The 112,811-nt window shown below is 64.1% G+C and carries 103 protein-coding genes, 11 pseudogenes, 2 CRISPR repeat arrays and 2 other annotated features (2 of these 118 only partly in view); of the genes and pseudogenes, 48 read left to right on the top strand and 66 right to left on the bottom strand.

Annotated elements, in window-relative coordinates; genetic code table 11:
- Together GDIA_RS08680 and GDIA_RS19160 are read right to left on the bottom strand one after the other, a co-directional pair.
- Positions 1-1,004, bottom strand: the 5' portion of a protein-coding gene (locus tag GDIA_RS08680; RefSeq protein ID WP_081434715.1) for a DUF2326 domain-containing protein. It extends 652 nt beyond the left edge of the window; only the first 1,004 of its 1,656 coding nucleotides appear in the window; it begins with the start codon at positions 1,002-1,004; its stop codon lies beyond the left edge, outside the window.
- 224 nt (positions 1,005-1,228) lie between these two features.
- On the bottom strand, positions 1,229-1,690 hold the full coding sequence (locus GDIA_RS19160; protein ID WP_162013726.1) for a hypothetical protein: 462 nt from the start codon (positions 1,688-1,690) through the stop codon (positions 1,229-1,231).
- 72 nt (positions 1,691-1,762) lie between these two features.
- On the opposite strand from GDIA_RS19160, the gene GDIA_RS08665 reads away from it, so the two are divergent.
- Complete coding sequence (locus tag GDIA_RS08665) at positions 1,763-3,013, top strand: IS701-like element ISGdi12 family transposase (protein WP_012553139.1); 1,251 nt, start codon at positions 1,763-1,765, stop codon at positions 3,011-3,013.
- Positions 3,014-3,151: 138 nt separating this feature from the next.
- On the opposite strand, the gene GDIA_RS08660 is transcribed toward GDIA_RS08665, so the two are convergent.
- Positions 3,152-3,988 (bottom strand): IS5-like element ISGdi1 family transposase, encoded by an 837-nt coding sequence (locus GDIA_RS08660; protein ID WP_012222260.1) that lies wholly within the window; start codon positions 3,986-3,988, stop codon positions 3,152-3,154.
- Between the two features lie 178 nt (positions 3,989-4,166).
- On the opposite strand from GDIA_RS08660, the gene GDIA_RS18540 reads away from it, so the two are divergent.
- Positions 4,167-5,224, top strand: a protein-coding gene (locus tag GDIA_RS18540; protein WP_157864088.1) for an IS630-like element ISGdi4 family transposase whose coding sequence is annotated in 2 segments (ribosomal slippage) — positions 4,167-4,659 and positions 4,659-5,224 — 1,059 coding nt in all. Because the reading frame shifts where the segments join, the coding sequence is not laid out codon by codon here.
- On the opposite strand, the gene GDIA_RS19150 is transcribed toward GDIA_RS18540, so the two are convergent.
- Entirely contained in the window at positions 5,221-5,604 is a 384-nt protein-coding gene (locus tag GDIA_RS19150) for an SMEK domain-containing protein (protein ID WP_157864170.1), read from the bottom strand. The two genes, GDIA_RS18540 and GDIA_RS19150, sit on opposite strands and share 4 nt — an antisense overlap.
- Before the next feature lie 65 nt (positions 5,605-5,669).
- Between GDIA_RS19150 and istA (GDIA_RS08645) the strand changes: the two are divergent.
- The 5 genes and pseudogenes from istA (GDIA_RS08645) to istB (GDIA_RS08620) all read left to right on the top strand — a co-directional run.
- Positions 5,670-6,518: pseudogene (istA, locus tag GDIA_RS08645) on the top strand (IS21-like element ISGdi17 family transposase); the annotation flags it as partial.
- Positions 6,519-6,635: 117 nt separating this feature from the next.
- Complete coding sequence (locus GDIA_RS08640; RefSeq protein ID WP_012222646.1) at positions 6,636-7,694, top strand: IS481-like element ISGdi10 family transposase; 1,059 nt, start codon at positions 6,636-6,638, stop codon at positions 7,692-7,694.
- 54 nt (positions 7,695-7,748) lie between these two features.
- Positions 7,749-8,396, top strand: a pseudogene (gene istA, locus GDIA_RS08635) (IS21-like element ISGdi17 family transposase); the annotation flags it as partial.
- An 80-nt stretch (positions 8,397-8,476) separates the two neighbouring features.
- A protein-coding gene (locus GDIA_RS18535; protein ID WP_157864088.1) for an IS630-like element ISGdi4 family transposase occupies positions 8,477-9,534 on the top strand; the annotation gives its coding sequence in 2 pieces (ribosomal slippage) (positions 8,477-8,969 and positions 8,969-9,534; 1,059 coding nt in all).
- A 63-nt stretch (positions 9,535-9,597) separates the two neighbouring features.
- A complete protein-coding gene (istB, locus tag GDIA_RS08620; RefSeq protein ID WP_012553061.1) occupies positions 9,598-10,368 on the top strand; it encodes an IS21-like element ISGdi17 family helper ATPase IstB in 771 nt (256 codons plus the stop codon).
- A gap of 89 nt (positions 10,369-10,457) precedes the next feature.
- Here the strand turns inward: istB (GDIA_RS08620) and GDIA_RS18530 are convergent.
- From GDIA_RS18530 to GDIA_RS08585, 6 genes and pseudogenes are all read right to left on the bottom strand, one after another.
- Positions 10,458-10,682 (bottom strand): annotated as a pseudogene (locus GDIA_RS18530) (IS630 transposase-related protein); the annotation flags it as partial.
- Positions 10,683-10,710: 28 nt separating this feature from the next.
- Positions 10,711-11,828, bottom strand: a protein-coding gene (locus tag GDIA_RS08610) for an IS3-like element ISGdi11 family transposase (RefSeq protein WP_157864127.1) whose coding sequence is annotated in 2 segments (ribosomal slippage) — positions 10,711-11,576 and positions 11,576-11,828 — 1,119 coding nt in all. Because the reading frame shifts where the segments join, the coding sequence is not laid out codon by codon here.
- Between the two features lie 309 nt (positions 11,829-12,137).
- Positions 12,138-13,370 carry an MFS transporter gene (locus GDIA_RS08600; RefSeq protein ID WP_012553946.1) on the bottom strand — a complete coding sequence of 411 codons (1,233 nt, stop codon included), beginning with the start codon at positions 13,368-13,370 and terminating at the stop codon, positions 12,138-12,140.
- Between the two features lie 119 nt (positions 13,371-13,489).
- The gene (locus GDIA_RS18525) at positions 13,490-14,461 is read right to left on the bottom strand and encodes a LysR family transcriptional regulator (protein WP_012553945.1); all 972 of its coding nucleotides are present in this window, start codon (positions 14,459-14,461) and stop codon (positions 13,490-13,492) included.
- A gap of 375 nt (positions 14,462-14,836) precedes the next feature.
- Positions 14,837-15,894 (bottom strand): IS630-like element ISGdi4 family transposase gene (locus GDIA_RS18520; RefSeq protein WP_157864088.1). Its coding sequence is split into 2 segments (ribosomal slippage): positions 14,837-15,402 and positions 15,402-15,894, totalling 1,059 coding nucleotides; the frame shifts between segments, so codons are not numbered across the junction.
- 61 nt (positions 15,895-15,955) lie between these two features.
- The gene (locus GDIA_RS08585) at positions 15,956-16,300 is read right to left on the bottom strand and encodes an ArsR/SmtB family transcription factor (RefSeq protein WP_012553944.1); all 345 of its coding nucleotides are present in this window, start codon (positions 16,298-16,300) and stop codon (positions 15,956-15,958) included.
- 43 nt (positions 16,301-16,343) lie between these two features.
- On the opposite strand from GDIA_RS08585, the gene GDIA_RS08580 reads away from it, so the two are divergent.
- The gene (locus tag GDIA_RS08580; RefSeq protein WP_012553943.1) at positions 16,344-17,513 is read left to right on the top strand and encodes an MFS transporter; all 1,170 of its coding nucleotides are present in this window, start codon (positions 16,344-16,346) and stop codon (positions 17,511-17,513) included.
- Positions 17,514-17,669: 156 nt separating this feature from the next.
- On the opposite strand, the gene GDIA_RS08575 is transcribed toward GDIA_RS08580, so the two are convergent.
- The 3 genes from GDIA_RS08575 to GDIA_RS08565 form a co-directional block, all read right to left on the bottom strand.
- On the bottom strand, positions 17,670-18,590 hold the full coding sequence (locus GDIA_RS08575) for a ketopantoate reductase family protein (protein ID WP_012553942.1): 921 nt from the start codon (positions 18,588-18,590) through the stop codon (positions 17,670-17,672).
- An 82-nt stretch (positions 18,591-18,672) separates the two neighbouring features.
- Positions 18,673-19,599, bottom strand: a complete 927-nt coding sequence (locus GDIA_RS08570) for a LysR family transcriptional regulator (protein WP_012553941.1) — start codon at positions 19,597-19,599, stop codon at positions 18,673-18,675.
- 57 nt (positions 19,600-19,656) lie between these two features.
- A complete protein-coding gene (locus GDIA_RS08565; RefSeq protein WP_012553940.1) occupies positions 19,657-20,448 on the bottom strand; it encodes an NAD(P)H-dependent oxidoreductase in 792 nt (263 codons plus the stop codon).
- A gap of 101 nt (positions 20,449-20,549) precedes the next feature.
- Here GDIA_RS08565 and GDIA_RS08560 point away from each other — a divergent pair, with 101 nt between their 5' ends.
- Complete coding sequence (locus GDIA_RS08560; RefSeq protein WP_012553939.1) at positions 20,550-21,467, top strand: LysR family transcriptional regulator; 918 nt, start codon at positions 20,550-20,552, stop codon at positions 21,465-21,467.
- On the opposite strand, the gene GDIA_RS08555 is transcribed toward GDIA_RS08560, so the two are convergent.
- Both GDIA_RS08555 and GDIA_RS08550 read right to left on the bottom strand, forming a co-directional pair.
- Positions 21,457-22,047: a hypothetical protein gene (locus tag GDIA_RS08555; RefSeq protein WP_012553938.1), complete on the bottom strand. Its 591-nt coding sequence runs from the start codon at positions 22,045-22,047 to the stop codon at positions 21,457-21,459. The two genes, GDIA_RS08560 and GDIA_RS08555, sit on opposite strands and share 11 nt — an antisense overlap.
- Positions 22,044-22,643 carry a glutathione S-transferase family protein gene (locus GDIA_RS08550; RefSeq protein WP_012553937.1) on the bottom strand — a complete coding sequence of 200 codons (600 nt, stop codon included), beginning with the start codon at positions 22,641-22,643 and terminating at the stop codon, positions 22,044-22,046. Before GDIA_RS08550 ends, GDIA_RS08555 begins: the two co-directional genes overlap by 4 nt.
- 204 nt (positions 22,644-22,847) lie before the next feature.
- Between GDIA_RS08550 and GDIA_RS08545 the strand changes: the two genes are divergently transcribed.
- Positions 22,848-23,606, top strand: coding sequence for a FadR/GntR family transcriptional regulator (locus tag GDIA_RS08545; protein ID WP_012553936.1), 759 nt, complete (start codon positions 22,848-22,850; stop codon positions 23,604-23,606).
- On the opposite strand, the gene GDIA_RS08540 is transcribed toward GDIA_RS08545, so the two are convergent.
- Complete coding sequence (locus GDIA_RS08540; protein ID WP_012553935.1) at positions 23,594-24,547, bottom strand: LysR family transcriptional regulator; 954 nt, start codon at positions 24,545-24,547, stop codon at positions 23,594-23,596. The genes GDIA_RS08545 and GDIA_RS08540 overlap by 13 nt on opposite strands.
- A 314-nt stretch (positions 24,548-24,861) precedes the next feature.
- On the opposite strand from GDIA_RS08540, the gene GDIA_RS08535 reads away from it, so the two are divergent.
- From GDIA_RS08535 to GDIA_RS08510, 7 genes are all read left to right on the top strand, one after another.
- Entirely contained in the window at positions 24,862-26,463 is a 1,602-nt protein-coding gene (locus GDIA_RS08535) for an MFS transporter (protein ID WP_373318226.1), read from the top strand.
- Between the two features lie 32 nt (positions 26,464-26,495).
- Complete coding sequence (locus GDIA_RS19445) at positions 26,496-26,657, top strand: hypothetical protein (protein ID WP_012553933.1); 162 nt, start codon at positions 26,496-26,498, stop codon at positions 26,655-26,657.
- A gap of 59 nt (positions 26,658-26,716) precedes the next feature.
- The gene (locus GDIA_RS08530) at positions 26,717-27,793 is read left to right on the top strand and encodes an HlyD family secretion protein (protein ID WP_012553932.1); all 1,077 of its coding nucleotides are present in this window, start codon (positions 26,717-26,719) and stop codon (positions 27,791-27,793) included.
- 10 nt (positions 27,794-27,803) lie between these two features.
- Positions 27,804-29,369, top strand: a complete 1,566-nt coding sequence (locus GDIA_RS08525) for an efflux transporter outer membrane subunit (RefSeq protein ID WP_012553931.1) — start codon at positions 27,804-27,806, stop codon at positions 29,367-29,369.
- Positions 29,366-30,091, top strand: a complete 726-nt coding sequence (locus GDIA_RS08520; protein ID WP_012553930.1) for a pirin family protein — start codon at positions 29,366-29,368, stop codon at positions 30,089-30,091. Before GDIA_RS08525 ends, GDIA_RS08520 begins: the two co-directional genes overlap by 4 nt.
- 129 nt (positions 30,092-30,220) lie before the next feature.
- Positions 30,221-30,439 carry a fumarylacetoacetate hydrolase family protein gene (locus tag GDIA_RS18080; protein ID WP_049762894.1) on the top strand — a complete coding sequence of 73 codons (219 nt, stop codon included), beginning with the start codon at positions 30,221-30,223 and terminating at the stop codon, positions 30,437-30,439.
- 49 nt (positions 30,440-30,488) lie between these two features.
- Complete coding sequence (locus GDIA_RS08510) at positions 30,489-31,094, top strand: nitroreductase family protein (RefSeq protein WP_012553929.1); 606 nt, start codon at positions 30,489-30,491, stop codon at positions 31,092-31,094.
- Positions 31,095-31,256: 162 nt separating this feature from the next.
- On the opposite strand, the gene GDIA_RS08505 is transcribed toward GDIA_RS08510, so the two are convergent.
- The 3 genes from GDIA_RS08505 to GDIA_RS08495 all read right to left on the bottom strand — a co-directional run bounded on the left by GDIA_RS08505 (position 31,257) and on the right by GDIA_RS08495 (position 33,062).
- Entirely contained in the window at positions 31,257-31,559 is a 303-nt protein-coding gene (locus tag GDIA_RS08505; protein WP_012553928.1) for a pentapeptide MXKDX repeat protein, read from the bottom strand.
- Between the two features lie 103 nt (positions 31,560-31,662).
- Positions 31,663-32,412 (bottom strand): molybdopterin-dependent oxidoreductase, encoded by a 750-nt coding sequence (locus tag GDIA_RS08500; protein WP_012553927.1) that lies wholly within the window; start codon positions 32,410-32,412, stop codon positions 31,663-31,665.
- Positions 32,409-33,062 (bottom strand): cytochrome b/b6 domain-containing protein, encoded by a 654-nt coding sequence (locus GDIA_RS08495; protein ID WP_012553926.1) that lies wholly within the window; start codon positions 33,060-33,062, stop codon positions 32,409-32,411. The genes GDIA_RS08500 and GDIA_RS08495 overlap by 4 nt, the downstream gene beginning before the upstream one ends.
- A 178-nt stretch (positions 33,063-33,240) precedes the next feature.
- Here GDIA_RS08495 and msrB point away from each other — a divergent pair, with 178 nt between their 5' ends.
- From msrB to GDIA_RS08475, 4 genes are read left to right on the top strand one after another with little or no spacing between them, the layout of a single operon-like run.
- Positions 33,241-33,702, top strand: coding sequence for a peptide-methionine (R)-S-oxide reductase MsrB (gene msrB / locus GDIA_RS08490; RefSeq protein WP_012553925.1), 462 nt, complete (start codon positions 33,241-33,243; stop codon positions 33,700-33,702).
- Positions 33,703-33,715: 13 nt separating this feature from the next.
- Positions 33,716-34,435, top strand: a complete 720-nt coding sequence (msrA, locus tag GDIA_RS08485) for a peptide-methionine (S)-S-oxide reductase MsrA (RefSeq protein ID WP_012553924.1) — start codon at positions 33,716-33,718, stop codon at positions 34,433-34,435.
- Positions 34,436-34,452: 17 nt separating this feature from the next.
- Positions 34,453-34,983: a sigma-70 family RNA polymerase sigma factor gene (locus tag GDIA_RS08480; protein ID WP_043458827.1), complete on the top strand. Its 531-nt coding sequence runs from the start codon at positions 34,453-34,455 to the stop codon at positions 34,981-34,983.
- Positions 34,973-35,614 (top strand): NrsF family protein, encoded by a 642-nt coding sequence (locus tag GDIA_RS08475; protein ID WP_012553922.1) that lies wholly within the window; start codon positions 34,973-34,975, stop codon positions 35,612-35,614. Before GDIA_RS08480 ends, GDIA_RS08475 begins: the two co-directional genes overlap by 11 nt.
- Positions 35,615-35,687: 73 nt before the next feature.
- Here the strand turns inward: GDIA_RS08475 and yghU are convergent, their stop codons facing one another.
- The 3 genes from yghU to GDIA_RS08460 form a co-directional block, all read right to left on the bottom strand.
- The gene (yghU, locus tag GDIA_RS08470) at positions 35,688-36,563 is read right to left on the bottom strand and encodes a glutathione-dependent disulfide-bond oxidoreductase (protein ID WP_012553921.1); all 876 of its coding nucleotides are present in this window, start codon (positions 36,561-36,563) and stop codon (positions 35,688-35,690) included.
- Between the two features lie 18 nt (positions 36,564-36,581).
- Positions 36,582-37,277, bottom strand: coding sequence for a glutathione S-transferase family protein (locus GDIA_RS08465; RefSeq protein ID WP_012553920.1), 696 nt, complete (start codon positions 37,275-37,277; stop codon positions 36,582-36,584).
- 65 nt (positions 37,278-37,342) lie between these two features.
- Positions 37,343-37,951, bottom strand: a complete 609-nt coding sequence (locus tag GDIA_RS08460) for an SDR family oxidoreductase (RefSeq protein WP_012553919.1) — start codon at positions 37,949-37,951, stop codon at positions 37,343-37,345.
- Positions 37,952-37,982: 31 nt separating this feature from the next.
- Here GDIA_RS08460 and GDIA_RS08450 point away from each other — a divergent pair.
- A protein-coding gene (locus GDIA_RS08450) for an IS3-like element ISGdi11 family transposase (protein ID WP_157864127.1) occupies positions 37,983-39,100 on the top strand; the annotation gives its coding sequence in 2 pieces (ribosomal slippage) (positions 37,983-38,235 and positions 38,235-39,100; 1,119 coding nt in all).
- A gap of 19 nt (positions 39,101-39,119) precedes the next feature.
- Here the strand turns inward: GDIA_RS08450 and GDIA_RS08445 are convergent.
- The 4 genes from GDIA_RS08445 to GDIA_RS18510 form a co-directional block, all read right to left on the bottom strand.
- Positions 39,120-39,452 (bottom strand): DUF4238 domain-containing protein, encoded by a 333-nt coding sequence (locus GDIA_RS08445; RefSeq protein ID WP_043458825.1) that lies wholly within the window; start codon positions 39,450-39,452, stop codon positions 39,120-39,122.
- Between the two features lie 260 nt (positions 39,453-39,712).
- Positions 39,713-40,231, bottom strand: coding sequence for an RES family NAD+ phosphorylase (locus GDIA_RS18515; RefSeq protein WP_012553917.1), 519 nt, complete (start codon positions 40,229-40,231; stop codon positions 39,713-39,715).
- Positions 40,228-40,593 (bottom strand): antitoxin Xre/MbcA/ParS toxin-binding domain-containing protein, encoded by a 366-nt coding sequence (locus tag GDIA_RS08440; RefSeq protein ID WP_012553916.1) that lies wholly within the window; start codon positions 40,591-40,593, stop codon positions 40,228-40,230. Before GDIA_RS08440 ends, GDIA_RS18515 begins: the two co-directional genes overlap by 4 nt.
- Before the next feature lie 376 nt (positions 40,594-40,969).
- Complete coding sequence (locus GDIA_RS18510; RefSeq protein WP_012553915.1) at positions 40,970-41,914, bottom strand: LysR family transcriptional regulator; 945 nt, start codon at positions 41,912-41,914, stop codon at positions 40,970-40,972.
- A gap of 136 nt (positions 41,915-42,050) precedes the next feature.
- Here GDIA_RS18510 and GDIA_RS08435 point away from each other — a divergent pair, with 136 nt between their 5' ends.
- The 3 genes from GDIA_RS08435 to GDIA_RS08425 are packed head-to-tail and all read left to right on the top strand — an operon-like array spanning position 42,051 to position 44,900.
- Entirely contained in the window at positions 42,051-43,043 is a 993-nt protein-coding gene (locus GDIA_RS08435) for an aldo/keto reductase (protein ID WP_280110225.1), read from the top strand.
- A gap of 42 nt (positions 43,044-43,085) precedes the next feature.
- On the top strand, positions 43,086-43,961 hold the full coding sequence (locus GDIA_RS18505; protein WP_012553913.1) for an MBL fold metallo-hydrolase: 876 nt from the start codon (positions 43,086-43,088) through the stop codon (positions 43,959-43,961).
- Between the two features lie 3 nt (positions 43,962-43,964).
- Positions 43,965-44,900 carry a LysR family transcriptional regulator gene (locus tag GDIA_RS08425; protein ID WP_012553912.1) on the top strand — a complete coding sequence of 312 codons (936 nt, stop codon included), beginning with the start codon at positions 43,965-43,967 and terminating at the stop codon, positions 44,898-44,900.
- On the opposite strand, the gene GDIA_RS08420 is transcribed toward GDIA_RS08425, so the two are convergent.
- Positions 44,858-45,307, bottom strand: a complete 450-nt coding sequence (locus GDIA_RS08420) for a hypothetical protein (RefSeq protein WP_012553911.1) — start codon at positions 45,305-45,307, stop codon at positions 44,858-44,860. The two genes, GDIA_RS08425 and GDIA_RS08420, sit on opposite strands and share 43 nt — an antisense overlap.
- 115 nt (positions 45,308-45,422) lie before the next feature.
- Positions 45,423-46,052: a DUF3363 domain-containing protein gene (locus tag GDIA_RS08415; protein ID WP_049762892.1), complete on the bottom strand. Its 630-nt coding sequence runs from the start codon at positions 46,050-46,052 to the stop codon at positions 45,423-45,425.
- A 14-nt stretch (positions 46,053-46,066) separates the two neighbouring features.
- Here GDIA_RS08415 and GDIA_RS08410 point away from each other — a divergent pair, with 14 nt between their 5' ends.
- From GDIA_RS08410 to GDIA_RS08400, 3 genes are all read left to right on the top strand, one after another.
- Positions 46,067-47,125 (top strand): IS481-like element ISGdi10 family transposase, encoded by a 1,059-nt coding sequence (locus GDIA_RS08410; RefSeq protein ID WP_012222646.1) that lies wholly within the window; start codon positions 46,067-46,069, stop codon positions 47,123-47,125.
- A 155-nt stretch (positions 47,126-47,280) separates the two neighbouring features.
- Complete coding sequence (gene istB / locus GDIA_RS08405) at positions 47,281-48,051, top strand: IS21-like element ISGdi17 family helper ATPase IstB (RefSeq protein WP_012553910.1); 771 nt, start codon at positions 47,281-47,283, stop codon at positions 48,049-48,051.
- Between the two features lie 234 nt (positions 48,052-48,285).
- Positions 48,286-48,921 (top strand): HD domain-containing protein, encoded by a 636-nt coding sequence (locus GDIA_RS08400; protein WP_012553909.1) that lies wholly within the window; start codon positions 48,286-48,288, stop codon positions 48,919-48,921.
- Between the two features lie 409 nt (positions 48,922-49,330).
- On the opposite strand, the gene acuI is transcribed toward GDIA_RS08400, so the two are convergent.
- The 4 genes from acuI to GDIA_RS08380 all read right to left on the bottom strand — a co-directional run bounded on the left by acuI (position 49,331) and on the right by GDIA_RS08380 (position 52,474).
- Positions 49,331-50,314, bottom strand: coding sequence for an acrylyl-CoA reductase (NADPH) (acuI, locus tag GDIA_RS08395; protein WP_012553908.1), 984 nt, complete (start codon positions 50,312-50,314; stop codon positions 49,331-49,333).
- A gap of 73 nt (positions 50,315-50,387) precedes the next feature.
- A complete protein-coding gene (gene acuR, locus GDIA_RS08390) occupies positions 50,388-50,957 on the bottom strand; it encodes an acrylate utilization transcriptional regulator AcuR (RefSeq protein WP_244455125.1) in 570 nt (189 codons plus the stop codon).
- A gap of 631 nt (positions 50,958-51,588) precedes the next feature.
- Complete coding sequence (locus tag GDIA_RS08385) at positions 51,589-51,975, bottom strand: MAPEG family protein (RefSeq protein WP_012553906.1); 387 nt, start codon at positions 51,973-51,975, stop codon at positions 51,589-51,591.
- Between the two features lie 70 nt (positions 51,976-52,045).
- Positions 52,046-52,474, bottom strand: a complete 429-nt coding sequence (locus GDIA_RS08380) for an organic hydroperoxide resistance protein (protein WP_012553905.1) — start codon at positions 52,472-52,474, stop codon at positions 52,046-52,048.
- Between the two features lie 196 nt (positions 52,475-52,670).
- Between GDIA_RS08380 and GDIA_RS08375 the strand changes: the two genes are divergently transcribed.
- A complete protein-coding gene (locus GDIA_RS08375; RefSeq protein WP_012553904.1) occupies positions 52,671-53,156 on the top strand; it encodes a MarR family winged helix-turn-helix transcriptional regulator in 486 nt (161 codons plus the stop codon).
- Positions 53,157-53,315: 159 nt separating this feature from the next.
- Here GDIA_RS08375 and GDIA_RS19145 read toward each other — a convergent pair whose 3' ends face one another.
- Together GDIA_RS19145 and GDIA_RS08370 are read right to left on the bottom strand one after the other, a co-directional pair.
- Positions 53,316-53,564, bottom strand: coding sequence for a hypothetical protein (locus GDIA_RS19145; protein WP_144880567.1), 249 nt, complete (start codon positions 53,562-53,564; stop codon positions 53,316-53,318).
- A 68-nt stretch (positions 53,565-53,632) separates the two neighbouring features.
- Positions 53,633-54,625: an IS481-like element ISGdi9 family transposase gene (locus tag GDIA_RS08370; protein ID WP_012553292.1), complete on the bottom strand. Its 993-nt coding sequence runs from the start codon at positions 54,623-54,625 to the stop codon at positions 53,633-53,635.
- A gap of 58 nt (positions 54,626-54,683) precedes the next feature.
- Here GDIA_RS08370 and GDIA_RS08365 point away from each other — a divergent pair.
- Positions 54,684-54,926, top strand: a pseudogene (locus tag GDIA_RS08365) (chromosome partitioning protein ParB); the annotation flags it as partial.
- A gap of 119 nt (positions 54,927-55,045) precedes the next feature.
- Here the strand turns inward: GDIA_RS08365 and GDIA_RS19820 are convergent.
- A pseudogene (locus GDIA_RS19820) lies at positions 55,046-55,372 on the bottom strand (hypothetical protein); the annotation flags it as partial.
- A gap of 74 nt (positions 55,373-55,446) precedes the next feature.
- Here GDIA_RS19820 and GDIA_RS08360 point away from each other — a divergent pair.
- Positions 55,447-56,283: an IS5-like element ISGdi1 family transposase gene (locus tag GDIA_RS08360; protein ID WP_012222260.1), complete on the top strand. Its 837-nt coding sequence runs from the start codon at positions 55,447-55,449 to the stop codon at positions 56,281-56,283.
- Between the two features lie 77 nt (positions 56,284-56,360).
- Here the strand turns inward: GDIA_RS08360 and GDIA_RS08355 are convergent, their stop codons facing one another.
- Together GDIA_RS08355 and GDIA_RS19655 are read right to left on the bottom strand one after the other, a co-directional pair.
- Positions 56,361-57,704 (bottom strand): IS1182-like element ISGdi13 family transposase, encoded by a 1,344-nt coding sequence (locus tag GDIA_RS08355; RefSeq protein WP_012553903.1) that lies wholly within the window; start codon positions 57,702-57,704, stop codon positions 56,361-56,363.
- Between the two features lie 56 nt (positions 57,705-57,760).
- Positions 57,761-58,162, bottom strand: a pseudogene (locus tag GDIA_RS19655) (hypothetical protein); the annotation flags it as partial.
- Here GDIA_RS19655 and GDIA_RS08340 point away from each other — a divergent pair.
- The 5 genes and pseudogenes from GDIA_RS08340 to GDIA_RS08320 all read left to right on the top strand — a co-directional run.
- Positions 58,112-59,196: pseudogene (locus tag GDIA_RS08340) on the top strand (IS3 family transposase). The pseudogenes GDIA_RS19655 and GDIA_RS08340 sit on opposite strands and share 51 nt — an antisense overlap.
- Positions 58,249-58,363: a sequence feature (AL1L pseudoknot), on the top strand. It overlaps the preceding pseudogene by 115 nt.
- Positions 59,197-59,281: 85 nt before the next feature.
- Positions 59,282-59,844: pseudogene (locus GDIA_RS18495) on the top strand (IS630-like element ISGdi5 family transposase); the annotation flags it as partial.
- Between the two features lie 79 nt (positions 59,845-59,923).
- Positions 59,924-61,063, top strand: coding sequence for an IS110-like element ISGdi7 family transposase (locus tag GDIA_RS08330; RefSeq protein WP_012553902.1), 1,140 nt, complete (start codon positions 59,924-59,926; stop codon positions 61,061-61,063).
- 296 nt (positions 61,064-61,359) lie between these two features.
- Positions 61,360-61,869 (top strand): annotated as a pseudogene (locus GDIA_RS08325) (IS630 family transposase); the annotation flags it as partial.
- 53 nt (positions 61,870-61,922) lie between these two features.
- Positions 61,923-62,159 (top strand): annotated as a pseudogene (locus tag GDIA_RS08320) (integrase core domain-containing protein); the annotation flags it as partial.
- Between the two features lie 201 nt (positions 62,160-62,360).
- Here GDIA_RS08320 and GDIA_RS08315 read toward each other — a convergent pair.
- Positions 62,361-62,864 (bottom strand): glycine zipper family protein, encoded by a 504-nt coding sequence (locus GDIA_RS08315; protein WP_012222279.1) that lies wholly within the window; start codon positions 62,862-62,864, stop codon positions 62,361-62,363.
- Positions 62,865-63,934: 1,070 nt separating this feature from the next.
- Between GDIA_RS08315 and cobO the strand changes: the two genes are divergently transcribed.
- The 5 genes from cobO (at position 63,935) to GDIA_RS08285 (ending at position 69,295) form a co-directional block, all read left to right on the top strand.
- Complete coding sequence (cobO, locus tag GDIA_RS08305) at positions 63,935-64,558, top strand: cob(I)yrinic acid a,c-diamide adenosyltransferase (RefSeq protein WP_012222281.1); 624 nt, start codon at positions 63,935-63,937, stop codon at positions 64,556-64,558.
- Positions 64,558-66,036 carry a cobyric acid synthase gene (locus tag GDIA_RS08300; protein WP_012222282.1) on the top strand — a complete coding sequence of 493 codons (1,479 nt, stop codon included), beginning with the start codon at positions 64,558-64,560 and terminating at the stop codon, positions 66,034-66,036. The genes cobO and GDIA_RS08300 overlap by 1 nt, the downstream gene beginning before the upstream one ends.
- A 120-nt stretch (positions 66,037-66,156) precedes the next feature.
- On the top strand, positions 66,157-67,188 hold the full coding sequence (gene cobD / locus GDIA_RS08295; RefSeq protein ID WP_173363359.1) for a threonine-phosphate decarboxylase CobD: 1,032 nt from the start codon (positions 66,157-66,159) through the stop codon (positions 67,186-67,188).
- Positions 67,173-67,724, top strand: a complete 552-nt coding sequence (locus GDIA_RS08290) for a histidine phosphatase family protein (protein WP_231854170.1) — start codon at positions 67,173-67,175, stop codon at positions 67,722-67,724. The genes cobD and GDIA_RS08290 overlap by 16 nt, the downstream gene beginning before the upstream one ends.
- A gap of 278 nt (positions 67,725-68,002) precedes the next feature.
- Complete coding sequence (locus tag GDIA_RS08285) at positions 68,003-69,295, top strand: MFS transporter (protein ID WP_012222285.1); 1,293 nt, start codon at positions 68,003-68,005, stop codon at positions 69,293-69,295.
- 20 nt (positions 69,296-69,315) lie between these two features.
- On the opposite strand, the gene GDIA_RS08280 is transcribed toward GDIA_RS08285, so the two are convergent.
- Positions 69,316-71,283 carry an FUSC family protein gene (locus GDIA_RS08280; protein WP_041249210.1) on the bottom strand — a complete coding sequence of 656 codons (1,968 nt, stop codon included), beginning with the start codon at positions 71,281-71,283 and terminating at the stop codon, positions 69,316-69,318.
- 160 nt (positions 71,284-71,443) lie between these two features.
- On the opposite strand from GDIA_RS08280, the gene GDIA_RS08275 reads away from it, so the two are divergent.
- Positions 71,444-72,418 carry an alpha/beta hydrolase gene (locus GDIA_RS08275; protein ID WP_144880369.1) on the top strand — a complete coding sequence of 325 codons (975 nt, stop codon included), beginning with the start codon at positions 71,444-71,446 and terminating at the stop codon, positions 72,416-72,418.
- A 48-nt stretch (positions 72,419-72,466) separates the two neighbouring features.
- Here GDIA_RS08275 and GDIA_RS08270 read toward each other — a convergent pair whose 3' ends face one another.
- The 11 genes from GDIA_RS08270 to gltX form a co-directional block, all read right to left on the bottom strand.
- The gene (locus GDIA_RS08270; protein WP_012222288.1) at positions 72,467-73,372 is read right to left on the bottom strand and encodes a LysR substrate-binding domain-containing protein; all 906 of its coding nucleotides are present in this window, start codon (positions 73,370-73,372) and stop codon (positions 72,467-72,469) included.
- A gap of 28 nt (positions 73,373-73,400) precedes the next feature.
- Positions 73,401-74,543 carry an OmpA family protein gene (locus tag GDIA_RS08265; protein WP_012222289.1) on the bottom strand — a complete coding sequence of 381 codons (1,143 nt, stop codon included), beginning with the start codon at positions 74,541-74,543 and terminating at the stop codon, positions 73,401-73,403.
- 212 nt (positions 74,544-74,755) lie between these two features.
- Positions 74,756-75,094 carry a DUF1491 family protein gene (locus GDIA_RS08260; protein ID WP_012553898.1) on the bottom strand — a complete coding sequence of 113 codons (339 nt, stop codon included), beginning with the start codon at positions 75,092-75,094 and terminating at the stop codon, positions 74,756-74,758.
- Between the two features lie 18 nt (positions 75,095-75,112).
- The gene (locus GDIA_RS08255) at positions 75,113-76,903 is read right to left on the bottom strand and encodes a S41 family peptidase (RefSeq protein ID WP_012553897.1); all 1,791 of its coding nucleotides are present in this window, start codon (positions 76,901-76,903) and stop codon (positions 75,113-75,115) included.
- On the bottom strand, positions 76,903-79,248 hold the full coding sequence (rnr, locus tag GDIA_RS08250) for a ribonuclease R (RefSeq protein ID WP_012222292.1): 2,346 nt from the start codon (positions 79,246-79,248) through the stop codon (positions 76,903-76,905). The genes GDIA_RS08255 and rnr overlap by 1 nt, the downstream gene beginning before the upstream one ends.
- A gap of 2 nt (positions 79,249-79,250) precedes the next feature.
- Positions 79,251-82,025, bottom strand: a complete 2,775-nt coding sequence (gene topA, locus GDIA_RS08245; RefSeq protein WP_012553896.1) for a type I DNA topoisomerase — start codon at positions 82,023-82,025, stop codon at positions 79,251-79,253.
- A gap of 21 nt (positions 82,026-82,046) precedes the next feature.
- Positions 82,047-83,234, bottom strand: a complete 1,188-nt coding sequence (dprA, locus tag GDIA_RS08240; protein WP_012553895.1) for a DNA-processing protein DprA — start codon at positions 83,232-83,234, stop codon at positions 82,047-82,049.
- On the bottom strand, positions 83,231-83,869 hold the full coding sequence (plsY, locus tag GDIA_RS08235) for a glycerol-3-phosphate 1-O-acyltransferase PlsY (protein WP_012553894.1): 639 nt from the start codon (positions 83,867-83,869) through the stop codon (positions 83,231-83,233). The genes dprA and plsY overlap by 4 nt, the downstream gene beginning before the upstream one ends.
- On the bottom strand, positions 83,866-85,158 hold the full coding sequence (locus GDIA_RS08230) for a dihydroorotase (protein ID WP_012553893.1): 1,293 nt from the start codon (positions 85,156-85,158) through the stop codon (positions 83,866-83,868). The genes plsY and GDIA_RS08230 overlap by 4 nt, the downstream gene beginning before the upstream one ends.
- Positions 85,155-86,120, bottom strand: coding sequence for an aspartate carbamoyltransferase catalytic subunit (locus GDIA_RS08225; RefSeq protein ID WP_012222297.1), 966 nt, complete (start codon positions 86,118-86,120; stop codon positions 85,155-85,157). The genes GDIA_RS08230 and GDIA_RS08225 overlap by 4 nt, the downstream gene beginning before the upstream one ends.
- The gene (gene gltX / locus GDIA_RS08220) at positions 86,117-87,517 is read right to left on the bottom strand and encodes a glutamate--tRNA ligase (RefSeq protein ID WP_012222298.1); all 1,401 of its coding nucleotides are present in this window, start codon (positions 87,515-87,517) and stop codon (positions 86,117-86,119) included. Before gltX ends, GDIA_RS08225 begins: the two co-directional genes overlap by 4 nt.
- Positions 87,518-87,735: 218 nt before the next feature.
- Here gltX and GDIA_RS08215 point away from each other — a divergent pair, with 218 nt between their 5' ends.
- On the top strand, positions 87,736-89,823 hold the full coding sequence (locus GDIA_RS08215) for a ComEC/Rec2 family competence protein (protein ID WP_012553892.1): 2,088 nt from the start codon (positions 87,736-87,738) through the stop codon (positions 89,821-89,823).
- A gap of 3 nt (positions 89,824-89,826) precedes the next feature.
- Here the strand turns inward: GDIA_RS08215 and nth are convergent, their stop codons facing one another.
- A complete protein-coding gene (gene nth, locus GDIA_RS08210) occupies positions 89,827-90,513 on the bottom strand; it encodes an endonuclease III (RefSeq protein WP_012553891.1) in 687 nt (228 codons plus the stop codon).
- Positions 90,514-90,736: 223 nt separating this feature from the next.
- Here nth and GDIA_RS08205 point away from each other — a divergent pair, with 223 nt between their 5' ends.
- Complete coding sequence (locus tag GDIA_RS08205) at positions 90,737-92,602, top strand: ABC transporter ATP-binding protein (protein WP_043459250.1); 1,866 nt, start codon at positions 90,737-90,739, stop codon at positions 92,600-92,602.
- A 97-nt stretch (positions 92,603-92,699) separates the two neighbouring features.
- Positions 92,700-93,457: direct repeats of the CRISPR family, unit length 32 nt; unit sequence GTTTCAATCCACGCTCCCGCACAGGGAGCGAC.
- 48 nt (positions 93,458-93,505) lie between these two features.
- Here the strand turns inward: GDIA_RS08205 and GDIA_RS08200 are convergent.
- From GDIA_RS08200 to cas5c, 7 genes and pseudogenes are all read right to left on the bottom strand, one after another.
- A pseudogene (locus GDIA_RS08200) lies at positions 93,506-94,734 on the bottom strand (IS3-like element ISGdi14 family transposase).
- Positions 94,339-94,453 (bottom strand) — a sequence feature (AL1L pseudoknot). Its footprint overlaps the pseudogene before it by 115 nt.
- 78 nt (positions 94,735-94,812) lie before the next feature.
- Positions 94,813-98,020: direct repeats of the CRISPR family, unit length 32 nt; unit sequence GTTTCAATCCACGCTCCCGCACAGGGAGCGAC.
- A 182-nt stretch (positions 98,021-98,202) separates the two neighbouring features.
- A complete protein-coding gene (gene cas2 / locus GDIA_RS08190; RefSeq protein WP_012222305.1) occupies positions 98,203-98,493 on the bottom strand; it encodes a CRISPR-associated endonuclease Cas2 in 291 nt (96 codons plus the stop codon).
- 3 nt (positions 98,494-98,496) lie between these two features.
- Positions 98,497-99,537, bottom strand: coding sequence for a type I-C CRISPR-associated endonuclease Cas1c (gene cas1c / locus GDIA_RS08185; protein ID WP_012553889.1), 1,041 nt, complete (start codon positions 99,535-99,537; stop codon positions 98,497-98,499).
- Positions 99,537-100,193: a CRISPR-associated protein Cas4 gene (gene cas4 / locus GDIA_RS08180; protein ID WP_012222307.1), complete on the bottom strand. Its 657-nt coding sequence runs from the start codon at positions 100,191-100,193 to the stop codon at positions 99,537-99,539. Before cas4 ends, cas1c begins: the two co-directional genes overlap by 1 nt.
- 8 nt (positions 100,194-100,201) lie before the next feature.
- Positions 100,202-101,140 (bottom strand): type I-C CRISPR-associated protein Cas7/Csd2, encoded by a 939-nt coding sequence (gene cas7c, locus GDIA_RS08175; RefSeq protein WP_012553888.1) that lies wholly within the window; start codon positions 101,138-101,140, stop codon positions 100,202-100,204.
- On the bottom strand, positions 101,133-102,956 hold the full coding sequence (gene cas8c / locus GDIA_RS08170; protein WP_012553887.1) for a type I-C CRISPR-associated protein Cas8c/Csd1: 1,824 nt from the start codon (positions 102,954-102,956) through the stop codon (positions 101,133-101,135). Before cas8c ends, cas7c begins: the two co-directional genes overlap by 8 nt.
- Complete coding sequence (gene cas5c, locus GDIA_RS08165) at positions 102,953-103,624, bottom strand: type I-C CRISPR-associated protein Cas5c (RefSeq protein ID WP_012553886.1); 672 nt, start codon at positions 103,622-103,624, stop codon at positions 102,953-102,955. Before cas5c ends, cas8c begins: the two co-directional genes overlap by 4 nt.
- A gap of 253 nt (positions 103,625-103,877) precedes the next feature.
- Here cas5c and vapB point away from each other — a divergent pair, with 253 nt between their 5' ends.
- Together vapB and vapC are read left to right on the top strand one after the other, a co-directional pair.
- A complete protein-coding gene (gene vapB / locus GDIA_RS08160) occupies positions 103,878-104,102 on the top strand; it encodes a type II toxin-antitoxin system VapB family antitoxin (RefSeq protein ID WP_012222311.1) in 225 nt (74 codons plus the stop codon).
- Complete coding sequence (gene vapC, locus GDIA_RS08155) at positions 104,102-104,512, top strand: tRNA(fMet)-specific endonuclease VapC (RefSeq protein WP_012222312.1); 411 nt, start codon at positions 104,102-104,104, stop codon at positions 104,510-104,512. Before vapB ends, vapC begins: the two co-directional genes overlap by 1 nt.
- Before the next feature lie 160 nt (positions 104,513-104,672).
- Here vapC and GDIA_RS08150 read toward each other — a convergent pair whose 3' ends face one another.
- From GDIA_RS08150 to hisB, 8 genes are read right to left on the bottom strand one after another with little or no spacing between them, the layout of a single operon-like run.
- Positions 104,673-107,021, bottom strand: coding sequence for a CRISPR-associated endonuclease Cas3'' (locus GDIA_RS08150; RefSeq protein WP_012222313.1), 2,349 nt, complete (start codon positions 107,019-107,021; stop codon positions 104,673-104,675).
- Between the two features lie 30 nt (positions 107,022-107,051).
- A complete protein-coding gene (locus GDIA_RS08145) occupies positions 107,052-107,432 on the bottom strand; it encodes a histidine triad nucleotide-binding protein (RefSeq protein WP_012553885.1) in 381 nt (126 codons plus the stop codon).
- 23 nt (positions 107,433-107,455) lie between these two features.
- Positions 107,456-107,983 carry a phosphoribosyl-ATP diphosphatase gene (locus GDIA_RS08140; protein ID WP_012222315.1) on the bottom strand — a complete coding sequence of 176 codons (528 nt, stop codon included), beginning with the start codon at positions 107,981-107,983 and terminating at the stop codon, positions 107,456-107,458.
- 41 nt (positions 107,984-108,024) lie between these two features.
- Positions 108,025-108,801, bottom strand: coding sequence for an imidazole glycerol phosphate synthase subunit HisF (gene hisF / locus GDIA_RS08135; protein WP_012553884.1), 777 nt, complete (start codon positions 108,799-108,801; stop codon positions 108,025-108,027).
- Positions 108,801-110,156: a 1-(5-phosphoribosyl)-5-[(5-phosphoribosylamino)methylideneamino]imidazole-4-carboxamide isomerase gene (gene hisA / locus GDIA_RS08130; protein ID WP_012553883.1), complete on the bottom strand. Its 1,356-nt coding sequence runs from the start codon at positions 110,154-110,156 to the stop codon at positions 108,801-108,803. Before hisA ends, hisF begins: the two co-directional genes overlap by 1 nt.
- Positions 110,153-110,824, bottom strand: coding sequence for an imidazole glycerol phosphate synthase subunit HisH (hisH, locus tag GDIA_RS08125; protein ID WP_012553882.1), 672 nt, complete (start codon positions 110,822-110,824; stop codon positions 110,153-110,155). Before hisH ends, hisA begins: the two co-directional genes overlap by 4 nt.
- Positions 110,825-110,826: 2 nt before the next feature.
- Complete coding sequence (locus tag GDIA_RS08120; RefSeq protein WP_012553881.1) at positions 110,827-111,210, bottom strand: hypothetical protein; 384 nt, start codon at positions 111,208-111,210, stop codon at positions 110,827-110,829.
- A complete protein-coding gene (gene hisB, locus GDIA_RS08115; RefSeq protein WP_012222320.1) occupies positions 111,207-111,803 on the bottom strand; it encodes an imidazoleglycerol-phosphate dehydratase HisB in 597 nt (198 codons plus the stop codon). Before hisB ends, GDIA_RS08120 begins: the two co-directional genes overlap by 4 nt.
- A 227-nt stretch (positions 111,804-112,030) precedes the next feature.
- Between hisB and GDIA_RS08110 the strand changes: the two genes are divergently transcribed.
- Both GDIA_RS08110 and ubiM read left to right on the top strand, forming a co-directional pair.
- Positions 112,031-112,618, top strand: a complete 588-nt coding sequence (locus GDIA_RS08110) for a nitroreductase family protein (RefSeq protein ID WP_012553880.1) — start codon at positions 112,031-112,033, stop codon at positions 112,616-112,618.
- 23 nt (positions 112,619-112,641) lie between these two features.
- Positions 112,642-112,811, top strand: partial view of a 5-demethoxyubiquinol-8 5-hydroxylase UbiM gene (gene ubiM / locus GDIA_RS08105; RefSeq protein WP_012553879.1) — the start only. It continues 1,009 nt past the right edge of the window; 170 of the gene's 1,179 nt are visible here — the first part of the coding sequence; the start codon lies at positions 112,642-112,644; the stop codon falls past the right edge of the window.

Raw genomic sequence — 112,811 nt, 5'->3', positions numbered from 1 at the left:
AGCTCCTCTTCAATGACCTGTGATTTCTCAGTGAGCAGATGCTTTTGGAAGAGTTCGATTTTCGATTTGAAGGCTAAAACCTCGTTCAGATCTTTAGAAATTTTATCGCCCAGACCTTCGCGTAGTTGATTATAGAAGCTGCGTATCTCGTCTGCGTCGATAGCCGTCTCAATGGCTATGGGGTTTAACCCGGCAAGCCGCTTGAGCAATGCTGTTTTCCTGAACCGGAGCTCGTCGGTTTGATCTTCGATCTCAATAAGCTCGTCTTTGATGACATCATAGGCTGGTGCATTTTCGAGCGCATCGATACCTTGCCGGATGCGCTCGACTTCCTCATTAAGCTCATTGAGGTCTGACCGAGCATCGTCAATGCCTTTCTCTCGGATAAGTTGCACATTCTCACGGACGCGCTTCTCCTCAACTCCAATCGCATCGAGCTCTTTCAGAATTTCCCTGATCTTACGATATATCATCAGGTCGATCCCAAGGAGCATGAGATGCGGCGCATAATTGTCTGGCACTCTAATTTTCGTATCGTAACATGCGACGATGGACTTGAATTCCGATCGTTCGTCTCGGATGAGCGGACCCAGCATTTCTCGAAATCCTACTCCTACCAAGTGAGTCGATGGAAACATCCGCTCGGTAAGAAAGCGTGTTGCATCATCTAGCTTGGAAAAATCAATAACGCTGCTATCACAGATCATACGCGGATGCTCGGCATCTACGATAGAACGTTTGATTGTGTAGTCCATTCCGTGGAGTTCAAAATCGACATAGATAAATGTATCTGGCTTGAAGCTTTGCTGCGGGATCTTCGATACGCGACTTTCAGATTTTTTCTTTAGCAGTGCAAAGTTAAGAAATTCGATGCACATGGACTTTCCTACACCATTATTCTTGACGCTGGTTTCGTCCCGTTCGCCTACAATAATGTTGACCCCTTTGTGGAATTCAATTGGATCAATGGTATCTGGTTCAGTATACAATCGTTTAATGCGCATCTAGCACCACCAAATAGGGCTCTTCAAAATCCAATAGGCCCAGAGCATACAAAAATGTTAAGCCGTAGAAGAAGGAATTTGCTGAAAACCAGCTCTCCTCCTTGAAATGATTGACGACGTCGAAGATACTAATCGTCTTTCTCTTTGTACTCCGCACATAGCGTAGAATCTCGAACCCGACGATAGGTGGGGCTTTAGAAATTGCTTCGTCTTTGAGAAACAGGTTAGGCATACTGTGCAATCTTGTTCGGAAACACGTTGCAAGCAATGAGCTGGTCGATGACGTAATAGCGGATTGCGCTTTCGTCATAACCTTGATCGCTTTTGCCCATTTTCTGAATCATCTCTGCGACCAGCGCGTCCATCGCTGCGCGAGGATCGCCGCGATGCTGAGTGAGAAGACGGTCGCTCCAATTTGAAAGATAGATCTGAAGCTTGCGGACTCGGACGTGGCTAAGTTCTGATTGTTTGGTTACCTCAGAGAGCGCCACGCCGTACAATTCGTGTAGGTCTATATATTGTCTGCGAAGAAAATCCGCGTGATCTGCAAACCGATCGTTAATTTTCCCATCAGGATCGGGATCCTCCCTCATGCCGGCGACCGGTATCTCTTCGTCGGTTTGGCTCAACACCTCGATCAGTCGTACAAGCGTGTTTACTTCATTGGCTTCGCGTGGTCTGACCAAGGCAAGATTCTCTTCGAGAAACGTTAGCACTACAGTTGCGTTTTTCTGAGAGTTCTGAATCTATGGGTAACCATGATTCTGAACGAGATGAATAGCGCAGCTTCGGTCGAGGATGTTCTGGCTCTGACGCTGGAGGCGCTGCGGGACGCCAAGGAGCGAATGCGCCCGGTATTCGGCCAGGAGCGGGTGGCGGCATCGGCAGGCCGGTTTCTGGAAACACTACTGGGCAACGAGCCGCGCAAGACCGGCTGGATGCGGGCTGAAGCTGCGGGCGATCCGGGGCCATGGCGACAGCAGGCCCTGCTTGGACGCGGGCATTGGGACGCCGATGCATTGCGGGACGTCGTGCGCGATCATGTTGTCGAGCATCTGGGGGATGCCGACGCGGTACTGGTGGTCGACGAGACTGGTTTCCTCAAGAAGGGCTCTGCATCATGCGGAGTGGGACGGCAATATACCGGGTCTGCCGGCAAGATCACGAATTGCCAGATTGGCGTGTTCGCAGCCTATGTCTCTGACAAGGGGCATGCTTTTCTCGACCGGGCTTTGTATCTGCCGAAAGCCTGGACTGAAAAGCCTGAGCGGTTGGCGGCGGCCCATGTGCCGGGCGATGTCACGTTTGCCAGCAAACCGTCCCTGGCCACCGCGATGATCGGCCGGGCGCTTGCGGCCGATGTGCCGTTCCGGTGGGTGGCTGGCGACAGCGTCTATGGCGTCGGTGAACTGGAAATGGCTTTGCGCCGCGCAGGCAAAGGCTTCGTCCTTGGCGTCAACGCCAATCACTGGTTCCATTCCTGGCGTCCGGACATCCACTGGTCCGGCGAGGCGCGCGAAATCATCAAGACCCTGCCGGACGAGACCTGGGTCCGCTGTTCCGCCGGACGCGGCACCAAGGGCGAACGACTGTATGACTGGCTGTATTGCCCGATGGCCGATCTCGAGGCCTCCGAATATTCAGGTATCTCAACCGGGATATGGACCCGTGGGCTGCTGGTCCGGCGTAATCCCTCCGATGGCGATCTGGCATATTTCACGACCTGGTGCCCTCAGGGAACACCGCTTGAGATCTTGGTGCGTGTCGAGGGCACGCGCTGGCGAATCGAGGAAGGGTTCGAGACCGCCAAGAACGAATTCGGACTCGACCATAATGAAACCCGTTCCTGGCATGGCTGGCACCGTCACGTCTCGTTGGTCATGCTGGCTTACGCCATGATGGCCGCTGTGCGGTCCCAGGCCAACGCCATGGCGCTCAAAAAAAGCCAGTTGCACAAACGCGGCCGCTCATCCGCTGGTCAATCCAGGAAATCCGCCGCCTCGCCGTGAAAATTACCCGAAGCCGCGCCTCCATCGAGCATATCCTCCGATGGTCGTTCTTTCGACGTGCTCATCAGGCCGCAGCATACCTCTCGCGCCTCAGGGCAAAAACGCAACTGTAGTATTAGAGCCCGATCCGAAAGTTCTTCAACCGTGACAATGCCTTGCTGTCCGTCGTGTGAGCATTCGGATCGAGGCGATCAATGTCCATGCGGTTGAGGAAGCAATGGATTGTTCCCAGTCTTTGGCGAGCCGCCTGCACCGTCCCAGCCATGCGAATGTCCGTTCAACCACCCAGCGGCGCGGCAGGATCTGAAAGCCCTTCGCCGTATCGGACCGCCTGATGATTTCAAGGGTCCATTTTCCCATGGAGGCGAGCGCGGATCGCAATTTGTCGCCAGCATAGCCGCCATCAGCGAAGATGTGGCGCAGCCAGGGAAAGCGCCTGCGTATCGCTGCCAGGACATCAACAGCCCCATCACGGTCCTGGATGTCGGCGGCATGAACGAGGAGAAAGATCAGGAAGCCGCAGGTATCCGTCACAATATGGCGCTTGCGGCCCTTGACCTTCTTCCCCGCGTCATAGCCCGAAAGCCCGCCACTTTCCGTGGTTTTCACCGACTGGCTGTCAATCACGCCCGCGCTCGGAGAGGCTTCACGCCCCTCGATCTCGCGCAGGCTCATGACCAGCACCGTATTCATGACTTCGAACACTCCGGCACCACGCCAGGCGTAAAAATAGCGCCTGACGGTCGAGACCGGCGGAAAGCATTTCGGCAGCAGGCGCCACGCACACCCGGCCGAGGCTATGTAGAGCATCGCGTTGACCACCTCGCGCATATCCGTAGTGCGGGGGCGACCGCCCCGTTTCGCCGGGGGTACAAATGGCATGATCAAAGCCCACTCCCCGTCCGTCATATCCGATGGATATCGCAACCCTTCCCGGCTATGTTCACGTCGGGCAATACCAGTCCATGTCACCATTCACTCCATCTCTTCGCAAAGACGGATGAATCACAACAGGCTGGTATTGTTCAAAAACTTTCGGATCGGGCTCTTATACCAACTCCGGTCCGCCCTGACTCATATGTGATTGCCTGACGGTATCGTTCTGGAACGAGCTGTGATTCACAGGATGCCGAACCGGGCGGGAGGCATCCGAATGGGCGGGGCGTTAGCGTTGCGTGAGGATTATGATGCGGCGGGACTGCGTGCTCTGGCGCGGACAACGAGGCATGCGGGCCAGGCGCGTCGGCTTCTGGCGCTGGCGGCGATCTACGATGGTGCGTCACGCGGAGACGCGGCACGACTGGCTGGGACGGATCGGCAGATTGTGCGGGACTGGGTGGTGCGTTTCAACGCCGAGGGCCCGGATGGCGTGCGGGATCATCATGGGGGCGGTGTCGTTCCCCGCCTGACACCAGCCATGTTGGAAGCGCTGATGCGCCGGATCGAGGACGGCCCGATCGCTGCCGTGCATGGGGTGGTGCGCTGGCGGCAGGCTGATCTGGGGCAATGGCTTTATGAGGAATTCGGCGTCTCTCTTTCGCGCAGCCGGCTGAGCGCCGTTATCCGGGGCCTCGACTTCCGCCTTCTGACGGGACGCCCCCGGCACCATGCCCAGGATCCCGAGGCCCAGGACGTTTTTAAAAAAGCTTCCCCGACGTCATGGCCGGGATCCGGGCCCGGCATCCCGGCAAGGCCATCGAACTCTGGTGGGGCGACGAGGCGAGGGTCGGCCAGAAAACGAAGCTGACGCGCCGCTGGGCCAGACGCGGCACCCGTCCACGCGCGCCTGCCGATCAGCGCACACGTTCGGCCTGGATCTTCGGAGCGATCTGTCCGGCGCTAGGCAAGGGAGCGGCCCTCGTCCTGCCCTGGTGCAACCTCCACGCCATGAACCGGCATCTCGACGAGATCTCGCAGGCCGTAGCGCCGGGCGCTCACGCTATCCTCATCGTCGATCAGGCAGCGTGGCATACCAGCCCGAAACTCGATATCCCCGCCAACATCACCATCCTGCCGCTCCCGCCACGCTCGCCCGAACTCAATCCGGTGGAAAACGTCTGGCAGTTCATGCGCAATACCTGGCTGTCGAACCGGATCTTCCGCACCTACGACGACATCGTCGATATCTGCTGCCACGCCTGGAACCAGCTCGTCGACCAGCCCTGGCGCATCATGTCCCTCGGGCTACGACAATGGGCACATGGGTTTTAACAAACAGGAGTTGGTATTAGGCATACTTCAAGCTTGGATATGCCAAGGTTGCCGATTTTGGTAAGCAGTTCGGCAAGACCCCAAACATCATCATCAACAGAAAGTTCAAAGATGGTCCCGTTACCGATGGAGCTCTCCCGATAATCCTTCTTTTCTCCGATGATTAAAATAATGAGCCGGTCGTACACCGTCTGAAGATTATCGGCGACGAAGCCCTTATGAGTGTGTTTGATCTTAGCTATGTCATTCGTAGAGGTAACTTGAATTGCGATCTTATTAATTGTGTCACCAAGGTCAATTGCTCTCGCATTTTTCTTGATTATGTTGATATTATGTTGATTTCCAGCGAGAACTGACCCTGTAGGGGCGGAAATTTTCATTGAGAATTGACCCGTGTCTGACACTTCCCCGGAGCAACTGTCCGGGGGTTAAAGGAGTGATCAGCATGGAATTGTTGAGTGTGATCCGGCGGTGGCATTACCGGGATCATGTACCGATCCGCGAGATTGAGCGTCGGACGCGATTGTCGCGCAACACGATCCGCAAGTATCTCCGGGCGGAGACGGTTGAGCCGCAGTTCAAGGTTGCCGAGCGTCCGAGCCGGCTGGACCCGTTTGCGGAGAAACTGGCGACCTGGCTTGCTCTGGAGACGTCAAAGTCGCGCAAGCAGCGCCGCACGGGGCGGCGCCTGCATGTGGATCTTGTAGCGCTGGGTTATGACGGATCGTATGGACGGGTTGCGGCCTTTATCCGGAACTGGAAGGCGGAACAGCAAAGGGCGCGGCAGACGACGGGACGCGGCGTGTTCGTTCCGTTGCGCTTTCAACCCGGAGAGGCCTTCCAGTTCGACTGGGGAGAGGACTGGGCGGTGATCGGGGGGCGGCGCGTCAAGCTGCAGGTCGCCCACACCAAGCTGTCCTACAGCCGGGCCTTCATTCTGCGGGCGTATCCGCTCCAGACTCACGAGATGCTGTTCGACGCGCTGACGGAAGCCTTTCGCGTTTTGGGCGGGGTGCCGCGTCGAGGTATTTTTGACAATATGAAAACCGCCGTGGACCGGGTTGGGCCCGGCAAGGTCCGCCAGGTCAATCTGCGTTTTTCGGCCCTGGTGAGCCATTATCTGTTCGAGGCGGAGTTCTGCAATCCGGCAGCGGGTTGGGAGAAAGGTCAAATCGAGAAGACCGTCCAGGACGCCCGGCGGCAGATCTGGCAGGAGATGCCGCATTTTCCTGATCTGGCCTCCCTGAACGTCTGGCTCGAGGCGCGTTGCCGGGAACGTTGGACTATCTTGAGGTGTAGAAGTCTCGACTAAATCTGACGGATGGTGTCTGCTGAAGCTCAACCAGGGCTGCGGCGGGGGCGGAGTGGCCGGGCGACGCAGCCCCCGCCGCAGCCATCGGAGGATATCCTCATGACCCGTGACCAGAAGATCATCCGCGCCAAAGTTGGCCTGCTGGAACTATCGAAGCAACTGGGCAACGTCTCCCAGGCCTGCAAGATGATGGGGTATTCGCGCGACAGCTTCTACCGCTTCAAGGAGCTCTACGACAAAGGCGGCGAAATCGCGCTCCAGGAACTCTCCCGCCGCAAACCCTTGCTGAAAAACCGCGTCGAGCCGGCGGTTGAGGAAGCAGTGGTCGCGATCGCCATCGAACAACCGGCCTGGGGCCAGGCCCGCGTGGCCAACGAACTGCTCAAGCGCGGCGTCACCGTCTCTCCTTTCGGGGTGCGCAGCATCTGGCTGCGCCACGACCTCGCTACCATGAAGCTCCGCCTCAAGGCGCTCGAAGCCAAGATGGCCCAGGAACGGCTGATCCTCACCGAAAGCCAGCTTGCGGCCCTGGAGAAGGCCAAGGCCGACAAGGAGGCCTGGGGCGAGTTCGAGACCGAATGTCCCGGCTATTGCGGCGCCCAGGATACCTTCTATGTCGGCACCCTGAAGGGCGTCGGTCGCGTCTACCAGCAGACCTTCGTCGATACCTACAGCAAGGTCGGCTTCGCCAAGCTCTATGACCGCAAGACCCCGGTTACCGCTGCCGACCTGCTCAACGACCGCGTCATCCCCTTCTTCGAGCTGCACGATCTCCCGCTCCAGCGCGTGCTGACCGACCGGGGCACCGAATTCTGCGGCTCTCATGACCGCCATGAATACGAACTCTATCTGGCGGTGGAGAACATCGACCATACCCGCACCAAGGCGCGCAGCCCGCAGACCAACGGCATCGTCGAGCGCTTCCACAAGACCATGCTCGACGAGTTCTATCGTGTCACTTTTCGCCGCAAGATCTACGACAGCATCCACGAACTCCAGGCAGACCTCGACGAATGGATGGATGACTTCAACCGCAATCGCACCCACCAGGGACGATACTGCTTCGGCAAAACCCCGATGCAAACCTTCCTTGACGCAGCCCACCACGCCCGCGAAAAAGATATCGGGCGCCACGTCGAACACCACATGAACGCGTAGCATCCACGCCGGCCACTTCAAGCCGTCCGTCAGATTAAGTGCAAACTTCTACACTTGAGGCATGTCGAATTGCCCGGCAGCCTCGCCGAGGCCCATGCGGCGGAAGTGCCTCACCTGATGGTTCCAGGGCGCCCGTTCGACGGGTTCGTCGAACATACCAAACGGGTTTCGCCGACTTGCCTCGTGCAGTTCGAAAGCAACCGCTACAGTGTGCCCGCCTCTTTTGCCAATCGGCCGGTCAGCCTGCGCGTCTATCCCGACCGGTTGGTGATCGCGGCCGAGGGGCGGATCCTATGCGAACATCCCCGGATCGTCGAGCGGTCCCACGGCGTGCCCGGTCGCACGATCTATGACTGGCGGCATTACTTGGCGGTGCTCCAGCGCAAACCCGGGGCCTTGCGCAATGGCGCGCCCTTCTCTGAATTGCCCGAGGCGTTCCGGACGCTGCAGACGCACCTCCTCCGGCGCACGGGCGGCGACCGGGAAATGGTCGAGATCCTCGCCCTGGTGCTGCAGCATGATGAGCAGGCCGTGCTTTGCGCGGTTGAACTCGCGCTCGAGGAGGGAGTAGCCACCAAGACACACGTCCTCAATACGTTGCATCGTCTGACGGACGCCAAGAAAACAGGAGCACCCAGGCTCGACGCGCCGCAGGCATTGGTGCTCGAACGCGAGCCTCATACCAACTCCGGTCCGCCCTGACTCATATGTGATTGCCTGACGGTATCGTTCTGGAACGAGCTGTGATTCACAGGATGCCGAACCGGGCGGGAGGCATCCGAATGGGCGGGGCGTTAGCGTTGCGTGAGGATTATGATGCGGCGGGACTGCGTGCTCTGGCGCGGACAACGAGGCATGCGGGCCAGGCGCGTCGGCTTCTGGCGCTGGCGGCGATCTACGATGGTGCGTCACGCGGAGACGCGGCACGACTGGCTGGGACGGATCGGCAGATTGTGCGGGACTGGGTGGTGCGTTTCAACGCCGAGGGCCCGGATGGCGTGCGGGATCATCATGGGGGCGGTGTCGTTCCCCGCCTGACACCAGCCATGTTGGAAGCGCTGATGCGCCGGATCGAGGACGGCCCGATCGCTGCCGTGCATGGGGTGGTGCGCTGGCGGCAGGCTGATCTGGGGCAATGGCTTTATGAGGAATTCGGCGTCTCTCTTTCGCGCAGCCGGCTGAGCGCCGTTATCCGGGGCCTCGACTTCCGCCTTCTGACGGGACGCCCCCGGCACCATGCCCAGGATCCCGAGGCCCAGGACGTTTTTAAAAAAGCTTCCCCGACGTCATGGCCGGGATCCGGGCCCGGCATCCCGGCAAGGCCATCGAACTCTGGTGGGGCGACGAGGCGAGGGTCGGCCAGAAAACGAAGCTGACGCGCCGCTGGGCCAGACGCGGCACCCGTCCACGCGCGCCTGCCGATCAGCGCACACGTTCGGCCTGGATCTTCGGAGCGATCTGTCCGGCGCTAGGCAAGGGAGCGGCCCTCGTCCTGCCCTGGTGCAACCTCCACGCCATGAACCGGCATCTCGACGAGATCTCGCAGGCCGTAGCGCCGGGCGCTCACGCTATCCTCATCGTCGATCAGGCAGCGTGGCATACCAGCCCGAAACTCGATATCCCCGCCAACATCACCATCCTGCCGCTCCCGCCACGCTCGCCCGAACTCAATCCGGTGGAAAACGTCTGGCAGTTCATGCGCAATACCTGGCTGTCGAACCGGATCTTCCGCACCTACGACGACATCGTCGATATCTGCTGCCACGCCTGGAACCAGCTCGTCGACCAGCCCTGGCGCATCATGTCCCTCGGGCTACGACAATGGGCACATGGGTTTTAACAAACAGGAGTTGGTATCAGGCCGATACCGGACGGTATGACGCCCTGCGCGGGGAGGCCCGTCATGCGTCATGATCCCGCGGCCGGTGCCCTCGTCGTCATGCTGCGCGGCCTGCGGATGTATGGCATGGCCCAGGCCACGGCCGAACTGACCGAACAGGGTGCGCCGGCATTCGAGGCCGCCATCCCCGTCCTCTCCCAGCTTTTGAAGGCGGAACTCGCCGAGCGAGAGGTGCGCTCCATCGCCTATCAAACCAAGACTGCCAGGTTCCCGGCCTACAAAGATTTGGCAGGGTTCGATTTCTCGGCCGCCGAGGTCAACGAGGCCATGGTCCGTCAACTCCATGCCGGGGATTTCATCGACCGTGCCGACAACGTCGTCCTCATTGGTGGACCAGGAACCGGCAAGACCCATCTGGCCACCGCACTTGCCGTGCAGGCGATCGAACATCACCGCAAGAAGATACGGTTCTGGTCCACGGTCGACCTCGTCAACGCCCTCGAACAGGAAAAAACCGCCAATCGCGCAGGACAGATCGCGGAACGTCTCCTGCGCCTCGATCTCGTGATCCTGGACGAACTTGGCTATTTGCCGTTCAGCGCATCAGGCGGTGCCCTGCTGTTCCATCTCCTCAGCCGTCTCTACGAGCGCACCAGCGTCATCAATCTGAGCTTCAGCGAATGGGGCGAAGTCTTCGGTGATCCCAAAATGACGACAGCCCTGCTCGATCGCCTTACCCACCACTGTCATATCCTCGAAACCGGAAATGACAGCTACCGGTTCCGCGCAAGCTCCGCCGCCCCCAGGAACCGGAAGGAAAAGGCAACCGCTTGACCAGCCCATAAAACATAGCAGAGATAACCAAAGGCCGGGTCAGTTCTCGATGAAAACCCAGGGTCAAATCTCAGCAGAAATTAACACGCTTCAATCATGCCAACAATAAAGGCTTCATGCCCGTCCAGCCGTGAACCGCGTGGCTTGCCCTGACGGCGCGCCGCCCGTTCGCCGCTTTCACGCTCGCGTCGAAGCCACCGGATCGCCGTCGAAATCCCGATCCCGAACCGCTTCGCTACTGAACGGGCTGACCCGCCCGCTGCGCCGGCTTCCAGAACGCGCACCCGAAGATCGTCACTCAATGCTCGCGCCATCACCATTGACCCTGCCCCGAACGTGCCCTCAGTTTTGAGTTAGGGTCTGTGTATTGTTGTATGCCTTGGTGGCGTGTTGAGCGAAAGCCTCTGGCGTCATGCCATTGAGGCTGGTGTGAGGCCTGACGGCGTTGTAGTCGGCCCGCCAGTCCTCGATGACCGTCCGAGCGTGGGCGATGTTACGGAACAGATGCTCATTGAGGCATTCGTCGCGGAACCGGCCGTTGAAGCTCTCGACGAACCCGTTCTGCTGCGGCTTGCCCGGTGCGATATAGTGCCACAGCACCGATCGCTTCTGCTGCCAGGCCAGGATCGCGTTCGATGTCATCTCGGTGCCATTGTCGCTAACGATCATCAGCGGCCAGCCGCGATGCTCGCCGATCCGGTCGAGTTCACGACCGAGGCGTTCGCCTGATAACGAGGTGTCCGCCACCAGCGCCAGACATTCGCGCGTGTAGTCGTCGACCACCGTCAGCACCCGGAAGCGCCGTCCGTTGTTCAATGCATCCGAGACGAAATCCAGGCTCCAGCGCTGGTTCGGCCCGTCGGGCAGCATCATCGGCGAGCGCGTGCCCAGCGCCCGTTTCCGGCCGCCACGCTTGCGGACCGACAGCCCCTCTTCGCGATACAGCCGGAACAGCTTCTTGTGGTTCATCGTCATTCCTTCCCGGCCGAGCAGGATATGCAGTCGCCGGTAGCCAAATCGCCGTCGCTCCCCAGCCAGTTCGCGCAGCCGCCCGCGCGCTGCGGCATCATCCGGGCGGCGTGACGCATAGCGCCAGGTCTTCGGGTCCATGCCGATCAGCCGGCAGGCCCGTCGCTGCGAATACTCTTTCTCCCGGATCGCCCAGGTCACGGCTTCCCGCCGCAAACCGGGCGTCACGAGTTTTTTGCCAGTAGTTCCTTCAGCGTCGAGACGTCCATCACGCTCTCCGCCAGAAGCCGCTTCAGCTTCGCGTTCTCTTCTTCAAGAGCCTTGAGGCGCCGCGCTTCCGACACCTCCATCCCGCCGTATTTCGACCGCCAGGTGTAGAAGGTCGCGTCACTGATCCCGTGCTTGCGGCACAGATCCGCAGCCGTAGCGCCCGCCTGATGCTCTTTCAGGACCCCGATAATCTGGTCCTGCGTAAATCGCGCTTTCTTCATCGTCTGTCTCCAGTGGACAGACCTTACTTCAATGCGAGGGCATTTCAGGGGGCAAGGTCACCATCTCCATCAATGAAAACGGTGAATCACAATCCACGCTCCGCGTCATCCCCACGATTCATAGTTCAGTGGACGCGCTCTAGCATCTGCAAGGATTGCGCGGCCTTCCCGAAACTTCCGGCTTCGAGCACGGAAAAAAATAGCGCAGTTCCGCGAGATGCATGAGGTGGCCTGCTTTATTGTATAATTTCTACAGCGTTTAATCTTTGTGCTTATGAATTATTGGATATTGTTCGATGGTTGTTGATGTTACGAAAAACTATCGGTCCCTATTACGCGCGTTCCATCCTTTCGGTGAGCTTGCACTGCGGCGAATATCGCGACGATGGTTGCGATCGCAGCAACAAAAAATGTGGCTGGATAGTTAAAATGACTTGCGACGGTGCCTGCGATCGGTCCCGTAATGCCCAGCCCAATATCGACGAACGCCACATAGGCGCCCATGGCCGCGCCACGGTTTTGTGGAGGAACATACCGTACCGCGTCGACACCCAACGCGGGGAAAGTAAGTGAATATCCGGCCCCGAGAAGTGCGGATCCCGCTAAGGCCGCGACCGGGTTCGGCGCCAGCCATAAGGCGATCAACCCCAGTCCCTGGATCGGGATCGTGACCATTGCGACTTTCTGGCCACCAAGCTGATCCGGCAGGCCGCCGAAAAACAAGCGTGCCGCGACATATGCGATACCGAAAGCGGTTAGCCCGTAAGGTGCGCCGGACCAGCCTTGAGCCGCGTAATCCAGACCGAGAAAAGCAAAAAGCGTGCCGAAGCCGACAGTACTCAGGGCAAGGGCCATACCATGCCGCCAGATCAGACCGACCACTTTATGGAAAGCTAGTCGTCGTCCTCCGTTCGGCGCAATCGATGCCTTTCGCAGCCCCACCGTTAGAGCGAAAAGCGGCAAAACGGAAGCCGTAGCGGCAACTGCCATAAAACCGTACTTGTTCATGATCGCGGCCCCAATGGGGGCACCAGCCCCGATGGCGCCGAACATGGCAATTCCAACCCAGACCATCGCGCGACCGGTATGGCGCGGACCGACGGTTCCGATGCACCAAGACAAAGCACCAGTAATCAGGAGGCTCTCCCCCAATCCCAGCATTGCACGCCCGGCCAGAAGAGCGACAAGGCTCCATATATGCATGGCGTTGATTATGCCCGATATGCCATACCCGAGCCCGGCCAAAGCGCATCCCACAGTGCCAACGATAACCGCATTCTTCGCGCCGCGCGTGTCCGTGATGAGACCCGCGAATTGGCGTGTAAGCAATGTTCCTATGGATTGGGTGGCGATAACCCAACCGACGACTGTCGGACCAAAATCCAATGTCTCGTGAATATAGCCGGGAAGGACCGCCAACGGCATGCCGACACTCAAGTAGCCTAGAAAAACAAGCAGCGCGAACGGCAACAGCCGCTGTGTAGCTTGGCTGCCCGATAGGGGCGTGATGTTACTCGTCGCCGTTGATGTGGTGGATGACACACGGTATCTCCGTCATGGTCTGCTAAGAGCAGGTTTCGTAACGACCCTGTTCCCGCAATAGAATCGAGGATGGCTGCCAGACAGACACTGCGTTATCTGCGATCACGCGATAATTGAAATTATCTGATTTTATTGTTTTGTATTTTGCAATACGCCTGCTTGCTGCTGGTGTCTTCGGCGCAGATCTCTCGAACACAGGCGCGCAGCCATTGATGTGTTGCATCGGCTTGGAACCTTGGGTGCCAGGCTTGCGAGATGATGAGCAATCCGGTTTCGACCGGGAGCGGGAAGGAGACCATGTCCTGTCGCGCTACTTCCGTCAGTCGATCAGGAACGACTGCCACAAGTTCAGATTGGCGTGCGAATAATAAGGCATCCGAAAAAGTGGGCACGATCGTTACGACATTTCGTGATAGATTGAGGCTACCCAGCGCCTGATCTACCGGACCATGCATTCGACCGCGGCGGGACGCAGAAATATGCCGCTGACGAGAGAAACGGGCAGACGTAATACGACCACTTGAAAGCGGATGCCCAGGCCGCACGACGCCGACAAATCGGTCTGACAGAATAGTTTGCGTCATGATTTCCGGGCCGGTATGGCTAATTGCTCCAATATCCAAGTCAACTTGCCCTTCCCGCAGATCGTCGACACTCTCGTCCCTTTGCGGTACGAAACGAAGTCGGACTTTTGGCGCAAGAGTTGTGAGATGGCCGGCGAGACGCGGCCCGAAGGAGCCGATAAAACTATCCGTTGCACGTAGGGTAAAGGTTCGATCGAGACGATCGAGATCCAGATCCCCGGCATTACCCAGAATGCTCCGCGCGCGGGCGACCAATTCCCGTACCGGCAGACGCATGGCTTCGGCTCTCGGCGTGGGGACGAGGCTCCGGCCAGCGCGCACGAAAATTGGATCGCCAGTCAGATCGCGGATATGGCCGAGGATACGGCTCATCGCGGGTGTGCTGAGATTCATGCGTGCGGCGGCACGCGCGACACTGCCTTCGGTCAGCAGGAGATCGAGTGCGGCAAGAAGGGAGAGGTCTTTGGGATGCATGGCGTGCAACGATCTCATGGAGAGTTGCATCATATTTCTCACCTGCTCTCATATGAAGTCACTTTCTTTCACGGCTTTGAGACACACCTGGTCAATCTTCCTTCTGTCGTCGTTCCAGGTACAAACGTCGAATTTAGTCACTTACTTTGTGTCCCTTCTGGCGAGGAAGATTTGAGCGGATGAGTTGGCAATACACGAGTTTTTGCAGTCATATGTTTTTCGAATTGTGTTTCCAAAACTAAAAAATATTAAACACATGATAAATATTGACTATTTCGGTGTGTAGATAACGAACGTAAGAGGAATCTATTTCCTAGAAAATAAACAGAACAAATAATACTACTTCGCAACGGGTGAATCTCTTTCGCGTTCAATTGATGCTTGGCGTCTTATACCAACTCCTGTTTGTTAAAACCCATGTGCCCATTGTCGTAGCCCGAGGGACATGATGCGCCAGGGCTGGTCGACGAGCTGGTTCCAGGCGTGGCAGCAGATATCGACGATGTCGTCGTAGGTGCGGAAGATCCGGTTCGACAGCCAGGTATTGCGCATGAACTGCCAGACGTTTTCCACCGGATTGAGTTCGGGCGAGCGTGGCGGGAGCGGCAGGATGGTGATGTTGGCGGGGATATCGAGTTTCGGGCTGGTATGCCACGCTGCCTGATCGACGATGAGGATAGCGTGAGCGCCCGGCGCTACGGCCTGCGAGATCTCGTCGAGATGCCGGTTCATGGCGTGGAGGTTGCACCAGGGCAGGACGAGGGCCGCTCCCTTGCCTAGCGCCGGACAGATCGCTCCGAAGATCCAGGCCGAACGTGTGCGCTGATCGGCAGGCGCGCGTGGACGGGTGCCGCGTCTGGCCCAGCGGCGCGTCAGCTTCGTTTTCTGGCCGACCCTCGCCTCGTCGCCCCACCAGAGTTCGATGGCCTTGCCGGGATGCCGGGCCCGGATCCCGGCCATGACGTCGGGGAAGCTTTTTTAAAAACGTCCTGGGCCTCGGGATCCTGGGCATGGTGCCGGGGGCGTCCCGTCAGAAGGCGGAAGTCGAGGCCCCGGATAACGGCGCTCAGCCGGCTGCGCGAAAGAGAGACGCCGAATTCCTCATAAAGCCATTGCCCCAGATCAGCCTGCCGCCAGCGCACCACCCCATGCACGGCAGCGATCGGGCCGTCCTCGATCCGGCGCATCAGCGCTTCCAACATGGCTGGTGTCAGGCGGGGAACGACACCGCCCCCATGATGATCCCGCACGCCATCCGGGCCCTCGGCGTTGAAACGCACCACCCAGTCCCGCACAATCTGCCGATCCGTCCCAGCCAGTCGTGCCGCGTCTCCGCGTGACGCACCATCGTAGATCGCCGCCAGCGCCAGAAGCCGACGCGCCTGGCCCGCATGCCTCGTTGTCCGCGCCAGAGCACGCAGTCCCGCCGCATCATAATCCTCACGCAACGCTAACGCCCCGCCCATTCGGATGCCTCCCGCCCGGTTCGGCATCCTGTGAATCACAGCTCGTTCCAGAACGATACCGTCAGGCAATCACATATGAGTCAGGGCCGACCGGAGTTGGTATCAGTTCACCCAACACCGCATCGAGAATGCCTGGGTAGGCTTTCTCCAGTTCCTCACGCCTGAGACACGCATAATGATCGCGTCCTGACGTACGGGACAGCAGGACGCCAGTCTCGCGCAGCACCCGAAAATGGTGGGAAGCGCCGGATTTGCTGATGCCTATCTCATGATAGATTGCAGCGCAGGGCGTCTCCCCATTCCGGTCGAGAATCCCGATGATGCGCAGGCGCAGTGGATCGGTGAAAGCCGTCATCAGGGTCGGGAGGTCGACATCGCTCGGGTCTATGTGGCGGCGTTCACGCATGACACGACGATACAACGATTCTTGAACGGAGGCACCGCTGACAATGGTACAAGGGTTGTTATACCATCATACTATGATCGACCCAAGAATCCTCCTTCTGGCATTCGGCACGTTCGCGATCGGGACGGAGGGATACGCGATCGCTGGGCTCCTGCCGATGATTTCAGCGGACCTCCACGTGTCCGTAGCGGCATGTGGGCAGTTAGTGACCATTTTTGCCCTTTCTTATGCCTTGGGTGGTCCGGTTCTTGTCGCCTGGCTGGATTCCTTCCCACGCAAGCGCCTCATTATCCTTGCGCTCGTTGGATTCTCTCTGGCGAATCTATTGGCAGCCTTCGCGCAATCCTGGTGGTTCCTGGCGTTGGCGCGCGTATTGGCCGCACTGACTGCCGCACTGTTCATGGCGCCGGCGAGTGCTGCGGCGGTGGCGCTGTCGCCACCCGAAAAGAGAGGCCATGCCCTTTCGATCACCGCGACCGGTAATGCGCTGGCACTGGCCATGGGCGCACCTTTAGGGACAATAGCCGGCACCGTATGGGGATGGCAGGGGGCGTTCATGCTCGTAGCTTCATTGGGAGGAGCGGCAGCCGTCGGCATCGGGCTGATGCTTCCATCCGTACCGCCGGCGCCAATCGTCCCATTTCAGACACGCTTTGCCCTTCTGCGGCAATCGTCTGTCCGGCGAGGACTGGCCGTATCGTTTGGGCTCTTCGTCTGTGCGTTGACCGCCTATACGTATCTGACCCCGCTGGCCCATCAGGCGGCCGGTATGGATTCCAGATGGGTCGCGGCGTTAATGGCCGTGTTCGGCGCAGTCGCAACTGTAGCGGGCGTTGCCGCTGGATCGATGATCAACCGCTATGGATCTCGGCGCATCCTTTTCATTTCGATCGGGATCATGGTTGGCCTGTTTAGTTTGATGGGAGGCCTCGCCACCCTGCACCATTCTGGACGCGCCGAAACGGCGGTCATGATCCTGTTGGCGGCTTTATGGGGCGGTGCTTGGTGGAGCGGCGGTATCGCACAACAGCATAGAATGACGGATATGGCTCCAGGCCAACACGCCGCCATTCTTGCGCTGCACTATTCGATGCAGTTCTTTGGCATCTCCGTTGGCGGGGCCTTGGGTGGGCTCATTTTGGCTTTCATGGGAATCCCTGACGTGGCTTTCGGTGCGGCCGTAACCGGAATGATCACATTGATTGGACTGTGAGCACCCGCTCTGAGCAACCGTCTATTTCTCATCATTCAGTGTACAGGATTGGATACAACTGCTCGATTATGATGATAAATTCCCTTACCGCGTAATTCGAGAAAATTGGCTTCCGCCAAATCTCCCGGCGACTCAAACCACTTGACCAGAGCTGGGTCACCTTCTCTGTTCGTAGACAGTGAGATTGAGATTGGTCAGATCGAGAATCGGCGTGGCAATCTGATGCGCGCGGGCACGCTTCACGAGGTCGCCAATGATCTGCGTCGCCTCGATGGGAGCGCCTTGGGACAGATCACGGAACATGGACGATGTCAGGGAGGATTCCTTTGCAGTCAGCAGCCGGACGATACCGCCCAGGGTCTCCTCGGTGAGCGGATATCCCGCCGCCGCGGCAATAGAAGCGCATTCACCGATCGTCGCCCGCGCGAATTCCTCACCCGCGGGCGCGCTGGCCACTTCCCCCACGGTGGCCCGCATCAGGCAACATACGGTGCCCAGCGATGCCAGCAGAGCCCATTTGTTCCACATCTCCTGAATGATGTTGTCCGACAATACAGTCTCGAAGCCAGGACCGGAGAGAGCGTCCTTGAGGTTCCGGATCGAGGAGTCGTCGCCAGCGGATCGCGGGCCAAAGGTCAGTTTGGGGAGTGATCCCACTTGAACGACCTGTCCTTCAGAATCCAACTTGCTGACGATGAAACACGTCCCACCCAGGACCTTCGGATCTCCGAAATGCTCTGCCAGCACATCGAGATGCCGCATGCCATTGAGAAGGGGTATGATGCGCGTGTCCGGGCCGACGGCGGCAGCGAAATCGTCCATCGCGGACGCGAGGGAGTATGCCTTTACGCTGAGAAGAATGACGTCATAAGGGCCATCGATGCCGTTGGATGTCACCATTTTCGGCGCGAGGCTGGCGTCCCCCAACGGACTGATTAGCCGCAGCCCATCCGTGCGCAGCTGCCGCAACCGGTTGGGCCGCACCAGGAACGTGACGTCATGTCCCGCCGTCGCCATTCGGGCCCCAAAATATCCCCCAACCGCACCTGCGCCGACGATCAGGACTTTTGGACTCATGGTGTCATTCCTTGTTCCGGGACTGCCGCGCCGCGAGGCCGGCGACGCAAGTTTCGCCGTTGATACCATCAATGCGCTCTGGTCATGAACAGGGACATTGGAATGGGGAAGTCGCGGCGAGAGGGGGCGTGTGGGAATGGGATGCAGCGCGCCCCCGGACGAAGGCGACGAACTTTCCGATCACCGGATCTTCGCTTTCTGGGCGCCACGCCAGACTGACAGGCAGACAGGCCGTGCCTTCATCGATGGGCACGAATACCAACTCGGGAAACTTCAAGGCGGAATAGGCCTGGGCGGTAATCGTGATACCATATCCCGCACGCACGAAGGCGAGTACGCTCAGGATGCTGGCCTCAAGGATACGTAGGCGAGCACCAGGCAGCCGAGCCATATAGAAATCCCGGCAGATGGCCCCCTTGCCCGAGGCACCGAGCAGAAGGATCTCGTTCTCCAGACTCGCCCAATGCAGCATATTGTGGCCAACCAGGTGGTGACCGGCTGGTAGCACGGCCATCAGAGGCTCGGCATAGACTGGTAGGGCCGTTTCGTGATTCTGCAGCAGGCAGTCCGGGATCAGAGCGACGTCGACCCGGCAACCCGCCAGGGCCGCGTGAAGGCTTTCTTCGCCAAATTTACAGGGTGCAACGGTGACGCCCGGATGGGCCGTGTGCCATTCGAGCAGCAGGGCCATCAGAACAGGACTGATCGGCGGAAGATGCAGGCCCAGGCGGATCTCGCCCGTCTCTCCGACACTGCCGCGAGCCAGTGTGTCCTCCATTGCATGCGTTTCATGCAGCACACGGCGGATATAGCGTGTCGCCAGTCGTCCCGACGCGGTGGTTCGGATTCCGGCCGGCGTCCGCTCCAGGAGCGTCACGCCCAATCTGTCCTCCAGCCGGCTGATCGCACGGCTGAGTGTCGATACCTGGAGGTGCAAGGACTGGGCGGCCCGACCGAAACTTCCGGCTTCGATAACCGTCAGCAGATAACGCAGTTCGGTCAGATGCATGCGTCCGGTCACCGTTGGCTATGAGTAATGCCTCGCCTCCCTCATTACGGCGCGACGTCAGTCGCGCTCAGGGGCCAGATGCACCTCGAAGCCGCGCGTACCCGGCGGCGCCAGTCCGGGCAGCAGTTCCATGGTCGGGATCTGATAGTCGCCGTAATTCTGCTTGCGATAAGGAATCGGCGCGATCGTTTCCAGGGTCTTCATCCGCTCGCGCAATTGTTCCGCGAGAAGCGTGAATTTCGGCTTGTCCATCCGATCGACACGATAGGCCACGAAGGGCGGCAGAACGGTGAAGCCGGGATAGAAAAGGATCCCATGATTGATCGGGAACAGCAGATCGTCGATCGGGCCGTTGATCCCGCGGTCCGAATAATGTTCGGGCCACCCGCCTGCGGTGACCATCAGCATTGCGCGCTTGCCTTCCATGACCCCTTCGCCATACCGGTCGCCCCAGCGCTGCTCGCTGTGTTCGCCCACCCCATAGGCGAAGCCGGAGGCATAGACCCGGTCAACCCAGCCCTTGAGGATGGCTGGCATGGCGAACCACCACAACGGGAACTGCAGAATGACTGTATCGGCCCAGAGCAGCTTCTCCTGCTCGGCCTTCACATCCTCCGTGAGCGCGTTCGCCGCGAACCCGTCATTGGACGCTTTCCAGACCTTCAGCGGTTCGTCGGACGACAGGGCAGGAAAGTCATCCTTATCGACTGCAGCCTTCCAGTGCATGGCATACAGGTCCGACACCTGAACGTCATGTCCCTGGGCCGTCAGTTCAGAGACGGCGACGTCAAGCAGGGCGCCGTTGAGCGAGTGTCTTTCCGGATGGGCGAAGACGATCAGAACATTCATGAGCGGACTCTCATTGCGTGGAAAATTTCGTTTCCCAACGAGATTACGCGATAGGATATTCTTATCCCATATGGCGATGGCGGAAGGGAGAATGCCGAAATATGGAACAATCGCCAGTCTCACTGGAGCGGATGCGGACCTTCGTGCGGGTCGCCGAACGTGGCAATCTGGCGGCCGTCGCCCGTGAAACCGGCGCCGGGCAATCGACGATCACGCGGCATCTGCGCGAGCTTGAAGACGCACTGGGTGTGTCGCTGCTGACGCGGACGACGCGCCGTACGGCGCTGACGGACGAAGGAACGCGTTATTACGCGCATTGTGTGCAGATCCTCTCACTCGTCGAGCAGGCAAGTCAGGAGATGCGCGACACGCGGCAGGCAACGGCCGGGACGGTGCGCATCTCTTGCACCGGCGCGTTGGGCGTCCTGCACGTCAGCCCGCTCATTTATGCCTTTCAAGACCAAAATCCGGGAATACGGGTGGAATTCGGCCTGACGGACGAGCGGATCGATCTGGTGCGGGATGGGGTCGATATCGCCATCCGTCTCGGTCCCCTGAGCGATTGCGCGATGAAACTACGCTCCCTGGGGGAAAGCGAGCGCCTTCTGGTTGCGTCGCCCGAATGGCTGCAGCGTACTGGGCCGGTGCGGCGACCGGAGGATCTGCGTGATCGCGAAGGGGTGCGAATGTCGCGCGTGCATGGATCGGACCGGCTGGTCCTGCGGAGCGTCATGGGTAGAAACCATGTCGTGCCGTTTCATGGCCGTTTGATCGTCGATCATGGTTTGGCGGCGCGGGAGGCGTTTCTGGCGGGCAGGGGTTTCGGCCCGGCCCATCGCTGGCTGGTGGAAGACTGCCTGCGGGACGGTCGACTGGTGCCGCTTCTTCCAGACTACACGTTGCCGTCGGCGCCGCTGAGCATGCTGATCGCGCCTGAACGGACGACTCTGGCCAGGATCCGTCTCTGCGTGGAGTTCCTGGCCGAACAGGTCGGCGGGATACCAGGCATCAGCCGGTGATCGTCGGCGAATTGGTGCGGCTTTCCGCCTGCTTGCGCACGGAGGCCAACATGCGTCTGCGGATCAGTCCACTAACCGGACGGATGAGATACCAGTAGGGTGCGAAATGCCGTCGCGTCGTGGGCGTTGGGCAGAAGACCTTTGTCTCGGTTGTCAGACGACTTGTCCTGCGCGTGAGAGGATGGAGCGTGTAGGACAACACAAGCTTGCAGGCGTCCTGAAGCGCGCAGGTCCGGAAATCCTCCGCCGAGTGGCACGGTATCAATCCGTAATCGGCTTTCCAGAACGCACCGACCAGTCCGAAAGCGAGGGCGGTGTCCCCCTTGCGTCCCAGAAAGGTGAAATCGTCCCGGTCGAAGGGCGGCCGGCTCGTTCGTCCTGACAGCCGTGAGGGCAACTCCCGTAATCCTATGGCGAGACGGACGAGTGGGTCATCTTTCAGCCGGTAGTCCATAGCGCAATCAAGGATAAGCCCGGCCGGCGCTGCGATATCGATTTTGTGTTGCTCGTGAAAGTCCGCCCGAGGCAGAAATGCCTCAATCCAGTTTACGGCTGACATCGGAGAGGCGTCGCGTGTCATCCCCGAATTCCTGGCATCGGCGTGAACTTCGGCAAGGCGCGAACGCGGTCGAGCCATCCTGTGAGCGAGGGAAAGGGGGCAAGGTCGATGCCGCCTTCATGCGCCAACGCAAGATAGGGAAACAGCGCACAGTCGGCGATGGTCGGATGGCCGATCGCGAACCACTCATGCGTGCTTAGGTGCTGGTCCAGCAGCGGCAGAAGCCGCTGCGTGACGAGAAGCGCCCGCTCGATCGCGAGATCGTAGCCGAATTTCCGGATCAGGCGGGCGGCATTGGGACCGTCACGAACCTCGCTCGCGGCGATGCACAGCCATTGCACGATCTCTGCCTGGGATGTCGGGTCTTCGGGCCACCACGTTCTATCCCGGAGTTGGCCCGCCAGATACACGAGGATTGCCTGGGAATCCCGCAACGCGGTCTTTCCATCGACCAGAACGGGCACCTCCTGAAACGGATTCAGCGCCGTGAAACTGGGAGTATGGTGCTCGCCAGCCGCGAGGTCGACAGGAATGAGTTCAAGGTCAATGCCCGTCAGGGCCGCGAACAGCCGGACCTTGTAGCAATTGCCGGAGAGGACAAGATCGTAGAGTTTCATAAGGACCTCTCGTGACCGTAGGAGGGAGATACGGCGGTTTTTGTGGGGAATCAGAATGTCCTGACTCTTTATCCTGTCGTCGTCTGGAGCCTCCGTGACGGTTATCAGTATATCGCCGATCCTATCGTGCAAAGGTCGTATGCCGGCCCACGATAATGACATTCAGACATGGGATGATCCGCTCAAACAGGCTATGCTGCGCACATGACGGCTCCGATCTCCCTTTCACGCCTGCCGCGTCCTTCCCTGGTCGATGCGGCGCTTGCCGCGATGCGTGAGCGAATCGCATCCGGTGACTGGCCCGTTGGCCAGCGCATTCCCAAGGAGACAGAACTGGCCGAAATGCTCCAGATCGGCCGCAACACCGTGCGCGAAGCGGTGCGCGTGTTGTCTCATGCCGGCATGATCGAGGTGCGTCAGGGCGACGGGACCTACGTGCGTGCCTTGCATGAACCCGCAACGATTATGGCGCAGGTCAGTCATACCAGCCTGCGCGATCATTTCGAGTTGCGTGTGATGCTGGAGACGGAATCCGCGCGTCTGGCAGCGCTCCGCCGGACAGCGCGGGACATCCGTAGAATGGGGGCAGCCCTGAAGGCGCGTGGCGAACGGAGTTCCTCCAGCGACCTCGCCCGCTTTCTGGACCTGGATGCTTCCTTCCATCTGGCCGTCGCGGAGGCCAGTCACAACGATGCGCTGATCCCTCTCTATCGCTATTTTCTGGATGCGGCGCGCGAAGCCGCTCTTTCTGCCCTCGTTGAGCATGGAGTCACCGAGCCGAAGCTGGAGCTTCACGAACGGCTGTTCCAGGCGATCGAAGCGGGGGATGCACCGCGGGCAGTGAGGGCGGCACGGGCTATCCTCCAGCCATTGATCGCGGCCTTTACTGACGGCAAATCTCTTGGCACGGCTGCGGCTCGCAGCGTTCGCAAGCGGGCGGCACAGGAGCGTCATAAAGCCTGAGCGGTCTCTGGCTTTATGATCGGGGCGCGAGGGCTCATGACACGCAGGACCGTGCGTCGCAGCCATTGATGGACCTGGTCAGTGTCGTGTCGGGGATGCCAGGCCTGGAAGATCGTCACCGGCTCCAGATCGAGCGGGAGAGGAAATCCATAAAGACCCAGTCGATCGAGCATCGCTGCATCGGTCAGGATATCCGGTGCCGGGAGAATCAGATCGGTCTGTGACAGCCCTTGCAGCGCGGCATAGAAGGAGGTCAGCAACAGCGCGACAGTGCGCTCAAGCCCATACTGATCGGCAAGGACCTCGTCGATCGGTCCCCGTCGCCTCCCTCGGCGCGAGACGGCGATGTGCTCGTAGGCTACCAGCGCCTGTGGTGTGATCTTTCCCAGCAGGATCGGATGACCGGCCCGCACGACCCCGCGAAAGCGGCTCTCGAATAGGGTCTGGCGCATGATTTCGGGCCGTAGGAGCGCCGTGGCGCCGATATAGAGATCGATCCCGCCCTGCCGCAGAAAATCGCTGTCGTCGCTGTTCGACTCCGCTGTGAAAATTAGCGTGGTGTCCGGGCAGTCGGCACGCAGGGCGCGCAGCAGCGCCTCGGCGTAGGAGCCGATCACCACGTCGGCTGCCCGGATACGGAAGGTCGGCGTCAGGCCGGTGAAATCCAGGGCATGCCGTGGACGATACAGATCGCTGATCGCCGAGAGGATCTGGCTGACGCGCGGCTGCATCTGCAGGGCACGCGGTGTTGGCACCATATGCCGACCCGATTGCACCAGAATGGCATCGTGGAAGGTCTCGCGCAGGCGGGACAGGGTGCGGCTCATGGTCGCGGCACTGACCTGCAGCCTCTCGGCCGCGCCGGTAACGCTCGATTCCTCGACCAGCACGTTCATAGCCTGAAGAAGGTTGAGATCGTAGCCGTGCGCCACATGTGCCATCGGGTCTTCCTTATATCCTGCATATCCTGCGAATCAGGCACGGGAATGGCTGATAAACACCCAATCATAGGATGAATGTGTCGCCAAGAGCCTCTGCCAACGCTGACAGAGACATCATGTCGTCGCAACCGGAATCTGACATCCGACCGTTTCATATCTGCTTCCAGACGATTTCATAATTGAGCGTTCCCAAACATAGGATGTTTCTTCAAGACTGCCGACACGAGATCAAACGATTCTGTTGCGAGGTGCCTATGGACCACGCTGATGCGCTGACACGTCCGCGCCGCGAAGTGCTGCCCGCGCCCGTGTCTATGCAACCGGAACCACCTCCGGCGCCGCCGAAGGCGGCGGTGTTCGGTCCGCGCCTGGCGACGGGGCTGGCGGGCGTGCTGCTGGCAGTCCTGCTGGCGGGGTTCAACGAGCACACGACCGAGGCTGGGCTCGCCGATATCCGGGGCGCATTCCATCTCGGGCATGACGAGGGGACCTGGATCACCGCCCTGTTCGAGGCGTTCAACATCGCTGCGATGGCGTTCGCTCCCTGGTGTTCGGTGACGTTCTCCATCCGACGCCTGACGATCGCGATGACGGGGCTAGTGGGCGTGCTGGGCACGGCGGCCCCCTTCATGCCGAACCTGTCGTCTCTTCTTCTGCTGCGCTGCGTGCAGGGATTGGCTTGCGGTAGCCTGCCGCCAATGCTGATGACGGTCGCGCTGCGCTTCCTGCCGCCCAATATCAAGATCTACGGTCTGGGCGCCTATGCTCTGACCGCGACTTTCGGGCCGAATATTGGCGGCGCGCCGCTGGCGGGATTCTGGTTCGAGTATGTCGGCTGGCCGTTCCTGTTCTGGCAGATCGTGCCGCTGTGCCTGATCTCGATGGTGTGCGTGGCATGGGGCTTGCCACAGGATCCGATCCGGTTGGAGCGTTTCCGTCAGTTCGACTGGCGCGGCCTGCTGACCGGGTTGCCCGCGATCTGCATGCTGGTGATTGCCCTCGAACAGGGCGACCGGCTGGACTGGTTTCGTTCGCCGTTGATTACCCACCTCTTCTTCGGCGGCGGGTTCCTGTTCGTGCTCTTCATCGTCAATGAATGGTTCCATCCGGTGCCGTTCTTCCGCATCCAGTTGCTCAAGCAGCGCAACGTGACGGATGCACTGCTGACGCTGGCAGCGGTTCTGGTATTGGGGGCGGTCACGGCGGAAATCCCTGCGGTCTATCTGGAGGAGGTGCGTGGCTATCGCCCGATCCAGATCGCGCCGGTCATGCTGATCCTCGCGGTACCACAAGTGCTCGCGCTGCCGCTGGTCTCGGCCTTGTGCAATATCCGCCGGGTGGATTGCCGTCATGTGCTGATGGCAGGCCTTGCGATTCAGGGGCTGTCCTATTTCCTAGGCACCTGGATCGATGCTGACTGGGTGCGCGAGAACTTCTATGTCATGCAGCTCCTGCAGGTGGCCAGCGAACCGATGATGGTCATCGCGATCCTCATGCTGGCGACGATGGGCCTGGGCCCGGCCGATGGACCGTTCATCTCGGGCATGTTCAACATGACCAAGGGAGTGGCCAATGCCATCGCGGCGGGCGTCATTTCGGCCCTGCTGCGTCGGCGCGAGCAATTCCATTCCACCATGCTGCTCGACACCTATGGCACCAACCATACCGCGTTGCAGTCCTGGGGCGACCCGGCGCAGGCGCTGCTGGCGCCACACATCGCGGATCCGGCCCGGTTGGACTGGAACATGGCCGTCCTGCTGCACGGCGAGGCGTCTGAGCAGGCGCTCATTCTGGCCTGTGCCGATATCTACACGATCATGATCGGCGTCTGCGCCGCCCTGTTCATGCTCAATCTGGTTCTGCCGCAACGGGTCTATCCGCCCCGCGCGCCGTCCACCTCCGCTCCTGCACGCTGACGGGGACGGACAGTATGTCATGTGAGAAGAATATGAAGACCAGTTCGTATCGGGATACGCGCCGCGTGCAGCATCCAAACATCCTATCATCGGATCAAATAGGCAACGCGACCGCACTGAGGTGGACGCTGCGCGACCGCATCGAGGGCTACTTCGTGGCCCTCGTCGTAACAATCTACCTGAAGCTGACCTGACGGTCCCGCGCAATCCGCGACAAACGACGCGGCCGCCGGGGTCGCTAGAGGGAATATTCATGAACGGAACAACGAAGGCGCTGCTGCTGGCGGCCGGCGTGGTGGTGCTGGGGGCGGCGGCATGGGGCGGCGACCGCCTTGTGCTCGGAGACGGCGTGCGGATCGAGACCAACGACGCCTATGTGTCGGCCTATTCCTCGGTCGTCGCCCCCAAGGTCGGCGGCCGGATTGATGCGGTCATGGCGCAGGACAACGAGCAGGTTCGCAAGGGCGAGGTGCTGGCCCATATCGAGGATGACGACTACCGCGCTGTGCTCAAGGTGGCCCAGGGCAATGTGGTCGCCGCGCGTGCCGACATCGCCAACTTGCAGGCTACGCTGATCCGGCAGGATTCGCTCATTGCCGGCGCCCGGGCCGCCGTGCTGGCCGACGACGCGCAACTCGCTTTCGCGCAGCAGGATGAGGCCCGGTACCGTAATCTTGCGGCCGGCGGTGCCGGCACAATGGAGCAGCGCCAGCGTACGGCGGCGCAGACCCGCGAGGCTACGGCCGCGAAAGTCCGCGACGAGGCGAGCGTGCAGGCCGCGACCCAGGAAAAGGATGTGCTCGCCGCCCAGATCGCGCGTGCCAGGGGCAACCTGACCCGCGCCGAAGGTGAGGAACAGCGGGCGGAACTGGATCTGTCCTATTGCACCATCCCGGCCCCGGTGGACGGCGTGGTCGGCGCGCGTGGCGTGCGTGTGGGCAACTACGTTAATCCCGGCAGTGCGCTGATGGCGGTCACCCCGGTCCAGGATGCGTTCGTGGTCGCCCATTTCCAGGAGACGCAACTCACGCACGTTCTGCCGGGGCAGAAGGCGACGGTCTGGGTCGACACGTTCCCGGGTCAGCCGCTCCGTGCCCACGTCGACAGCATCCCGCCTGCGACCGGCGTCGCGTTCGCGCCGATCCAGCCGGATAATGCGACCGGCAACTTCACCAAGGTGGTCCAGCGTCTGCCGGTGCGCATTACCTTCGATCCGGGGCAGCCTCTGGCGGCGCGGGTCCGGGTGGGGATGTCGGTCGAGGTGGCGGTTGATACGGCATCGCGCCCGGAAGGTCCGAAGGCGGGCGACCCCCGCTATGCGTGGCGGTGAGGGGCGGATCATGATCACACGCCTTAACCGCCAGATGCTCGCTCTGACGAGCATGCTCCTGCTTAGCGCCTGCACGGTCGGTCCGGACTATCACAAGCCCGATCTCGCCAGCGTGCCGCACTGGCATCGCGGCCTGCCGGATGCCGAAAGCCATCCCGAGGAAAGCCCCGCCGATCCGCAATGGTGGACGATCTATCGCGATCCGGTGCTGACCGCGCTGGAACAGCAGGTCGCGTCCGCCAATCTGGATCTGCGCGCGAGCGCCTATCGTCTGGCGGAGAGCCTGGCCGAGCGGCGGATTGCGAGCGCGGCACAGTTCCCACATGTGGAGGGGAATGCCTCCTATGCACGCGAGCGGGCCAGCACCAACGGTATCCTCGGCCTGCTTGGCACGCTGGAGCGCGCCGGCGCGGGCGATGTCGCCAGCGGCGCGCAGGGCTTCGGCCCTGTGGCCGTGCCGGGCACGGTCGGCAATCCGTCCTTCAACCTGCCGCAATACGGCATGAGCGCGTCATGGGAGGTCGATCTCTGGGGTCATGTCCGGCGCCAGGTCGAGGCCGCCAACGCGGCGGTCAAGGCGACGCAGGACATGCAGCGGGATGTCCTGGTCTCGCTGATGGCCGAGACCGCGCAGGATTATCTCGATCTGCGTGGCGTGCAGGCGCAGATCGCCATCGTCGGCCGCAATATCGACACTGCCCGGCACAGCGTTGTCCTGACGGGCCTGCGCTTTGCGCAAGGTGCCTCCACCCAACTGGACGTAGCGGACTCGCGCGGACAGCTCAGCGAATTCCAGTCGCGCCTGCCGATCCTGCAGAGCCAGGAAGTGCATCTGATCAACGCGCTGAGCTTTCTGGTGGCACGCGAGCCGGGTGCGCTCCGGGCGCAGCTCGCCACGCCGGCCCCGATTCCGCCGGTACCCGATGCGGTGCCCGTCGGCCTGCCGTCGGAACTGGCGGAGCGTCGGCCCGATATTCGGATGGCCGAGGAGCAGTTGCATGTCGCCACCGCCAGCATCGGTGTGGCCGTGGCGGATTTCTTTCCGCGCGTGACGCTCTCCGGCAGCCTCGACGTGCAAGCGCTGCAGTTCAGCGGGCTCGGGTCCTGGGCGTCGCGGCAATACGGGTTCGGCCCGACCATGACGCTGCCTCTGTTCGAGGGTGGTCGCCTGACCGGGCAATTGCGTCTGCGCCGGGCGCAGCAGAAGGAAGCGGCGATCACCCTGCAGCGCACCATCCTCAAGGCATGGCAGGAGATCGACGACGCGATGGCCGATTTCTCCGCCGCCCAGCAGCAGCGCGACCGCCTGAAGGAGACAGTGGCCCAGAACGAGACGGCCGTACGTCTGGCCCAGCAGCAATACGTGCAGGGGGCGTCGGATTTCCTGAACGTGCTGACCTTGCAGAACGCGCTTCTGGCCAGCCAGAACCAGCTCGTGCGGTCGACGACGGCAGTTTCGGTCTCGGTGGCCCGCCTGTATCGCGCGCTCGGCGGTGGCTGGGAGGCGCGCTATCCGGTCGCGACGGCCCAGCGGGCGGCCATCCGGCAAGAGGGGCAGGGAGGTCGACAAGGATGATCAAGGTGCGGCTGCCCTCCGAGTTGGGGCATCTGGTCCAGGATGGCGTCAAGCTCGACTGTCATTTCGCGTTTCGGAACTACGTTTACCCCGCTCCCTCACATTGGGGGCGACTCCGGGTGCTCAACCGGATCGAACTGGAGGCCGATGCCGCCTTCAGGCTGGACCATGAAAGGGCGGTCGAGATCGTGACTCTGGTCCTGGATGGCATCGTCGTGGCGCTGGTGGATGGTCTTGGCGACAGCCTGTTGAAGCCGGGCGATTGTCATGTTGTCAGTGCTGGCGATGGCGTGGCCCTGGCAACGTGGAAAACCGGCGGCGCGCCGGCGACGGTGCTTCAGCTCTGGCTGGCGCCCGAAGAAGAGGGCGGCGCCCCGCAAATCGGCCTGCGCCGCAGTGAGGATCGCTTCGGGCATCAGCATGCCCTGCTGGCCAGCGGCTTTCCCGCCGACGATCCGGAGGAAACGGATCAGGGGCGGTCGGGTGACCCGCTGCCGCTAAAGGCCCGTGCCCGCGTGCTTCGGCTCACGCTCCCGGCCGGCGAACAGGCCGTCGTCCCCACCTATGCGGACCGCTGTGTCTATGCTCTCGTCGCAGAGGGACGCTTGGAAATCCTTGGGCACAACGCCGATGCGGGTTGCGGTATCGCGGTTACCGGATTCGAAACGATCCACGTGCATGCGCTCGAACCCTCGACTCTTATCGTCTGCGATTCCGACTGAGCGAAAGGAGACACGCATGAAGCTCTGCCGTTACGGCGAACCGGGACAGGAACGTCCGGCGCTGGTGACCCGGGACGAAGTGCCCGATCCCCAGGATCTGGTATCTGGCTCGAAGTGAACGGTCGCCGGATGCAGGCCGGCAATACAAGGACGATGATCTTTTTCGTGGCTGAGATCATCGCGTATGTCAGCCGTTACATGACGCTGATGCCGGACGACGTCATCGCCACGGCAACCCCTCCGGGCGTCGGGATGGGGATGCGGCCGGAGCCCGTCTATCTCCAGTCTGGAGGCGTCGTGGAATTCGGCATTGATGGGCTTGGCCGGCAGAGGCAATGTGTGGCCTGATGCGCTCCGCGCCCGCGCCGGATCTGGATGAACAGAAGGAAAAAGCAAGATGAATGAGATTCTGGATACGATGTTCGCGCGGCGCGCGACGAAACGCTTCGACGCAAGTCATGAGATTCCGGACGAGACTCTGGCCGCCATCTTGCATGCGGCGCGGACAGCGCCTACCGCATTCAATATTCAGAACTGGCGGTTCCTGGTGGTGCGAGACCCGGCCGTGCGGGCCGAGATCAAGAAAGTGGCATGGCACCAGCCCCAGATCGAGGAATGCTCTGCACTCGTCGTCCTGTGCGCGGACATGCATGCCTATGCGAAGGATCCGGGTCGATACTGGAAGGATGCGCCAGAGGCGATGCGCGAGAAATACGTCGGCATGATCACTCAATTCTACGAGAACAATCCGGCGATGCAGCGGGACGAAGCATTCCGCTCTGCCGGTATGACGGCGTATGCCCTGATGATGGCGGCCGCCGCGCACGGCTATGACACCTGCCCTATGGACGGGTTCGATTTTGAGCAGGTCTCGGAGATCATTCGCCTACCCAAGGACCATGCGCTGGTCATGTTCGTGGCGGTCGGAAAGGGGGTAGGCGAACTGCCACCGCATGGCGGACGGATCCCCGACGCCGACGTGATTGTCTATGATCGTTTCTGAACCGAGCCTCTTGACGTTCAGGCAACATGTTAAAGACATGATCGAAACTGAAAGATACTACCGATGTGCCGACAAGCGCCAACATGCCGCCCAGTGCGGTGGATATTACACTTTTCAGCTTCATGAATGCGCCTGTCAGCCGGATGGTTCGCGAAACCTGACTTAGTTCGGCTTGGCCATGCTGTCCTGCGGAGCGGCCATCGCGTCCTTCTTCATACCGTGATGCGCCATGCCGCCATGCTTCTTCATGCTATCATGAGACATGCCGTTATGCGACATCGCATTCGGGGCCATCGTGTTATGCGCCATGCCGTTCTTCGGCATGCTGTCATGTGCCATCGAGTTTGGCGCCATCTGTTTCGGGGCCATGGCATCGTGCGACATGGCGTCCTGTGCGTGAGCGACGCCACCCAGAGCGACGACGGACGAGAAAGCGGCGGCAATGGCGATATTGCGAATAGACATGGTAATTTCCTGATCTGTCGATGATGTGGAGGCGGAAACATTCCGCCTCTCTGCTCTATTCTTCGATGAGGCATGTCGTCGGGTTACAGGGACGCGTCTTTTTTTATGACCCGCCAAACCAGTCGTAACCCTGATCTTCCCAGTAGCCGCCCGGAAAGCGATTGGTGACTTCGATGGACGCGAGATATTTCGGATTTTTGTAGCCGAGCTTCGTTGGAATCCTGACCTTCATCGGCGCGCCATAGGCAGGCGGAAGGGCACGGTCTCCATAGTCCAGCGCCAGAATGGTCTGCGGATGCAGCGCGGTCGCCATGTCGATGCTGGTCGAATAATCGTCGAAGCAGCGAAAATTGACATATTTCGCACGCAGATCCGCGCCGACCTTTTGCAGGAACATCGAAAGCGGCACGCCGGACCAGTCGCCGATCGCACTCCATCCCTCGACGCAGATATGGCGTGTAATTTGCCGTTTCTGCGGCAGCGCGCGGAACTGCGCGAGCGACCACGGGCGTCTGTCCGACACCAGACCGCCGACGTCCAGGCGCCAGCCAGCGGGATCGACAGTGCGAACCTCGCTCTCGTCGTAATAGGCGTTGAACGGAAAAGGATGCGTGATCCTGGATGCGTCGAATTCCCGCGCGAGCCGCTGGCGGCTGAACAGCAGGGCCTGCATCCGGTCGGTGAAACGCGACATCGCGCTGAGCGCACGCTCCACGGACGGCTCGTCGTCCAGCGCACAGCCGGACAGCATCGACAGTCCACCAAGCGACAGGGCGCCTTTGAGCATCAGACGGCGCTCGATCCGGCGCAGTTCGGGGGCGATCGCCGAGCGATCGAGGCGGTTGTGACTCATCGGGCGCCCCCTTCCTGAACGCTCACTTCCGGCGCCGCGCTGGGACGACGGCCGAACACCATGCCGAACAGGGTCGACGGCACGAGCAGGGCGAGCGCGATGTGAATGACGAGAAAGGCGACGATCAGCGTCATCATCGCGAAATGAATGCGGCGGGCGACATCGTAACCGCCGAACAGCCATGTCAGCCATCCAAGCTGCACCGGCTTCCAGATGGACAGCCCGCTTGCAACGGTCAGCAGGGCGACAATCAGCACGCCCGTATAAAGCAACCGCTGGATGGCATTGTAATGACCGGCGGCATGGGACAACCTGAAGCGCAGCGCCTGCGCCATATCACGACCGATGGCGCGCGGGCCGACGGGCCGCAGATCGCGGCGGAAATGCCCCGACAGCACGCCATACCCCAGGTAGACGACGCCGGCAGCCATCAGCACCCACATCGCCGCGAAATGCCAGGCGATCCCGCCGCCCAGCCAGCCACCCAATGTAGCCCAGGCCGGGAATTCGAAAGGCAGAATGGGCGAGGCATTATAGATCTGCCAGCCACTGCCGATCATGGCGAGCATCGACAATGCGCCGATCCAATGGGTGATGCGAATAAAGGGCGATGGCGTGCGACGCGGCCGCACGCGGCGTGATGAGAGCATGTCCGGGCTTTCCGACTGAATGGTCAGGCGTTGATGCGGATGCATTCGTCGGTCAGGCGCGAAAGGTTACAGTTTCCGCCATGTCCTGACGGAAATGGAAAATTCTTCCCACCCGCGTAACCGGACAGGGAATTTTCGCGAAGAACGCTGTGACAACCCAAAACAAGGGGGACACAGCATGACATCCCGCCGCCAATTCTTTCTTGCCGCCGTTGCCATGGCGGTGTTCGGTCGTGCACGGGCCGCCGAGCATTATCCTGTCACGCATACCGACGCCGAATGGCACCGCCTGCTGACGCCCGCGCAATACACCGTGCTGCGCGAGGCAGGCACCGAAATGCCGTATTCGAGCCCATTGCTGACCGAGCATCGCCCCGGCCGCTTCGCCTGTGCCGGATGCGACACGGCAGCCTTCGACGCGCGCACCAAGTTCGAAAGCGGCACAGGGTGGCCGAGTTTCGACAGCGCGCTGCCGCACGCCGTGCAGGAACGTGGCGATGACAGCCTGGGCATGGAGCGCACGGAGGTGCGATGCGCGACCTGCGGCAGTCATCTTGGCCACGTGTTCGATGACGGGCCTCAGCCAACCGGCCTGCGCTACTGCATGAACGGCGTGGCACTTTCATTCCATACGGCCTGAAGGAGCTGGAATCATGACACGATCAGGATTTTTCGGCGTTTCCCTGGTGGCGCTGACCACATTCGGCGCCGCCTGCCACACGGCAATGGGCGAGCCCGGCCCCCGTATTCTTCCGGCGCCCGTTCTGACGGAACCGGCGCCCGCGACGCACCATGCAAGCGCCGTCTTCGCGGGTGGCTGCTTCTGGGGCGTGCAGAGCGTGTTCGAACATGTCCGTGGCGTGACCGCGACCCGCGCGGGTTTCGACGGCGGCGCGCGCGACACGGCGGATTATGAGACCGTCAGCAGCGGCGATACGGGACACGCAGAGTCAGTTGAAGTCGACTTCGACCCAACGCAGGTCAGCTACGGCACGTTGATGCGCATCTTCTTCTCCGTCGCCCTCGACCCGACACAGGTGAACCGCCAGTTCCCGGATGACGGCACGCAATATCGCTCCGTGCTCTACACCCGCTCCGCGCAACAGTTACAGGAAGCGCACGCCTATATCGCACAGCTCGACGCGGCGCATGTCTTCGCGCGGCCCATCGCAACACAGGTGGCCCCGGATCATGGATTCTACCCGGCCGAGGCAGATCACCAAAATTTCGCGGCCCGCTATCCGGATCATCCGTATATCGCTACATACGACGCACCACGGATCGAGGCGCTGCACGCGTTGTTCGCGTCGTCCTGGCGCCCGCAGCCTGTGCTGACGCTGGCCGACGATGGCGGGAGCGGACTCTCGCCGTAAGCAGGGACGGAGGGTTCGTGACGGAAGCGGATTGGAGCCGCTGGATGGCAGCGGCTCAGGCCGGCGATGCCGACGCCTATCGCCGCGTGCTCGCCGAGGCGCAGACATGGCTGAGACGCTTCTTTCTCCGGCGTCTGCCGCTATCCATGGTTGACGATGCAGTACAGGACACGTTGCTTGCCGTTCACGAGAAACGGCATACATTCAATCCGTCCCAGAAGTTCGGCCCCTGGATCGCGGCGATCGCTCGATACAAGTGGATCGATCGGTTGCGGGCCGCCAGCCGGGCGAATGATGCGCCGCTCGACGACGATCTGCCGGTGCAGGATCATGAGGAGCAGGTGACGACGGCCTATGCGCTGGAGCGCCTGCTCGGGCAGTTGAAGCCAGCGCAGGCGGAAGCCATCCGCCTCGTCAAGCTGCGCGGGTTGAGTATCGAGGAGGCGGCACGCCGAACGGGACAGTCCGTCACGCTGGTCAAGGTCAACATTCATCGCGGTCTGACCCGCATGAATGCTTTAGTAATGCGAGGTAGTGATGTCGACTGATCCCCTGATCGATCGGCTCGCGACCGGCCTGCGGCCCGTCAGACGGCGGACGCCGTGGCGGGACGCGACGATCCTGTTGGCGCTGGGCGTGATCGAGATCGTCTTCGTGCTGAAGCTGGGCCTGATGCGTCCGGACATGCCGCACGCCATGGGGATGCCGAGCTTCTGGTGGAAGGCCGCAAGCCTGGCCGTGATTGCCGCCGTCGGCGGGACCACGGCGCTGCTGTCGCTCGATCCCACACGCTCACCGCGACGAGGTCTGCGCATCGTGGGCATGCTCGCCCTCGCGGCGCTCGCGTTCGGCTGGCTGGTGGACGTGCTTCAGGCCGGCCCCGCCGTGCTCTGGCAGCGACTCGATCCGGCGCATGGCATCGTCTGCGCGCGGAAAATCGTGGAATTGTCCCTGCCGGCGGTGCTGGCGCTCGGCCTGTTCGCGCGGCGCGGCGCCCCGGTGGATGCGCGCGGCACGGCCTGGGCAGTGGGGATCGCCGCCGCGGCCTTTGGCGCGCTGGCCTTCGCGCTGGCCTGTCCGTTCGATGACCCGCTTTATGTCGCCGTCTGGTATTCGGCGGCCTGCAGCGTCGTGACACTCGTGACACGTCTGATCCTGCCGCCACTGACCCGCTGGTAGGGTGAACAACACCGCCATCCTGGTCCGGATGGCGGCCGAGGGCCGGTTTTCAGCGGGACCGGTCCACGAAACATCAGCCCTGGGCGAGCCGATCCTGCGTTTTCGTCTCGAAGTCGGACGCATCATGGCGTTCGTGCAGCTGGCTTGACGGCTCGCCGACCATACGGTTGACCATTCGACCACGCCGGACGGCCGGGCGTTCGAGCAGCCGGTCCGCCCAGGCCCGGACATGCGGATAGTCCTGTACGTTCAGGAACGTGGCGGCATCGTTATACATCCAGCCCTCCACGAGGCCGCCATACCACGGGAAGATCGCCATGTCGGCAATCGTGTAGTCGTCGCCCGCGATGAACGGGCTTTCGGCAAGTCGCCGATTGAGAACGTCGAGTTGACGCTTGGCCTCCATGGTGAAGCGGTTGATCGCGTATTCGATTTTTTCCGGCGCATAGGCATAGAAGTGCCCGAAGCCGCCACCGATATAGGGGCCGCTTCCGACCTGCCAGAACAGCCAGTTGAGACACGCCGTTCGACCCGCAATATCCTTCGGCAGGAACGCATCGAATTTCTCGGCGAGATACAACAGGATGGAGCCGGACTCGAAAATATTCAGCGGCTGGGCCAGACTATGGTCCACGAGTGCCGGGATCTTGGAGTTCGGGTTGACGTCGGTAAAACCGGAACCGAACTGATCGCCCTCCCCGATCTTGATCAGCCACGCATCATACTCGGCGCCCGCATGACCCGCCGCCAGCAGCTCTTCCAGCATGACCGTGACCTTCACGCCGTTCGGCGTCCCCAGCGAATAGAGCTGGAGCGGATGGCGGCCGACAGGAAGCGCCTTCTCATGCGTGGGGCCTGCAACCGGGCGGTTGGTTCCGGCAAATTTGCCGCCGTTGGGCGCATCCCAGGACCAGACTTTCGGCGGCACATACGGACTGGACGGGGCCATTGGACGATCCTTTCGCGATTACAGCGGGAAATTCGAGGGAAACAGGGCGCGACGGGCCTGTTCGTCCATCTCGGTTTTGAAGTCGTGTGTGGTCATGAGCGTCCCGACGCGCCCGACAGCGGGACGCCCGGCCATACGGGTCATGAACGCGGTCAGGTTCGGCCAGCGCGCGAGGGCGCGGTCGTCCTTCAGCACGCGCGGCACGCGATCGAGCCATCCCCAGGCGGACATATCGACGATGGTGTAGGACTCGCCGACGAAGAACGTCCGGTCCTTCATGCGGTCGTCGAGAATTTGAAGATGGCGCTCCGCCTCGCGGCGATAGCGGTTGATAGCGTAATCTAGGCCTTCCGGGGCGGCATACTGGAAATGCACGGCCTGCCCGAAATACGGACCGATCCCGGTCGCGACGAGCATCAGCCACGAGAGGAGTTCGGGCCTGTCGGCGTCGGTGCCGAGGAACTGTCCCGTCTTTTCGCCCAGGTAGAGCAGGATGGCTGTGGAATCGAAGACCCGCGTCTCCGGACCGCCCGGGCCATTCGTATCGACGATGGCGGGGACCTTGCCGTTCGGATTGATTTTCAGAAACCACGCCGCATGCTGTTCGCCCTTGCGGGTATCGACCGGAATGGCCTCGTAGGGCAGCCCGGCCTCTTCGAGAAACAGGGCGACCTTGGCGGGGTTCGGCGTCGGGTGAAAATAGAAGCGGATCATGAGAATTCTCGTATCTTAGAGGGGATGCCACTTGCTGCGGCGTCCCCACTGGCGGTGCGGAGTGCTCAGACTCCAGTAGCGCCGCCGTCGACGATCAGGTCAATGCCCGCGATATAGCTGCTTTCGCTGGACGCGAGGAACAGCGCTGCCGCGGCGAGTTCTTCCGGCCGGCCCAGACGCTGCATCGGCACAGCGGAAGCCCATTTCGCGCGCACGGCGTCTGCGCCGTCCGGCGTATCGGCCTGTCCGTCCATGATCGGAGTATCGAACGGGCCGGGGCTGATGGCGTTCACCCGGATGCCACGCCCCAGAAGTTCGGCCGTCCATGTTCTGACGAAGCTGCGGACGGCGGCCTTGCTAGCGCTGTAGGTTCCGTAACCCGGCACGCCCTTGTTCGCCGCGATGGACGACAGGATGATGACCGAACTTCCTTCCGTCAGAAGCGGCAACGCCCGCTCGACGGTGAAATAGAGACCGCGCACGTTCACATCGAACGTTCGGTCGAAATTCTCTTCCGTCGCGTGATCGAGCGTCTGAGGCAGGACGATGCCGGAATTGGCGACGAGGACGTCGATCCGGCCCTTGTCCTGTCGGATCTTGTCGAACAGGCGCTCGAGATCGACGTTGTCGCGGACGTCGCCCTGGTGACCTTGCCCCCTGAAATGCCCTCGCATTGAAGTAAGGTCTGTCCACTGGAGACAGACGATGAAGAAAGCGCGATTTACGCAGGACCAGATTATCGGGGTCCTGAAAGAGCATCAGGCGGGCGCTACGGCTGCGGATCTGTGCCGCAAGCACGGGATCAGTGACGCGACCTTCTACACCTGGCGGTCGAAATACGGCGGGATGGAGGTGTCGGAAGCGCGGCGCCTCAAGGCTCTTGAAGAAGAGAACGCGAAGCTGAAGCGGCTTCTGGCGGAGAGCGTGATGGACGTCTCGACGCTGAAGGAACTACTGGCAAAAAACTCGTGACGCCCGGTTTGCGGCGGGAAGCCGTGACCTGGGCGATCCGGGAGAAAGAGTATTCGCAGCGACGGGCCTGCCGGCTGATCGGCATGGACCCGAAGACCTGGCGCTATGCGTCACGCCGCCCGGATGATGCCGCAGCGCGCGGGCGGCTGCGCGAACTGGCTGGGGAGCGACGGCGATTTGGCTACCGGCGACTGCATATCCTGCTCGGCCGGGAAGGAATGACGATGAACCACAAGAAGCTGTTCCGGCTGTATCGCGAAGAGGGGCTGTCGGTCCGCAAGCGTGGCGGCCGGAAACGGGCGCTGGGCACGCGCTCGCCGATGATGCTGCCCGACGGGCCGAACCAGCGCTGGAGCCTGGATTTCGTCTCGGATGCATTGAACAACGGACGGCGCTTCCGGGTGCTGACGGTGGTCGACGACTACACGCGCGAATGTCTGGCGCTGGTGGCGGACACCTCGTTATCAGGCGAACGCCTCGGTCGTGAACTCGACCGGATCGGCGAGCATCGCGGCTGGCCGCTGATGATCGTTAGCGACAATGGCACCGAGATGACATCGAACGCGATCCTGGCCTGGCAGCAGAAGCGATCGGTGCTGTGGCACTATATCGCACCGGGCAAGCCGCAGCAGAACGGGTTCGTCGAGAGCTTCAACGGCCGGTTCCGCGACGAATGCCTCAATGAGCATCTGTTCCGTAACATCGCCCACGCTCGGACGGTCATCGAGGACTGGCGGGCCGACTACAACGCCGTCAGGCCTCACACCAGCCTCAATGGCATGACGCCAGAGGCTTTCGCTCAACACGCCACCAAGGCATACAACAATACACAGACCCTAACTCAAAACTGAGGGCACGTTCGGGGCAGGGTCAAGCCGCGACGGCGGCCTGTGCCGTCCGCGCCGACTGGATGAGCAGGAAGGTCGCTAGCACGCGGTGATCGGCGCTGTATCGCTTCGGGGGCCGGCCGGTCGCGATCATTCGCCGCAGGACAGAGCTGGCACCGCCTTCGATCTGCCCCAGAGCATGCTCGCTCTTTCCGTCGCGGCCGTAGAACCAATCCCGGCAGGCTTGATGCTTGAGGCTCGCTCCTGTGACGATTCTGCCGGAGCGTAAGTTGTAAAGGCCAACCGATGAGCCATCGACGGAGAAAAATCGCAGCAGGAACTGTGGCACGAAGTGATGGCTCTTATTCAGCGGCATCAGGTTTGAATCCCTTTCGAAGCCCATAGCGCCAAGCCTGGCCGTTTATACAGGTTAACCGCCGCCATTTCCAAAGAGCGGACGTTCACGCGAAACGTAACTAATGTCGTGGTCTGGTCGATAGTCGTCATGAACGTGGAAGCTGCAAATGACTGCTTTCAATCATCCCTTCCCAATAGCCGACATTCTGCTGCCCCCCATAGAAGTCGTCACTCCTCGGTGCTGGGAGCTCCATTCGGCAGTTTTACTCTCCGGTTAGCTTATGACCACGACGCTGCCGTTACAGGCAGTCGCCTCTCATCATCAATGACGGTTACGCGGGAGGACAGGCTGTCCGACCATGCCCAGAAGACGAGGTTTCTGTCATTTTCTGTCGCTCCAGGGGCAAAGCTCGGGACGATGACGCCAGCAGTTCCATTCGCCATGAGTGCCTTAGCTAGTTCCCATGACGGCGGTGTCTTGCCCTGGTCAGCGAGGTTTTCCCAAGGACAGGCCAAGATGGCAGGTGAGAAGTCCAGGTTGTTAAAATTGGAGAGATCGGTCAGATCGAGGACTGGTTCGCTATCGACGTCATAAGCGCAGATGGTCAAAGGTTGCGGTTTGAATGGGAAACCCTGCTGGGCTTCGAGCCATGCAGTCTCCATCCGAAGTGACGTGTAAAGGGCAGGTGTGCCAATCGGGTTGAAGCGTCCTCCGTGAAGAGCCGCACCGTCGCCTGATAACGGGGTGAAAGACCAGCGGGGATTGTGAGCCCTGAATACCCGTCCGGTAAACCTCACGCGTAACCGCCGGTTGCAATCCGATCCAGATAGCGCCGGACGGCATCGGCGCGTCCTTCCCGAACAAGCGCTTCGGCAGTCTGATCACCGAAGGAGGGTAGGGGTTGTGACCGGTACCATGCGAAAGCCTGTTGGGCCGAGCCCGCCCATGGCCGGACGCGATTGAGGATCTCGACCATGTCGCGCAGTCTCGCTTGGGTGGCGGGGCGGCCGAGGCGTGCGCTTTTGGAGACGGCGTCACGTGACAGGCCCAGTGTTATGGCCAGTTCACCCCTTGTGATGTGTAGGATATTGCTCAGCCGTTCCGCGGCGACCAGTCCTGATTGATCGAAGGCGTCGGAGAGGAATGTGGTCTCAGACATGACCGGGTGCCTCATATATTGACCATGATATGGGATCATATATGAGGCGGATTGCCTATGGCAAGGATTTCAATTGGATATGCCCATGCGCTTTGGCATGGTGACTTTGTCATGCGGCGAGACAGGGTATCTCTCGATCCACCAATCGCAAGTATCGTTGGTTGTCTTCCCCCGCAACCATGAATTCCAAATGAAATCAAACGCTTAGGCCGCCCCTCGGGCGGCCTTTGGCGTTTCTAGCCCACCAACTGGAATCATATAGGAATCAAACGGGAGAGAATTCCAGCGTAGCAGGTGGACGCATCGAGTGTGGCGCCAGAGGGTCGGGAAGCGTACGAATCGGGATGCGATTCTCAGGTTGCGGTGGAATCCGGACCTAATCTCTGGAGGGTGATGTACCAAAGTCGCCTTCCAGTCCGTCCTGGTTTTGATGGTGCGCCGTTCGTGCCACCTCTATGAAGGCGCGCAGCGTAGCGGGAATGTGTCGCCGACCATGATAACAAAGGAAAAAGCCGGGCATTATCGGACACCAATCCTCTAGAACGCGGATCAGGCTTCCTTCCCGAAGGTATTCTTCGACAAGGCTTTCATAGACATAGGCAATACCCACGCCATCTAATGCGCCTTGCAGCATCAAAATGTGCTCATCGACAATGAGTGGACCTCTGATCGTCAGTTCATAAGTTTCAGCATCTTTTGCGAATGTCCAAGTGCGGAGGACGCCGCTGGGATAGCTGCGTCCGATACATGCATGATTGTGTAACTCGCCAGGGTGCCGGGGGACTGATCGATCAGCAAAATAAGACGGGGCTCCCACGACAGCAAAGCGTCTTTGCGGGCCGACCGGAACTGCAATCATATCTTGTTCCAATCGTTCGGTGATGCGGATACCAGCATCGAAGCCTGCTGCGACAATATCCACGAGACCGTCATTGGTGACGACTTCTAGCGTGATGTCGGGATACTCGGACATAAAACGACCGAGCAAAGGTCGAATAACGAGTTCGGCGGCGCTTCTGGGAACATTCAGCCGCAAGGTGCCTCTTGGTTTGTCCCGAAGGGTATTTATTTGCTCATAGGCTTCGGTCAGTTCGCCCAAGGCCGGGGCAACGCGATGAAGAAATTGCTCGCCGGCAGCTGTAATCCGAACGGTCCGGTTGGTGCGATTGAATAATCGGATACCAAGTGACGTCTCCAAATCACGAATGATATGGCTCAGGGCGGAGGCGCTGATGCCGCGTTCAGCGGCTGCTTTGCGGAAGCTGCGATGCCGCGCGACCGCAACAAACGTTTCGAGCGCTGTTATGCTGGGACGGATCATAGATGAGATATTCCTCATCATTCAGATGAAAATAATGACTATTTTGTCAGCTTTGTAGCTGTGGCTCAATCGATAATCGAACGGCACTCGAATGCTGTCCCACACAGCTTGTCGTGGGCATAGCCGGTGTAAGCGAATGGGACACAAAGCGATGGATTATGGACGGTTAGGAAAAACGGGCCTTCAAATTTCAAGACTATGTCTTGGCTGCATGACATATGGCGTCCCGGAACGTGGTGGCCATCCGTGGACGTTGAACGAAGAAAACAGCCGTCCATTGATCCGGCAGGCCTTGGAAATGGGCATTAACTTTCTCGATACGTCCAACAGTTACTCGGACGGGACATCGGAAGAGATCGTGGGGCGTGCGATACGCGACTTTGCTCGTCGCGAAGATATCGTGCTGGCGACAAAGGTTTTCTTTCCCAGGCGCGCGGTCCCGAATGCTGGGGGGCTTTCCCGTAAAGCGATCATGAACGAGATCGACAACAGCCTGCGTCGCCTGGGTACTGATTACGTCGATCTCTATCAGATCCATCGATGGGATCCCGCAACACCGATAGAAGAGACGATGGAAGCCCTGCACGACGTCGTAAAGGCAGGTAAGGCCCGATATATCGGCGCGTCCTCCATGTATGCGTGGCAGTTCGTCAAGGCGGTCTATACGGCTCGTCTTAATGGTTGGACCGAGTTCGTCAGCATGCAAGACCATTTCAATCTGCTCAATCGCGAAGAAGAGCGTGAAATGCTGCCATTCTGCCAGGATCAAGGCATCGGCATCTTACCTTGGAGTCCGCTTGCACGCGGACGTCTCGCAAGAGATTGGAATGAAAACACGTATCGACAAGAAACCGACAATTACGGCTCGACGCTTTACGCGAAAGCGATGGACGCCGATCGGGCGGTGATCGAGGCGGTGGGTTTGATCGCAAAGCAGCGTGGGGTATCCCGCGCGCAGGTCGCGCTGGCGTGGGTCCTGCAAAAACAGGGCATAAGCGCTCCTATCATAGGCGCTTCAAAGCCAGGTCATTTGAATGACGCTCTGGCGGCGCTCTCTATCCGTTTGACGGCTGATGAAATCGCGGCGCTGGAACAGCCCTACATTCCGCACCCAGTTGTCGGATTTTAGCGGTGTATTGCCTTCATGTTTCGATTATTGCGAGGTAACGACATGGTTGTTTTCCCGACAGAACAGGCTGTTGGTCTCAATCGCCGCCAGATTGGCGATGTGATCGTCACGGTCCTGAACGATGGGTATCTTGATTTGAATTTCAGTCTTCTGGACGGCATATCGCCACCCGGCGCGGAAGAAATGATGCGGGCGGTCCACCGCCCCCCGCAGGCGAGACTCAGTGTAGGAGCCTATGTTGTTCAGGATGGGCGGAAGACGGTTCTCATAGATACTGGCGCTGGCGGCTTTAACGGCTGGGGAGGGCGGCTCCGTTCGGCACTTTTGGCGGCCAATATAGAACTGGATGACATTGATGCTGTGTTGCTGACACATGCACATCCCGATCATATCGGAGGGTTGGCAGCGGCGGGAGAAACGCCTGTGTTCAAAAACGCGGAACTGATTCTCTCCCAGCATGAATATGAATTTTGGACGGATGAAAAATATTCATTTGGAATTCCAGACAATGCCCGTCCTAAATTCATGCTGGCTCGTAATGCATTGGCGGCTTACCGCGCTCGCATGACCCTCGTGACTGCGGGCGAAGTCCTTCCGGGCATAGAGTTTGTGCCGCTTCCGGGCCACACGCCCGGACATGGCGGCTATCGGATCAGTTCAGGCGGTTCCAGTCTCTTGATATGGGGCGATATTGTCCACTTTCCCGATATTCAGATACCGTATCCAGACGTCACCATCGCTTTTGACGTGGATCCGGTAGAGGCTTGTCGGACAAGGCATCGGACGCTTGATATGGTCGCATCGGGCGGTGAACTCGTTGGTGGCTTGCATCTTAATTTTCCCGGTTTCATTCGAATCCTTAAAGAAAACGGGAAATACAGCTTCTATGAAGAGCCATGGTGTCCTGCGATCATCTGAAACATGCACGGAAAAGTTTACGATTATGGCTTCAACATCCGCGATCTTCGGCGAGTGATCGCGGTTGCGGAGCATCGTAGCCTGCGTCAGGCGGCTCTGGCCTTGGAAGTCGATCAGGGCACGCTGACGCGCTCCATCCAGGCGTTAGAGCATGCGCTTCGCATTCCCCTGTTCGAGCGAATGCGGACCGGTGCGCAACTCACGGCGGCGGGTGTGGCGTTCACGAAGATAGCCGCCTCCGTGCTGGATGGCATGGACGAAGCCATGCTGCATCTACGCCTGCGGCATAACGGGGTGGTGGGCAGGCTCCGCCTTGGTGTGCAGGTGTCCTTTGGCAACGGTGTGGTGGCCAACCTTCTTGAACGGTATCAGACCGTATGCCCCGATGTGGACCTCCAAATCATGGACGGCCCACGCGAGATTTTGCTGCGGGATGTGGCGGCCTCCCGCCTCGACGCCGCGATCGTCATAGCGGGCGAGGGCTGGGCCGCCCGAGGCGTCCCGCTGGGGCCGGAAAGAGTGCTGGTGGCTATCGCGCGGGATCACCCCCTCGCGGCGCGGGCGGCGGTGATGTGGCCCGGCCTGTCACATTGTCTCCTGACGCTCCCGCGTCGTGGTGCAGGCATGGAGCTTCGCAAGCTCGTGCTGCTGCATGGCATTCTGCCCGAGCGTATCATATTTCACGACGCCGCCATCGACCGGCTGCTGGCGCTTGTCCGTCACGGGGATAAGATTCTGCTCGTGACGGAAGGTGCTACGGGTATCAGAATGGATGGCGTCGTCTTCCGGCCCATCATGGATGAAAGCGGCCCGACGACAGTCGATCTCACCCTGTGCTGGCGGGATGGAGAAAGCGATCCTGTTCTCGCCCGCTTTATCGAATTGGCGCGGCACCATCATGAGGATGACGTTTCTGTCCCCGGTGTCGGAGGTGTCTGACGCATGGCGGGAATATCGAGCGGGATGTCGTCACGAAACGACCGCCCCTGAGACAGCCGCCGTCCCAGCGTGTCCAGAAACCGGGCAAACCGTTCCTGACCCAGCGCATTGGCGGCGGCCTGGGCTTCGGCGGGCAGGGGCGGCATCTGTCCCAGCCAGAAGCGGATGAACAGGGCGTGTGTTTCCAGCGCGATCATCAGGTCACGCTCCTGGCGCTGCATCTGGCGCGTGAGCCGGTCTAGACGTCGTGTCAGGGCGGCTTCGCTTTTTGCGGCGCTATCGGGTGACAGGAGCGAGGCGACTGCCGCTTCCACCACGGCGGAGCGCGTCACCTTCCGACGCGCGGCAAGGTCACCGATCTGCGAGATCATGGCGACGGGCAGGGAGACGTTCAGGCGGTCACGCATGGAAACCCTCCATGAAAAGCCATGATGTGACCGAAAAACTTTTCCTGGAACAAGACCGAAACTGCGTCGAGTGTACCGAGGCGGGCGACAGCGTGAAAAGAACGGGCAGCGTGGTTCACATGCTGATCCCAAGATCGCGTTTGCGGTCATGTCGCCAGTCGACTCCCCCGTCATCACGGGCGACGCCATCGACATAACGGTCGTGCTGCTTTTCCAGCGACGGTGCCCAGGGCACAAGCTGGAAGCCCATACCGTTGTCGATCATGGCGAAGCGCCCGGAGGACAGGCTGAGACGTTTCACATACTGGCCGGTGACGAAATGGCCCGGAATGCTGCGCTCGTAGGTCAACCCGCTTTCCTGCGCGAGCTTTGCGCCCACCTGATCGAGTTCCTGCTGACGCAGCGTTGCCAGAAGGTTGCGCTGGTAGCGTGCTGATCCGTCCTGTTGGAATGACGCCAACCCGCGATCCGCAAGATGCCGGGTGCGCTCCTGCATCGCCTGCCGCACCTCGGCCCCGAACCCGGTGCGGGCAAGGTCCATGGGCTTGCGTTCCACCAGTCGATGATCCAGCCATGTTGCCCCCGGCGCTTTCACCTGGGCGGCAAGGTCCAGATCGGAACGCGCGGACAGGACCAGATAACTGTAGAAGTCTCGACTAAATCTGACGGATGGTGTCTGCTGAAGCTCAACCAGGGCTGCGGCGGGGGCGGAGTGGCCGGGCGACGCAGCCCCCGCCGCAGCCATCGGAGGATATCCTCATGACCCGTGACCAGAAGATCATCCGCGCCAAAGTTGGCCTGCTGGAACTATCGAAGCAACTGGGCAACGTCTCCCAGGCCTGCAAGATGATGGGGTATTCGCGCGACAGCTTCTACCGCTTCAAGGAGCTCTACGACAAAGGCGGCGAAATCGCGCTCCAGGAACTCTCCCGCCGCAAACCCTTGCTGAAAAACCGCGTCGAGCCGGCGGTTGAGGAAGCAGTGGTCGCGATCGCCATCGAACAACCGGCCTGGGGCCAGGCCCGCGTGGCCAACGAACTGCTCAAGCGCGGCGTCACCGTCTCTCCTTTCGGGGTGCGCAGCATCTGGCTGCGCCACGACCTCGCTACCATGAAGCTCCGCCTCAAGGCGCTCGAAGCCAAGATGGCCCAGGAACGGCTGATCCTCACCGAAAGCCAGCTTGCGGCCCTGGAGAAGGCCAAGGCCGACAAGGAGGCCTGGGGCGAGTTCGAGACCGAATGTCCCGGCTATTGCGGCGCCCAGGATACCTTCTATGTCGGCACCCTGAAGGGCGTCGGTCGCGTCTACCAGCAGACCTTCGTCGATACCTACAGCAAGGTCGGCTTCGCCAAGCTCTATGACCGCAAGACCCCGGTTACCGCTGCCGACCTGCTCAACGACCGCGTCATCCCCTTCTTCGAGCTGCACGATCTCCCGCTCCAGCGCGTGCTGACCGACCGGGGCACCGAATTCTGCGGCTCTCATGACCGCCATGAATACGAACTCTATCTGGCGGTGGAGAACATCGACCATACCCGCACCAAGGCGCGCAGCCCGCAGACCAACGGCATCGTCGAGCGCTTCCACAAGACCATGCTCGACGAGTTCTATCGTGTCACTTTTCGCCGCAAGATCTACGACAGCATCCACGAACTCCAGGCAGACCTCGACGAATGGATGGATGACTTCAACCGCAATCGCACCCACCAGGGACGATACTGCTTCGGCAAAACCCCGATGCAAACCTTCCTTGACGCAGCCCACCACGCCCGCGAAAAAGATATCGGGCGCCACGTCGAACACCACATGAACGCGTAGCATCCACGCCGGCCACTTCAAGCCGTCCGTCAGATTAAGTGCAAACTTCTACAAAACAGGAGCACCCAGGCTCGACGCGCCGCAGGCATTGGTGCTCGAACGCGAGCCTCAGGCCGATACCGGACGGTATGACGCCCTGCGCGGGGAGGCCCGTCATGCGTCATGATCCCGCGGCCGGTGCCCTCGTCGTCATGCTGCGCGGCCTGCGGATGTATGGCATGGCCCAGGCCACGGCCGAACTGACCGAACAGGGTGCGCCGGCATTCGAGGCCGCCATCCCCGTCCTCTTCCAGCTTTTGAAGGCGGAACTCGCCGAGCGAGAGGTGCGCTCCATCGCCTATCAAACCAAGACTGCCAGGTTCCCGGCCTACAAAGATTTGGCAGGGTTCGATTTCTCGGCCGCCGAGGTCAACGAGGCCATGGTCCGTCAACTCCATGCCGGGGATTTCATCGACCGTGCCGACAACGTCGTCCTCATTGGTGGACCAGGAACCGGCAAGACCCATCTGGCCACCGCACTTGCCGTGCAGGCGATCGAACATCACCGCAAGAAGATACGGTTCTGGTCCACGGTCGACCTCGTCAACGCCCTCGAACAGGAAAAAACCGCCAATCGCGCAGGACAGATCGCGGAACGTCTCCTGCGCCTCGATCTCGTGATCCTGGACGAACTTGGCTATTTGCCGTTCAGCGCATCAGGCGGTGCCCTGCTGTTCCATCTCCTCAGCCGTCTCTACGAGCGCACCAGCGTCATCAATCTGAGCTTCAGCGAATGGGGCGAAGTCTTCGGTGATCCCAAAATGACGACAGCCCTGCTCGATCGCCTTACCCACCACTGTCATATCCTCGAAACCGGAAATGACAGCTACCGGTTCCGCGCAAGCTCCGCCGCCCCCAGGAACCGGAAGGAAAAGGCAACCGCTTGACCAGCCCATAAAACATAGCAGAGATAACCAAAGGCCGGGTCAGTTCTCGATGAAAACCCAGGGTCAAATCTCAGCAGAAATTAACAGCCAGGATGGCGATGGTTCTGGGCGTAGGCATTCCGGCCTCCATGTCCTGATCCGCCCTGAAATGGCAGAATATGACGTGATACGTCAATTGAAGACGAAGCGTGGGCGGCACACTCTGACCTCACGACATGGAAAGGACATCCCGAAATGACCATCGGTACGATCAGCGTTCCCGACACCGCTCTGGCCCACGAAATCACTGAACTGGTGCGCGATACGGCGGGCGATCTGCTGTTTCACCATTCCAGTCGCGTCTTCTATTTCGGCGGGCTGGCTGGTCAGCATCGCGGCCTACGCTTCGATCCGGAACTGCTTTATGCCGGAGCGATGTTCCACGACATGGGACTGACCCACACGCATAGCAGTGCCCATGAACGCTTCGAAGTCGATGGCGCCAATGCGGCGAGGGACTTCCTGTACCGCCATGGGATTGCGCAATCCGACATAGATCTGGTGTGGACGGCGATCGCGTTGCACACGACGCCGGGGATCCCGCAACACATGCATCCCGTCGTGGCGCTGGTGACCGCAGGTGTGGAAATGGACGTGCTGGGACTGACCTATCCCGAATACAGCGATCAGGAACGCGAGGCGGTGGTGCGGGCGCATCCACGTGGCGCGCATTTCAAGGAAGATATCATCCAGGCCTTTTATGACGGGATCAAGCACAAGCCGGAGACGACATTTGGCAACGTGAAGGCCGACGTCTTGGCCGACAAGGATCCGCATTTCCACGCGGGAAATTTCTGTAGTGTCATCCGCCGCTCGGCGTGGGCAGGGTGAGGGCGCTGTTGGCGGAGGAAAATCCGCCGGCAAGGGCGCGAAGCGTGCTTAGAAAACCTGGATGATAAGCAAAACGATGCCGACGGTGGATCTTATTAATCGGGCGTTCAGCAAGCGTGATGCTCCGGTAATCTATGACTGGATCATGATGGGGGCATCAACTGGGCGCAGCCTTTGTGGTGTTTGCTGCCGCATGGGCTCACGATGCAAAGGGTACTTATGCGTCAGCCTTCATGATTGCCAGCCTGCCCGAGCTGTTTGCAGCGGGATGTCATTCTGCGCAGGCAGGGTCACAAGGTTGAGGTAATCTCCACATGACATGTAAAGCGTGAGCGCTCTACAAGCGAACGCCCCCCACTATAAAAATTGATGCCGCCCGCCTTGATCTGACGAAGCACGTTTTTCAAGTTCACGGTGCGCGCAGGATGATGCGCCCTCTGACCTTGCCGTCCAGCAATGCTGTAGCAGTGGCCGGTGCGTCTGCCAGGGGGATTTCGGTGACCATGGCTTCCAGTTTCGCGGGGTCGATCAGTTCGGCCAGCCGGCGCCATGCGGCCAGGCGCCGCGGGCGGGGGCACATCACGCTGTCGATGCCAACCAGCGTGACCCCGCGCAGGATGAAGGGGGCGACCGTCGTCGGAAAATCCATTCCGGCGGCCAGCCCGCATGCGGTCACCACACCGTCGGGCAGCATGGCGGCGCAGACATTCGCCAGCACCGCTCCGCCCGCGACATCCACCGCTCCGGCCCAGCGCGCTTTTTCCAGCGGGCGGCTTGGTCCGGAAAACCCGTCGCGCGGCAGGACCTCGGAGGCACCCAGTTCGGTCAGGTAGTCCTGTTCCCCTGGGCGGCCGGTCACAGCCGCGACGTGATAGCCCAGGCGCGCGAGCAGCATGACGGCCACGCTGCCCACGCCGCCGGCCGCTCCCGTTACCAGCACGGGACTGCGATCGGGCGTGATGCCCTGGTGTTCCAGCGCCAGCACGCACAGCATGGCGGTATAGCCCGCCGTGCCGATGGCCATCGCCTGGCGCGTGGTGAAGGCGTCGGGCAGCGGCACCAGCCACTCCCCCTTCACGCGGGCCCTTCCGGCCAGGCCGCCCCAGTGCTTCTCGCCCACGCCCCAGCCGTTCAGCACCACGCGGTCGCCTGGGGCAATGCCGGGATGGGCGGAGGTTTCCACCGTGCCGGCGAAATCGATGCCGGGGACCATCGGAAACTGCCGCACGACGGGGCCGCGGCCGGTGATGGCCAGTGCATCCTTGTAATTCAGGGTCGACCATTCGACGCGCACTGTCACGTCGCCGTCAGGCAGCCGGTCGTCGGCCACCGGCCCGACATGGACCGATTGTGTTCCGTCTGCGGTTTTTTCGATCATCAGGGCGTCGAACATGTCACGGCTTCCTTTCCATATAGACCGATCGTCTACAAAATAATATGTATAGGCTCTGGCGGTTTGTGCGCCCCTATCGGGCTTCGATCAGGGCCAGGAACCCGTCGAGGAACAGGGTGAGCGGCTGCGGTCCACGTTCCAGCCGGGCGCGCAGGACGGCGCCTTCCCACCCCGTCCAGAAAAACGCCGCCTGCGCTGCGGCTGTCGGGCTGCCCCATTCCTCCAGGCAGGCGACCAGGCGTGTCTCCCAGCCCTTCAGCACGTCGCGCAGGGCTTGGCGGTAGGCGTCCGGCAGAATGGCGAGATCCTGCCCAAGATTGCCGACCAGACAGCCGCGCCGGAAATCATGCCGAGCCATACCGGCCGTCGCGTCTGCGACGAAATTGCGCAGGCGATCTAGCGGTGCCACCTGCCGGTCCGTCAGCCAGCGATCCAGCTTGGCATTGAAATAGGCGGCGTAGGTTTCGATCAGGATGAGGCCGAATGCCTCCTTGCTGTCGAAATAATAATAGAACGACCCTTTCGGCACGCCCGCCCCGCGCAGCAGCCCCTCCAGCCCGGTGGCCGCGAATCCCTGCTCCGTCAGGGCGACGACTCCTGCGCGGATCAGGCGATCGCGCGTCTGCCCATAATCGTCGGCCAATTTCGGGGGGCGTCCGCGTCGGCGCGGGATAGGGTCAGCATCCATGGAATGATAATTAGACCGATCGTCTATATTAAACAATACGCATGGTGCGGCGAATTATCACAAGCGTGACATCCCGGAGCTGCGCCGCGCGGGGGCCTCCCAATCGTTCAGAAAGAGACGTGTTTCGGGGTTCAGGAGGGACGTGGCGCAGCAGGTTGGGCGCATTGCGGCCCGGATCACCCAGCCAGCAGGTGAATATGTCCTGTCGCCGTCATTGATGGCCCGAGCGGACCAGAGCGCGGTTCCAGCAGATAGACCAAGGCGTGCGCACCGTGGCCCGGCAGGTGCAGCGGGTTGGCGGTGTGGCTGAGGCCCCCGCTAAAAAAGGCAGACCGTGAGGCCGCTACTCTCGATGTTCCGGGCAAAGCTCCTGGCAGTTTGTTATGAATGGCCTGACATCAAGCCAGCCGAAACGCTGAATGATTGAGCATCCTGTCGTCGGTTCGTGGTTTTTTTATCCACGAACCTGCGCCGGAGTGCGCGGCATTCGTGTGGTTCCGACGCCTGTTGGTGCCCCGGTCCCTCGACAAATCCTGTTCGAAGCCATCACCGCCCAGTTGAAAGTTCGGGCGATTCGGAAACACGATCAGAAAATCTGGACGATGATCAGCACTGTACCGATGACACCCACGACCCACGCCAGGGTGCGGACACCTGGAATGCCGGCGACATAACTCGCGGCATGTACGATCCGTGCCCCCAGGAACAGCCAAGCGCCCAGGACGGTCGTCCCGTTGGAAATGCCGGCGGCGCGTGCGATCAGCACGGCGATGGCGAATGGTACCAGATTCTCGATCAGGTTGCGGTGCGCGCGCAGACCCCGACCAGCAGCGCCCGTCGGCTCGGCAAGGCTCTCGCGGTTGCCGATCACGCCGGCCTGTCCGACCTGGCGGGAATAGAGGGGCCCATATAGCGCGGGCAGCACAAGACAGAGAATGGCGGATCCCAGTAGGGCCCATAGTTCGGAGGTCATGGCGAGGAACTCTTACGTGAAGAAGAAGGGGAACTCACCGGCCCGTCATGGGCCGGTGAGGGCAGCGCCGTCAGACGACGGAAAGCTTCACGTCGACATTGCCGCGCGTGGCGTTGGAATAAGGGCAGACCTGATGGGCCTTGGCGACCAGGTCCTCGGCGGCGGCGCGCTCGACACCCGGCAGGGCGATGGCCAGGGCGATCTCCAGCCCGAACCCGCCTTCGGAACGCGGGCCGATGCCGACGGTCGAGGTCACGGTGGCGTCGGCCGGCACCTTGGTCGTGTCACCTCGCGATGCCACGAACTTCATGGCCCCCAGGAAGCAGGCGGCATAGCCGGTGGCGAAAAGCTGCTCGGGGTTGTTGCCGTCGCCGCCCGGCCCGCCCAGTTCCTTGGGGGTGGTCAGCTTGACGTCCAGCGCGCCGTCCAGGGTGGCGGAACGGCCATCGCGGCCACCGGTGGCGCGGGCGGAAGTGCGGTAGAGAACATTTACGGACATGGTTCGGTCCTTCTGGCGACGCGTTGCTTTCGGAAGCGCGGGCGGGAAGATCCGGCTCCGTTCGCTTTCGATGGATATTAAATCGCACACGACTAAATCGTCCGATATGTGGAATTTTGCATGGCTGATCCGCCAGCTATGCGCTGGCGATAAAATCGTGTGCGACTTATGTGGAAGGGTTCGAAGGAGACTTGCCATGCCTGGCGCCCCGACCCTGGAGCATTTCCTGTGCTTCGCGCTCTATTCCACCAGTCACGCTTTCAACCGCGTCTACAAGCCGCTGTTGGATGCGATCGGCCTAACCTATCCACAATATCTCGTAATGACGGTGCTGTGGGAGCAGGATGGGCTGCTGGTGGGGCAGATCGGGGAGAAACTCGCGCTTGAGAGCAGTACCCTGACGCCGCTGATCAAGCGACTGGAGGCGGGTGGTTTGCTTCAACGAACACGCGACACGAAGGACGAACGCCAAGTCAGGGTGACGTTGACGTCGCAGGGCAGGGCGCTCGAGGCGCAAGCAGCGTCGATCCCGGCCTGTATCCTGGAGGCAACGGGACGAACGCCAGAACAACTGATGCGACTGAAGTCGGAGATTGACGCCCTGCGCAACCAATTGGAACAGGCAGCGCTGGGCAGTCGGTTGGACACCAGCCATGTGATTACCCGAATGGGAAGAGACTGAACGCGGGTAGGTCTTCGTTACGTTTCTAGTCGAGCCACTTCATCAGGATTGCGGTTTTCGGGAGTTACATTGCAATCATGGTGCGCTCTGCACTGGGGGCGGCTCACGCGGAACATCAAGTGTAGGTATTGTTACGTTCGCATTTTGTCGTGTCGAATATTATCTTCGTGATTTTTGCGTGCTGTTTATTGATCTGCGAATCGCATTCTGTTCGGCGAGAGACAGCAGACGTCGAAGGTCGTCCGGGTCGATGTCGAAGGTGTCACCTGCGGCCGCGAGAGCGGTGTCGATGTCTTCCATCGACACTTGGCCCGAGCTTTGGCTTCCCGGTTGGGGCGCAGGAATGAGATGCGGATAGGTTCGGCCCATCGCCTTGTGGAACAACAGTCCGGTCGCGACCAGGATCAAGGAATTCAGTGCGACAGGCAGGAAGGGAAAGAGCAGAGCCGCCGGTAGCCCGGCCGATGACGGATGAGCTAGATGTTTTGTCCCGGGATTTGGTGGTGCGGATTATGTATGAACCGTGATGGTTCTTTTTCCCACTGCTGACAAATGAATTCATATGGAGTGAGGCCGCGCAGGGTCTTGAGCCTGCGGGCGAAATTGTAGGCGGTAACGAAGTCGGCGAGGTGTTGACGCAACTGGTCATGTGTTTCGTAGTAGAAGCGCTTGACGGTGGCGTCCTTGATCGTGCGGTTCATCCTCTCGACCTGGCCATTCGTCCAGGGATGTCGCGGCTTTGTCAGTCGATGCTCGATATCGAGATCAGCACAGGCCAGTTCAAAAGAGTGGCACCGGAACAGGACACCATCCGCCCGCATGGCCTTGATGTCTTCGGGTGTCCATCCATTGCCGGCCGGATCGGTAAAATGCGTGCCGTTATCGGTCAGCACGGTATGGATGCGGTAGGGAACCGCAGCGGCCAGAGCACGCAGGAAGTCACCGGCAACGCGACGTGTCGCTTTCTCGTGCAATTGGACAAAAGCGAATTTCGAGGTCCGGTCGATCGCCACCAGAAGATAAAGGCGCCCCATTTCAGTGCGGACTTCAGCAATGTCGATGTGAAAATAGCCGATCGGATAACTCTTGAACTTCGACCGTTTTGGTTTGTCGCCTTCGGTCTCGGGCAGGCGGCTGATCCCATGGCGCTGAAAACAACGGTGCAGGGAAGATCGCGTCAGATGCGGGATCGTCGCCTGAAGCGCATAAAGGCAATCATCAAGAGGCAGCAGGGTATGGCGACGGAAGGCCACAACGATCGCTTCTTCTTCGGTCGACAGGATGGTTGAGGATGCGACCTTCGGACCGGTGCGTCGATCCGACGTATCGGTCCGCCCCTTCCATTTGGCGACCGTCTTCGGGTTGATCCCGTAGCGTTTCGCCAGAACCCTCAGGCTCTCTTGACTATGTTGTATCGCTCGACGGACTGCCGCTGTCGTCGTGGCGCTTCCGTGGTGAACCTGGCCCATAGCGCATCCTTCCACTCATGTGAAAATAATGCACCACCAAATCCCGGGACCAAACATCTATCTCGGCCGTGTCACCAAGGCACGTATCCTTGCAGCCGTGCGCGAAGCACGCGGCGATGAGGCTGCTGACCGTATTGCCCATCTGAAGAAGGCCGACATGGCGCAGGCCGCCGAGCGGCTCTTGGACGGCTCTGGTTGGCTACCCGAGGCTCTGCGGACCGCGAATGCGCCGGAGCCAACTGACAGGGAAGAAGGGGCGGCGCGCATGACCGACGGTCCTGATGCGGTCGCAGCCGAGTGAGATCTGTTGATGAGTACCATGGGCGGCTTCCGGTCTCCGGGAGCCGCCTTTCGTATTGGGCGAGACTGTCTCCGGGCGCAGCCATTGCAACGCGCACCCGCGTTGGCGGCTGGCGATGGTCAGTGACGCGTCGCCGGCAGCAAGTGTCGATCCGTCTCGAGTTTGAGCGCTGCTGGCCATAAGGGCGTTTTGGTATAGAATTCCCGCCTGCTGAAGCCGGTGCCTGTTCGGTGCTCGTGGAGCAATCCTGCCCAGCATAGCGGACGCAGGACATGCACATACAGACTGGCGGTCAGCTTGAAATCCCGGCGACGGATATCCTCTTCCTCGCCGCCGTAGAGAACCGAACATAACCGCTCTTCAGTGACGGCAACGTGGGCCTCGATATTGATGACGTTGAGAAAGATATCCCAGTTGCCGAACAGTGGTTCATCGCTCCGGGTGTAAGAGCCCGATCCGAAAGTTTTTGAACAATACCAGCCTGTTGTGATTCATCCGTCTTTGCGAAGAGATGGAGTGAATGGTGACATGGACTGGTATTGCCCGACGTGAACATAGCCGGGAAGGGTTGCGATATCCATCGGATATGACGGACGGGGAGTGGGCTTTGATCATGCCATTTGTACCCCCGGCGAAACGGGGCGGTCGCCCCCGCACTACGGATATGCGCGAGGTGGTCAACGCGATGCTCTACATAGCCTCGGCCGGGTGTGCGTGGCGCCTGCTGCCGAAATGCTTTCCGCCGGTCTCGACCGTCAGGCGCTATTTTTACGCCTGGCGTGGTGCCGGAGTGTTCGAAGTCATGAATACGGTGCTGGTCATGAGCCTGCGCGAGATCGAGGGGCGTGAAGCCTCTCCGAGCGCGGGCGTGATTGACAGCCAGTCGGTGAAAACCACGGAAAGTGGCGGGCTTTCGGGCTATGACGCGGGGAAGAAGGTCAAGGGCCGCAAGCGCCATATTGTGACGGATACCTGCGGCTTCCTGATCTTTCTCCTCGTTCATGCCGCCGACATCCAGGACCGTGATGGGGCTGTTGATGTCCTGGCAGCGATACGCAGGCGCTTTCCCTGGCTGCGCCACATCTTCGCTGATGGCGGCTATGCTGGCGACAAATTGCGATCCGCGCTCGCCTCCATGGGAAAATGGACCCTTGAAATCATCAGGCGGTCCGATACGGCGAAGGGCTTTCAGATCCTGCCGCGCCGCTGGGTGGTTGAACGGACATTCGCATGGCTGGGACGGTGCAGGCGGCTCGCCAAAGACTGGGAACAATCCATTGCTTCCTCAACCGCATGGACATTGATCGCCTCGATCCGAATGCTCACACGACGGACAGCAAGGCATTGTCACGGTTGAAGAACTTTCGGATCGGGCTCTAAGCAGGCTGTCGGATTGGGCGCTGCCGTAGTGATGAGTGATGGCGACGACGGCGTTTATGCGGCCGTCAGTCGCGTGATCCTACGGCAATTATATGCGAGGGCGACGAGCGTCCATTCTGTTGCGACGTTGGGGAGGCCACGGAGATGGAAACGGGTGAAGCCCATGGCGCTCTTGATGATACCGAAGACCGGTTCGACGGTCTGCTTGCGTAAGGCGTAAAGGGCTTTTGCCGGGTTCTGTTGCAGCCTGGCCTTCATTTCCAGGCGCCAGGGCTCGGTGATCCGGCGCGGCTCCCTGGGTGGCGGTTCTGGCCGGAAGTCATAAGGGCGCCGATTCACAGGGCGTCCGATGGCGACCAGCGGGTCCACGCCGCTGGCCTGCAACGTTTCGACGGCTTTGCCGCTGGCGAAACCCGTGTCGGCGAGGACGGTTCGTGGCAGGCCGATCCTCTCCTCCATACCCAGGATGGTGGCGGCGAAGCTGGGCGCGTCCGCCGTCGTCGCAACGACGCCATTTTCCAAGATCAACTGGCTGCCCTCGGCACAAACCACGGCCTGGGCATTGTAGGCTTGCCGGTATTCATGCGCGTCGGAGCGGCGCATCAGCTTGCTGTCCGGATCGGTCAGGTTGATCTGCCGGTCTGGTGGCGGTTCATCGTCCGGTTCTTTCGGCGGCCGACCGCGCCGTCCCCGCTTCGCATCAAAAGCTGCCTTCTTGCGCTCATATTCTGGTCGGGCGGTCTTGGCCTGCTCGCGGGCTTCCGCCTCCAGTCGCGCACAGGCTTCATCCAGCTTTGCCTTCAGAGCCTCCCGCCGGGCCAGTTCCTCCGGCAACGCCTGATGATCCACATCGGTTGTATCCGCCGCCTCTGCCCGTTCCATCAGGGTGGAGATATCGGTGGCCAGTTTCTCGCGCAGCTCTTTCGCGCGATCATAACGAATGGAACGGTATTTCGAGGCATTGGCATCGATCTTCGTGCCGTCGATCGACACCGTGCCAAGCCGCACCAGTCCCGTCTCGCGTGCCAGCAGGAGTACATGCATGAACGCTGCCTCGATCGCCGTGCGGTTGCCGCGCCGGAACGTCGCGATCGTGTCATGGTCAGGATGCAGGTTCGCCGCCACAAAGCGCATACCGATATCACGATATGTCGCCCGTTCGATCCGACGCGATGAGAACACGCCGTTCGCATAGGCGTAAATCAGCAGCGCCAGCATCAGGCGCGGATGATACTGCGCCTTGCCGCCAGTCCGCATAGGAACGGAAAATGCCCTCAACGGCACCCGCTCTACCGCCGCCACGATGAAATGCGCCACATCGTCCGACGGCAGCCATGACTTCAGATCCGGCGGCAGAAGATACGGCTGCGATCGATCAAACGGAATGAAGCTGCTCATCCTGAAAGCTTACCGCAGATCGCCAGAGCCAGGTACCCCAACCCGACAGCCTGCTAAGGGCTGTGGTCAACGACAAAGAGGAGATGGGTCGTCAACAGCATCCAGAGCCGGGCTGGTTCCAACTGGAGCTTTCTTGCCAGGTCGGTCAGTCGTAGGGTGCCCTTGAAATGCCGTGCGAGCTTCGCGCTGAGCAGAACCTCATGCAGGATCACCAGCGGCGGGAAATCGTGTTCATTGAGGACTTTGTTGACGGCGTAGAGGTCTTCGACCATATAGCCGGGCCATTCAAATGCCTCGGCGGCCCATGCGACAAAATAGCGCTTGAGCGCCTTGGTTGGAGTGAGGCCGATCGGGCCGTTTTCCTCAATATAGCCGATCGTCAGCAGGGCGGCCTTCAGGATGAGGGCATGCGACAGGGGAAGGTCGTTGCCAGGCGGCGAGCGGGACCGGCGGGGCAAGCTGGTGACGAACGCGTTCGGCTCAAGGAACTTGAGCGCGAGGTCAAGGAGTTGCGCCGCGCCAACGAGATCCTGCGCAAGGCATCGGCGTATTTTGCGATGGCGGAGCTCGACCGCCGCGGGAAATGATGATGGCGTTCATCGACGCCCATCGCGAGGACTTGGGTATCGAGCCGATCTGCCGCGAACTGGCGATTGCCCCATCCTCCTATCACGAACATGCTGTCCGTCTGGCGGACCCCGCCAGGCGGCCTGCGCGTGCCCGGCGCGACGACGAACTGAAGGACGAGATCAAGCGGGTATATGACGCCAGTTCAAAGCTCTACGGGACGCGCAAAGTCTGGCATCAGATGCGCCGTGAAGGCATTGAGGTGGCCAAATGCACCGTGGAACGCCTGATGCGTGCCATGGGCCTAGCCGGCATTCGGCGAGGGAAGAGGACGGTCACGACCATCAGCAATCCCAAGGCTCCGTGCCCGCTGGACAAGGTGAACCGCGCATTCCGCGTGAGCCGGCCGAATGCCCTGTGGGTGGTCGATTTCACCTACGTCCACACATGGGCCGGCTTCGTCTATGTCGCCTTCGTGATCGACGCCTATGCCCGGCGCATCGTCGGCTGGAAGGTCAGCACGTCAGCCACCGCCGGCTTCGTGCTGGACGCCCTGGAGCAGGCGATCCATGCCCGCAGGCCCGGACCCGAGGATGGCTTGATCCACCATAGTGACAGGGGCGTCCAATACCTCGCCATGAATTACACCCAGCGCCTGGCCGAGGCCGATCTGGTACCCTCGGTCGGCAGCGTCGGGGACTCCTATGACAATGCCCTGGCCGAGACCATCAACGGCCTCTACAAGGCCGAGGTCATCTGGCGGCAGCCTTCCTGGCCGACCGTATCGGCCGTGGAAATGGCAACATTGCGCTGGGTCGATTGGTTCAATAACCATCGCCTCTTTGGCCCCATCGGCTATATCCCACCCGCCGAGGCCGAAGCCAACTACTATGCAGCCCTCGAGATCATCGATATGGCTGCGTGATACCAAAGGCCGTAGCCACTGACTCGTGTGTGAAGTGACGAACGGCGCCGGCTCTGATTCTCTTGATTTTGGGAGGATCTGGCTGATGACGAGAGCGGTGAAGCTACGGGATGACTATTCGGCCTCTGATCTGAGGCGACTTGCGGCGCGCAGCCGGCACGCGAACGCTGCGCGCCGGCTTCTGGCCCTGGCGGCGATCCGTGACGGGGCCAGCCGCACCGATGCGGCCCGCGTGGGCGGCATGGACCGCCAGACGCTGCGGGACTGGGTTCACCGCTTCAATGCTGAAGGGCCGGATGGCCTGCGCGATCATCTGCACGCAGGGCCGGCCTGCCGTCTGAGTGTCGCACAGCAGACCGAATTGAAGGCCCTGGTCGAGGCAGGCCCGGATCGGCAGCGCGATGGCGTGGTGCGCTGGCGCCGGGTCGATCTGCAACGCGTGATCGAAGAGCGCTTCGGCGTCGTCTATCATGAGCGTCATGTGTCCACTCTGCTGAAACGGCTTGGTTTTTCCTATGTCAGCGCCCGGCCACGTCACCCGGGTCAGGACGCTGGCGTCATGGAGGCATTCAAAAAAACTTCCCCCGCATCCTGAATGCCCATACCGGCCATCTGCCCAAGGGCAAGCCGATCGAGATCTGGTTCCAGATGCTATGAGGGCAGACACCGCCGGCAAGAAAGGCTCAATCTCAAGCGTGTCAGCACCAATGACGAGGGAGTTCCTGCCATGTCATCCGAGAACGCCATTCACATTGCCATCGAACTCAGCGTTTCCTCCTGGCTTGTCGCGGTAAAGACTATCTCGGGAGCCACGAAATCCCGATTGCATCGCCTCGAAGGTGGAGACGCCTCAGGGCTGCTGAAATTGATCGCGGAGCTTCAAACGCGCGCGTCGACCCAGCCGGGTGATGTCGCGGAGGTGTCATGCTGTTTCGAGGCCGGCCGCGATGGCTTCTGGCTGTATCGTTTGCTGACAGCGCACGGCATCGCCGCGTATGTGCTTGAGCCCACGAGCATTCTGGTCAATCGTCGCGCACGTCGGGCCAAGACGGACCGTCTCGACGCGGAAGGCATGCTGCGTGTTCTTGCGGCATGGCTTAATGGTGATCGCCAGATATGCAGCATGGTGCGTGTGCCGACGCCCGACGAGGAGGATGCCAAACGTACACACCGCGAACGCGAACACCTTGTTCAGGAAAGGCTGCGTATCGAAAACAGAATAGAGGCGCTGCTGTTTACCCAGGGCATCCGGGGTAGACCGTCGTTACGGTCCTGGGAACGCGACGTCGCCGCGTTGCGCACGGGCGACGGGCGGGAACTGCCGCCGTTCCTTCGTGCTGAACTCGACCGCCTGCGTCGTCGGCTTCTCCTGGCGTTGGAACTGATCCGAGAACTGGAAACTGAACGGGCCAAGACACTGGACGCCGCAGCGATGGATGACCGTGTGACTCAAAAGATCGTCTCGCTGAAACAGATCCGCGGCATCGGCGAGAATTTCGCTGCCGTTCTCGTTCGGGAGGTGTTCTATCGCCGCTTCGACAACCGTCGCCAACTGGCCAGTTACGTCGGCATTACGCCTATGCCTTATCAAAGTGGCAGCATGGATCGTGATCGAAGCATCAGCCGGGCCGGAAACCCGCGAGCGCGGACGGCGATGATCCAACTCGCCTGGCTTTGGCTACGCTATCAGCCCGCAAGCGGGCTCGCCTCATGGTTTCGTGAGCGCGTCGGCACCTTGAAAGGGCGGACACGCCGCATTGCGATCGTGGCCATGGCGAGAAAGCTTCTGATTGCGCTTTGGCGCTATGTGGAGACAGGATCGATACCGGACGGTCTCGCATTCGGCACCGGAACGACCGCAGAATAGATAGACAGAAGTGCCGCGGGCCGATCAGTCGTCGGCGGCGATACGGGGAACGCGACCGTCTTCTTCTTTGGTAGCGCCACGCTACCGCGTTTCAGGTGGGTCGCGCGTCGTCGGGGCAGAGCCTCGTGCAAGAGGCATTATGGTGCGGGTCGCTCGCGCGATCCGACCGCATGTAAGGTGATGCAGCCGCTGCTGCGATACGGAAGGGCCCCGAGCCCATAAAAGCACCTGACTTAAGACCATAGGGACAGGAGACACGCCATCGCGAAAATACGTTGACACCTGAACCCTCATGTAAGGACGAAGCCCGCATCGGCCAGAAGAACGGCATCGTCCGACAATGGGCCCGGCGCGGCACGCGGCCACGCCAGCCGGCCGACCAGCGCTACGACAATGCCTGGCTGTTCGGAGCGATCTGCCCTGCGCGCGGCAAGGCCGCCGGCCTGGCGCTACCGTTCATCGGCACCGCCAGCATGCGGCTGCACATCGAGGAAATCTCGCGCTGCGTCGCCCGCGGTGCCCACGCTGTCGTGCTGCTTGATCGCGCAGGATGGCATACCACCAGTAAACTGAAGCTACCCCGCAATGTCAGCCTGATCTTCCTGCCGTCCCGCGCGCCCGAACTGAACCCGGTCGAAAATGTCTGGCAGTTCCTGCGCGCCAACTGGCTGTCCAATACCGTCTTCGACGGCATCGATCATATCATCGACGCCGCCTGTTCCGCCTGGAACAAGCTTGCCGCCCTGCCTGACACCATCCGATCCATCGGGCTCAGAAAGTGGGCTCACACAGGTCTGTGTCTATAACCGTTGGTATGACTCAAACCAAATGGCCTCCGGGAAACCCGGGACGCTTCATGCTCGACTTTTCCCGCCCGGGCAAGCCGACCGACAACAGCTTCATCGAGTCCTTCAACGGCAAATTCCGGGCCGAGTGTCTGAACACGCACTGGTTCATGAGCCTTGACGACGCCCGGGCAAAAATGGAGGCTTGGCGTCAGGACTACAACGAGGTCCGACCGCACAGCGCCATCGGCAACAAGCCGCCGATATCGCTGCTGAACGGCTCTGCGGCACACCTGCCGGTTGAGCCTTGACCCCGGGAGATTCCAGCTCGCGCTGGCCCAAATTCGGGGAGCACGTCACGTGGTGGTGGTCGACGAGAGCAAACTGGTCGAACGGCTGGGGTCACCATATGCCCGTGCCTGTCGAGCGTCTCGTCGCATCCTGACGCTGCCGTCCTTGTCCGGTCGGGCCGAACGGGCCAACCGGACAAGGGTTCGCAGGGCCGGGTGCCGTTACTGCAGTTGCTGCGGAGCCGTGGGATACGGGGCCGGGCCGGGCGGCGGTCCGTAGGCGCCGGGGGGCGGCGGGGGCGGCGTTACGCCGGGGACGATATTGCCCTTGCTGTACATGCACTGGGCATAGGCTGTGTCGTACTGGCCCTGGATTCCGCCCTGGGCGCCGGCACTGCCCGACGAACCGACCGCCGTTCCCGCAATCGCCCCGCCGCCCGCGCCGATGCCCGCGCCATACCCGCCGCCCGCTGCGGCGCCGAGACCGGCCCCAAGGGCCGTGCCGATCAGGCCGGCGGCGAGGGCGCGATTGTTGGCGTGCTCAGCCTGTCCCGCCACCTGGCTGGCGGCAAAGTTCCGGCATAACCTGTCGTCGGCCTGGAAGATCTCGAACGGCTTGGTCGGCGGCGGCATGACCTGGACCGTCGGACCGGACGGCGTTTCCGCGCATCCCTGAAGGGCAAGCGCCGCCAGCGAGGCGACGACCAGACTGCGTTTGAACATCATGGAATCTCCGTGTCATGGAAATGTCTGGAAGGATCAGCGTGAAGCGGGCTGAAACCCACCGGGACAGGATTGGACCTGAGGGTAATAGCCGGCCGGAGCGTTGCAGTAATACAGGACCTGCACGGGGGGCGGGAGCGCCATGGGGGGGCGGCGCGGCGGGGCCCATGCCTTCACCTCCGTTCATGGCCTCCTCGGCGATCGTCTCGGAAACGACCGTGGGATATGGGTAGACGGGCGCATCATAGAGGTACCAGGCCCCCCCCCGGTATTCCACCACCAGCCATATCGGCCGTTGTGATATTCCCGGCCCCAGTGACCGCCGCGCCACATGGCGAGATCGTGGTCCCCGAAACGATGCACGTCCCGTCCATGGAAGCCATATCGTTCGGGGCCGCGACCGAAACCGGGACGTCCGCCCGCGTGGCCAAAGCCCGGATGGCCGTCGAAGCCCGGGTGCCCGCCCATTCCCGGATGTCCTTCGAACCCCGGGCGTCCTCCGAATCCGGGATGCCCCCCGCCGCCGCCCCTGGGCGCCGGTGCCGCATGGGGCGCTGCGTGTTCTTCACGGGCGTGAGCCGTTGCCGTTACCATCGCGCCTGCAATGACCAGAGCCAGAAGGGGTTTCCCGATGGACGTCAGTCGCGCCCTGGCGGAAAGTCTTTCTGATGTGGCAATGATAGAGAGATTTTCTACCAAAAAAAGTCGGTGCATTACAAGCAAAACCGGATAAGTGAAACAAAAACGTAATCGGCGCGTGTAGCGCCTAAACAATACTCCAATAAATTACTTGGCATTACAACCCCCCGAAATCACGGAAAGGTGCGGTATATGAGATGACGTATTCGTGAGCATGCGCGGAACGAATGCGGCAGGCCGAGGCGATGTCCGAGCAAACCTCATGCCAACACGGCGCGTGAAACGGCGTTTTTGACAGCTTATAGTGTGTCGCGTAGCCTCTGCCGCGATAGTTCCCGGAAGGGAATGAAAAGGGAAGACGGATGACGGCCTGACACAGGCCGGTATCGGTCGTCCGGCATTCCCTCGCCCCGTCATCCCTTAAGGACCGCCGGATGACCGATTCCGAAAATGAAGGTAACAGTCTCGACCTTCGCCATCAGGAGAAGATGCGACGGCGTAAGGAAATCCAGGACCGGGAAGTCGCGGGGAAATCCGTGGAAAAAGGGCTTCTGGTCGTTCATACCGGGCCGGGGAAGGGCAAATCGACAGCGGCCTTCGGGCTCGCGCTACGGATGCTGGGCCATGGACGGCGCGTGGTGGTCGTCCAGTTCATCAAGGGCGCATGGCAGACGGGCGAGCGCGCGGCGCTCGCCCGTTTCGACGATCTGCTGGAGTGGCACACGATGGGCGAGGGCTTCACGTGGGAAACCCAGGACCGTGCCCGCGATATCGCCGCCTGCGCGCGGGCATGGGACGTGGCGAGGGCCGCCCTGGCGCGCGACGACGTGGCGCTGGTGATCCTTGACGAACTCAACATCGCCTTGCGCTACGACCATCTGCCGCTCGACCGGGTCCTGGCGGGTCTGCGCGCCCGGCCGGCGATGCAGCATGTCGTCGTGACCGGGCGCAACGCGAAGCTGGATCTGATCGCGGACGCCGACCTGGTCACGGAGATGACCCTGGTCAAACACCATTTCCGGGCCGGCGTGAAATCGCAGGAGGGGATCGAATTCTGATGGCCCGCGCCTTGATGTTCCAGGGAACGGGGTCGAGCGTGGGCAAGTCGGTGCTGGTCGCGGGCCTCGCGCGGGCGCTGTCGCGGCGCGGTTTGCGGGTACGGCCCTTCAAGCCGCAGAACATGTCCAACAACGCCGCCGTCACCGCGGATGGCGGCGAAATCGGGCGGGCACAGGCGTTGCAGGCGCTGGCATGCGGTATCGCGCCGTCGGTGCACATGAATCCCGTCCTGCTGAAACCGCAGAGTGCGACCGGGGCCCAGCTTGTCGTGGGCGGCAGGGCGCGCGGCACGGCCCGGGCGCGGGACTATCAGGCGATGAAGCCGGCCCTGATGCCCGAAATCCTGGCCAGCTTCGGGGCCCTGGCGCGCGAGGCCGACGTCGTCCTGGTCGAGGGCGCGGGTTCGGCGTCCGAGGTCAATCTGCGCGCGGGCGACATCGCCAACATGGGCTTCGCGCAGGCGGCGGATGTCGATGTCGTCCTGATCGGCGATATCGACCGGGGGGGCGTCATCGCCAGCCTGGTGGGCACGCAGGCCGTCCTGGACCCGGCGGATGCGGACCGGATCAAGGGATTCATCGTCAATCGCATGCGCGGCGACCCATCCCTGTTCGCGACGGGCATGTCGGCGATCGCGGCGCATACCGGCTGGCGGCCGCTGGGGCTGGTACCTTACCTGACGCGGGTCGAGGCCCTGCCGGCGGAGGACGCGGCGGACCTGGCTGCCGGGGGCGATGCGTCCGGCGCGCTTCGGATCGCCGTGCCGCACCTGCCCATGATCGCGAATTTCGACGATCTCGACCCGCTGCGGGCCGAGGCCGCGCTGTCCGTCGGGATCGTGCCGCGCGGGCGGCCCCTGCCGGTATGCGACCTGATCATCCTGCCCGGATCGAAGGCGACGATTTCTGATCTATCGGTCCTGCGTCAGGAAGGATGGGATACCGACATCCGCGCGCATGTGCGGCGCGGCGGGCGGGTGCTGGGGATCTGCGGCGGATACCAGATGCTCGGCCGGACGATCGCCGACCCGGAGGGGGTCGAGGGACCGCAGGGCGAGGTCGAGGCGCTCGGCCTGCTGGATGTGCGAACGGTGCTGACGCGGCGCAAGCGCCTGTCCGAAGTCGCCGGCGTCCTGCTGCCGGAAGGGGCATCCCTGAGCGGCTACGAAATCCATGTCGGCCGGACCGATGGGCCGGATCGAACCCGGCCCTTCGCCCGCACCGGGTCCGGCCCGGATGGGGCGGTGTCGGCCGATGGCCGCGTGTGGGGGACCTATCTGCACGGGATATTCCGGACGGGGGCCGCCCGGGCCGCGCTGCTGGCGCGACTGGGGACGGCGCGCATATCGCCGCGCGACCATGGCCACCTGGTGGATGACGCCCTGAACGCCCTGGCCGACCATCTGGAGGCGCATGTCGATATCGAGGCCCTGCTGGCCCTGGCGCGGCCGGTCGCGGGTCTGTCCGGCGCGCCTTGACCGGCACACCGGGCCAGGTCGATACCTCCCGGTCGATTTGACCCCGTCACGCATTCTGCTAGACGACGGAAAGGAGGAAATCGTTGAGCCGCAGAAACCATTCGAATATGACAGCCTAGCGTGCCGGCCACGTTCATGGACCCCATGCCCGCCCATGGCGGTCAGGTCCGCGCGGTCATGCGGGCATTCCCCGATGCCCCGGCGCCGTTCGTCGACCTTTCGACGGGGATCAGTCCCTATGCCTATCCGTTCGCGATGCCCGATGGCGCGGCACTGACGCGCCTGCCGGAACGGGATGATGAGGACAGGCTGCGCCGGGTGGCCGCCGAAGCCTATGGCGTGGCCGATCCCGATTGCGTTGCGGCCGGCCCGGGCACGCAGATGCTGATCGCCCTGCTGCCGTTCCTGCTGGGACCGCGCGCGGTAACGATCCTGGGCCCCACCTATGGCGGCCATGCCGACGCGTGGCGCGGGGCCGGCGCGCGGATTCATGAGGTCACAGGGATGCAGGACCTGGAAGACGCGGCGGCGGTGCCGGGCGGCGTGTGCGTCGTGTGCAATCCGAACAATCCCGACGGCCGCGTGTGCGATGCCGCGTGGCTCGCGGCCCTGGCGGACCGGTGCGCATCGTACAGCGGGATCCTGATCGTCGACGAGGCCTTTGCGGATTTCGAATCCTGCAGCATCGCGCCCCTGTTGCCGCATCCGGGCCTGATCGTATTGCGTTCGTTCGGCAAGAGTTACGGACTTCCCGGCGTGCGGCTGGGATTCGCGCTGGCCGCGCCCGCCTTGGCCGGGCGCCTGCGCGACATCATGGGGGCATGGGCGGTCGGCACGCTGGCGCTGGCGGCGGGGTGCCAGGCGCTGGCGGATCGTCCATGGCGCGACGCCACGCGCGGGCGGGTGCGCGCGGATGCGGCGCGGCTGGCGCGCTGCCTTGCACGGGAGGATATCGAGGTGGCAGGTCAATCGATCCTGTTTGTCCTGGCGCGGGCGGCACAGGCGCCGTCCCTGTGGCGGTTCCTCTGCCAGCGCGGGCTGGTGGCGCGCGCCTTCCCCGAACGGCCGTCATGGTTGCGCCTGGGGCTGCCGCGCCGGCCGGACGAATGGACTCGCCTGGAACAGGCCCTGTCCGCATGGCGGCCGGCATGATACGCATGACCTGCCTGGCCCTGCCGCCGCCGGCGGCCCTGCGGCGCGGCATCCTGCCCCGGCCGTCGGACCCCTGCGACATGGCGCTCGCCGGATCGCTGTCATGGCCCGAACACGTGCCGATCATCACCAGCGGGGCGGACCATCCCGCCGTACAGGCCTGGAGCGGCCGGGCCGTCCAGCCGGATGACGCCCTGCGCGACTGCGATTGCGGATACTGGGCGGGAAAGGCGCTGCACGACCTGCCGGCGGACCAGGTCGTGCAGTGGCTGGGCGATCCGGCCTTCGCGCCGCCGGGCGGCGAGAGCCGGGCGGCCATGTTCGGACGGGTGACGCGATGGATGGCGAAGGTATCGCACACCCATGATCATCTGGTGGTGGCCGTGCGCCCGGCCGTCGTGCGGGCGATGGTGCTGGTGGCGCTGGGCGGCACGCCGGCGATGGAATCCCGTCTCGATATCGTGCCGGCGACGCGCACGATGCTGGTCGCGCGCGACCATTGGCGGGTACAGTCCGTCAACGTGCTGCCAGGGTAAGGCGGGGTTCGGGGCCGGCGCAGGCGGCCGATGATCCGCCGGTCGATTCCCGCATGTGGACATTCCAGAAAAATCGTGTGGAAGACACGGCGCTTTGCGTGCCGGCACCGGCACCTTGCAACGGCCCGCCATTCCGGGCCTGATCCTGAGTCCCGAATGCGAATATGTGATGCGTCCGGGAGAGACATCGGTGATTCCCGGTGCGATTCTGGGCGGCATCAGGCTATTGCCACCCTTGGCGGTGAAACGAAGGATGTACCAGCAAGATGGAGACAGGCATGAACGGTGACGCCACGGCCACGATCGGGCCGGGCGGGGCATCGCGGGCGTCCGGGCTGGGCCCGGCCCGCGACCCGGCCTTCGACCGGGCGACGGCGCTGCATGTGGTCGCGGCCTCGCTGCTGGCATGGCTGCTGGATGCCTGTGACTTCTTCATCGTCCTGTTCACGCTTGACGACGTCGCGCACAGCTTCCAGGTCTCGCTGCAAAGCATCCTGCTCGCACCGACGCTGACGCTGCTGACGCGCCCGATCGGCGCCTTCCTGTGCGGGCATGCCGCGGACCGGTATGGCCGCAAGCCGGTGATGATCGCCACCATCGTCGTCTATTCCGTGATCGAGATCCTGTCCGCCTTCGCGCCGACGGTGACCGTCTTCCTGTTCCTGCGCGCCCTGTTCGGCGTGGCGCTGGGCGGCGAGTGGGGGGTGGGCACGTCCCTGCTCATGGAAAGCATTCCGCGGTCATGGCGCGGTACCGCGTCGGGCATCCTGCAGGCCGGCTATCCTGCCGGCTATCTGCTGGCATCGCTGCTCTTCCTGCTGCTGCCTGTCGTGGGCTGGCGCGGACTGTTCATCCTCGGCGGCGGCGCGCTGGTGGCCGCGCTGTATATCTGGGTGCGGGTGCCGGAAAGCCCCGAATGGCTGCAGCGCCATCGCCAGCAGGGCACCGACGCCGTGCGCGCGCCCGGATTGTGGTCCATCGTCAGGAACAATGCGGCGCTCTGCCTGTTCGCGGTGACGCTGATGGCCGCGTTCAACTTCATGAGCCACGGGTCCCAGGACCTGTATCCGAAAGTGTTCCTGGGGCTGGAGCGCGGGCTGCCGCACCCCACGATCACGCTGATCGTGGTGCTGTATAACATCGCCGCCATCGCCGGCGGCCTGTTCTTCGGCGTGCTGTCGCAGAAGATCGGCCGGCAGTACAGCATCGCCCTGGCGGGTATCCTGACTCTGCCGTTCCTGCCGCTGTGGGCGCTGTCCCATTCCGCCTTCTGGCTGGCGGCCGGTGCCGTCTGCATCCAGTTCTGCGTCCAGGGCGCGTGGGGCGTGGTGCCCGCCTACCTGAGCGAGCTTTCGCCCCCGTCGGTCCGGGCCACCTTTCCGGGGCTGGCCTATCAGTGCGGCAACCTGATCGCCGCCGGCAACGCCCTGCTGCAAACCTGGATCGCGGCGTTCCTGGGAACGGGCCTGGCGCCGGCGCTGATGCTGACGGTCGGCGGCGCCGCGACCGTCGTGGTGACCCTGATCCTGCTCAACGCTACATGGTACGCGCGATCCAGGCCGATCGGGTAGAAGGCGACCGGCCTGCCGGTTCAGCCGCTGATCCGGATAAGATGCAGGCAGGATATGATCCTGCGCATCTCGGTCCTCTCGTCCTCGTCGCGTGTCTCCCGTTGCCTGTCATCCATCCAGGCCTGGACGGCCTGGAGTCCGGGATGGCCCTTTTTCCATTGGTCCAGGAATGACCAGAGGGCTGTCCTGACATCGCCGGGCAGGTGGTCCTGCCGGGCGATGGTGCGCAGTTCGATCACGCAGGTGCCGACCGTCATGGCGCGAAGCTGGGCCTGCATGTACTGCGCGAGCATGTCGGGCGGCACGGCGGAGGCGTTGCGCAGGATACGGACCAGGCTGCTGGCAGTGGTCGCCAGCCATTGATGGCCGGACAGGCGGGCATGCCGGCCGGCCACGCCGCGCAGGCGCCGCTCGGTCCACGCTGCGGTGCGCCGCATATGGGAATCGACCCGGAACGGCACGATGACGCGATAGGTCAGGACCGCGAACAGGATGCTGAGCAGGAAGGCGCATGTGGTGTTGAGGAACGAGACCTCGTCATAGCGTGCCTGGTTCATCGGGCCGATCAGCACCGGCAGGAACATGTTGAACGAAAACGCGTAGCCCGCCGTCCGGGCGTTCCGGGCCGCCAGGCCGCCGATCGTCATGGGCACCAGCAGCGCCAGCACCAGGACTTCCGGCGCGGTGATGGCCGGGATGACCAGGAACACGAACAGCATGGCGACAAGCGCGCAGTACAGGCCGCCCGTCATGAACGGCATGCCGGCCAGGATCGGGTTTTCCCGCGTGGCCAGCAGGCCATAGACCAGGGCCACGAACGAGACGAAGGCGGGACCGTGCTGCCAGGCCGTGACCTCCCAGATCAGCCAGGCGCCGATGATCGCACAACCGGCGCGGACGCCGTTTTCCACGGCCTCGACCGCATGACGGCGCGAGACGGTGCGGAACCGGAAACGATCGCCCCGCACGGGCCGGTCGCTGGCCACGATTTCCGCCATGACGTGATCCGTATCGTCCAGCAGCGCCGTGAACAGGCGCGGCAGGATCGAATCCTCTGCCGTGTCCATGGCGGCGGGCCGGTCCTGCCATGCGTGCCGCAGGGGTGGGGTGCGGGCCGCGTCCGATCCGTCCAGCCGGCTGTCCCGCAGGATGTGGCCCACCGCGCGCGCCTCGTCCCGGGCGGTGCGGTCGGCGTGCGGCCCGGCGGCCAGCAGGGACAGGCCCCGCGCGCGGGCCAGCATGACCAGCATTCCCGCCAGGGCTGCCCGGGCGTGGTCGCCGGTTCGGCTGCCGGGTTCCAGTTCGATTTCAGCGAATTCGATCTGGCTGTTGAATGCGACCAGGTCCATCAGGACCTTGCCCAGCGCATCGGGCCGGATGTCGCCCTCCAGCAGGCCGGCGGCGGCGGCGCGCGTCTCGCCGAACGTGGTGGCCAGGCGCAGATGCAGCGTCCGGCGGGCCTGCGCCAGCAGTGACGGCATGAATATGACGGCCAGCGTGGCCTCGCAGATCACGCCCAGCAGGATATAGCTGGTGCGGGCCATGCTGATTTCGAATACGTGGTCGGGCTCCAGGATGGCGCCCGTGGCGACGATGGCGGAGGTAAAGCCGGTCAGGATCAGGCCATAGGCGCGGTAATTGTCCAGCAGGGTCGCCACGGCGCAGCACAGGCCGATCCAAACGGCCAGGCTGCAGAAGAACAGGCCCGGCGCCTGCGGAAACGCGGCGACCAGCGCCATGGCGGCCACCGAGCCGACCAGGGTGCCCACGACCCGCCAGCGGGCCTTGGACAGGCTTTCGCCCCGGGACGACTGTGCCACCACCCATACGGTCAGCGGCGCCCATTGCGGGCTGTCCAATTCCATCCACATGGCGATCAGCAGCGACAGGATGGCCGCCAGGGCGGTGCGCAGCGCGAAGGCGAAATCTTCCTTCGACGGCGCATACAGCCATGACAGCCGTTGCGCGATATGCGGCGCCACAGGCATTCCTGGCTGAACGGCGGCGGCGCGGCGGGCGGCGGGTCTCATCAGGGTGGCGACGTTGGGTGCGCCCGCCCGTCAGGTCCAATCGTTTGTTGTGATCACGTGATAAAGGCTGCTTATGATGGCGCCGGGCACACCGGCCGCAGTGGGGAAGCGAGGGGTGATGGACAGGCGTACTTTCGTGGCGGCCACCGCGGCGCTGGCCGGGGGCGCGTTTCCCGGATGCGCGCGGACGCAACCCTTCCGGCCCCGCCACCGCGGGGCCGGTCATGATGACGACCGGCCGGCCCCGCCGTCGGGCCTTGCGATCTGGCCCGGGCCGCCGCCGGGTGGGGGCGGCCCGACCGGGCGGGAACATGTCTCGGCCTCCGGTGCCGTCACGCGGGTCGCCATTCCTCGGTTGACCGTGCTGCGCCCCGCCCGTCCCAACGGCGCCGCCATGCTGATCGCCGCCGGTGGCGGCTACAGGCGGATCGAGGTGCAGAAGGAAGCCATGCCGGCCGCCGGATGGCTGGCCTCGATCGGTGTGACGGCCTTCGTCCTGACCTATCGCCTGCCCCCCGAGGACTGGGCGGCCGGCAGCCTGGCCCCGTTCCAGGATGCCGGGCGCGCCATCCGGACGATGCGTGGTCAGGCCGGTCATCTCGGTATCGATCCCCGCAGGATCGGCGTACTGGGCTTTTCATCCGGCGGTCATCTGCTGGGAATGCAGACGGCCTGTGCCGAACGGCTCGACTACGCGCCCATCGACGCCCTGGACCGGGAATCCGGCCGCCCGGATCTGACGATGCTGGTCTACCCGATCGTGACGCTGGAGCCGCCATATCAGCACACATCCAGCCGGCGCGTGCTGATCGGCGATCATCCGACCCCAGTGGAGAGCGCGCGCTGGTCGGTACAGACCCATGTCCATTCCGGGCTGGCGCCCTTCTTTCTGGCGCAGGCGGCGGACGACCCGGTCTCGAACCCGCAGAACACGGCGATCTTGCAGGCGGCCTGCGAAAGCGCGGGCGTGCGGGTGGAGCGGCACCTGTTTCCCACCGGGGGGCACGGTTTCGGCCTGGGCGCACCCGGGACGCAGACCGTTGAATGGCCGGCGATGGCCGAAAGCTGGATGCGGCGGGAACGGTTCGTCTGATCGCGGGGGCGTGCGTCATTCCCGGACCGGGCGACAGGCGGCGTGTGTTCAGACGGCCGCGAAGACGTCGCCGGCCTGCAGGCGGCCGCAGACGTCCCATATGCGCGACAGGACGGGCGACATGACCGGCTGGCGCAGCTTCACGATGCCGACCTGCGGCGCGACGCAGGGCATGATCGGGATGGTGCGCAGGCCGGCATCCCCCACCGTTTCCGGCAGGGCCGCCACCGGCAGGATGCTGCACAGCCGCCCCGCCCGCAGTTCGGAATGCAGGACGCTGATCGAATCCGTTTCCAGTATGATGCTCGGCCTGACCCCGGCCTCAAGGAAGCCGGCATCGACGATCTGTCGGCTGCGCATGGTGCGGCTGAACAGGCACAGCGGCAGGTCCGCGGCATCGGCCCAGCCGCAGGACGGTCCGGCCGGCATCCGGGCCGACGCGCTCCCCGCCAGCACATATTGCTCGGTATAAAGCGGTAGCGTATCGAACGGGCCGTCCGCCGGGATCTGGTCCAGGTACATGACCCCCAGATGCAGGTGCTGTTCGCGCAGCCGGTGCGCGATGTCGGCGGCGGTGCCGGACAGGACTTCCAGGTGCAGGCCCGGAATGGCGTCGCGGAAGATTTCCAGCAGCAGCGGAACGGTCTGCAGGGCCGGCGACATGACGCCGATCGACAGGGAACCGCCGCAGACATCCCGCGCGAAGGCGGCTTCCTGCCGCAGCCCGTCCAGCGCGGCCAGGGTCTGCTTCGCCCAGACCAGCACGCGCCGTCCTTCGTCGGTCAGCCCGTGGAAGCGGCGATTGCGGTGGATGATCGCAACGCCCAGCTCGTTTTCCAACTGCCGGATGCCGGCGGAAAGGGCCGGCTGCGAAACGCCGCAGCTTTCGGCGGCGCGGGAAAAGTGCCGGAACTGGTCGAGGGCGATCAGATAGGTCAGTTGACGCAGGAACATGAAGGCGGTGCGGGCCCTCCTGCCCCGGTCAGTGCAGGATGATCTCGACCCGCCGGTTCTGCGGTTCGCGGGTGTTGGGGCCGGTTGCCACCAGCGGGTGGGTCTCGCCGAAGCCGTGGACGTCGATCGCCGTGCCGGGCACGCCGTCGCGGATCAACTCGGCCTGGACCGCCTGCGCGCGGCGGACCGACAGCGCCATGTTGTAGCGCGCGCCCCGTGGGCCGGGATGGGCGGCGGAATTGTCGGTATAGCCGTCGACCTCGATCCGCGTCGTCTGGGTGCGGGTCGATGCCTGCGCCGCCGTCGCCACGATGGCGCGCGCGCGATCGGTCAGCACGGCCTGGTCCCAGTCGAAGAACACCAGATAGGTGCGGCTCTGCGTCGGGGCGGGGGCGGCCGGCTCGGGGGCCGGCGGGGGCGGGGGCGGGGCCGGATTGAATTCGTAGCGCAGGCCCAGCATCAGCGAATGGTTGAAGTCCGTCATCGTGTCGCGGTTGCCGGCCGCGGGGCCGTAGGCACGGGTGGTGTCGTACCCGCCGACCGTGCCGATCGACCGCGCGCCATGCGATTGCGGGCCCAGCATGGTCCAGAACCGGTATTCCGCCGTCGCCGACAGCCCGACGACCCACGGCACCGGGAAAGCCAGGCCGAAAATGCCCTGATAGGCGAAGTTGCCGAAGGTACCGCCGATCTGCTGGCTGAAATTGGGCGCGGTCACGCTGGCGTTCATCGCCTGCCAGGCATAGCCGACACCGGCGCCGAAATAGGGGAACAGCCAGCTCTTGCCGATATCCAGGTCGAACAGCGCATTGGCCATGACGCCATAGGTCTGCTGCCGCCCGCCGACATGGCTGGACGGAACGCCGGCCGACCCGAAATTCTTCAGCCCGTTATTGCGGTAGTCGCCCTCGACCTCCACGCGGAAGCCGTTGCCCAGCCCCCAGCCGATGCTGCCGATGCCGGTCGCGCCGGTATGGTAGCTGTCGCGTCCGTCGGGGAAATTGGGCGAGGACCGGACGCGCTGGTCCTGGTTGAAGCTGGCCCCACCCTCGCCGGCGACATACAGGCCCTGCACCGGCTGGGCATGGGCCGGGGCAACGGACAGGACAGAGCCGAAGGCGAGCGTCGCCGCCAGGAAAGACCCCGCAAGCAATCCGTGCCGCACTGTCATATGTCTCTTCTCCCTTCGCCGGACGGTACCGGTATGCTGTCCGGTCGAGTGAACGCGCCCTTCGGCAGGCCTTTCAGTCATTGCCTTCTTTTGCCGAAAGATGGGCTTATGGCAATCCATAGGTGCCATGCATACCACCGAATGCGGCATGCCTGTGACAGGGCCGGTCCGGCTGTGTGGCATTTGACACACAATTCGGGGGGTGGCGGCGGTCAGATCAGCACGGCCTCGAAAGGCGGCATCAGGTCCGGCGCGTCGAATTCCAGCACCCACAGATCGGGGTCGCGGTTCACCTGCCGGGCGACGTAGGCGTCGGCGGCCTGCTGGTCGACCGGATCGGTCCCCGTGCCGCGGATCCAGGCCGGACGCCCGTCCGGCGCGCGGGTCTGGCCCAGCACCGACAGGCGGCCGTCGCGGCCCAGCAGCACCGCCAGCACGCCCCCGGCATCGGCATCGCCGCGCCGCAGGACCATGGCGGGATGGCCGTCCTGGTTCGCCTGCCGGATCACGGCGGCGGCCCACAGCCCCGTGCGCAGCCGGGCCTCGGTCATGCTCCGGCGTCCGGCGGGTTATTCAGCCTGCGGCGCATAGGGGCTCTCCTCGGGGATGGCGGACAGGGCGGCGCGATATTCGGCGGGATTGTCGATCAGCGACCGCGCGGCATCCAGGTCGGAATCGGTGCCGATCGCCGCCGGGCAGGCGCGGCGCAGGTCCAGGATGCGCGACACCGGCACGGGATAGCGCGTGGCGCGTGTCGCCTGGACGGCGTCGCGCATGTCCACCTGGCCGGCCGCCAGGTCCTGCAACTGCCGTTCCAGGTCGCTTTCGCCCCGGCTGGTGCAGACCTGCGGCATGACGCCCAGCCCCTGCAGCGGCCAGCCCAGCGGCGCCAGGACGCGGCTCCAGGTCACGAACAATTCACCGCCGTCGGGCATCTGGCCGATCGTCTGCACCAGTCCCTTGCCCAGCGTGGCGCTGCCCACCACCACGGCGCGCCGGTGGTCGGCCAGCGAGGCGGCCAGGATCTCGGCCGCGCTGGCGGTCCGCCCGTCCACCAGCACCACGATCGGCACGCCCCCGGTCATGTCGCCGCCCTGCACCGCCCAGACATGGTTGGCCTCCGGGTCCCGCCCGTGGGTGATCGCCGCCACGCCCTGGTCCAGCACCAGCGCGCTGGCCGTCACCGCCTGCTGCAGCACCCCGCCGCGATTGCCGCGCAGGTCCAGCACCAGTCCGCGCAGGTGCTGGTCGTCGGATGCCTGGTCCAGGTACTGGCTCATTTCCTGCGCGGTGTCGGCCGAAAACGCGGTGACGCGGATCACCACCATATGTTCCGCGGCATAGGCGAAGACCGTCTCCGGCGGGACCGAGGCCCGGCGCAGCGTCACGGTGCGCCGGGCGCGCCCGTCGCCAACCGTCACCGTCACCGTGCTGCCGGGCGCACCCAGCAGCCACTGGGCGACCGTTCCGGGCGCCTGGTCACGGGTCGAACGGCCATTGACCGCGTACAGCCGCTGGCCCGTCGCCAGACCCGCCGGCCAGGCCGGCCCGTTGGCATTGACCCCGGTGATCAGGATCGAGCGTGCGTCGCGGCCCAATGTCAGCCCGGTCCCGGCCTCGCCGCCGGTGCGCGTGTCGCGGTCGGTCGTGGCCGGGCTGGGCGCGACGTAACGCGAATACGGGTCCATGTGGTTGAACAGTTCGTCGAAGAAGCTTTGCATCAGACCGTCCGCGCCGGCGCCGCGCACCGTGCCCGACCGGGCCCAGGCGGCCTGCATCAACCGCACGGTCAGGTCCGTCCATCCCGCCTGGTCGGAATCGGGGGGGGCGGGCAGGCGCAGCACGATTTCCTGCCCCAGCGAAAGCTGGATGATCCCGTTCTGGTTCGCCCCTTTCTGTTCGGGCCCCTTCTGCTCGACGACGGTCAGGGACGGGTCGATCGCGCTCAGCCCGTTCAGGCCCCACAGGCAGAAATCGCGCGGCGTGTGGCTCTCCAGCGTTCGGGGCAGCAGGAAGGTCAGGGCCGCGTTCACGACCGATATCGTCATGTCCGCGTCCAACTGGCCCGCCTGGGGCACCGGGTCCGCCTGGACCAGAATCTGGCTCGTATCCTGGCTCCTCGTATCCTGTCCGGGGGTCGGCGCGGGCCGGGGGGGCGGGGGTGGCGCGGGCGTGCCGGCGGCGCGCGCCGCCACGGGGGCCAGGACGGGCGTCATCAGGTGGATGACGATCAGCATGATGGCGATCGTGCGCGTCGGCAGGATCACGGACGTGACCCGTCGCCCGGCCCCACGGAGCGGGGCGGGGATCCAGCCCGCCGAAACGGGGCCCGCCGGAACGGGAACGGATGGCGCGCGCATCAGCGTGGGCGCGTGCCACGCGCGCGGCGCGCCGGGCCGGACGCCGCCGCTGGATTCGCGCCCACCAGGGCGAACAGCAGCCCGCCGGTCACCGGTGTCGCCTCGACCAGCCGTACCGTGACCGGCTGGCCCAGCCGCAAGGCCAGTCCACCGTGGCGGCCACGCAGGGTTTGGGTCTTTTCGTCATGCGTCCAGACATCGTCGGGCAGGGTCGATACCGGTACCAGACCGGTGGCGCCGGTCTGCGTCAATGTCACGAACGCGCCGAACCGGGTTACGCCCGACACATGGCCGGAAAATTCCGCCCCGACCCGGTCCGCCAGCCATGCGGCGACATAGCGTTCCGTCGTCTCGCGCTCGGCCAGCGCGGCGCGGCGCTCGGCGGTGCTGACCTGCTCGCCGATCTCGTCCAGGCATGCGGCGTCGGCGGCCGGCATGCCGTCGGCCGGCTGCGTGCCCATCCCGATCAGGGCGCGATGCACCAGCAGGTCGGCATAGCGGCGGATCGGGCTGGTGAAATGGGCATAGGCCGGCAGCGCCAGGCCGAAATGGCCGATATTGTCGGGGCTGTATTCGGCCTGGCTCTGCGCCCGCAGGATCGTCTCGCTGACCAGGGTTCCGCTGACGGGCGTGCCGCTGGCGGGGCCGGATGCCTCGCCCTGCGCGGCGCGCGCCAGCACCGCGCCCAGGTCGCGCGCGCGCAGCGCCCCGGGCGGCGGCAGGTCGAACCCCATGGCCGACAGGCTGTCGCGCATCGCCTCGGCCCGTTCGGGCGAAGGCGGCGCGTGGATACGATACAGGCAGGGCCGGCGCCTTCGTTCCAGTTCCTCGGCGGCGGCAACATTGGCCAGCACCATGAATTCCTCGATCAGGCGATGGCTGTCGTGACGGGGGCGGGGTTCGATGGCGGTGATCCGCCCGGACGTGTCGAGTCGCACCACGCGCTCCGGCACATCGAGATCCAGCGTGCCACGCCGCGCGCGCGCCGTCGACAGTGCGCGCCACGCCGTAAACAATGTGTTGATCAGCCCGTCCGGCAGGCCGGTTTCCTGCTGGCTCTCCTCCACGTTTCCGACGATCGCCTGGGCCTGGTCGTAGGTCAGGCGCGCGGCGCTGCGCATGATGCCGCGGCCGAAGCGGTGGCGGGTCTTGTTCCCCGCCGCGTCGATGAAGATCTCGGCGAACAGGCAGCCCCGATCCTCGCCCGGGCGCAGCGAGCACCATCCGTTCGACAGCGCCTCGGGCAGCATCGGCACCACCCGGTCGGGGAAATAGACCGAATTGCCCCGCCGCCGCGCCTCGCGGTCCAGGGCCGATCCGGGGCGGACGTAATGCGCCACGTCCGCAATGGCGACGATCAGGCGGAATCCGTCGCCGTCCGGCTCGGCATAGACCGCGTCGTCGAAATCCCGGGCATCCTCCCCGTCGATGGTGATCAGCGGCACGTCGCGCAGATCCTCGCGACCCTCGGGCGACACGCCGCGCGCCCGTTCCGCTTCGGACAGCGCCTCGGCGGGGAACTGGTCGGGAATCGAATGGGTGTGGATCGCCAGCAGGCTGACCGACCGCGCATCGCCCATCGGGCCCAGCCGGGCCACGATCCGCGCGGGTTTCAGGCCGGACCCCGCCAGCGGCAGCGGCTCGGCCACGACGACCTCCTCGGCCTCGGCGCCCATCGTCTCGCCCGCGGGGATGATCCATTCCGCCTTCGCCCGGCGGTCGGCCGGAACCAGGCGCCCGGCCTCGGCGTGCCGGCGGGGCGGGGCTAGCGGCCCAGGGCCGTCATACAGGGTCGTCGGGCGGAACACGCCCACGATGCGGCCCGGCGCATCGGTCAGGCGGCGCAGGGTGCGGCCTTCGTACCGGCCGGGGCCGAGTCGCTTCAGCCGCGCCACCACCCGCTCGCCGGGCGCCAGCGCGGGGCGGCCCTTCTGCTCGGGATGCATGAAGACGACCGGCGCCGGGCCGTCGCCATCCCACACCACGGGGCGGGCGATCGGGTCGCCGTCCGGGTCGGTGCCCGTCACCTGCACCAACGCGGCCTCGGGCATGGCGGCGGACGCGCGGAAGCGCCTGGCGCCGGCCGGGACCAGCGTGCCCTCCAGCGCCAGTTCGCGCAGCATGGCGCGCAGCGCCGCCTTGTGCTCGGGACCCAGGTTGAAGGCGCGCGCGATCTCGCGCTTGCCGACACGGCCGCTGGCCTCGGTGACGAACCGGCGCAGCGCCTCGCGGTCCGGCAGGCCCCCGCCCGGCTGCGGCGGGGCCGGGGGGCGCGGATCGGTCGGCGGAACGTCGGGCGACGGGCAGGCGGTCGGCTGAGGGTCGGACGGGTTCCGTCCCCCCATCGTCAGCCGGCCTCGGTCGCCGTGCGCCGCGTGCGGGGCCCGGCACCCTCGCCGGGTTCGGCCTTGCCCTTCGCGGTCTTGCCCGTTGCCTTGCCGGCCGGGGTCTTGCGGGCGGCGGCCTTGCGCGCCGGGGGTTTCGCGGCCCTGGCCTGCGTATCGGCATCCCCGTCCGGGGCGGCTTTCTTCGCCGCGGTCTTGGCCGGCGCCTTCCTGGCGGCCGTCTTCCGGGCGGGGGCCTTCTTCGCCGCGGCCTTGCCCTTGGGCTTCAGCGGCTTGCCCTTTTCGGCCAGCAGCGCCACCGCCTGGTCCAGGGTCACGTCCTCCATGGCCTCGCCCCGGGGCACGTTCACCACCATCGTGCCATGCTGGATATACGGTCCGAACCGTCCCTTGCGGACGATCACCGGCTCGCCATCCTTGGGGTGCGGCGCGATGGTGCGGACCGAGGCCAGCTTGCGGGCCAGCACGTCCACCGCCCGGTTCAGCCCGACCGTCAGGATGTCGTCATCCTTGTCCAGCGATCCATAGACCGCGCCCATCTTCACGTATGGCCCGAAGCGGCCAAGCCCGGCCTCGATCTGCTCGCCGGTTTCCGGATGGATGCCGACGACCCGCGGCAGCGAGAGCAGGCCCAGCGCCTGGTCCAGCGTGATCTTGTCGCCTTCGATCCCGCGCGGAATGGTGGCGCGCCGGGGCTTGGCCTTCTTGTCCTCGGGGTCGGGTTCGCCCTGCTGGACGTACAGGCCCCACGGGCCGCGCCGCACGGTCACATCCTCGCCGCCGGGCGTCTGGCCCAGCAGGCGCATGCCGTCCTTCAGCGTGTCGGCCTCGCCGTCCTCCTTGGGGTCCACCACCAGGCGGCGGGTGAACTGGCAGGTCGGATAGTTGGAACAGCCGATGAAGGCGCCGTACCGCCCCAGCTTCAGCCCCAGCCGCCCGGTGCCGCAGGCGGTGCAGACGCGCGGATCGCTGCCGTCGAGGTGCGCGGGGAAGAAATGCGGCGCCAGGTCGGCATCCAGCGCGCTGATGACGTCGGAGATCTTCAGATCCTTCGTCTGGTCCACCGCGCGGGAAAAATCCTGCCAGAAGGCCGACATCACGTCGCGCCAGTCGGCCCGCCCACCGGATATGTCGTCCAGCTGCTCTTCCAGCCCCGCCGTGAACTGCGTGTCCACATAGCGTTCGAAGAACGAGGTCAGGAACGCGGTGACCAGCCGCCCCCGGTCCTCGGGGACGAAGCGGCGGGCATCCAGCCGCACGTAATTGCGGTCGCGCAGCACCGTCAGGATCGAGGCATAGGTCGACGGCCGGCCGATCCCGATCTCTTCCATCTTCTTGACCAGCGACGCTTCGGAGAAGCGCGGCGGCGGCTGGGTGAAATGCTGGTCGGCCGCGACCTCGCCGGTTTTCAGCGCGTCGCGCTCGCGCATCGGCGGCAGCATGCGGCTGTCGTCGTCCTGCTCGTCCTTCGGCGCGGCGTCGTCCCGGCCTTCGCTGTACAGCTTCAGGAACCCGTCGAAGGCGATCATCGACCCGGTGGCGCGCAGGGTGGCGGCCCCTCCGGCATCCGCGATCTCGACGATCACCTGGTCCAGTTCGGCCGACTGCATCTGGCTGGCGACCGACCGTTTCCAGATCAGTTCGTACAGCCGCCGCTGCTCGTCATTCAGGTAGCGGGCCATCTGCGCCGGGGTGCGGCTGACATCGGTGGGGCGGATCGCCTCGTGCGCTTCCTGGGCGTTCTTCGCCTTGGTGGAATAGATCCGGGCCTTCTCGGGCACGTAGGGCGCGCCGAAGCTCTCGCCGATATGGCCGCGGATGGCGGCGATGGCCTCGCCGGCCATCTGCACGCCATCGGTTCGCATATAGGTGATCAGACCGACCGTCTCGCCGCCCAGGTCGATGCCTTCGTACAGCTGCTGGGCGGTGCGCATGGTGCCCTGCGCGCCCATGCCCAGCTTGCGCGACGCTTCCTGCTGCATGGTCGAGGTCGTGAAGGGCGGCGGCGGGTTGCGGCGGACCTTGCGCCGTTCCACCGACTGCACGGCGAAGCGCCCGGCCTCGACGGCCGCCTTGGCCGCCATGGCCCCGGCTTCGTCATGCAGGTCGAACTGGTCCAGCTTGCGGCCGGCCAGGTGCGTCAGCCGCGCGGTGAAGGCCGCGCCGCCGGGCGTGGTGAACTGCGCGGCCACCGTCCAGTATTCGCGGGCGCGGAAGCTCTCGATCTCCGCCTCGCGCTCGCAGATCAGGCGCAGGGCGACCGACTGTACCCGGCCGGCGCTGCGCGACCCCGGCAGCTTGCGCCACAGCACGGGCGACAGGGTGAAGCCCACCAGGTAATCCAGCGCGCGCCGGGCCAGATAGGCCTCGATCAGCGGCTGGTCCAGGTCGCGCGGCTGGGCCATCGCGGCGCGGATGGCGCTCTTGGTGATCTCGTTGAAGGTGACGCGCTGGACGTCCACCCCCTTCAGCAGGTTCTTTTCCTCCAGCATCGCGCGGACATGCCAGGAAATCGCCTCGCCCTCGCGATCCGGGTCAGTGGCCAGGTACAGATGCCGCGCCCCGCGCAACGCCTTGGCGATCGCGGCCATCTGCCGGCTGCCGCGCTCGTCGGCCTGCCAGTCCATGGCGAAATTCTCGTCGGGGCGGACGCTGCCATCCTTCGGCGGCAGGTCGCGGACATGGCCGAACGAGGCAAGAACCGTGAATCCGTCCCCCAGATACTTGTTGATCGTCTTCGCCTTGGCAGGCGACTCGACCACGACGACGTCAGTCATTCTGTCTCCGGATCACGCAATCTATTCCAGGGTCCGGCCGGTCTCGTCGGGCTGGGACGGAAGGACAACGCTTCCACCGGGAAGGGTCTCGATGTTGCCTGCCAGCTCCAGTTCCGACAGTACGGTCAGGATAGCCGATGTCGAGAACTGGCAGCGCCGTACGAGATCGTCAACCGGCGTTGGCGTGAAAGACAGCAGCGTCAGGATCGCATCACGGATTTCCGCCTGCCCGCCGGGACCCTCCGACAGGGGCGTCGGGGCGGGGAACGCGGGCGGTTCCGGCCAGGCCGCCTGGGTCTGCGCCACGCCGTTTTCGGGCTGTCTGCTTTCGGGCTGTCTGCGCCCCTGCCATCCGGCGGGCAGCTCGGCCAGCACGTCCTGCTCGCTCTCGGTCAGGATCGCGCCGCGCCGCAGCAGGGCATTGCTGCCGCGGCTGCGCGCGTCCAGCGGCGATCCGGGCACGGCGAACAGGACGCGGCCGTAGCCGGCGGCCAGGTCGGCCGTGATCAGGCTGCCCGATCGCAGCGCGGCCTCGACGACCACGCAGCCCAGCGCCAGGCCGGCGATCAGCCGGTTGCGGCGCGGGAAATGGCGGCTCTGCGGCGCCGTGCCCAGCGGGGTTTCCGTGACCACTACCCCGTGCTGTGCAATCCTGCCCTGCAATTCCGCGTGGTCCGGCGGATAGGGCCGGTCCAGCCCGCCGGCGACCGCCGCGATGGTGACGCCGGCACGCATCGCGCCGCGATGGGCGGCGGCGTCGATTCCCCGCGCCAGGCCCGATATGATCGTCAGCCCCTGGCTGGCCAGCGTCGCCGCCAGGCTTTCGGCCATGCGCGCGCCGTTCGACGACGCGTTGCGCGCGCCCACGATCGCGATGCCGCATCCCGCCAGCAGGGCCGCGTCACCCAGCACCGACAGCGCCGGCGGCGCGTCGTGAATGCCGGCCAGCAGCGGCGGATAGTCCGGATCGCCCAGCATGATGATCCGTCCGCCCAGGGCCATGGTGCCGTCGATTTCCGCCGCGATGTCCTCGGCCGGCGGAATGCGCAACGCGCGGGCCCGCCCCGCCGCCCGCGCCCGGGCGGGCAGGGCGGCCAGCGCACGCTCGGCGTCGCCGTAATCCAGCAGCAATTTGCGATAGCCGACCGGGCCGACCCCCTCGGTGCGCGCCAGGCGCAGGCGGGCGGCCAGCGGTCCGGCCGGTATCACGGGCGCTTCCGTCCGATCCGGGGCTCGGTACCGTCCACCAGGCGGCGGATATTGCCGCGATGGCGGGCGATGACCAGCAGCGCGATCAGCAGCCCGCCGACCGGGATCGCGGGACCGTCCCCGGTGTGGTTCAGGGCCGCCAGCATCATCGGCATCGCCGCGAACGCCGCCAGCGCCCCCGCCGACGATATCCGCGTCAGCCGCGCGACGCCCAGCCAGATGGCGCAGCAGGCCAGGCCGGTCAGCGGCGACAGCGCCAGCACCGCGCCCAGGCCGGTGGCCACGCCCTTGCCGCCGCGAAATTTCAGCCAGACGGGGAAGCAGTGGCCGACCACCGCGAACAGCGCCGCGACCGCCATGGCCGGCCCGGTATGGAAGGGCGACAGGATGAAGCCGCACATCACCGCGAACACGCCCTTGGCCCCGTCCAGCAGCAGCGTCGCCGCCGCCAGTCCGCGCCGTCCGGTGCGCAGCACGTTGGTCGCGCCGATATTGCCCGACCCGATGGTGCGGATGTCGCCCGCCCCGCCGAACTGCGTCAGCAGCAGGCCGAAGGGAATGCTGCCGATGCAGTAGGCCAGCACGCCGATCGCGGCCAGAAGCGGCAGCGCGAAGGCCGGAATCGCGCCGTTCATGGCGCGTCCTGCCCGAAGACCATGCGTCCGGCCTTCCAGGTGCCCAATACCCGCCCCTCCAGCGCCCGCCCGTCGAAGGGCGTGTTCTGCGCCTTGCCCGGCATCTGGTCGGCTTCGACCTTCCAGGCGCGGTCGGGGTTGAACAGGCACAGATCCGCCACGGCCCCGTCGGCCAGCGTGCCGGCCCGGCTGCGCAGCAGGGCGGCGGGACGGTGGGTCAGCAGGCCCAGCGCCTCGACCAGCGGCAGGCTGCCGCCATGGACCTGCGCCAGCGTCACGGCCAGCAGGGTCGCCAGCCCCGTTCCGCCGGCCGAGGCCACGGCGAAGGGCTGGCGCTTGTCGTCGGCGTCGCACGGCGCGTGGTCGGATGCGATGGCGTCGATCGTCCCGTCGGCCAGCGCCGTGCACACCGCCTGCCGGTCGGCCTCGCCGCGCAGGGGCGGCGACAGCTTGGCATAGGTCCGGAAATCGCCGATCGCGGTCTCGTTCAGGTCGAAATAGGGCGGCGCGGTGTCGCAGGTCACGCGCAGGTCGCGCGCCTTGGCCGCACGGATCAGCGCCAGCCCCTCCGCCGTCGAGACGTGGCTGAAATGCAGCCGCCCGCGCGTCAGTTCCAGCAGCCGCAGGTCGCGGGCGATCATGATCGCCTCGGCCGCCGCCGGAATGCCCGGCAGGCCCAGCCGTGTCGCCAGTTCGCCGTCGGTGGCGCAGCCGCCGCGCGCCAGCGACGGGTCCTCGGGGTGCTGGACGACCAGCGCGTCGAACCCGCGCGCATAGGTCAGCGCCAGCCGCATCATCCGCGCATCGGCCAGGGCGCGCGGCCCATCGGTGAAGGCCACGGCCCCGGCCTCGTTCAACAGGCCGATCTCGGCGAGTTCGCCGCCCTCGCATCGCCGGGTCAGCGCGCCATAGGGCAGGATCGAGACCATGCCCGTCTCCTCGCCGCGCGCGCGCAGGTGGCGCACCAGCGCCGGGTCGTCGGTCGCGGGCTGGCTGTTGGGCAGCACGGCCATCGTGGTGATGCCGCCCGCCGCCGCCGCCCGCGCGGCGGAGGCCACGGTCTCGCGATACTCGAAGCCGGGCTCGCCGATCGCCACCCGCATGTCCACCAGTCCGGGGCACAGGATCGACCCGCCCCCGTCGACGATTCCGGCGCCCTCGGGCGCGCCTTCGGCACCCGGCAGGTCGGTCCCGGCGATCACGCCGTCGCGCACCAGCAGTCGCCCGGGCCGGTCCAGGCCCCGCGCGGGGTCGATCAGGCGGACGTTTTCAAACAGGGTAGCGGTCACGACTGATCTCCGGCACGCGACAGCAGGTCCAGGACGGCCATGCGCACGGCCACCCCCATCTCGACCTGCTCGCGGATGACGCTCTGGTCGGAATCGGCGACGCGGCTGTCGATCTCGACCCCGCGATTCATCGGGCCGGGATGCATGACCAGCGCCCCGGGCCGCGCGACCGCCAGCCGCTTGCGGTCCAGGCCGTAGAAGCGGAAATATTCGCGCGCGCTGGGCACCTGGCCGCCGCTCATGCGCTCGCGCTGCATGCGCAGCATCATCACCACGTCCACGTCGCGCAGCCCGTCTTCCATCGTGTAATGGACATCCACCCCCAGGGCGCCGATCGCGCCGGGGATCAGCGTGGGCGGTCCCACCACCCGTACCCTGGCCCCCATCGCCGTCAGCAGGTGGATGTTCGACCGTGCCACGCGGCTGTGGCTGACATCGCCGCAGATCGCCACCGTCAGGCCGTGCAGCGTGCCGAAATGCCGGCGGATGGTCAGCGCGTCCAGCAGCGCCTGGGTGGGGTGTTCGTGGGTGCCGTCGCCGGCATTCACCACGCTGGCCTCGACCTTGCGGGCGAGCAGCGCCGGCGCGCCGGACTGCGAATGGCGCACCACCAGCAGGTCGGTCCGCATCGCGTTCAGCGTCGCCGCCGTGTCCAGCAGAGTCTCGCCCTTGTTCACCGACGAACTGGCCACCGTCATGTTGATCACGTCGGCGCCCAGCCGCTTCGCCGCCAGTTCGAACGACGTCCGCGTCCGGGTGCTGTCCTCGAAGAACAGGTTGATGACCGTGCGCCCCAGCAGCCGGTCGCGCGGCGTCTTGCGCGAGCGGCTCATCAGCGCATAGCTTTCGGCCAGGTCCAGGAACGGTTCGATCCGGGTCGGATGCATGCCCTGCAGGCCCAGCAGATGCCGTGCATGCTGCGGGAAGAAGCGGGGTGCCGCCGCGCGCGGACCGTCGGTCATCGCGCGACCGCCCCGATCCGGGCCATCACCTCGTCCCGGCCCAGCGCCGCCAGCGTGGCGTCGATCCCCGGCGAGGTCGCGCCGCCCGTCATCGCCGCGCGCAGGGGCTGCGCCACCTGGCCCAGCTTGTGCCCGTGATGTTCGGCGAACCGGCGCAGCGCCACGTCGATCGCGGGCGCGTCGAACGGCTCGATCACCGCCAGGTCGCGGGCCAGTTCGCCCAGCATCGCCCGCGCTTCCGGCGTCAGCAGCTTCTCGGCCTTGGCGTCGAACGCCAGCGGCACGTGCCGGCCCAGGAAGGCGGCGCTGTCGGCCAGGTCCACCAGCGTCTTCGCCCGTTCCTTCAGCCCGGGCATCAGCGCCAGGATCCGCGCACGCACGGCCTCATCCACGCTCACGTCCGGCCGGTCCGCCAGCCGGGCCACGATATCGTCGGTCAGCCGCGCATCGTCCGCCTGGCGCAGCCATACCCCGTTCAGGTGCTGCAGCTTCACGTAATCCATGCGGGACGCCGACCGGCCGACGCCGTCCAGGTCGAACAGCTGGATCTGCTCGTCCCGCGACAGGATCTCGGCGTCGCCATGGCCCCAGCCCAGCCGCAGCAGGTAGTTGTTCAGTGCCTCGGGCAGGTATCCCATCTCGCGGAATTCCACGACCGACTGCGCGCCGTGCCGCTTGGACAGCTTGGCGCCGTCCGGCCCGTGGATCAGGGGCAGATGCGCGAACGCCGGCAGGTCCCACCCCATGGCGCGATAGATCATCGCCTGGCGGAAGGTATTGGTCAGGTGGTCGTCGCCGCGAATGACGTGGGTGATGTCCATGTCATGGTCGTCCACCACCACCGCCAACTGGTACACCGGGGTGCCGTCGCCGCGCAGGATGATCATGTCGTCCAGCTCGGCGTTCGCCACGCGGACATCGCCCTGCACCAGGTCGTGGATGACCGTCTCGCCCTCGCGCGGGGCACGGATGCGCACCGTGTAGGGCGCGCCGGCCGGTGCCTCGGACGGGTCACGGTCGCGCCAGTAGCCGTTATAGCGGGGCGGCCGCCCCTCGGCCGCCGCCTGGTCGCGCATCTGCTGCAGTTCTTCCGGCGTGCAGTAGCAGCGATAGGCCAGCCCCTGCGCCAGCAGGTGGTGCGCGATTTCGGCGTGCCGCGCCTGGCGCGTGGACTGGAACACCGGCTCCTCGTCCGGGGTGATGCCCATCCAGGCCAGCCCGTCGAACAGCACGTCCACCGCCTGCTGCGTCGAGCGTTCGCGGTCCGTATCCTCGATACGAAGCAGGAACTTGCCGCCATGGTGACGGGCGTACAGGAAGTTGAACAGGGCGGCGCGGGCGTTGCCGATATGCAGCAACCCGGTCGGGCTCGGTGCGAAGCGCGTGCGAACGGTCATGAGGCGGCTCCATATCATGGGATGCCGCCTGCTTAAAAGGGACTGGATCGGTTGGCTGGTGCGCCGGGGCACACGATGCCCCGGAACGAATAAAAGTCTTTTTGCCGCTTTTTCTTCAGAAAAAGAGGCGGGGCCGCTCCCTTCAACTTGCAGCGACCGGCGTCTAGTCTGCCCCCGTGGGCATGGCAGACGGACGACGCGAAGCGGACAGGGCAACGGTGGCGGACGCGCTGGCCGCGCGTCTGGCGCTGTGGCTGCCGGTGGGGATCGGCCTCGGGATCGCCCTGTATTTCTCGCTGCGGCAGGAACCGGGCCGGGCGGCCATGCTGGCCGCCGCCGGCGTGGTGGCGGCGGCGCTGGGCTGGATCGCGCGTCGCCCCTACGATCTGGTGCCCCGGGTGGCGGGCGGGGGGGCGGCGGCGGTGGCCGTGGGGTTCGTGGTGGCATGCACGGCAACGCATCGCCAGCCGCCGCTGCCGGACCTGCCGCGCCGGGCCACCATCGTGACCGGCCAGGTCGTCGCGGTCGTGCTGCTGCCGCCCCGGCCGGGGGATGACGGCCCGGCCACCCGCAGGGTGGACCTGGCCGGGGCGGTCCTGGACGATGCGATCGATGCCGGCATGCCGCCCCTGCGCCGCATCCTGCGCGTGCGCCTGCGGCCGGACGATCCGGCGGTGCTGGTCCCGGGCATGACGGTCCGGGTTCGCGCCATGCTGCGGCCACCGGCCCCGCCCGCCTGGCCCGGCGGCCCCGACCGGCAGCGCCGCGCCTGGTTCGACGGCACGGCGGGAACCGGCACCGCGCTGGGGCCGGTGCAGGCCGCCGGTCCGCCCCCGCCGCCGCGTACTCTGGAAGGGCTGCGCGAACGGGTGGTGGCGCGCATCCTGCGCGTGCTGCCGGGCGCGCCGGGCGGCGTGGCGGCGGCGGTCCTGACCGGCTCGGCCGCCACGATGCCGCAGGCCGACCGCGACGCGTTCGCCGATGCTGGGCTTGCCCATCTGCTGGCCGTCGCGGGGCTGCATCTGGGCATCGTCATGGGGTTGGTGATGGCGGCGGCGCGGCTGCTGCTGGCCTGTTCCGAACGGGCGACGCTCTACTGGCCGTGCCGGCAGGTCGCGGCGCTGGCCGGGCTGGCGGCGGGCATCGTCTATGTGGTGCTGACCGGCGCGCACCTGCCCGCGCTGCGCAGCCTGACCATGGCCGCCCTGGTGGTGCTGGCCATCCTGACGGGCCGGCGGGCACTGTCGATGCGCGGGCTGGCGGTGGGGGCGACGCTGCTGCTGCTGACCGGCCCCGCCGACCTGCTGGAGGCCCCGCTGCAGATGTCGCTGGCCGCCGTCATGGCCCTGGCGGCGGGGTTCGAGGCGACGCGGCCGGCCCTGTCCCGCCTGAGGGAACAACCCGACTGGTGGCGGCGTCCCGCCCTGCACGTCGCCCATCTGGCGCTGGCCAGCCTGCTGGCGGGGGGCGCCACCGTGCCGGTGGTGATGACGCATTTCGGCACGCTCCAGCCCTGGTTCGTACTGGCCAACCTGCTGGCCGTGCCGCTGATGGCGCTGTGGATCCTGCCCTGGGGAGTGATCGCCCTGCTGCTGATGCCGTGGGGCGCGGACCCCGTGGCGCTGGTGCCCATGGGCTGGGGTATCCGGCTGGTGCTGGGCCTGGCGCATGCGGTGTCCGGCTGGCCGGCGGCGCGGGTGATGGTGCCGGCCATGCCGTCCTGGGGACTCGCCGCGTGGATGCTGGGCCTGTGCTGGCTCTGTCTCTGGACCCGGCGCTGGCGCTGGTGGGGCGTGGCCCCGATGGCCCTGGCGCTGGCGGCGCCCGTCCTGGTGGCGCGGCCGGATGTGCTGCTGTCCCCCGACGGACGGGCGGTGGCGGTGCGTGACGGCGCCGTGCTGCGCATCGGCCCGCATCCGGGGGCCGACAAGGCGGTCGAATCCGACTGGCAACAGGCCCTGGCTCTTCCGCTGGCCTCACTGCCGCAGGCGGACGGCCGCCTCGCCTGCCGTGACGAAGCCTGCCGGATGGATGGCGGGCGGGTCCGCCTGCGCCTTTCCGCCGCCGCCCCGGCCGAGTGCGCGGGGGTTACCCTGCTGGTGACGCTGGTGCCGATGGATCAGGGCTGCCCCGCCGCCCGTACGCTCGACGGGCTGACCGTATGGCAAGGCGGCGCGCAGGCGGTCTTCCTGCGCCCGGACGGGCCGCATGTGGTCTCGGATCGTGGGGTGCGCGGGGCCAGGCCGTGGGTGCTGGCGCCGGGGCAGCATGGCATGCCGACCCTGCCGCTGGCCCAGCGGGAGTAACTGTTACCGGGCCGGCGCCACCAGCACCTTGGCCGTGTACTGGCACGGTTCCTGTGCCGGGCACCGCCAGCATTCCGGCCGCCGGGCCTTGCAGACATAGCGCCCGTGCAGGATCAGCCAGTGATGCGCCGGGCGCAGCAGCGGGGCCGGTATCCGGGCCACCAACTGGTCCTCGACCGCGCGCGTGGTCCTGCCGGGGGCCAGGCCGGTGCGGTTGCCGATACGGAAGATGTGCGTATCCACCGCCATCGTGCTGTCGCCGAACGCCACGTTCATCACCACGTTCGCCGTCTTGCGCCCCACCCCGGGCAGGGCCTCCAGCGCCGCGCGGTCGCGGGGGACCTGGCCCTCATGCTGGTCCAGCAGGGCCTGCGAGAGTGCGACGACATTGCGTGCCTTGGTCCGCCATAACCCGATCGAGCGGATATGCGCCGCCACCCCGTCCTCGCCCAGCGCGACCATGGCGGCGGGGTCGGGGGCGTCGCGGAACAGCCCCTTCGTCGCCCGGTTCACCGAGGCATCGGTGGCCTGGGCGGACAGCGCCACGGCCACCAGCAGCGTATAGTCATCGACGAAATCCAGCTCGCTCGCCGCATCGGGGTGCGCCTCGGCCAGCAGGGTAATGAAGCGTTCGACCTCCTTCAGCGTCATGCGGCGGCGGGCCGAGGCGGGGCGGGGGGACTGGGTCATGCGGTCCTGTCGTGCAATGCGGGGTCGTGGGCGTCTCTTTTCGGCCGGGCGGGGGGCGCTGTAAATCGCCGCCTCGCTTGCGTTCGCATGGCGGCGCGGCGATAGTCCGGGCACGATCGAGGGATTGCCTCCGGTTTCCATCGCAGCGCCGGACGGCCCACGCCGCCGCCCGCGGGGCCGGAGCGGATGGAAAAGGATGGCCGTCGCGACCGGCCAGGACATCATGACGGATACACAAACCGCGCCAGAGACCGCGCCAGAAGCCGCGTCGGCCCGGGACGGTCGCGCGCGCAACGAATTCGCCGACGTGCTGGGCTTCGTGATCCGGCGCTGGCTGGCCTATCCCGGCGCGCTGGCCTGGACGCTGGCGGGCGTCGCGGTGGCGACGGTGGCCGACGTGGTCACGCCGCTGCTGGCCGGCTGGATGGTGGACGACGTCGCCCATGCCGGCCCCGCCGCTGTGTCGGGCGGCGTCCTTCCGGCCGTGACGCCGGCGATGGAGGCCGCGCGGCGCGGCGTGCTGTGGATGCTGGGCGGGCTGGTGCTGCTGGGTCTGCTGGGCGTGGCGGGGCGGCGCATGTCCTATCTGGGGATCACGCACCTGACGGCCCGGACGATGCGCGGCATCGCGGAAACCGCCTTTGCCCGCGTCCAGCGCTTTTCCACCGACTGGCACGGCAACACCTTCGCCGGATCGACGGTGCGGCGGCTGACGCGCGGCATGTGGGCGGTCGATACCCTGGCCGACACGCTGATGCTGATGCTGCTGCCCGGCGTGCTGGTGCTGGGCGCGACCACGCTGGTGCTGGCGTTGCACTGGCCGTCGATGGGGCTGCTGCTGGGGGTCAGCTCCGTGGCCCTGGTCACGATGTCCACATCGCTGACCCTGCGCTATGTCGCGCCGTCCGCGCGGCTGGCCAACAGGTGGGACACCCGCATGGGCGCGGCCCTGGCCGACGCCGTCACCTGCAACGCGGTGGTCAAGGCCTTCGGGGCGGAAGTCCGGGAAGAAGCCCGCCTGTCCTGGATCCTCTCGCGCTGGCAGCGCCGCACGGAACGGTCCTGGGTGCGCGGCACCAATTCGGGAAACCTGCAGAACGTGGCGGCCCTGCTGATGCGCGTGCTGCTGATTGGCGCGGTACTGGCATTGTGGTGGCGCGGCCAGGCCGGCCCAGGGGACGTGGCCTATGTGCTGACCATGGTCTTCCTGGTCCAGGGCTACCTGCGCGATATCGGGCAGCAGATCTCGATGGTCCAGCGCTCGGTGAACGAGATGGAGGAACTGGTCGCCATCTACCGCCTGCCGCCCGGGGTGCCGGACCGGCCGGATGCCCCGCCGCTGCGCGTGACGCACGGCGCGATCCGGTTCGACCATGTCGGCTTCGGCTATCGCGGCCAGCGCGGCCTGCTGTTCCGCGACCTGTCCATCGACATTCCCGCCGGCAGCCGGGTCGCATTGGTCGGCCCGTCGGGCTCGGGCAAGACGACGCTGGTGAAGCTGCTGCAGCGGCTGTACGACGTGACGGATGGCCGGATCCTGATCGACGGCACCGACATCGCGACCGTCACGCAGTCCAGCCTGCGGGCGCAGATCGCGATCGTGCAGCAGGAACCGGTGCTGTTCCATCGCTCGCTGGCCGAAAACATCGCCTATGGCCGCCCCGGTGCCCCGATGGCGGAGATCGAGGAAGCGGCCCGCCAGGCCAACGCGGCGGGCTTCATCGAACGCCTGCCCAAGGGTTACGCCACCATGGTGGGCGAACGCGGCGTCAAGCTGTCGGGCGGCGAACGCCAGCGTGTGGCCATCGCCCGCGCCTTCCTGGCCAACGCCCCGATCCTGATCTTCGACGAGGCCACGTCCAGCCTGGACTCGGAATCGGAAATCCTGGTGCAGGATGCGATGGAACGCCTGATGGTCGGCCGCACGGTACTGGTCATCGCCCACCGCCTGTCCACCGTGGTCGGCCTGGACCGCATCCTGGTCTTCGCCCGCGGCGAACTGCGCGAAGACGGATCGCACGCCCAGTTGATCACCCAGGACGGGGGCCTGTATCGCCGCCTGTTCGAATTGCAGTCGCTGGATGGGTAGACCGACAGCAGCTTCTCTCGGGATGGTCGCTGAAGTGAACCCGAGTCCTTGTATAGCTTCGATCTATGCCCCTGCATGCGAGGCGCATTCTTGCCGTGTTTTAATCCCCGCTTCCGCGTGGGGAGCGACGACAACCTTGCGACTCCTGTCCGACGCGGTCGGCGTTTCAATCCACGCTCCCGCACGGGGAGCGACTCGGCATCGGCGGCCTGGGCGTCATCCTGTTCGTGTTTCAATCCACGCTCCCGCACAGGGAGCGACGATACGTGAACGTGTCAGCGCCCGTCACAGTGACGGTTTCAATCCACGCTCCCGCACAGGGAGCGACACCAATCATTCCGCATCGCGATCCCTCACATTCCGTTTCAATCCACGCTCCCGCACAGGGAGCGACCAGTTCAGGGGTGCTTTCGGGGCCGTGAGATCCAGTTTCAATCCACGCTCCCGCACAGGGAGCGACGACCGGAATCCCGTGGTGCGGTCCATGCGCGATGTTTCAATCCACGCTCCCGCACAGGGAGCGACAGCAGACCCTGCCGTTTGGAGACGTCGCATGAGAGTTTCAATCCACGCTCCCGCACAGGGAGCGACCATGGCGGTAAAAGAGCTTCCCAACGTTGAGACGGTTTCAATCCACGCTCCCGCACAGGGAGCGACACCGCCTCCACGTGACCGCTGGCTGACGAAGGCTGTTTCAATCCACGCTCCCGCACAGGGAGCGACAGGCCAAGTCGTTCGCGCGTGCCCCACGCATCACGGTTTCAATCCACGCTCCCGCACAGGGAGCGACAGTTCGTATAACTCACCAAACTCATGAAACTAAGTTTCAATCCACGCTCCCGCACAGGGAGCGACGTTATCGTGTGAAGCGTCCCGGGTTTCCCGGAGGCCATTTGGTTTGAGTCACGCAGCCATATCGATGATCTCGAGGGCTGCATAGTAGTTGGCTTCGGCCTCGGCGGGTGGGATATAGCCGATGGGGCCAAAGAGGCGATGGTTATTGAACCAATCGACCCAGCGCAATGTTGCCATTTCCACGGCCGATACGGTCGGCCAGGAAGGCTGCCGCCAGATGACCTCGGCCTTGTAGAGGCCGTTGATGGTCTCGGCCAGGGCATTGTCATAGGAGTCCCCGACGCTGCCGACCGAGGGTACCAGATCGGCCTCGGCCAGGCGCTGGGTGTAATTCATGGCGAGGTATTGGACGCCCCTGTCACTATGGTGGATCAAGCCATCCTCGGGTCCGGGCCTGCGGGCATGGATCGCCTACTCCAGGGCGTCCAGCACGAAGCCCGCGGTGGCTGACGTGCTGACCTTCCAGCCGACGATGCGCCGGGCATAGGCGTCGATCACGAAGGCGACATAGACGAAGCCGGCCCATGTGTGGACGTAGGTGAAATCGACCACCCACAGGGCATTCGGCCGGCTCACGCGGAATGCGCGGTTCACCTTGTCCAGCGGGCACGGAGCCTTGGGATTGCTGATGGTCGTGACCGTCCTCTTCCCTCGCCGAATGCCGGCTAGGCCCATGGCACGCATCAGGCGTTCCACGGTGCATTTGGCCACCTCAATGCCTTCACGGCGCATCTGATGCCAGACTTTGCGCGTCCCGTAGAGCTTTGAACTGGCGTCATATACCCGCTTGATCTCGTCCTTCAGTTCGTCGTCGCGCCGGGCACGCGCAGGCCGCCTGGCGGGGTCCGCCAGACGGACAGCATGTTCGTGATAGGAGGATGGGGCAATCGCCAGTTCGCGGCAGATCGGCTCGATACCCAAGTCCTCGCGATGGGCGTCGATGAACGCCATCATCATTTCCCGCGGCGGTCGAGCTCCGCCATCGCAAAATACGCCGATGCCTTGCGCAGGATCTCGTTGGCGCGGCGCAACTCCTTGACCTCGCGCTCAAGTTCCTTGAGCCGAACGCGTTCGTCACCAGCTTGCCCCGCCGGTCCCGCTCGCCGCCTGGCCTCATCGCGGCACCAGCGGCGCAAGGTCTCCGCCGTGCAACCGATCTTGGCAGCAATCGATGTCATCGCAGCCCATTCCGACCCGTAATCGGCCCGATGCTCCCCAACCATACGGACCGCACGCTCACGGACCTCAGGCGAAAATCTCTGGCTCATCGTGTTCATCATAGCTCCTTCTCACAGATAGGAGCCTCCGCGAAACCCGGGACGCTTCAGTGCTTCCGCCCGCCATGATCTGGTCGAAGTTTCAATCCACGCTCCCGCACAGGGAGCGACAGGGATTGGACAGATCGTTTCCGGACAGCCGACCGTTTCAATCCACGCTCCCGCACAGGGAGCGACACCAGACCCCTCTCGCGAAGAATGCCCGCGCTCTGGTTTCAATCCACGCTCCCGCACAGGGAGCGACAATTTCGAGATGCCGCAGTGGCTGGGTATCGACGTTTCAATCCACGCTCCCGCACAGGGAGCGACCGGAATTGTCTGGATTGCGGGCAGTGATTGTTCCTGTTTCAATCCACGCTCCCGCACAGGGAGCGACCTTGGAGAGCTTGCCGTAAGCCTCGACCAGTGCGGTTTCAATCCACGCTCCCGCACAGGGAGCGACGCCCGAGAACCCGGCCCGCGCGCCGTCGCCCGAGTTTCAATCCACGCTCCCGCACAGGGAGCGACCCTCATCACCGGCTACCGGGCTGACCTGCGCCTGTTTCAATCCACGCTCCCGCACAGGGAGCGACCTGGCGGAAGGGCTGGAGCGGGTCGCGGATGAGATGTTTCAATCCACGCTCCCGCACAGGGAGCGACATCCCGCTCTGCATGGTGCGCTGCTGGACGAACCGGTTTCAATCCACGCTCCCGCACAGGGAGCGACGCGCGCCACGTCTCCAACCGATCCGCTTGGCCGTGTTTCAATCCACGCTCCCGCACAGGGAGCGACCCCCGATCGAGAGCGGGCGCACCGACTTCCTGACGGTTTCAATCCACGCTCCCGCACAGGGAGCGACCGCCTGATCGCCGACGAGTTCGCATCCAAAGGCGGTTTCAATCCACGCTCCCGCACAGGGAGCGACCCACCATTCAGGACCGCTATCCCGAGAGTTACCGGTTTCAATCCACGCTCCCGCACAGGGAGCGACTGGACGACGCCGAGCAGGCGCTGCTGGACCTCGGGTTTCAATCCACGCTCCCGCACAGGGAGCGACGCCTTGATCTGGTCCATGTTTTCGCGCTTGCGGCGTTTCAATCCACGCTCCCGCACAGGGAGCGACTTGACGTTCTGTTTTACTCGGCCTGATCCCCATGGTTTCAATCCACGCTCCCGCACAGGGAGCGACCCTGCAAATGTTGACCGGGCAATCAACATCCCGAGGTTTCAATCCACGCTCCCGCACAGGGAGCGACGTCGTTCCGAACGGTCGATCCGCAACGTGATCGCGTTTCAATCCACGCTCCCGCACAGGGAGCGACTTTGGTTGGTGTCGGCCAACCTGACCGCTCCAAAGTTTCAATCCACGCTCCCGCACAGGGAGCGACATGCCCGCGATTCCTCACCCTCGACAACATCCCGTTTCAATCCACGCTCCCGCACAGGGAGCGACCCATGGACCGACATGGCGAAATGGCGGCGCTCCAGTTTCAATCCACGCTCCCGCACAGGGAGCGACAACATGACAACGGTCGGCCCCATCAACCATCAGGGTTTCAATCCACGCTCCCGCACAGGGAGCGACTTCCGTCGTCCGGTTCGTGGGCGCCCGCCCCATACGTTTCAATCCACGCTCCCGCACAGGGAGCGACCAGAGGCGTTAGGGGTGGCGCTGTGCCGCCCCTGTTTCAATCCACGCTCCCGCACAGGGAGCGACGCTTCACCGTTCTTACGCCAGGGATGATCTACACGTTTCAATCCACGCTCCCGCACAGGGAGCGACAGGTTAGCGACGGGTCGTATATCTACGTCACCCAGTTTCAATCCACGCTCCCGCACAGGGAGCGACTTATACCAGGACGCGCCGATGGCCAGCGTGCGCAGTTTCAATCCACGCTCCCGCACAGGGAGCGACGTTAGCGCGGATGAAAGCGGCAGCCTCGCGCATGTTTCAATCCACGCTCCCGCACAGGGAGCGACGTTCGGCGCTCCGGCCGAGATAACGGTTTCGGTAAAGTTTCAATCCACGCTCCCGCACAGGGAGCGACGCTGGAATTCCTCGAATTCCGAACGGAACCGCTGGTTTCAATCCACGCTCCCGCACAGGGAGCGACGGGGAGATGATCTCGATCGGCGCCGGCGTGTTGATGTTTCAATCCACGCTCCCGCACAGGGAGCGACTTCCGATCGGATATTCGTTCGATATCACCCTCCTGTTTCAATCCACGCTCCCGCACAGGGAGCGACGCGGGTTAGATGATGTCGGAGCGTAAAATTCCGTGTTTCAATCCACGCTCCCGCACAGGGAGCGACCTTCTTGTCCATGATGGGCAGCGGCTCGCCCGGGAGTTTCAATCCACGCTCCCGCACAGGGAGCGACATCGGCCATCCCTTGCGTGGGGCCTGCTGCAACAGTTTCAATCCACGCTCCCGCACAGGGAGCGACGAGTTCGCGCGCATTCAACTCGGGACCGGAATCGGGTTTCAATCCACGCTCCCGCACAGGGAGCGACCTTTCCCGAACGATCAACCCAACCTTTGGGGGGCGTTTCAATCCACGCTCCCGCACAGGGAGCGACTCCTTGGGGGAACCCCCGGTGCCACGGGAGGATCGGTTTCAATCCACGCTCCCGCACAGGGAGCGACCGTGGACGGCGCGGGATATTTTGCGCTGGCCGGGGTTTCAATCCACGCTCCCGCACAGGGAGCGACTCTTGTCCATGACGGGCAGCGGCTCGCCCGGGATGTTTCAATCCACGCTCCCGCACAGGGAGCGACCAAAGTCAGCCACCGCCGCCGTCACGGTCTCGTAGTTTCAATCCACGCTCCCGCACAGGGAGCGACATCCAGCCGCTCCCAGTCCGGACGGGCGGCTGGCGTTTCAATCCACGCTCCCGCACAGGGAGCGACCAGAATGCTGACGCCCCATTCCGATGCCATATCGGTTTCAATCCACGCTCCCGCACAGGGAGCGACGGACAGTCTGCGGATCTGCCCATCGTCCTGACCGGTTTCAATCCACGCTCCCGCACAGGGAGCGACACCTTGTTGCGCTTGATCAGGTCAGCAGATGCGAGTTTCAATCCACGCTCCCGCACAGGGAGCGACGCCCAATCTGGCGGATTTTATGAGCATGCTGACGTTTCAATCCACGCTCCCGCACAGGGAGCGACGACCTGTTCGCGCATTTCACCCCGATGCCATCCGGTTTCAATCCACGCTCCCGCACAGGGAGCGACCCGCAGCGCGCTTCACCGATTGGCGAGTCGCGCTTGTTTCAATCCACGCTCCCGCACAGGGAGCGACGGCGCGCATACTATCATCTTGTCAAGAAAAGGGAAAATGGGTCTGTTCCGCGAACCATCGCCAGATTGGTGCAGTGAGTATGGCAAGCGATCTGCGTTGGGGCATAACACATTGATAGGAAACCACATGGTAGATGCGCGAATCGGCAGGGGTTTGCCCAACAGCTTTCGTATCGCGCAGGATCAGAACAGAAGCGGTCCATCCAGGTCCAGGACGGGCTTTGCACCGATATGTTCCACCCGCTGCTTTCCTTTCGCTCCAAGCTGATAGAAGCGCAGGCTGTCCTTTGTGGTGTCGGTCTCTGCGATCAGGCGCGCCCGCAGGGCCGTCCAGCGTGCGGGGTCCACCTCGCATTCAAACACCGAATATTGCACGCGCTGGCCGAAATCGAGGCAGGCGCGTGCTACGCGCCGTAGCCGTCTACGGCCTGCCGCATCCTCGGTGTTTACATCATAGGTAATCAGCACCAGCATCGCCTATTTCCACACGAATGCTGGGTAACCGTCCAGTTCGCCACGAAGGTGTCGGGACAGAAGCAGCGCTTGGACATGTGCGACAAGGCCGAACGTCAGGGACTCATTAAGGAATGGGTGCCGCAATTCCTTCTTCTTGCGGTCCTGCCAGGCTACGAGAACCGTCTTGCGGGCGTCGTCGTTCAGCAGGACGGCGCCTCCATCGCTGACGGTAAAATCACCTGCCGCGACCTGCCGTCGATTGATCAGGCTCACGGCCAGTCGGTCAGCCAGAACGGGGCGCAATTCCTCCATCATGTCCAGTGCCAGGCTATTTCGTCCCGGCCGATCCGCATGCAGGAAACCGACCTGCGGGTCCAGACCGACGCTTTCGAGCGCGGAGCGGCAATCATGTCCCAGAACGGCATAGAGAAACGAGAGCAGGGCATTCACGCGGTCGAGCGGCGGCCGCCGCGACCGGCCACCGAAGGTGAATGCATCGCCTTCGACCCGAATCAGAAGATTGAAGATTCCGAAATAGACTTGCGCCGCCTCGCCCTCCATACCCCGTGCGGTGGCCACATCCGGGGCCTGGGTGATATGGCGCACGATAATGGTCAGGCGCCGTTCGGCTTCGTCCAGTCGGGTCCTCTCCTGCGCATTCAGTCCAGGGCCGTGGTCGCGCAGGGCCCGGCGGATGACGGTGCGTTGATTGGCGGCCTTGGCGGCGACCATGTTTCGCACGATCGGCAAGGCGCGTTCGGTACTGTCTGCCGTGCGATACTGGGTTCGTCGCAGCAACACGTTGCCGCTTCTTGGTCCCTCGACCCGGGCGAGGAAGCGCCCCTGTGGGGAGAGCCATGACAGCGCGAGGCCCGATTCCGCGCAGGCCCCCATCAGCGCCGGTGACGCACCGATCCGGCCAAAGCACATGATCCCGTCCAGCAGATGCATGGGGGCCCGACCGCGCTCCTGGCCCTCGACTTCGACCACCACATTGGCGCCATCCTTGCGCAGCCAGGCATCCTCGGTCGTCACATAGATGGTATTGAGGTGGCGGCGCATCACGCGTTGTCTTCTTCCAGCAGTTGTGTCGCAAACCAGCGGCCGATTGAGGGAGGCTTTTCCAATCGGCGCGGCTGGCAGGCGTGCTGCAGGGAGCATTGATTGCAAGAGGCCTTGTAGACAGGCGGTGGAGTCAGGCAGTCCGCGATCATGGCGCGGACCTTCCGCGCGGTTTGCTCGGTCAGCGTACGCAGGGCACCATCGAACACCACCACCGTGCGCCGCCGGGGCTGGCCGTAAAACAACGCGCCCTCCGGCACGGAATGTCCGAACATGTCTTCCAGGCAGATGGCCTGGGCGCAAAGCTGGACCTCATCGGCGCGATGGGCCTTGGGGCGGCCGCGCTTGTATTCGACCGGATAGGGCACGGCGGCGGTCTCGACACCGTGGAATTCCACTGCATCGGCCTTGCCGAAGACACCCAGCGTCAGCGACCGTATCGTCAGCGCGCGGACCGTGCGTACGCCTGTCCGGCGATCGGGACGGCCGTCATCCACCCGTTCGTGCAAAATGCGGCCCTCCGCCGTCGCACCATTTTCCGCCCAGATCCGCTCGACATGGATCAGCGCGCATTGCCTGGGGCAGAACAGATGATGCTGCAAGGCGGAAATGGGAACCAACGCGTCTTCGGTCGCATTATCGGGCGGGGCGTGCATCCGGGCGCTTACCGTTCGATGATCTCGATTCCCGCCGGTACTGCGTCCCGGTCGATCAGCACCTGATAATCGCCCCAGGCCCGGGCAGGCGGCCAGTTGTCGATGGCCGCACTGCCAATCGGATGTGCGCTGCCCTGATAGGCGCGTTGCACCGTAACCCGATCGAACAAATCCTGGGCCCGCGCGTTACCCAGCGCCGATTCATGGCGGAATACGATCAGCTTGCGCGTTGCCATCTCTCCCCGCGCGGCGGATCGGTCATGATCGAACATGCCGGTCAGGGCCTCCAACAGCAGTTCGAGGTCCGATTCCGAAAAACCTGTTCCCTTGACGGGATGCGATGCCAGGGGGGCGGAGATGTAGCCATGCATGCGATACAGCCCGTAAGGCACGATATGCTTGCGCCCCATTGTCCGGCCACCCTTGCTTTCGGCGTCGGCCTCGGTCGTGGCGGCCATGCGCGTGATGGCGATTTCCAGCGGCAGGACCGGCTCCACCGAACGGGCGAACGAAAACTGCACCGGCCCGCGTACCTGTCCCGAATTGACGCTGGTCGTCATCACCGCACCGAACGTCCTGATGTCCCAGAAATTGGTGCACATCCATCGTGTCAGGGCGCGTGCCTTGTCCTCGTCCTTCGGAAGGGTCTTGAAGGACTCGTCCTTGGTCACTTCAGGCATGATTGCGTTCCATGCCTTTCGGTGCTGCCTGTTCAGGGCCATCCCTTCGCTCATGTATATTTCGAATCCCGGCATGTCGGGCCGGGCCAGCGACACGTAGTTCCGGACCTTGCGTTTCAGCGCGACGTCGGACACCAGGCCCTGATTGGTTTCCGGGTCCAGGCGCGGCATGTTGCCTGCATCCGGGTCTCCATTCGGATTTCCGTTGGTAACGTCGAAGAACAGTACGAATTCATGGCGATTCTGCATGGCGGTCGCTTCAGTCATGGGTTGCATTGTCCTCGATGTCCTGCTCGTCGTCCTGCAAGGCGGTCTCGGCCATCCGGCCGCCAATCCTCTCCCGACGCTGGTGGTAATAGCCGATGGCGAATTCTCCCTGATGTTCCAGGGATAATGCGCGGGGCAGCACGTGGGGTCCGGACGGCGTGATGCGTCCGAAAATCTCGTCCAGTTCGCGTTCGATCACGCCGGCCCAACCGGGGGTCCGCTTGCGGACGTTCGACAGGTGGTTCTGGCTGTTGCGGATGATGACGGGAAAAATACTGGCCGGTGCGGCCGAGGCCGCGGCGAAGTATTTATCCCGCATTGTCGCTTTCACGCCTATGCCCAGCGCAGCCCGCTGCGCCAGTTCGTAAACGGCGAAGAGGCGGCCGAGTTGATACCCGATACTGGGGTAGTCCCGATTGAGGCTCACAGGAACATCTCCATTGTCCGAAGCATTTTTCGTCAGGCGTCGCCGGCGCTGCAGCACGGCACGCAGGGCGGCGGCATGCCAGCCCGTTGCCGGATCGTCGCCCGCGCGCAGCCGCATCAGGATCGCGGCCAGCCACGTTCGCGGATAGGGCGTGCCGGTCAGGATCGCACGCATGATTTCCCCGGCCAGTAGTGGCGGAATGTTGTCGTATTTGTCCTGTGCCGCCACGGTGCGCGCCAGCAGCAGGTTGACGGTGGGTGGACGCGACCACGGGGATGGCGCAATGCGGGTGTCCTCGTAATGCTCCGCCAGGCGATGGGCGAAGACATCCAGGCTATCCGACAACCAGAAACGCACCGACAGGCGTGCTGCGTTGGGCGACAGGCCCATAACGTAAAAACGTGTATCGGGTGGGATGTCCGGCCGTAATTGCGACAGGGGGCGGCCTTGGGCCAGCGCGGTCAGTTCCTCGCCGATCCGGCGCGCGGCATCCGCGTCCAGCAGGTTCGGCGCAATCGCCTCCTGAATCCACGCATCGGCCTTTTTCGCGACCTGCGCATCGCTGCCATCCGCCCAGAATATCACGGTCGCGTCCCCGATCGGCCGCCGGAGCCGGTTGGGCCCGTCGCGTGTCAGCAACCGGTTCAGCGCGGCCCCATAACGAAAGGCGGCCGCCTGCGATGTCGGAGCGTTGTCGCCTTGCTTCCGGCCATAGGAACAGAATGCATCGAGATTGAACGATACCAGGCTGGCCCCGGACGTCTGCGCGCCTTCCACGCCTTTGATCGTCGGATGTAGCCGGGCCGGCGCCGCCCGCTGCCCCGTCACCAGACAGAATGATTGCCGTTCATGCCCGTTATCGAGCGGCGCCTCGACCAGTCGCTGCGCCGCCGGGCGGCGATGAAGGTAGTCCCTGTCGCCCTCCAGGCGGAACATGATGTTCGCGTCCAGCATCTCCGCCGGGAAGAGGGGCGTGTCGAACTGCGCGGGCGTCCAGCGTTCCAGGAACCGCCGGAATGCGACCAGGCCCACGTCGGATGTTTCCGCCATCCGTTTCAGGTTGAACGCGACGAAGGCTTCATGCTCCTGCACGGTGCGCTTGCCGGCGCCGGCGGTGCGGCCCAGCACGTAGGATGTCTTGTCCCACAGGAAATTCGGCGCGATGCCGGACGCGCGCTTGACGGCAGCCGGGACAAGGAACAGCCGGGGACGGGGCTTCCTGCCGTCATGGTCGTGTTGGTCCAGCACATCGATCGGCTGGCCTTCCGCGTCGATCACGACGCACCAGCCGAATTTCTCCCGCCCCCAGCCAGGGTCCTCGGCATCGTCCATGCGGGCGTAGAAATCGACCAGTGCTTCCAGTGGGCCCGGACGCTTCTGGATCGTCATGCGATCAGGTCCGGACTGTCGGCCGCCGGCACCGCAATCACGCCGCTCTCGATGCAGGCACGGAAAAAGCGCGGCGTGCGCTGGTCCGCGAAATCGATGTCGTGCAGCATCCAGCCCAGATCGACCGCTTGCAGATCGGGCGGAAACGCCGAGGCGGGCAGGGGAGCTTCCTCGGTAATCAATGCGAAATCCGCCGGAAATTCCCGCGTTCCCAGGCAAGGGCGATGGAAACATTGCCCCTGCGTGGCCCGCCGGTTGAACATGCTCAGATGCTTCGCCGCCGTGTCGCCCGCGCCGGCCCGTGCCGTCAGGGTGAAGTGCGCCTCGATGACATAGGCTACGTCGACCAGGATCGTCGCCGCCCGCTGCTGGCGATTCTCGTCGACCGCCAAGCCCAGGCCCGATGTGTGGCCAGCAGTCATGGCCCGGGCCGCGAGGACGGCGCTCACCTTGGCCCCGACCTCGTTCCGGCGGATCGACTGGAAGCGGATCGGCTTCAGGACATGGATGCGGTCGATATGCCAGCGAATGGCCGGCTTCCAGTGGATGGCTTCCACGATGCCCCGCGCCGCCGATGGCGTCAGGACATCATACGACACACGCTCCGATTTCAGTTCGGGTCGCGTAAAGCATGCGCGTTCACCCCAGACATGGAGTCGAATACCCATCAGGACTGGCTCCGTCTGGTTCTGGTGTTTGTCTTATGACAATTCCACAGGCGTTACTTGGGATTATCTTCTCCAGGTCGGAGAGGCGCAAAGCACAACTTTGTGAAGATCGTCATGATATCCCATCATGACGATCACATAAAACGAAAATGATATTATGATGGTGGGGTTCGAAGGACCGAGCGGGCTAAAGAATATGCTACGCGGTTGAATTGGATATGCTGTATGTATATCCATACAGGAGGCGAAGCCGATGCTCACGCGCACGACCTTGTTTCTCTCCAATCGTTCCCAGGCGGTTCGCCTGCCGAAGGCCGTGGCCTTTGGAGAAGGCGTGCGGGAGGTGGTGATTGTTCCCGAAGGCCCGCGTCGGATTATCGCGCCCGCTGAAGCAGCCTGGGACGATTTTTTCGCCGCTCCCGGCCTGGACCTGGGGGAACGCAGCCAGCCGGCGATGCAGGAACGGGAGCGCTTCTGATGCTGCGCTTTCTGCTGGACACCAACTTGTGCATCCGTGTGTTGCGGGACCGGCCGCAGGGCCTGCGGGCGCGGTTCAATGCCTACGCCGAAGACCTCTGTATCTCCGATGTCGTGCTATACGAACTGCTCTATGGGGCGGAGCGGTCGTCCGATCCCGTGCGTGTCAGGCGAGAGGTCGAGCATTTCGCGGACAGACTGAATGTCCTGCCGTTCGACAGCGCGGCGGCGTCCCATACGGCCGAGATCCGGGACGATCTCGAACGCAGGGGCTGCGTGATCGGCCCCTATGATCTGATGATCGCGGGACACGCCCGCAGCCGGGGGTTGGTGGTCGTCACAGGCAATCTGGGCGAGTTCAGGCGCGTTGCGGGGCTCAGGGCCGAAGACTGGTTCACGAATGTTGCCTGACGGGTATCGTCACGCGATCAGACCTTTGACCCGGACGATCCGCACAAGGTAAAATTATCATTGGTCGCTTTACCCGAAGCGTGGATTGAAACGTTTTCTGTGATGCGCAGGATGCGGATATCGGGCGGTTTCCGGCCGTGTCCCGGCCGGAAACCGCTGTCTACCACACATTGCTTTCCGCATGGCGGAACGTGGGATCATCCAGTTTCAGACCCCGGCGGGCATCGTAAAGATCCATTGATTCCAGGTAGACGAACCGGTCGCCATACGCTTCGGGCTTGACGGTGCGCAGGGCGCCGGCGGCCAGCAATTTCAGCCGGATGGGTGCGGGGACCGGCACGCAGTATTGTTGCAGGCGCCGCATGAATCCGGCCGGTGGGACGGGTGCGTGGTCAAGGGCATGCAGCATTTGCCGTACGGTTTCGTCCCACGGGATGATGACGGACTCCATGACCGTGTCGATCATGCGGAAGGCCCGTGCAATGGTGGCATACGGATAGGTGTGGCCGGCACCCGATTGCGCGATGGCCTCCAGGATTGCGTAGCGCACGGTGCCGATCCGCGCGGCGTCCAGGCCGTCGTGTCCGTGCGTGTCATGGCTATGTTGGAAATACAGTTCGCGGAAATAGGCATGAATGGCTTCCAGGCTCAGCGGGTCCAGTCCCTGGCGCAGGATCGGACGCGTGGCCTGCCAGAAGGGGCGCATGGCACGCACAAGCCATGGCTGCGTGGGGTCGGCAGGGTCAGGCGTCTCGAACACCACCACCGGGCCTGGCTCGTCCAGGCGGCCCTCGCGATTGCATCGTCCGGCGGCCTGCGTGATCGAGGATAATCCGGTGGCTTCCCGCCAGACCTCGGGGAAATCGACATCGACACCGGCTTCGATCAGGCTGGTGGAGACCAGCCGGACAGGCCGTCCGTTTTTCAGATCCTGGCGTATGGCTACCAGGGTGGCGCGCCGATGGAGCGGGCACATCAGCGTTGTCAGGTGCCGTGCACCGTCCTGATCGGCAATGGCGGTGAACAGATCATGCGCGTGCGCCCTGGTATTGACGATGCACAGCATCTGTTCGCGCACCGCGAAACGCGCGGCGATCTCGCCGTCGGATACCGGTTCCTTGCGCCAGGTGACGGTAGCGCGGCGCAGCGCGTCATAGAGCGCTGCGGGTTCGGGGGCTAGTTCGTGCGTGTCTTGGATATCCAGCCCCGCCCGGCGTCCCTTTCGCCCAGGCGGCAACGCGTCGTCGATCTGCCGCAGGGCGGATTGCGTGGCGGTACACAGCACGATGCTCACGCCGTAATTGCGGGCCAGTTCGTCCAGGACCGCGAGGCAGGGGCGCAGTAGATGCAGCGGCAGCGTCTGCACCTCGTCCAGGATGATCACGCTGCCTGCAATGTTGTGCAACTTGCGGGCCTGGCTGCCCCGTGCCGCGAACAGCGATTCGAAGAACTGCACGCTGGTCGTGACGATAATGGGTGCGTCCCAGTTTTCCGCGTCGCGCCGTAATTTCGCCAGGCCGTCAGCGCCTTCGGCTTCCTCGTCGTTCTCGCCGGCCGGCGCGCGTCGGTCCCAGTCGAAATTCGAATGATGTTCCAGGATGCCGTCCGTCGTACCCAGAGCCTCGCGAAACACCGTCGCCGTCTGCTCGATGATCGATGTGAACGGGATCACATAGATCACGCGGCGCAGCCCATGCCGCACCGCATGGTCCAGTGCAAAGCTGAGCGAGGCGAGCGTCTTGCCCCCGCCTGTAGGGACCGTCATCGTGAACAGGCCGGGTCCGAGGGCGGCCTTGCCGATCGCATGGTCCAGAATCCGGCTGCGCAGCCGGTTCAGCGGTGTATCGTCCCGCCGCCGTGTCTTCATGAACCGTCGGATGGCATCCAGATGGGCCTGGGTGATCGTTCCGCCGCGCGCGGGTGGCGGCAATCCTGCCGATTCCGCGTAATATCCTTCGGTGGCGATGAAATCGGCATCCGTCAGGCAGGAAAACAGCATGCGGACGAAAAACGAGGTCGCGAATCCCGGATAATCCGTGCTGGCGACCGGCGGCGACTCGTCCACCAGATCCTGCAGGGTCGGCCGCGCGGGACAATAGTCCGGCCAATTGTCCGAGGCCGGAACGGCATAAGCCTGCTCGTCCAGGCGTTCGTTCAGCGACCGTCCGGGGCCGTCATGGCCCGACCCGTCCATCAGGCCGGAATGGTGCCCCGCGATGGCAAAGGCCAGCAGCCGTCCTAGCGGTCCATAGGACGCGACCACGGCGCGGGCGCCCGCCGTGCTGTGGTCAGGTCCGTGGCACGGCCCGGGCTTACGAATATAGTCTTGGTAGGCCGCCGAACATTTCCCGATATCATGCAGCAACCCCAGCGCCCGGCCCTTGTGCGCGGCGCCGAACACGGCGGCGAATTGCTCGGCCAGGGCCGCGACACGCAGCGAATGCGCGCGCAACGTTTCCCATCGTTCTGTCGAGGGGTCGTCAGGGAGCGAATGAGCGAAGATATCCATGACGAGCGGGCCTCCCGCCGGTGTCGCCCGTCAGCCGTGCTGCAGCATCGGCCCCAGCGCGGCGCCGCCGAACAGGTGGACGTGGAAATGCGGCACTTCCTGGCCGGCGGCCGCGCCCATGTTCGACAGCAGGCGGTAGCCCGCATCCTCCAGCCCCAGTTGCGCCGCCACATGGCCCACCGCGCGGGTGAAGCCGCCGATTTCGGCGTCGCTGGCCTGGCTGCTGAAATCCGCGAAGGAGACGTAAGGCCCCTTGGGGATGATCAGCGCATGCACCGGCGCCTTGGGCGCGATATCGTGGAAAGCCAGGGCGTATTCGTTTTCATAGATCTTGCGGCACGGGATTTCCCCACGCAGGATCCTGGCGAAGACGTTCTGCGGATCGTACGGACCCAGTCCGGAAACGGCCATGGACATCTCTCCTCGGTAGTGTGTTATTCCGCCAGCGGGTCGTGGGGGCGGGCGGCCTTTTCGGCGATGCCGCTGGTGCCCTCGCGGCGGTGCAGTTCGGCCCACACCTCCGCCGGGTGAACGCCGGCATCCACCCACATGACGATCAGGTGGTACAGCACGTCCGCGCTTTCGCCCACCAACTCGCCGGTGTTGCCGGCGACCGCCTCGATCAGGCACTCGACCGCTTCCTCGCCGAATTTCTGGGCGATCTTGCGCCGGCCCCGCGCCAGCAGCCGCGCCGAATGGCTGATCGACGGGTTGGTGCCCTTGCGGGAGGTCACGACGTCGAACAGGCGGTCCAGCACCTCGGCCGTCGCTGCCGGAGGGACGGCGGGGGGCAGGGGGGCGGTCGTCGCGACTTTCTTGCCGACGGCTTTCTTGGCAACCGTCTTCTTGGCACCGACCTTCTTGGCAACGGTCTTCTTGCTGACGGTTTTCTTGCCGGCGGCCTTGTCGTCCACGGCCTTGGTCTCGGCGCTCTTGCGGGTCGTCTTCAGGATCTTTGGCATCATGCCCTCTGCTGGGTGTCCGGCGCGGCTCGGGGCGCGGTTCAGGGTGCGGGGTGTGCGGGCGTGTGGCGCACCGGCAGGCCGGCATCGGCCAGCGCCTGCTTGACCTGCGGAATGGTGAATTGGCCGAAATGAAAGACGCTGGCGGCCAGCAGGCCGGTGGCGCCCGCGCGCGCGCCCTCGACGAAATGCTCCAGCGTGCCGACCCCGCCCGAGGCCACGATCGGCACCCGTACCGCAGTACACGCCGCGCGCAGCAGGTCCAGGTCGAACCCGCTGCCGGTACCGTCGCGGTCCATGCTGGTCAGCAGGATCTCGCCCGCGCCGCGTTCGACCACCTCGCGGCACCAGTCGATGACGTTGCGCCCGGTGGGCGTGCGGCCGCCATGGGTGTACACTTCCCACGATCCATGCCCGTCCGACCGGGCATCGACGGCCACCACCACGCACTGGCTGCCGAATTTCCGCGCGGCCTCGCTGACCAGGTCGGGCCGGGCGACGGCGGCGGAATTCATCGCGCACTTGTCCGCCCCGGCCAGCAGCAGGCGCCGCATGTCGTCGGTCGTCCGCACGCCGCCCCCCACCGTCAGCGGCAGGAAGATCCGCTCGGCGGTACGGCTGACCACGTCCAGGATCGTGTCCCGGTTCTCGTGGCTGGCCGTGATGTCCAGGAAGGTCAGTTCGTCCGCCCCGGCGGCATCATAGACCGCCGCCTGCTCCACCGGGTCCCCGGCATCGCGCAGCGATACGAAGTTGACGCCCTTCACGACGCGCCCGTTCTTGACGTCCAGACAGGGGATGACCCGCAGCTTCAGCATCAGGACAGGATCCGCAAGGCCTCGGCCGGGTCCACCCGGCCGTCATACAGCGCCCGGCCGACGATCACGCCCTCGATCCCCGGTGCCTGCACCGTCGCGGCACGCAGGGCATGCAGGTGGTCGGCATGGCCGACCCCGCCGCTGGCGATGACCGGGATCGACAGCGCATTCGCCATCTCGACGGTCTGGGCGATGTCGATGCCCGTCAGCATGCCGTCGCGGCTGATCTCGGTGAAGATGATCGCGGCCACCCCCACGCCCTCCATCCGGCGGGCCAGTTCGACCGCCTTCATGTCCGACGTCTCGGCCCAGCCCTCGGTCGCCACCTGGCCCGATCGCGCGTCGATCCCCGCCACGATCCGGCCGGGGAAGGCGCGGCAGGCCGCGCGCACCAGCTCGGGGTCCTTGACCGCGACGCTGCCCAGGATGACGCGCGTGACACCGGCGGCCAGCCAGCGTTCGATGCCCGCCATGTCCCGCAGGCCGCCGCCCAGCTGCACCGGCACGGTGGCGTTGGCGATGATCGCCTCGACCGCGTCGCCATTGGCCGACCGGCCGGCGAACGCACCGTTCAGGTCCACGACATGCAGCCACCGGCAACCCGCCTGCACCCAGGCACGGGCCTGCGCGCCCGGATTGTCGGAATAGATCGTGGCATCGTCCATTTCCCCGCGGCGCAGGCGCACGCATGCCCCGTCCTTCAGGTCGATGGCGGGGTACAGGGTCAGGCTGTGTCCGGTCACGCTGGCGGGTCCCGTGGCAGGAATGGGAATGGAAGCGGCCTGCGGATGCGCGGGTACCACCCGTTCATTGTCCTGCAGGCGCTTGGTGAAGAACAGGCCCCGCACCGTGCGCCCCTCCGTGCGGGCATAGCTGGGATGGGTGCCCCAGTGATGGAAGCCGAAGGCGCGGAACAGCCGGATGGCCGATTCCTGCGTCTCGCGCACGTCCAGGTTCAGGATCTGGTACCCCATGGCCCGCGCGCATTGCTCGGCCTCCAGCAGCAGCAGCCGGCCCAGCCCCAGGCCCCTGGCATAGGGCGCGACATACAGGTGCATCAGCGTGGCGCTCATGGCCTGCGCCTCGTTATTGCGCGGCGGGCGCACCAGTTGGGCGGCACCCACGATGATGCCGTCCAGCCGGACCACGAACAGCATGCGCTCCGGCACCATCAGCACGCCGCGAAAATAGCGCTCCATCGCCTGCCGGCCGGGCGTGGTCAGCCAGCCGAACCCCCCGCCATCCAGGATCGCGGCGTCGGTGGCTTCGCACAGCGCCTGCAGATCGTCTTCATGCAGCGCCTGCACCCGTTCGGCGCGTGGGCGGGTCTGGGGCGGCGTGCCGATCTCGTTCATGCGGCGGCTCCTTCGCGAACGGGCGACCAGCGCAGGAAATTCGACAGGATCCGCAGGCCGACCGTCTGGCTCTTCTCGACATGGAACTGGGTGCCGGCGCGATTGCCCCGGGCCACGATCGCCGGCACCGCCCCGCCATAGTCGGTCGTTGCCACCAGTTCGTCCACCGCCCCGTGACGCAGCGCGTAGGAATGCACGAAATAGCCGTGGGCGTCGGCGTCCAGCCCCTCGGTCAGCGGATGCGCGCCCGGTGTGAAATCCAGCCGGTTCCAGCCCATCTGCGGCAGGCGCAGTCCCGGTGCCTCCATCCGCGCGATCTCGCCGGAAATCCAGCCGAATCCCGGCGTCACCGCGTGTTCCAGCCCGCGCTGGGCCATCAGTTGCATACCCACGCAGATGCCCAGGAACGGCGTGCCGGCCTCGGTCGCATCGATGATCGCGGGCTTCAGCCCGGGCACCGCCGCCAGCCCCGCCGCGCAATCGGCGAACGCACCCTGTCCAGGCAGCACGATCCGGTCCGCCTGCCGCACCGACTCGGGGTCGGCGGTGATCGTCACGGTGGCGTCGATCCCGCTATCGGCGGCGGCGCGCGCCACCGCCCGCGCGGCGGATGCCAGGTTGCCGCCGTTGTAGTCGATCACCACGATGGATTGCGTCGCGGTTGCCATGCTCATGCCTCCGCCGCCGGCCGGTGCCGGGTCGCGATCTCGGGGTGGCGGTCCAGCAGCCGCAGCAGCGCGGCATCCCGTCCGCGCGCCAGCACCACCGGGCCGGCCGTCAGCCCGTTCAGCCGCAACTCCCATTCCCTTATGTCGGCGGCGCACAGTCCCAGCGCCAGATGCATGCCCAGCCACAGCGGCACCGCCAGCGCCGTGTGCCCGACCACCAGCGTCAGGATCAGGCTGGCCGCGCCGGCCAGCAGGCCCGCGATCCAGCTTCCCTGCAGCACCAGCCCCAGCCAGCCCAGGATCAGCACCCGCCAGGACAGGCGCTCGGCCACCAGAACCGGCGGCCGGTTGCCCTCCGCCCGAAACCAGGAGGAATATGTCGTCACAGCACGCCCTTGGTGGACGGAATCGCGCCCGCCGCGCGGGGGTCGGCCTCGGTCGCCATCCGCAGCGCCCGCGCCGCCGCCTTGAACGACGCCTCGGCGATATGGTGGCAGTTGCGGCCGGCCTTCTGCGTGACATGCAGCGTCACCAGCGCGCTCATGGCGAAGGCACGAAAGAATTCCTCGAACAGCTCGGTGTCCATCTCCCCGATCTTGTCGCGGGTGAAGTCTACCGCCCACGCCAGGTAGGGCCGGCCGGATATGTCGGCCACCACCTCGCTCAACGCCTCGTCCAGCGGCACCAGCGCATGGCCGAACCGCCTGATGCCCCGCTTGTCGCCGATCGCCCGGACGAAGGCCTGGCCCAGCGCGATGCCGGTATCCTCGACGGTGTGATGGAAATCGATATGCAGGTCGCCCTTGGCCTCGATATCCAGGTCGAACATCCCATGCCGGGCCAGCGCCGTCAGCATATGGTCGAAGAAGCCGATCCCCGTCGCGATGCGCGACTGGCCGGTGCCGTCCAGGTCCAGGCGGATCGTGATGTCGGTCTCGCTGGTGACGCGATGAATCGTGGCTGTGCGGGCAGTATCCATGTCCCGTTCTCCTACAGGACTAGGCCGCGTTAGGCCACCATTCCCGTGCGTTCCTCCCGCTGGTCGCCGGACGTGTGCAGTGTCCGGCCCGTGGGGGGGCATCGGCGGATATTGGCTTGGCCTGCCTTCTGCGGCATGGTGCCGACCCGCTGCCGCTCGCGGCCGCCGGCCGGATGTCACAGGCCTGGCGGCATGTCGGGCCGACCCTATATAAAGGAGCATCCCGGATGGCCGTGCTCGACGCTCTCCTGTCCCGTTCATCGACCGACATGCTGTCCGACCCCGCGCCCGAGGGTTCGGTGCTTGAAGACATCCTCTCCACGGCGATGCGCGCGCCCGACCATGGCAAGCTGCGGCCGTGGCGCTACGTCCTGGTCCGGGGCGACGCCCGGCCGAAACTGGCCGAACTGGTGGTGGCCGGCATGCTGGCGCGTGACCCGGACCTCCCGGCCGCGAAGATAGAAAAACGCCGCGTGCGCTTTTCCACCATGCCGCTGACCATCGCACTGGGCATGCATCTGCATCCCGACGACAAGATCCCGGTGATCGAGCAGGAAATGGCCGTCGCCGCCGCGGCAATGAACGTCCTCAATGCCCTGCATGCCACCGGTTTCGGGGGCGTGTGGGTGACGGGCGACATGACGTATGATCCTGCCGTCGCGGCCGCACTGGGCTTCGCGGCGCCACATCGCCTGGCGGGCTTCCTGTTCGTGGGCACCCCGGATTCCGCCCGCCCGGTGCCGACCCGCCGCCCGGTCGGCGGGTACGTCGCCGAATGGCACGGCACGCCGGTCGTCTTCGACGCCGATCACTGACCGCGGGACCAGAGGAGGACGCCATGCACAGCGACGTTACGATCATTGGTGGCGGCCCCGCGGGCCTGGCCACGGCTCTGTCGCTGGACGCGGCGGGCCTGTCTGTCACGGTGCTGGAGCGTGCGCCGCTGGCCGCCCTGGCCGATCCCGCGTTCGACGGGCGGGAAATCGCCCTGACCCACCATGCGGTGTC

The sequence above is a fragment of the Gluconacetobacter diazotrophicus PA1 5 genome, from assembly GCF_000021325.1.
GTDB lineage: Bacteria > Pseudomonadota > Alphaproteobacteria > Acetobacterales > Acetobacteraceae > Gluconacetobacter > Gluconacetobacter diazotrophicus.
Note: the sequence above shows the minus strand (reverse complement) of the source record. Positions and strands in the feature narration are given on the sequence as shown.

Bases quoted from the DNA above. Each gene is read 5' to 3' on its own strand.
- vapC (WP_012222312.1), top strand. From the start codon at position 104,102: ATGCTGCGCTTTCTGCTGGACACCAACTTGTGCATCCGTGTGTTGCGG.
- cas4 (WP_012222307.1), bottom strand. From the start codon at position 100,193: ATGCACGCCCCGCCCGATAATGCGACCGAAGACGCGTTGGTTCCCATT.
- GDIA_RS08505 (WP_012553928.1), bottom strand. From the start codon at position 31,559: ATGTCTATTCGCAATATCGCCATTGCCGCCGCTTTCTCGTCCGTCGTC.
- GDIA_RS08145 (WP_012553885.1), bottom strand. From the start codon at position 107,432: ATGGCCGTTTCCGGACTGGGTCCGTACGATCCGCAGAACGTCTTCGCC.
- GDIA_RS08660 (WP_012222260.1), bottom strand. From the start codon at position 3,988: ATGGTGACATGGACTGGTATTGCCCGACGTGAACATAGCCGGGAAGGG.
- GDIA_RS08410 (WP_012222646.1), top strand. From the start codon at position 46,067: ATGACCCGTGACCAGAAGATCATCCGCGCCAAAGTTGGCCTGCTGGAA.
- cas1c (WP_012553889.1), bottom strand. From the start codon at position 99,537: ATGCGCCGCCACCTCAATACCATCTATGTGACGACCGAGGATGCCTGG.
- GDIA_RS08400 (WP_012553909.1), top strand. From the start codon at position 48,286: ATGACCATCGGTACGATCAGCGTTCCCGACACCGCTCTGGCCCACGAA.
- GDIA_RS08265 (WP_012222289.1), bottom strand. From the start codon at position 74,543: ATGACAGTGCGGCACGGATTGCTTGCGGGGTCTTTCCTGGCGGCGACG.
- GDIA_RS18510 (WP_012553915.1), bottom strand. From the start codon at position 41,914: ATGATCCGTCCCAGCATAACAGCGCTCGAAACGTTTGTTGCGGTCGCG.
- GDIA_RS08140 (WP_012222315.1), bottom strand. From the start codon at position 107,983: ATGCCAAAGATCCTGAAGACGACCCGCAAGAGCGCCGAGACCAAGGCC.
- GDIA_RS08640 (WP_012222646.1), top strand. From the start codon at position 6,636: ATGACCCGTGACCAGAAGATCATCCGCGCCAAAGTTGGCCTGCTGGAA.
- GDIA_RS08545 (WP_012553936.1), top strand. From the start codon at position 22,848: ATGACGGCTCCGATCTCCCTTTCACGCCTGCCGCGTCCTTCCCTGGTC.
- GDIA_RS08665 (WP_012553139.1), top strand. From the start codon at position 1,763: ATGATTCTGAACGAGATGAATAGCGCAGCTTCGGTCGAGGATGTTCTG.
- cas7c (WP_012553888.1), bottom strand. From the start codon at position 101,140: ATGACTGAAGCGACCGCCATGCAGAATCGCCATGAATTCGTACTGTTC.
- GDIA_RS08465 (WP_012553920.1), bottom strand. From the start codon at position 37,277: ATGATCCGCTTCTATTTTCACCCGACGCCGAACCCCGCCAAGGTCGCC.
- rnr (WP_012222292.1), bottom strand. From the start codon at position 79,248: ATGGGGGGACGGAACCCGTCCGACCCTCAGCCGACCGCCTGCCCGTCG.
- GDIA_RS08385 (WP_012553906.1), bottom strand. From the start codon at position 51,975: ATGACCTCCGAACTATGGGCCCTACTGGGATCCGCCATTCTCTGTCTT.
- GDIA_RS08440 (WP_012553916.1), bottom strand. From the start codon at position 40,593: ATGTCTGAGACCACATTCCTCTCCGACGCCTTCGATCAATCAGGACTG.
- gltX (WP_012222298.1), bottom strand. From the start codon at position 87,517: ATGACCGTTCGCACGCGCTTCGCACCGAGCCCGACCGGGTTGCTGCAT.
- GDIA_RS08460 (WP_012553919.1), bottom strand. From the start codon at position 37,951: ATGCGAGGGCATTTCAGGGGGCAAGGTCACCAGGGCGACGTCCGCGAC.
- GDIA_RS08360 (WP_012222260.1), top strand. From the start codon at position 55,447: ATGGTGACATGGACTGGTATTGCCCGACGTGAACATAGCCGGGAAGGG.
- hisF (WP_012553884.1), bottom strand. From the start codon at position 108,801: ATGCTGAAGCTGCGGGTCATCCCCTGTCTGGACGTCAAGAACGGGCGC.
- hisB (WP_012222320.1), bottom strand. From the start codon at position 111,803: ATGGATACTGCCCGCACAGCCACGATTCATCGCGTCACCAGCGAGACC.
- cas2 (WP_012222305.1), bottom strand. From the start codon at position 98,493: ATGCTGGTGCTGATTACCTATGATGTAAACACCGAGGATGCGGCAGGC.
- topA (WP_012553896.1), bottom strand. From the start codon at position 82,025: ATGACTGACGTCGTCGTGGTCGAGTCGCCTGCCAAGGCGAAGACGATC.
- GDIA_RS08260 (WP_012553898.1), bottom strand. From the start codon at position 75,094: ATGACCGAGGCCCGGCTGCGCACGGGGCTGTGGGCCGCCGCCGTGATC.
- GDIA_RS08495 (WP_012553926.1), bottom strand. From the start codon at position 33,062: ATGCTCTCATCACGCCGCGTGCGGCCGCGTCGCACGCCATCGCCCTTT.
- GDIA_RS08225 (WP_012222297.1), bottom strand. From the start codon at position 86,120: ATGACCGACGGTCCGCGCGCGGCGGCACCCCGCTTCTTCCCGCAGCAT.
- GDIA_RS08255 (WP_012553897.1), bottom strand. From the start codon at position 76,903: ATGCGCGCGCCATCCGTTCCCGTTCCGGCGGGCCCCGTTTCGGCGGGC.
- GDIA_RS08205 (WP_043459250.1), top strand. From the start codon at position 90,737: ATGACGGATACACAAACCGCGCCAGAGACCGCGCCAGAAGCCGCGTCG.
- GDIA_RS08290 (WP_231854170.1), top strand. From the start codon at position 67,173: ATGGCGGCCGGCATGATACGCATGACCTGCCTGGCCCTGCCGCCGCCG.
- GDIA_RS19150 (WP_157864170.1), bottom strand. From the start codon at position 5,604: ATGAAAATTTCCGCCCCTACAGGGTCAGTTCTCGCTGGAAATCAACAT.
- GDIA_RS08550 (WP_012553937.1), bottom strand. From the start codon at position 22,643: ATGAAACTCTACGATCTTGTCCTCTCCGGCAATTGCTACAAGGTCCGG.
- GDIA_RS08475 (WP_012553922.1), top strand. From the start codon at position 34,973: ATGTCGACTGATCCCCTGATCGATCGGCTCGCGACCGGCCTGCGGCCC.
- GDIA_RS08565 (WP_012553940.1), bottom strand. From the start codon at position 20,448: ATGAATGTTCTGATCGTCTTCGCCCATCCGGAAAGACACTCGCTCAAC.
- GDIA_RS08150 (WP_012222313.1), bottom strand. From the start codon at position 107,021: ATGGATATCTTCGCTCATTCGCTCCCTGACGACCCCTCGACAGAACGA.
- GDIA_RS08375 (WP_012553904.1), top strand. From the start codon at position 52,671: ATGCCTGGCGCCCCGACCCTGGAGCATTTCCTGTGCTTCGCGCTCTAT.
- GDIA_RS08425 (WP_012553912.1), top strand. From the start codon at position 43,965: ATGCACGGAAAAGTTTACGATTATGGCTTCAACATCCGCGATCTTCGG.
- GDIA_RS08585 (WP_012553944.1), bottom strand. From the start codon at position 16,300: ATGCGTGAACGCCGCCACATAGACCCGAGCGATGTCGACCTCCCGACC.
- GDIA_RS08380 (WP_012553905.1), bottom strand. From the start codon at position 52,474: ATGTCCGTAAATGTTCTCTACCGCACTTCCGCCCGCGCCACCGGTGGC.
- GDIA_RS19445 (WP_012553933.1), top strand. From the start codon at position 26,496: ATGAAGACCAGTTCGTATCGGGATACGCGCCGCGTGCAGCATCCAAAC.
- GDIA_RS18080 (WP_049762894.1), top strand. From the start codon at position 30,221: ATGCAGGCCGGCAATACAAGGACGATGATCTTTTTCGTGGCTGAGATC.
- GDIA_RS08110 (WP_012553880.1), top strand. From the start codon at position 112,031: ATGGCCGTGCTCGACGCTCTCCTGTCCCGTTCATCGACCGACATGCTG.
- GDIA_RS08535 (WP_373318226.1), top strand. From the start codon at position 24,862: ATGCAACCGGAACCACCTCCGGCGCCGCCGAAGGCGGCGGTGTTCGGT.
- GDIA_RS08540 (WP_012553935.1), bottom strand. From the start codon at position 24,547: ATGGCACATGTGGCGCACGGCTACGATCTCAACCTTCTTCAGGCTATG.
- GDIA_RS08570 (WP_012553941.1), bottom strand. From the start codon at position 19,599: ATGCATCTGACCGAACTGCGTTATCTGCTGACGGTTATCGAAGCCGGA.
- msrB (WP_012553925.1), top strand. From the start codon at position 33,241: ATGACATCCCGCCGCCAATTCTTTCTTGCCGCCGTTGCCATGGCGGTG.
- GDIA_RS18525 (WP_012553945.1), bottom strand. From the start codon at position 14,461: ATGATGCAACTCTCCATGAGATCGTTGCACGCCATGCATCCCAAAGAC.
- GDIA_RS08435 (WP_280110225.1), top strand. From the start codon at position 42,051: ATGGGACACAAAGCGATGGATTATGGACGGTTAGGAAAAACGGGCCTT.
- yghU (WP_012553921.1), bottom strand. From the start codon at position 36,563: ATGGCCCCGTCCAGTCCGTATGTGCCGCCGAAAGTCTGGTCCTGGGAT.
- GDIA_RS08280 (WP_041249210.1), bottom strand. From the start codon at position 71,283: ATGCCTGTGGCGCCGCATATCGCGCAACGGCTGTCATGGCTGTATGCG.
- GDIA_RS08580 (WP_012553943.1), top strand. From the start codon at position 16,344: ATGGTACAAGGGTTGTTATACCATCATACTATGATCGACCCAAGAATC.
- hisH (WP_012553882.1), bottom strand. From the start codon at position 110,824: ATGGCAACCGCGACGCAATCCATCGTGGTGATCGACTACAACGGCGGC.
- istB (WP_012553910.1), top strand. From the start codon at position 47,281: ATGCGTCATGATCCCGCGGCCGGTGCCCTCGTCGTCATGCTGCGCGGC.
- hisA (WP_012553883.1), bottom strand. From the start codon at position 110,156: ATGAACGAGATCGGCACGCCGCCCCAGACCCGCCCACGCGCCGAACGG.
- vapB (WP_012222311.1), top strand. From the start codon at position 103,878: ATGCTCACGCGCACGACCTTGTTTCTCTCCAATCGTTCCCAGGCGGTT.
- GDIA_RS08300 (WP_012222282.1), top strand. From the start codon at position 64,558: ATGGCCCGCGCCTTGATGTTCCAGGGAACGGGGTCGAGCGTGGGCAAG.
- cobO (WP_012222281.1), top strand. From the start codon at position 63,935: ATGACCGATTCCGAAAATGAAGGTAACAGTCTCGACCTTCGCCATCAG.
- cas5c (WP_012553886.1), bottom strand. From the start codon at position 103,624: ATGGGTATTCGACTCCATGTCTGGGGTGAACGCGCATGCTTTACGCGA.
- GDIA_RS08525 (WP_012553931.1), top strand. From the start codon at position 27,804: ATGATCACACGCCTTAACCGCCAGATGCTCGCTCTGACGAGCATGCTC.
- GDIA_RS08415 (WP_049762892.1), bottom strand. From the start codon at position 46,052: ATGGCTGCGGCGGGGGCTGCGTCGCCCGGCCACTCCGCCCCCGCCGCA.
- GDIA_RS08530 (WP_012553932.1), top strand. From the start codon at position 26,717: ATGAACGGAACAACGAAGGCGCTGCTGCTGGCGGCCGGCGTGGTGGTG.
- GDIA_RS08575 (WP_012553942.1), bottom strand. From the start codon at position 18,590: ATGAGTCCAAAAGTCCTGATCGTCGGCGCAGGTGCGGTTGGGGGATAT.
- GDIA_RS08370 (WP_012553292.1), bottom strand. From the start codon at position 54,625: ATGGGCCAGGTTCACCACGGAAGCGCCACGACGACAGCGGCAGTCCGT.
- nth (WP_012553891.1), bottom strand. From the start codon at position 90,513: ATGACCCAGTCCCCCCGCCCCGCCTCGGCCCGCCGCCGCATGACGCTG.
- msrA (WP_012553924.1), top strand. From the start codon at position 33,716: ATGACACGATCAGGATTTTTCGGCGTTTCCCTGGTGGCGCTGACCACA.
- GDIA_RS08270 (WP_012222288.1), bottom strand. From the start codon at position 73,372: ATGTTCCTGCGTCAACTGACCTATCTGATCGCCCTCGACCAGTTCCGG.
- GDIA_RS18505 (WP_012553913.1), top strand. From the start codon at position 43,086: ATGGTTGTTTTCCCGACAGAACAGGCTGTTGGTCTCAATCGCCGCCAG.
- GDIA_RS08420 (WP_012553911.1), bottom strand. From the start codon at position 45,307: ATGCGTGACCGCCTGAACGTCTCCCTGCCCGTCGCCATGATCTCGCAG.
- acuI (WP_012553908.1), bottom strand. From the start codon at position 50,314: ATGTTCGACGCCCTGATGATCGAAAAAACCGCAGACGGAACACAATCG.
- GDIA_RS08510 (WP_012553929.1), top strand. From the start codon at position 30,489: ATGAATGAGATTCTGGATACGATGTTCGCGCGGCGCGCGACGAAACGC.
- GDIA_RS08355 (WP_012553903.1), bottom strand. From the start codon at position 57,704: ATGAGCAGCTTCATTCCGTTTGATCGATCGCAGCCGTATCTTCTGCCG.
- cas8c (WP_012553887.1), bottom strand. From the start codon at position 102,956: ATGACGATCCAGAAGCGTCCGGGCCCACTGGAAGCACTGGTCGATTTC.
- GDIA_RS08560 (WP_012553939.1), top strand. From the start codon at position 20,550: ATGGAACAATCGCCAGTCTCACTGGAGCGGATGCGGACCTTCGTGCGG.
- GDIA_RS08555 (WP_012553938.1), bottom strand. From the start codon at position 22,047: ATGACACGCGACGCCTCTCCGATGTCAGCCGTAAACTGGATTGAGGCA.
- GDIA_RS08445 (WP_043458825.1), bottom strand. From the start codon at position 39,452: ATGCCGCTGAATAAGAGCCATCACTTCGTGCCACAGTTCCTGCTGCGA.
- GDIA_RS08520 (WP_012553930.1), top strand. From the start codon at position 29,366: ATGATCAAGGTGCGGCTGCCCTCCGAGTTGGGGCATCTGGTCCAGGAT.
- GDIA_RS08500 (WP_012553927.1), bottom strand. From the start codon at position 32,412: ATGAGTCACAACCGCCTCGATCGCTCGGCGATCGCCCCCGAACTGCGC.
- GDIA_RS08285 (WP_012222285.1), top strand. From the start codon at position 68,003: ATGAACGGTGACGCCACGGCCACGATCGGGCCGGGCGGGGCATCGCGG.
- GDIA_RS08315 (WP_012222279.1), bottom strand. From the start codon at position 62,864: ATGATGTTCAAACGCAGTCTGGTCGTCGCCTCGCTGGCGGCGCTTGCC.
- GDIA_RS08330 (WP_012553902.1), top strand. From the start codon at position 59,924: ATGTCATCCGAGAACGCCATTCACATTGCCATCGAACTCAGCGTTTCC.
- plsY (WP_012553894.1), bottom strand. From the start codon at position 83,869: ATGAACGGCGCGATTCCGGCCTTCGCGCTGCCGCTTCTGGCCGCGATC.
- istB (WP_012553061.1), top strand. From the start codon at position 9,598: ATGCGTCATGATCCCGCGGCCGGTGCCCTCGTCGTCATGCTGCGCGGC.
- GDIA_RS08275 (WP_144880369.1), top strand. From the start codon at position 71,444: ATGGACAGGCGTACTTTCGTGGCGGCCACCGCGGCGCTGGCCGGGGGC.